The organism is Vibrio sp. KMM 9700, from assembly GCF_058545285.1.
The window spans coordinates 2,248,443-2,363,785 of record NZ_CM178589.1 but is presented as its reverse complement, the minus strand read 5'-3'; the positions used below and the strand labels follow the sequence as shown (position 1 = coordinate 2,363,785).

The window sequence follows — 115,343 nt, the reverse complement described above, 5'->3', positions numbered from 1 at the left end:
CCATTTTTTCTTTTTGTGCTTCGTCGATACGGCGAGATGCGTCATTAAATGCTGCAGCAATTAAGTCTTCTAGCATTTCTTTGTCATCTTCCATTAGGCTTTCGTCAATTTCAACACGACGTGTGCTGTGATTGCCAGTAATGGTTACTTTCACAAGGCCTGCACCAGACTCGCCTGTCACTTCCATATTGGCAATTTCTTCTTGCATCTTCTGCATGCGCTCTTGCATTTGCTGCGCTTGCTTCATCATGTTGCCCATTCCGCCTTTACCAAACATAATATTCTCTCATTTATTGTTAATTAAGGGATGTGTTGAGTACGCTTCGAGTTATCACCAACTAAAAGCTTTTTAATTCATCTTCGCCGTTTGCTCTTGGGCGAACGCTTTCTGCATCCAATTGGGCAGAAAATCTTTGTTGCATAAATACAATATTGGGATCAGTTTGCAAACTTTCAAATGCTTGTTGTAACTTTTCTTGATATAAACGCTCACGCTGCTCAAGTGGCGTCTCACCTTCTTCTGAAATCTCAATATGTAGCGTGCAAGCATGACCTAACTGTGCGCTTAAGGCTTGCGCTAAAATTTCTTGCGCGCGAGGCGTATTTAAATGTTGCTGCGCTGCGCGCAAACCTAAATAAACTTGCTCGCCTTCGGCTTTAAAGGTTGAGTTCAACGCCAATTGCTCGATTAATTTCTCAGTTTCAAACTTAGCTATCATCGCAGCCCACGGGTTTTGCTCACATACCTCACGTGTCAGTTGCTCGTTCATCGCTTGGGTTTTCTCATGCTCCAAGGACTTTTTCAAAACACTTGGGGTCAAGCTTGTTTGCACGGGCTCCTTCACTGGCGCTGTTGGTTGCCAGCGATAGGCTGAATCTTTATTTAACCCATCGCCTGCGCCAGACATTGGCGTGCCGTTGGATGAAATTGGTGACTGATCCAGTTTGACATGTTTTGCGCGCATCGCAACACGCTCGAGCATAGATTGGCTAGAGGGTGTTGCTGTCGTCTTTTTTACTGGCGCACCTTGCGTACTGGCTGCTGATGCAGAACTACTTGCAGCTTGCGGTGCGGCTTGATTTGGCTGCTCAGATTGCGCTGACTGTTGCACGGGCACTTGCTGCTTACGACTACGTAATTGGTGGCGTAATCCAGAAATCGGTGATGCCGGTGCTTGCTGCGGCGCCTGTTGTGGTGCAACTTGCTCAGGCACAGATTGTTGAGCTTGTTGGATTGGCGCTTGAGGCGCAGTACGCTGCTGACGATCATGCGCAGGCGGTGGCGCAACCTGCTGAGGCGGCGACTGAGATGGCGTAGGACGATTGATTGTCTGTTGCTGCTGCATTGGCGCAGGATTCGCCCTTGGCGCGGCTTGTGGCGCAGTCGCTGGCGCAAGATTTGCCTGAGGGATCGATTGAACGGTCTGCTGCACTTTCGGTGCAAAGGCAAGCAAACGCAGCATCAACATTTCAAGAGCCATTTTACCATTTGGCGCAAGAGGTAAATCATCACGCCCTTTTAGGCAAATCTGATAATACAGCTGAATTTGCTCAGGCGAAAGGCTTGCTGCGAGCAGACGAATACGCTCCGCATCTGGTTTAGTTTTATCTAAGCTAGCTGGCAACGCCTGGTACATCGCAATGCGATGAATTTGCGCTACGAGCTCTTTTAATAATCCGTCCCAATCAATGCCTTGGCTTGCAAGTTGATTTAAAGTATCAAACACAAATTGGGTTTTATTTTCTTGCAAAGCTTCCAGTAAATCGAGCGCTTGCTCGGTATCTAAAGTGCCAAGCATGTTGGCAACCGTGGCACTATCTAGATGTGCATTGCCTAAAGCTATCGCTTGATCGCTTAAACTTAAGGCATCACGCATACTGCCATCAGCGGCATGAGCAATCAAACCAAGTGCGCGATTTTCATAACTGACTTGCTCTGCGTCAAGCACATAAGCAAGCTGTGTATGGATTTCATCTGCTTGAATTGGTTTTAAATGAAATTGCAAACAGCGCGATAAAATCGTCACTGGGAGTTTCTGCGGATCTGTTGTCGCAAGCAAAAACTTTACATATTCAGGCGGCTCTTCAAGGGTTTTTAGCAAGGCATTAAAACTATGACGTGAAAGCATATGCACTTCATCGATCAAATAGATTTTAAAACGTCCACGCGCCGGCTTATATTGTACATTATCCAGGATTTCACGCGTGTCTTCGACTTTAGTGCGTGACGCGGCATCGATTTCAAGTAAATCAACATGTCGACCTTGGTCAATTTCTTGGCAAGTTGCACAGGTGCCACAAGGGGTATCTGTGATCCCTGTTTCACAATTTAAACCTTTGGCAAATAAACGTCCAATCGATGTTTTACCTACGCCGCGCGTCCCGCTAAATAAATAAGCATGATGCAAACGATTTTGCTTTAATGCGTTGGCAAGTGCCGTCACAACATGTGACTGACCCACGACATCGCTAAACTTAGTTGGACGCCATTTTCTGGCTAAAGCTAAATAACTCATGAAAATCCTGTTTATTGGGAGTAAAGCTTATGCTTGAGAGTGAAACAAATCCGCTGATATTGCAAAGACTTAGTGGCCTGCAAACTCACAAATGCTGTACACGTCTAGATCTAAGCCTTTTAATTTCTCTTCGCCACCAATCTCAGGTAAGTTGATCACAAACGCAGCATGCGCAACATCACCACCAAGTTGACGAATCAGCTTCACTGTCGCTTCGATTGTGCCACCGGTTGCAAGTAAGTCATCAACCACTAAGACTTTATCACCTTCAACAATCGCATCGGTATGGATCTCAAGTGTGTCAGTGCCATATTCAAGATCATAAGTTTGTGCAATCGTTTGACGTGGTAGTTTGCCAGGTTTACGCACAGGAACAAACCCGACGCCCAAGGCTAACGCCAGCGGAGCACCAAATAAAAATCCGCGCGCTTCAGTGCCGACAATTTTAGTAAAACCTTGATCTTTATAACGCTCAACCAATAAGTCAATCGTTGCTTGATAAGCTTTTGGGTCTTCCATTAGGCTGGTGACATCACGGAATAAGATGCCTGGTTTTGGATAGTCAACAATAGTTTTAATGCTATCTTGAATATATTGGATACTTGTGGTCATAGGTCTGTCTTCATAAAAATAATCAAGCGCCATAGATTAGCATAAACTTGGCGCTATCATAAGGGATTCTTTAGCAAATAAGTCTTTTAATCAAGCTTAGCTTGCGGCAAGACTTTGAGTCGACTAAAGCCAAAAAATACGCAGATAAAAAGACAACCAAGGGCGAACTTGCCCCAAACAATCGGCATCATGCTAATCGAGAAAATAGCACTCGCGCCAATCACCAAATAGCCCCTTTGCTTGACTTTTGGTTCCACTGCACGTTGGGTCTGCCAGTTATAAATAATTGGCCCAAGACTTGGGTGATTCGTCAGCCAAGCGTGAAATTTAGGGCTAGAGCGCATAAAGCAAGCACTTGCTAACAATAAAAATGGGGTCGTAGGTAGTACCGGAAGGACTATTCCTATCACCCCAAGCAGCACACTTAGCCAGCCGCAGATAAGTAATAAAATTCGAGTCATTGTACTCGCTTGTTGGTTATAAAATGATAAAACAAAGGCTAATTCTAGCTTTAACCACACTTTGATTCTAGTTTTGATTCAAATCTTTACCTAAGTCTCAACTAAGCGGTTAAATTTAAATTCATCTTAAACGAACCTTGCCCAGCTTGCTTTAAGTAAAGCTGATTCGCACTCCCCATCATTAACACTTGCGGCGCGGTAAGGTGGCATTTTTCACCAAGTTTGCTCCCCGCAGGTAACATAGTATCCATCCCCCCAACTGTTTCAGGCTGATGGTGTTTTGCCTGCTGGTCTGTATCCATACGCCATAACGCGCTAATACCAGATGGTAACATGGTGATTTGCCGACGCGTCATGTCCGCAATACCGAGTAAGGCATTCACGCCCTCACATTTAGTACATTCTAGCCCTTTTTCTAGCTGCTTAGCTAAATCTTGAACATTGGCTAGTTGGTTGACATCGTGACGCAAAAAGTCATTGAATAAGGCGCGCACAAGCAGCGCACAAGCCACGCCTTGATCTGGACTCGAAGACACATCAAGTAAATAAAATGCAAAACGTCCATGGGATAACCAAGCATAATCAAAAATAAGTGGCATTCGCTCCAATGATTGAAGCATCTGATATTGCATCAACCAGTTACCTTGTGCAGATTTTTGTTCAGGTAAAAGTGCATGCAACAACTCTCTTGCAACATCCGGCGTTTGTTTGAGCTGTTCGATATGCCAATACAGCTCTTTTTCTTGCGCTACTTGCCCTTCACTGACACCAAACCATTGGCTAGAAAAATCGCGTCTAGTCGCATGATGGTTTTCAGATTCAGCAATCGAGTCTTGAATGGCTGACGTTAAATGCGCAAATTCTTTTAACGGTTTGGTTAAAAAATCTTTAATTCCAAAGCGCAGCACTTTGGCGACATCGGACATATTTTCCGTCGCTGAAATCACAATTAATGGCAGATCCGGAAATTGCCAGCTCACTTCTTCAATAAAATCCATGCCTTCCATTACAGGCATATTTAAATCGCAAAGGATCACATCTGGCACTTGATGTTGCAGCTGCTTTAGTGCATCTAAACCATGCGGAGCTTGGCTGACTTGATAACCACTTTTATATAAGTAACTGGCAAGCATATGCCGAAAGACTGGATCATCATCAACGATTAAAATTTGCTGATTATTTTTTGGCGTCTTTTGTATGGGTGTTGCGGGCTGAGCCTCTGAGATATCTTGTGTATCCAAATGAGACTTCTTTTTGTTGATCATGCGATATGGCTGCATGTCTTATCCCCCATTTATTATCCAGATTTAAAATCACTACCATTAAAATTAGTTCTAAAGCCGTATATCTTCAAGCAAGCGACAGAATTAATCATACTAATATCCAGAGTGAAGTCATGCATTTTATGATCCGGATCATTTTATACCCATTTAGTATGATAAATTATCAGGATTGCAAACTTAAATTGATATGAAACAAATCACAAACGTAATCTTTGATTACACTGGAGTAAGATTTAATTTAAGGAAATGTGGCATGAAGTTAGATGATTTAAACTTATTTCGCCTTGTTGTGGAAAACGGTAACTATACTGCAACTTCACGCAAGACTAATATCCCAGTAGCAACAATTACGCGTCGAATTCAATCACTTGAAGAAGATTTAGATCTTAGATTATTAAATCGAAATGCGCGTCGTTTATCTTTAACTGAGTCAGGTCAGCGCTTTTATGACAGCTGCGCACCGATTTTAAAGACCTTAACTCAAGCCTCTCAAGATGTTTCAGATGAGTGCCGTGGAGCGAGTGGGAAAGTTCGTATTTGTGTCCCGCCAAATACCGCCCGCTACTTGATTATGCCTATGCTGAATGAGTTTATGAAACTCTACCCTGACATTCAAATAGATCTCAAGCTTACCAATGAAACAGCTGACTTAGACTGTGCTGATTGGGATCTTGTATTTTGCGTAGGACCTCAACGAGATTCAAACTTAATTGTTCGTAAAATTAATGAAATTAATTACTTACTTGTAGCAAGCAGCAAGTATCTTGAAAATTCACCAACATTAAAACATCCGAATGATCTTGAAAGACATGCACTATTAAAAGGTCAGCCACTTTTAAAATGGCAGTTAATGAATGAGCAAAATGAAAGTGTGTTGATTTCGGGAAATGCACGTATTCAAGCCAATGAATTTCATACTGTGCATGATGCGTGTCGCCAACACTTAGGGATCAGCTTATTGCCAGATATGTTGGTACATGATGATTTAGAAAAAGGCAACCTAGTACGCGTCTTGCCGCAATGGCACAGCGCGCCGCGTGAAGTCTATATGATGTATAACTATAAAGATCATTTACCGGATAAAGTCAGACTATTAATCGACTTTATTACGCATTTTCAAAACTAAAGCGTAAGAAGCTCAATACGCACCAAATAAAAGCAACCTAAACCAAAGCAATCACGCCATGGGTTAGGTTGTTTTTTTATGCCTACAAGTTTTCTTCAAAAGTGACCGTAAAGGTATCTTGGTATAAACCTGTTGTGACATCTTCTGCTGGAATATCTTCGTAGCTGACCGTCAAGTTAAAATCAATAAAGTCACTCGCTCGCTCCCCATCCACAACAATCGGTGACTTAGCTTCATCACGAATTTGGCCATCAACAACCAATTGCTCAACATCACATAAAGCCGAGCAGGTAATCGAATAAGGGATCACATTACTTGCTATGTCTATTGCGCGCGTGGCCTCTATAGCTTCATCTTCATCTGCAATTTTAACCATCTGAAAATTAGGTTTAGGGGTTAGCATCATTTTTAGGCCAGATGGAAAATTACCAATCGCTTTAATATTAAAATCAACACTGCCTTTCGCCGTATGGTTACTTTTATCATACTCTGGAATAATTTCTTTCACTGCATCGGCGGTGATCGATACCAGCTCTGCAGGTTGATAATTGATTTGAACAACAAATGATTGAATCGGTAATTGGCGATAGGTTCTGATCCCAGCATTGGTTCGATAATAATACACCGCACTTAAACTAACTTGCCCAGTTAAATGTGTATTTTGGGTGATGTCTTGCGCTTGCAATTGACTCAGTAGAGCTGTCGTATCAAATGAGAATATCGGGCGAATAAAATAAAATGGTTGCACAAAGTTATCAATTGTAATACTTGCATCGGCGGCGCAATCACCTTGTGAGTGCCCAACCCCAGAAGAAACAGATTGATTTAAGCTATAGATACTGCCATTTAACTCAGCGCGACTACAACTTGCCCCTGAGATCAAAGGTGTGCCATCTTCATTTCCACCAGCATTGCCTAAATTATATTGAATCCCAGTAATTTGCAGCGGAATATCAAAACTTGTAACCCCTACACCAGAAACTCTAAAACTAGCTTCACCGGTAGTAAATAGACCTGGCTGCCAATTGTTCGTCGGTTCAAGGTTATTTATTGCCTGCCAATCAGATAGCACATAAGCATCACCACCAATTGAAGTCGCATTTGAATAACTCACATTCTCCCCTTTCACATTAACATTTAGGGTAAACGCTTGTGTGCCAAAAGACAGACTTAAACTTGCCGCAAGCAACAAAGCCTTGCATAGCTTTTTTTGATAAGTGCGAAAATGACAGGCCGATTTCATCATAGTTAGGTCTCTTAATTACTTCTGTTAATTACTTCACGACGAACAAAGCTATTATCATGATTTAAAACGATGATATTTAGCTGATCACCTCGTATATTAGCTGGTAAATCAAAGTATTTTTTGCGTCCAGCAAGTACTGTAAATGCCGTTCTACAATTTTTTGTCTTGGTCTGACTGCACATAGTTACGCCTAAGCGGACAAAACTATTACCTGTATTCTCCACATAAATTTTATCGCCCAAATTTTTCACTGAATACTTAATATCTTGTTTTTCAGCAGGAATTATAAACAACGGAGCATAACCAACATTGATTGCAACCGATGGTTTTTCTGCGTCAGTTTCAGCATAAGGCTCAGGTGAAAAATTCACTTGATAGACATGATCCCGCGAAAAATCACAACTTTTGCCACATAACGAACGTATCCCAACTTGCTTCGTTGTTCCTGGCTCTAAAATCATTTTCGGATGAGTGACTGTTACTTCCCAGTCTTTCAAGTTTTCCTTTGTATAAGGCGTTTTAATAATTTTATCACCTTGAACATCGTATTTAATGATGTTGACATTCACGAAACTTGTGTAGTCTAGATCATTGGTTAATGTAAATACGCCATTTCCTGCCTTGTCGCCAACAAGTTGCATCGTATTGATCGATAAAGCCTGAGCTTGAAAGGCAAGCAATGCTGCCAGTGAAATCAAAAGTTTTTTCATAAACATCCTTCTACTACTCACATTGTTTAGTTATTGTTTATTCAGATAATCCGGTCTGACCTTATCTACTTTTAATAGAATCAACGCTTCACTAGATTATGATAATACGCTTCATCGGTTAAACTTTGCTGTACCGCATAAGATTGAATTGCATTCACAAATGAAACCTGCTGCGCAGTCAACTCAGATTTAGCACTTGAAGTTAAATACACATATACCAAGTCGCCTAGATCTTTTTCTACAATCTCTACCCCCTGTGGAAGCTGTAAACTTGCCAGTCTATCTTTTATTTGCTCTTGATAGTCTCTTGGATCAAAACCACCCACATAAGTAATTTTAACCGGCTCACCTTGTTTATAAGTGATCACATACTCAGCTGGCTCAATATTCGGAATACAGTAGTTTTCACCAAAGTTAAACATCTGCGCACTATCCACTTTCGGAATAAAGCAGACTAGATCATCTGCAAAGATCTTAAAAGGTTGGCCCTCTTGAACGGTAATTTTATAGATACCATCCGTCACTTCCGCTTCAGACACACAGCCATCGCCAGCACAACTAATGTTAGCAAGTGGGGTTTCGAGCACATCTTTGAATCCAGAAATAAAAGAAAGCACACGCACAACTTTCGTCTCTATATGTTGCACTGTGCCAGGCATAGTAAAGGTTGACGCAGATGTATCTCCCTCACTTTCAAGGTCAACACTCGCGGTATCTAAATAAGCTTCGTATTGCGCATAATCTTGTAATGGCACGACTTGCTTTTTATTATGCACATACTGATTGCTAACCCTTGTTTCATCTTTGGTTAAGACAAGCAAACCTTTCACGTCATCTTCTTCGCGATCTTCAATTTGATCACCCGCATCAATCACAAGGTATGAATTAGCTTTTTGACTAGATAAAGCAAAGGTATTTGGGCTAATAATCTGACTCGATGATAAATTGAAGTTGGTATTATAGTTACCACTGGTATCAATATACCCATACGCACTGGCTGCCGCCATATCACCTGTGTAATTTAAGCTCGTACTCGCATCGGCGACCGATTTGTCCTTATCAAGTTCAGGATAATAGCTGTGTCCCACTTGCATACTTGCATAAGCACCATCAAAGTCACGAAGCAAGTTATCAGCGCGTAGCGAGTTTCTAAAGATTTCAAGATCATCCTCATTTCCTTCAAGGCGACTTTCAAAACTGACTAAATCATCTAAAGGTAAGCTCCACACTATTTGTCCACGAAATTCATTGGAGTGGTTACTTTCTGCCTCAAAGTCATAATCAAGGTTGAATCTCAATGTCGAGCTCAAAAATGCTGGGACCGTAAAACCAGTGGTGATAGTTTGGGTTTTAAAGTCATCGAAATATTCACTATCCGTATTTTCATACAAGTTATAGTTCACATATCCCTGAACACCATAAGGTAAACCAAACCCCCTCGAAATTGTAAATTGTCGATAAGAAGAATCGCCATAGAGATAGCTAGCTAAAATACTCTCTTCATCTAGGTCAAAATCTTCATAGTAAAAACCAAAACCTAAGACATTTAAACTAACGTTATATAAGGTATCCCCTTGGTCAAAGTATTTCCCTGCAATCTCAAAATTTGAGTCGTAAGGTAAATAGGCATTCATCCCAAGTGTATATGAAGCATCATCTTTCACCGCCATCACGCCCGCGCCAAAGGTCACAGGCGCCCAAGGGCGATAGGTCACTAAAGCACGTCCAAAACCATCGCCATCAAGATCATTATCTTTTCGACTATGTGAATCGTTTTCATTGGGATCTATAATTCCATCGCTATTCGGATCAAAATCGTCGAAATCATCGATAAACCCAAAGCGGGTAAAAGTATCCTCTAACACGCCACCGGTGACGGCAAAATCATAACCGCCTACAGGTAAAGTATCATTTGAGGTGTTATATACAGTGTGTATCTCACGGGAAACGACATTCTCACCGGATTTTATTTCAAATACCGCCGTGTAACGCCCTGTTGGTAACTCACTATTTGTAACGAAACCTTGTCCAGTTGGAACATTTTTCTGATAGACAATACGCCCGTTTCGAGTCACGGTGAGTACCCCATCATTAGGTGCAAAATAGAATATTTTTTGTGTCGCTGCGCTGCGCCCAAGTTGCATATTATTGGATGTTGCAAAGGTCACGGCTAATTCTTGGTTAAGCGAGCTTGCACTTAAAAAATCAGTTGAGTTGATAGTCAGTTGGTCACGGTTTAAACCGGCAATCAAACGATAGCGGTTAAATTCATAGTTATAAAGCAAGCGATCAAGCTCAAACTCGTCATCACTTTCGTTATCACGGTAGTAAAACTCAGACTCAACGTTGCCATATGGCAAACCTAAAGTTGTTTCATTGTAGATACTGTAGTTAAAATCGGCATTTTTGGATTTATTCCCATAAAAGTTAATATGGTTTAGAAAGCCCCACTCTTCTTTATATGAGGAGGCATAAACCACACCATCTTGCCCAACGCTATTATCTTGTTCAACAAAACTTGGATTGATAAATAAATACAAGGAGTCCGTAAAGTAATCATACTGAAAGGAATAAGTTTGAGGCTGCAATGAACACGATTGCAATAGACCTTCACACTCTATGCTTAAAGTCTTGCCTGCTTGAAATTCACTGATCATTTGATCGACAACAGAGGATTGAATTTTGTTATCTATGAGAATTTTCTTAAATTCAGCTGTATCTTTTGGAGTTTGCAATTGTAAGCTATCATAGCCTGCGAGAAAGGTAAGTGAATGAAAGCGACCTTGAATATCCTTAAATTTGATTGTTTTTACTTCTTTTTGGTAAAGATCTTTAAAACCTTCTGGGACAGCAGGATTTTCAGCAGCTTGAACACTCAAAGCAGCACTACCACTCACTAGCGGTATTATCAGCATCGTTAAAATATTTAGTTTGATTTTCATATGTATCCACTTATAAATCAAATTCAACCAAAAGTGAGATATCCCCCTCACAACGCACCGCATTTACTGGAATTTGGCCAAAATTTAGGAGTACATCATGGCTTGCTGTTAGCTCATCCTCTTGAGTTTCTGCATCCTCATCAAAAGGAAATGAGAGTGACTGTGTTTTGGATAACTCATCATCACTTGTACTACCGTCAACAAAAATACGCACAAATTCTTTCCCATAATTTCCCGTATCTGTCGGGATAAGAACCAAACCTTGAGAGGATTGCGTGTCATCCGGATCTTCTGATTGTTCAAAACATTGGGTTTGATTTTCATGTAAGGTGAGGAGATGTCGGACAGCGGCATCAGCTTCGACAACATTGGTTGCAGTCACGACTAATTCGGAGTGGACGGAGGATAAGGTATCTGACTCTTCATCGTAAGCTGGATAAAGCACGGGATCGATAAACTTGGCACTAATAGTGCTTGTGAAAAATTCATTTCGTTCAATACGAGTTTGAACAGTAAAGTCTTTTGAGATTTGCTTAGCAAGACAAATAGACGCGCTAAAAGGTATAAGAAAAATACCTAAAAATATAATATTTAATTTTTTAAAAAAATAATTCATCGCCTTTTATCTCATCAATTATTTAAATTTCACTTCAATTTAAAACTATTCTAAATTAAAACTTCCATCACTGAATATCCAGAAAAACCATTATTTTTGTAATGTTTTTGTGATCAAAACAGTCTTATCCGAATTATTTTTTTCACTTATGTTAAGGCATAAAAAAGGAGCGAAAATTTCGCTCCTTTTTCTATTTTGAATATAAACAAATATATTTATTACACCTTAAAAACAAGCGTAATATCATTAAACACTAGCGTCTACCGCAAGAATCGATAGTGTGACAATAGCTTGTGTTGCTTCTGAAGCATCAAAGTTAGTTGACGTTGGTGCAACTGAAGAAATACCAATTGCGATTTCTGATGCATCGTCAGTCGTAGTCTCAGATCCAGAAGTATTCACTATCATGGACTCGCCATTAAACGTAATTGTTGGCTCTACCTCTGTTGGAAGTGTTTGCCCTGACACAGTACGCACTTCATATTTAGCATCGGTCAATGCCCAACTTGCAGGGACAGCTGAATCTAAATCGACTTCATCTTGTTGTGCAATATTATCCCCATTCGCATCTGTAAAATTTTTCGCAAATAAGCTGTCCGTACCGGTTTCAACAATAGATAAATCATTTTGTACACCGCGTAGTTCAAACTCACTGCTATTACCTATGATGTTATTTTGACTATCCACAACAACCATATTACCGCTAGTTACCTGGGTAGTTAAATCCGCAACCCAACGTAAACCTGTAATTTTTGAAGTGTCACCACTAACAGCATTCGCAGCGCCTACAACTCCTAAAGATAAAGCTAAAACTGAAGCAATTTTTGTGAACTTAAGCATAATATATTCCTCTTTCAGTGCTGCTGACTTCGTCTTCCTGACTGAATTCAATAGCACCATAATTTAAATAATAAAAATGAATGACCAACCAAATTAATTAGTAGTATTAATACCTTTTAAAAACACTATTTTTTATGTCACCTATTTAGTACTTTCTTTTGATGAATCTATTAGAACAAAGAAGAAAATAAATTACAAATACAATCAAAAAATTTAACCTTATTTTATGTGCGTGATCACAACTTATTTACTTCATCAATATAACTGAGGTGACATACAAACATAAACACTTGATAATATTGAATATTTTATTTATGTGAACTACATCTAAATTCTCATGTAATGGGTTTTCATTTGTGATCAAGCGCTCAAAAAATATATACTTCAATATAAGCAAATTATTAATACATAATTTTTAATTATTATATAAATTTATTCTAACTTTAATCTTGTTGAAACTTAGACATAAAAATGAATCATAAAGTACTTATATCGACAAGATTAATAATTTAATGGATTGCTTTTATTCTTAATACTTCCCTTTCATTTACATCATAACTGCAACATAAACGAAACATTTACCTTTAAATATCAACAACTTACATTACATTCTTGCAGTTTTTTTTATGCGCTCGGTCACAAATCAATCATTTTATGCCTAAGTTTTATCCTTTTTTGATCTGATTTCACTTTTTATTTTTATTAACTGCTTAAGATGAAGGAACCCTTGTTCTCTTTTTAGTTCTATGAAAGGTTAAAACATGCCACAAGATGCTAACACTTCTGCTGTTTATGCTGCGATCGGAAAGCCATACCCTATCGGCGCAGACTGTCACGATGGTTATGTCAATTTCAGTCTTTATTCAAAAGATGCCACCCAAGTAACCTTACATATTTATTCTGACATGAATGCAAGTTTGCCCTGCCATTCATTCATCTTAGATTCGAGTTTGCATAAACAAGGTCACTATTGGTTTATCCGCGTCTATGGCATCGGCCATGGCTTTTGTTATACCTATCAAGTTGATGGGCCATGGAAACCAGAACAAGGACTACGCTTTGATCCTCGCACCCTGCTTATTGATCCTTACAGCCAAGGCGTGATGATCCCTGACTCATATAAACGTTCACCTCAAGCTTTAGATTGCGCCAATCATAGCGACTGCATGAAGAGCGTGATTTATGATCAAGAGTTTGACTGGCAAGGCGTCACCTCACCCAATCACCCTTTAGCCAATACATTGATTTATGAAATGCATGTGGTGGGTTTTACTAAAGATCCAAGCTCTAAAGTCGACGCCGAAAAGCGTGGCACCTTTGCCGGATTAATTGAGAAAATTCCATATTTAAAATCGCTAGGGATCACAGCGGTTGAGCTGATGCCGATTCAGCAATTTGATATTTATGATGCGCCAGAAGGACGTAAAAACTATTGGGGATATAGCCCGATAAATTTCTTTTCTGTGCACAGTGCTTACAGCATGAATCAAGACCCTATTTCAGCTATTCAAGAATTTAAAACCTTAGTTCGCGAGCTGCACCGCAACGGTATTGAAGTGATTTTAGATGTGGTATTTAACCACACAGCTGAAGGCGATGAAAATGGCCCAACTTTTTGTTTTAAGGGCTTACAAAATGATGACTACTATATTTTGGAGCAGCACGATCAAAGTGCCTATGCCAACTATAGTGGTTGTGGCAATACGTGTAACGCCAACCATAGTGTGTTTCGACGTATGGTTTTAGATGCCCTTTATTACTGGGTAACTGAAATGCATGTTGATGGTTTTCGATTCGATTTAGCCTCTGTCTTATCCCGAGACAGTAACGGTGTACCTTTATCTGAGCCGCCACTTTTAATGTCGATTGATTCCGACCCAATTTTATCTAGCACCAAGATCATTGCCGAAGCTTGGGACGCCGCTGGCCTTTATCAAGTCGGCTCCTTTATTGGCGATCGCTGGAATGAGTGGAATGGGAAATACCGCGATGATATCCGCAGTTTCTGGCGTGGCGATCAAGGCATGATCAGCAAATTTACCAACCGTCTGCTTGGCTCACCTGATATTTATCATCTCGACAGCCATTCCCAGCACAGATCAGTGAACTTCATTTGCGCGCATGATGGCTTCACCTTGCATGATCTCGTTTGCTATAACGAAAAGCATAATTGGGACAATGGTGAGGAAAATCGTGATGGTGAAAACCATAACCTATCAGCCAATTACGGGGTTGAAGGTCCAACTGATGATCCTGAAATTTCAGAGCTTCGATTACGTCAATGTAAAAATATGTTAGCAACCCTATTCTTCTCCCTAGGTACGCCTATGCTGAATATGGGGGATGAAGTTTTGCGCACTCAAAAAGGCAATAACAATGCCTACTGCCAAAATAATGAAATCAGCTGGTTTAACTGGCAACTGGTAAAAGACAACGCAGGACTGGCACGTTTTGTTGCGCTGCTAAGTGCGATTCGCTCATCCGAGGCAACGATTGATTGGAATATGCATCGCTCGCTTGAAGAAGTCCTCTCTGGCGTCGATGTGAAATGGCATGGGGTGAAATTAAACCAACCAGATTGGTCGGATAATTCTCACTCAATTGCTTTGTTTATGGTCCATCCAACCAATGGCGAGCAAATTTATATGGCATTTAATGCTTATTGGAGCCCACTTGAGTTTGAGATCCCCAATTGTTCATGTTGCCAGTGGCACATGTTAGTCAACACGGCAGAAAGTGCTTTAAAAGATATTTATCTATATGAAAACGCCCCAGAAATTAACGCTGAAAAGGTATTAGTCAGAGATCGTAGCATGGTCGTACTGGTTGCTAAACCGACAGATGGGCAAGGAAATCCAAATCACTGTTCTTGTATGAATACAAAATAATTGACGCATCAGTAAATTGACGGAGTAGCTATGTCTAAACCAGTTTTCAAAGATAATAAAGACGCTAAGGGAAAAAATAGCGCACAACAAGTTAGTTTTGAACAAAGGCTCACTCAAAATGGTATTTGTGCGGAATACGTAGATGCTTGGGGGAAGCCTAAACGCGTCGCGGATGAAAACCTAATGCATCTTTTAAATGCTTTGGATGATGACGAAACTTGCTGCCAAAACTTAGATATTTATCTAAAGCCTGTGTATGTCTGGAAAGAAGATCAGCATAAAGATTTTTATCTCCAAGCGAGCTTTCTTTACAACCAAGATAAAACCGCTTGGGACCAAGATAAAATTGCACAAAGCTTTTGGCAGCTTAAAGATGAATTTGGTCACCTCTCACAAGGTTCATTAAGCGATCTCGTCAATCATAAAAAAATCAACAAAATGGACGAGGGATTAGCTTGTTATTTCCCTCAAAAACTTGTCCCTGGCTATTACCAATTATGCTGTTACGTTGCAGGTACAGACGTAGTTCTTCGCAGTCGCATCATTATCGCGCCAAGAAAATGCTATCGCCCTTCGGTCTTAAAAAGACTCAAACTATGGGGGCCAAGCATTCAGCTTTATACCCTGCGTAGTGAACAAAACTGGGGGATTGGTGATTTTGGTGATTTAATTAAGCTCGCTGAAAAACTTGCGCCACGTGGTGCCAGTTATATTGGCGTCAACCCATTACATTCGTTATTTCCACATAAACCTGAGCATGCGAGTCCTTATAGCCCATCTTCACGTTATTGGTTAAATATTGCATATATTGATATGCAGCAAATTGACGGCTTAACTCCTGCCACCCTGGAGTATATTCAAAGCCCTGAAATTCAATCTAAAATCCAAGCTTTACGTGAACATAAATACGTTCAATATCAAGAAGTTTTTGAATTAAAGCTCTCTGTTTTAAAGCGTATATTTAAAGAGCTAAAAACCGATGCGCACCCAAACCTTGTCTTAAGTTTTAATGCTTTTAAAGCCCATTATGGCAAAGGCTTAAGTGATTATGCTTGTTATGATGCGATTTTAGATAAAGATGCCAAACATCCAAAAAACTTTAACCTTGAAGATTGGCAAAGTGTCTACCCAACCCCTGAAGCAAAACAAACACTCGTCTTTAAAGAAGAAAATGAAGAGCTGATTAACTTTTATTGTTTTGCCCAGTGGCAAGCGAATAAACAACTTGAGCAAGTCAACCGCCATATGCATGAGCTTGGCATGTCGATTGGTTTATATCGAGATTTAGCCGTTGGTGTGAATGGTGAAAGTGCGGACACTTGGATGCGTCATGAGCTCTTTACGACCCAAGTCAGCATTGGCGCACCACCAGATGTTTTAAATTATCAGGGGCAAAGTTGGGGTCTACCACCAATGAAACCTTGCGCCTTGGCAGATAATGCCTACAAAGACTTCATTAACTTATTACGTGCGAATCTAAATGCCTGCGGCGCACTGCGAATTGACCATATTCTTGGTTTATTGCGTCTGTGGTGGGTGCCGCATGGTCTGTCTCCCAAAGATGGCGCTTACGTGCATTATCCAATTGATGATCTTTTATCAATTTTGGCCTTAGAAAGTCACCGTCATAAGTGCTTAATTGTCGGCGAAGATCTCGGCACTATTCCTGAAAGTATCAAAGAAAAACTCTTCCAAGCTGGGATTTTGTCCTACAAAGTCTTTTTCTTTAACCGTGCCCCTGATGGTGGTTATTACTCACCCAAAGACTATCCACAACAAGCACTGGCAACTCTTTGTACCCATGATATGCCAACCCTACGCGGCTATTGGCATTGCCTTGATATCAAACTTGGTCAAGAGCTTGGTTTTTTTGATGATCCCGCCACTTTAGATGCCTTGTACCAAGAGCGCCTTGAAGCCAAACAGCAAATTTTAAATAGCCTCGCATGGCATGGTTACTTGCCGCAAGGCAGTCCACAAAATGCCGCGCAAGCCGAAATGACAGAAGAGTTAAACCAAGCATTTCATCTGCACTTAGCACACACCAATAGCGCATTACTCAGTGTACAACTCGAAGATTGGTTGAATATGGAAGAAGCTGTGAATGTGCCAGGCACCTCAATGGAATACCCAAATTGGCGACGCAAAATGTCCATGAATATCGACGATATGTTTGAAAATGAAAGGTTTAGCCAGTTCTTGAATAATTTTAATCAAGTTCGAAAAGAAATTAAATTTTAATGATTAGATGTACCTCTCATCAAGGTATATAGATAGGAGTTATCCATGATGGATTTAGAAAGACGACCAAGTACTCAGCCGTCACAAAAAAGTAAATTACCAACTCTTACGCAAAATGCACTTGATCGTTTACGCCATGCGAATTGTCATGACCCATTTGCCTGCCTTGGCCCTTATGCTTTTTATCCGATGCAAGGGGTACGCACTTGGCTACCTGGTGCAAAAGCCGTTGTCCTTTATGATGCACAAGGTAAAAAAGTATCGATGGAAAAATTGGCAGATGGTTTCTTTGAATACCACGCTCAAGAAGATGAACTCGATTTAAGCTTATATCAATTGGGTGTCGACTGGGGTGAATGCCAAGAAACAATCTATGACCCATACCAATTCCATCATGTTATGCCGTCGATGTTTGATTTAAAAAATCCCCATCAAGCCTATAACTATATGGGTGCGCAATTAGAAGAAATCGAAGTCAATGGCACCCTTATTTCAGGTGTACGCTATTTAGTCTATGCACCGCATGCTAGTGCTATGAGCGTGGTTAGTGAATTTAATTTATGGAATGGTTCACGCCACCCATTGCAACGTTTAGACGAAGGGTTTTGGGGATTATTTATCCCTGGCGTGGATGCAGGCGCGCAATATAAGTTTGAAATCAAAAATAGCGCTGGCGTGAGTTTGCCACACAAAGCCGACCCTTGGGGCTTTCAAGCGCAAAGTTTTCCGTCGTTAACCTCTGTGGTTTATGATCATGACGCCTATCAATGGCATGATGATGCATGGTTAAATCGCCCTGTGACGGAAAAACGTGAGCAGCCACTCTCATTTTATGAGTTGCATGTTGGATCATGGCGTCGTCACCCTGATGGCCGCATGTATACCTATCGCGAACTTGCAGATAGTTTAATTCCATATCTTTTAGAAATGAAGTACACCCATGTCGAATTGATGCCAATCGCAGAGCATCCTTTTTATGGCTCGTGGGGGTATCAACCTGTCGGCTTATTTGCTGCAACAGCGCGTTATGGCAGTCCTGACGATCTCAAATATTTCATAGATAAGTGTCACCAAGTTGGCATTGGCGTGATCATGGATTGGGTGCCAGCACACTTCCCATCCGATGATCATGGCTTAGCCTATTTTGATGGGAGCCCGCTGTATCACGATCCTGATCCACGCCGCGGCTGGCATCAAGATTGGAATAGCTATATTTATGATTATTCGCGCGAACATGTGCGCCTATTCTTAATTTCTAATGCCTTGTATTGGCTGGATAAATTCCATATTGATGGCCTGCGCGTTGATGCCGTGGCGTCAATGATTTATCTAGATTATTCACGCGAGCATGGTCAGTGGCTTCCAAACCATGACGGCGGCAATCATAACTATGATGCCATCAGCCTGCTTCGCTGGATGAATGAAGAAGTCTATCAGCATTATCCAAATGCGATGACCATTGCCGAAGAATCCACAGCATTTACTGGCGTTTCGCAGCCAACTTTCCTAAATGGTCTAGGGTTTGGCTTTAAGTGGAACATGGGTTGGATGCATGACAGCTTAAGCTACATCAGCGAAGAGCCGATTCACCGCCAATATCACCATAATACGATGACCTTCCCACTGATTTATGCTTATTCAGAAAACTATGTCTTGTCTTTATCCCACGATGAAGTCGTACACGGAAAAGGCTCATTAATTGACAAAATGCCAGGTGATGAATGGCAACAAACTGCAAATTTACGTGCTTATTTTGGCTATATGTATGGCCAGCCGGGTAAAAAGCTCAACTTTATGGGCAGTGAGTTTGGTCAAACCTGCGAGTGGCAACACGATAACGAACTCCAATGGTGGTTATTGCAATTTGATCGCCATAAAGGGATTCAAAACCTAATTCGAGATCTCAACCATATCTATCGCGAAACCCCAGCGCTGTATGAGCAAGACTGCATTGATCGCGGCTTCGCATGGCGCGTGCAAGATGACAACTTGCAATCTGTATTCGCGCATGAACGCTACGCTTTTAATGGTGACAAGGTACTGGTTATCTCAAACTTCACCCCTGTGGTGCGTGAGAATTATCGTATTGGCGTTCCTGTCGCAGGAATTTATCAAGTTTTACTCAATACCGATGCGCAAGAATATTGGGGATCAGATTATAAGATTGCGGATAGATTTGAAACCCAGGCCATCGCTTGGCATGGCTATGATCACTCCATTGAAGTCACTTTGCCACCATTAGCGACCCTTTTCTTAAACTTTAGCGCAGAGCAAAAACCTGTCGTGAAACGTAAGAAAAGCACAACGAGTAAAACCAAGCACAAATAACGCATTGACTTATTGTTTACCATCAACCGACCCATCCAGTGATAAAGGGGCTTACAAACATCATTGTGATGGGTAAAACAAAGGAATTGATCGATGACTACAAAATCAACCACACCTTCATTAACTGAAGTGTTAGATCTTGAAAAAAGTCCACTACTTGAAGATGTTGCACGTTATTTTCACTACACCCTTGGGCGTGCCAAGGTACAAAAGTCACATGTTTATCTTTATCATGCAATCGCTCATGCGCTACGTGATCGCCTTGTTGCTCGTTATTATGACAAACATAACCCAACAACCAAAGAACCCGTTCGCCGCGCGGCATATTTATCACTTGAGTTTTTGATTGGGCGCTCCCTTGGCAATGCCGTCTTAAACTTAGATCTTGAGCCAGAAGTGCGCCATATTATTGATACCTATGCGCGTGATTTTGAAGCCTTACGCGATGCTGAACATGACGCAGGACTTGGTAATGGTGGCCTTGGTCGCTTAGCTGCATGTTTTTTAGATAGCTGCGCAAACTTGGAACTACCGGTTGTCGGCTATGGCCTACGCTATGAGTATGGCATGTTCAATCAATGCATTGAAAATAATGAACAAGTTGAGCAACCAGACAAATGGTTACGTGAAGGCAACCCGTGGGAGATTTGTGATATTGAAAACACCAAAACGGTGAAGTTTTTTGGTGAAGTTCATCAATACACAGATAAATATGGCAAGGTGCACTACCAATGGGTCAATACTCAAGATGTGCTTGCTGTGCCCTATGATATGTTGATCCCTGGTTATAAAAATGACCACGTCAACTTATTACGCCTATGGAAATCCGAGGCGACCGATGAGTTTAATCTTTCTGAATTTAACTCAGGGGATTACGCCCAAGCCGTCGCATATAAAAACCTTGCTGAACAAATCACCATGGTGCTCTATCCAAACGATAGCAGCGAAAACGGCAAAGAATTACGTCTGCGTCAGCAATATTTCCTTGCCAGTGCCAGCTTACAAGACATGCTCGATGTTTGGGTAAGCCAACACGGTGAAAACTTCGATGATTTTGCCAAATATCATGTGTTCCAACTAAACGATACACACCCAACGATTGCGGTTGCTGAACTGATGCGCCTGCTTCTCGATGAATACGACCTCGATTGGGATAAAGCATGGCAAATCACCACTAGCACCATGGCATATACCAATCACACCTTATTGCCTGAAGCATTAGAGAAATGGTCTGTGGGCTTATTTAAGTCTTTGCTCCCACGCCTATTAGATATCATCTATGAAATCAACTCTCGTTTCTTACAACAAGTCTCGAACTTCTGGCCATGTGATTGCGATAAACTCCAAGCGTTATCCCTAATTGAAGAAGGTGATAACCCGCAAGTACGTATGGCGCATCTTGCTATTGTTGGTAGCTTCTCAGTGAATGGCGTGGCAGGCTTACATACGCAATTATTAAAAGAAGGCCTATTCAAAAACTTTTATGAGCTTTGGCCTGAAAAATTTAATAATAAAACCAATGGTGTTACACCGCGCCGCTGGCTTGCCCATTGTAACCCTGCATTAAACAAACTTATTTCAGACAAAATTGGATCAGATCTAATGGCCGATTTTAGTAAATTAAGTTTGCTAAAAAAACATGTCAAAGATAAAGCATTAATCACAGCATGGCAGAAAATTAAGTTTGATAATAAAAAGGTTTTAGCCCAAGTTGTCAAAGAAAATACAGGCGTTCAGTTTGAACCTGAAATGATGTTTGACGTTCAAGTGAAGCGTATTCACGAATATAAACGTCAGCTTTTAAATATTTTACATGTTATTCACTTATATAACCGAATAATAAAAGGTGATACTGAAAATTTAACCCCACGCTGTGTTTTAATTGGTGGTAAAGCGGCGCCTGGTTATTATATGGCCAAGCTTATTATTCGTTTCATTAATCATGTTGCCAATACAATTAATGATGATCCTCGAGCTCACAAATACCTTCGCGTTGCATTTATCCCTAATTACAATGTAACTCTGATGGAAAAAATTGCGCCCGCAACAGACTTGTCTGAGCAAATATCAACGGCAGGTAAAGAAGCATCAGGAACTGGGAACATGAAGTTCATGATGAATGGCGCTTTAACTATCGGGACTTTAGATGGTGCAAATGTCGAGATTACTCAAGCACTTAACAATGAACACTTTTTCTTATTTGGTGCTAAAACTGAAGAAATCGACGCCATTAAAGCAACTTATAATCCTGAGCAAATTTTAAATAATAGCTCAGCGCTGCAAGATGTTGTGAATTTAATTCGTAGTGGTCACTTTAATTTATTTGAACAAGATCTATTTAATCCAATATTAGATAGTATTCTCAGTCCAAATGATGCGTGGCTAACAGCTTATGATTTTGAAGATTATATTCGTGCACAAGAAGAAGCGGCTATTTGTTACCAAGACAAAGAGACCTGGACACAGAAAAGTATTATCAATACCGCATCCAGTGCTGAGTTTTCGAGTGATAGAGCAATATCTGAATATAACCAAGATATATGGAATTTAAAGAAAATATAAATATGTAATTTATTAATAAAAAACTTATTAATAAACAATAAATTAAATGATTGTGAAAGTTTAGGAGAGGACTATGGAATACCAACAACGCTATATAAGTAGCTTAGCAAAAGACACCTATGCATTGATTCTTGCGGGCGGTAAAGGTTCTCGCTTGCATGAACTAACCAAAGCGCGCGCTAAGCCAGCTGTTTATTTTGGTGGTAAACACCGCATCATTGATTTCCCGCTATCAAACTGCGTGAACTCAGGTATTCGCCGCGTTGGTATTGCCACTCAATACCGCTCTCACTCTTTAATCCGTCACGTGCAACGTGCATGGGGACATTTTCGCCGCGAGCTTGGCGAATCGGTTGAAGTTTTGCCAGCCTCGCAACAGTGTGGTGATGACTGGTACTCAGGTACAGCCGATGCTGTATTCCAAAACTTAGATATTATCCGCGCCGAACGTCCAAAATGGGTGCTCGTCTTGTCCGGTGATCATGTTTATCGTATGGACTATGGTCAACTCATTGCAGAGCATGTCAAAGCTGGCGCACAAATGACTGTTTCTTGCATCGAAACCCCAGTTGAAGAAGCTGCTGGCAGCTTTGGTGTGATGACAGTTAATGAACAAAGTCGCGTAATTAAGTTCTCAGAAAAGCCTCAACATCCTGATGAAATCCCAGGAAAACCAGGTGTTTGCCTAGCATCAATGGGCAACTATGTATTTAACACTGATTTTCTCATTGAGCAGCTTGAACGCGATGCAGAGAGTATTGAATCCGACCGTGATTTTGGCAATGATATTATTCCATCTATCATTAAAAAGCATCACATCTTAGCTGTACCTTTTCGCGACCCATATAATAATGAAAAACCATATTGGCGCGATGTGGGGACGTTGGATGCCTTCTGGGAAGCAAATATGGATCTCACCTCACCAACGCCACAGCTTGATCTATACGATGCGAACTGGCCGATTTGGACCTATCAAGAGCAACTCGCGCCAGCAAAATTTGTTTTTGATAACGAAGAACGTCGCGGCATGGCAGTGGATTCAACCGTTTCCAGTGGTTGTATTATTTCTGGTGCTCGCATTGAAAAATCTTCTTTATTTTCAAACGTTCGCGTGAACTCTTATACCGAAGTTTCGCAAAGCGTAATTTTGCCAGATGTGGTGATTGGACGTAATTGTAAGATTCACCGTGCAATTTTAGATCGTGGGTGTGAAATCCCATCGAATATGGAAATCGGCATTAATCGCGCCGAAGATATAGCCAATGGTTTCCGCTGCACGGATAAAGGCGTTGTGTTGGTTACGCAAGAAATGCTAAGAGATTTAGCAAAGCGTAAAGCTCAAAATACGCCAGAGGATAAACTCACTTCGCTTGAGCTTGGGAATGTATCGATCTCATTATCATCAAAAGAGACCAATAAAATCTCAGCTTAATCTATTTCAATCCCCTGCTAGCGATTTAGCGGGGTTTTACCCGAGTCTTCGCAAGGTATTTCAATTCCTTGTCATGGCTTGGGTATATTTGTTTATTGAGGAAGAAAAATTATTATGCAAATTCTAATGGTTGCAGCAGAAAACGATGCTGTTTTAGGTGCGAAAGTTGGTGGTGTTGGCGATGTTATACGAGATATTGCACCTGAGCTAGTAAACCAAGGCCACCAAGTGAATGTTGTATTACCTGATTATGGGAATAAAAAACTCATACCATTTAAGCATAAGGTCGCACAATTTGCGGTTCACTTTGCCAATGAGATGCATCCTATTACGCTTTGGGAGCTAAAAGGTGGCGTCTATAGTAAAACCAAAGAAACTCTCTATTTATTTGAAAATGCTTTGTTTAGTGCTCATGATGGCAATGTATATTGCATTGATGATCCCCAAGGTCCTTTCGCTCAAGATGCGACAAAATTTGCCCTCTTTAACGCAGCCGTGTGTGAAGCCATTACCCAAAACCTACTAAACATGCCTGATGTTTTGCATCTTCATGATTGGCACAGCGCCTGTGTTGCACTCCTGCGCGCTTATGATACACGTTATCAAGTGCTGCAAGACTTACCTTGTATTTACAGTATTCATAACCTTGCATTACAAGGGATCCGCCCACTTCAGTGGCATGAGTCTAGCCTTGCAGCTTGGTTTCCGAATCTTCACCCTGATTATCAAAAGATCATCGACCCGCGTTATCAAGATTGCTTTAATCCAATGCGTAGCGGGATTAATCTTGCTGATAAAGTTCACCTTGTTTCAAAAACTTACACTGAGGAGGTGGTGCTCCCTAGCCACCCAGAGCAAGGATTCTTTGGCGGTGAGGGTTTAGAAGAAGATCTTAAAAAAGCCCAACAATCCGGCAAACTGGTTGGAATTTTAAATGGTTGTTACTACCCAAGACAAAGCTATAAGAAACCAAGTAAAGCGGCATTCTATGAGCTTGTGCAGACATCTATTGCACGATGGATCACCAAAACGCCTTATCTTCGCAGTGTTGATTACCTTGCCAACGAACGCGCCAAGCATTGGCAGCAAAGTAAAAAAGGCGGCATTTTAATGACAAGTGTTGGCCGCTTAACCGATCAAAAAATGCTGCTTTTAAGGCAAGAAGTTCAAGGCCTAAGCGCCCTTAGTCATATTTTGAACCAGCTTGATGAGCAAGACGGACGCTTAATTATTTTAGGTAGTGGCGATCATAATCTAGAAGAGTTTTTAGCCAAAACTATGGGTGAGCATGAAAATTTCGTATTTATCAATGGCTACGCTCAAAACCTAAGTGATGAAATGTATAAATATGGTGATGTTTTCCTCATGCCAAGCTCGTTTGAGCCGTGCGGGATCAGCCAGATGCTATCGATGCGCGCCGGTCAACCTTGCATTGTGCATCAAATCGGCGGCTTAAAAGACACTGTTATTCATGATGAAACTGGCTTTAGCTTTAGTGGGGATGATTTAGAGTCTCAAGTTGAACAAATGCTTGCTTGCACCCAAACGGCGATTGATTGCTTTGCTAAGCAGCCAACGAAATGGAACAAAATCAAAAAAGCAGCCAAAGAACAACGCTTTGAATGGAAAACAAGCATTGCGTTGTATTTAAGTGAGCTTTATCTTTGCCCGCACAATATAGGGCAAAAAAAAACACTGAAGACAGAAGCTCCAGCCGAATCTAAGCAAGCGATATCCAAACAAGCTTAGATAAAAAATAAAAAGAAACTCTCCTATTTGCCACCTATGTCAAGCAAACTTGCTTGTGTTTAGGTGGCTTTTTTATCCAAATCGGATTATTTTCCGCCCTATTTATTCCTCATATTTAGGGTTAAAAACCAATATAAACCAGGCACTAACAACACACTTGTCGTGAGCATATCCATCCATGAGTGATACCCAAGCAGCTTCATTAGTCCTGCATAGGTGATAACACTCAGCATAGCAATAATGCTTTGACGAGCTGCCATTCCAACCTGTGCATGCTGCGTAGATAAGGCGTGTGAGCGCAGAGTTTGCCAATGCAAAATAAAAGGCAGCACAAATATCAGCGCCAGACCTGTATGCGTGCTGTAATCTAAACCGAATCTTGGCCAAATACGTAGCCCGTTATCTATCAGCATAATCCCCCACACCCAAACGAAAGCGTATAAATAATACTTGAGCGTAGGCCTTATACAATACACGCAAGCAAGCGCGATAGCGGGTGTATAAATATCAGCCAAAATGGCGAGTATTTGTTGCAAAATTTGATCTTCCTCTAATTTGTTTAAAGACAAAAATGAAACCGGTTTCATTCTATGTCATATTAGCTTCAGAATTTAGTCAAAAATATCCAAAATAAATTTTAACATTTTGTTTTAAATACCTTTTAATAAAGAATTCAAGGATAACATATGCGTTTATTTGACTCATTGTTTCATTTTATAGAGAATAAAATCAGCCCGATTGCAGGTAAAGCAGCAGCTCAGCCTCATATTACCGCAATTCGCGATGGCTTCATTTCAGCGATGCCATTTATGATTGTTGGCTCATTTCTACTCGTTTTTGCTTTCCCACCCTTTACACCAGATACACAATGGGGGTTTGCAAAGGCTTGGCTAGAACTTTCAGCACAATATCAAGACAAACTTCTGACCCCATTCAATATGAGTATGGGAATAATGTCGGTGTTCATTACTTGTTCTATCGCTTATAACCTAGCGAATACATATAGATTAGAGCCATTTATGGCTTCCATGCTCAGCTTAATGACCTTCTTACTTGTCAGCTCTCCAATGACAAACGGACAATTATCGGCTGGTTTTCTTGGTGGCACAGGTATCTTTACTGCGGTGATTATTGCTATTTATACCGTTGAATTGATGCGATTTTTGAAAAAGCACAATATTGGTATTTCGCTACCGGATCAAGTCCCATCAAAAATTAAAGATTCATTCGATCTTTTAATCCCTATTTTAGCTATTGTGGTAACAATTTATCCGTTAAGTTTGTGGATTGAAAGCAGCACAGGTATGCTTATCCCAGAAGCGATTATGACGCTCTTCAAACCATTAATCAGTGCTGCTGATTCACTACCGGCAATCCTACTTGCTATTTTCATTACGCATGTGCTTTGGTTTGCCGGTATTCATGGCGCAGTCATTGTGGCGGGTATGCTGCAAGCTTTTTGGCTTACAAACCTGTCCGCGAACCAAACTGCGCTGGCTGCAGGCGAAGCGCTACCACATATTTTTATGGAACCTATATGGTCTTTTTATATTCTGTTAGGTGGTTCTGGGGCAACTCTAGGACTGGTTGTACTCTTTGTGCGTAGTCGTGCGGTACACCTTAAAACAATAGGTAAACTAAGTTTGGTGCCTTCGGTATTTAATATTAATGAACCTGTCATTTTTGGTACACCTATTATAATGAATCCGGTATTTTTTATTCCCTTTGTCGGTGCGCCATTGATTAATGCAACCATTGCCTATTTATGCTTAAAAGCAGATCTAGTTGGACGTGTCGTATCGGCGGTTCCATGGACGGCACCAGCGCCAATTGGCGCGGCATGGGGTGCGGGATGGATGTTAGGTGCAGCCGTGCTTTCAATTTTATTGATCTTGCTTTCTACCTTGATTTATTATCCATTCTTCAAAGTATACGAAAAGCAACTCCTTGAACAAGAAGCAGCTGAAACAAATGCTCAGCCAACTAAATAATCAAGTTTTATTGAGGTGAATATGCCAACAATTTTAGATGTATGTAAACTTGCTGGCGTATCCAAAGCCACTGTCTCGCGCGTGTTAAATAACACAGGTCAAGTGAAGTTTGAAACGCGTGAGAGAGTTGAAGCAGCAATGCAAACGCTCAACTATAAACCCAGTTCACTAGCCAAGGCGCTCGCCACTAAAAGTAGTAATAGTATTGGACTTATCTTATCTGATTTTGATGGTAACTACTTCGGGGAGTTACTCAAGCAGGCCTCAATCTATGCTGATAAAATTGGTAAGCAATTAATCATTGCCGACGGACATAATGATAGACAAGGTGAAATTGATGCCATTCATTCATTAGTGAGTCAAAAATGTGATGTGATCATAGCCTATAGTCGTAAACTAACTCGTCAAGATGCGATTGCGTTTAAAAAGGATCTCACTGTGCCTATTTTACACTTGGGTCGTCTATTTCCTGATGAAGCGGGTTATTCGATGAGTTTTGACCAAGCACATGCGATAGAAATTGCGCTTACACACCTATTTAAACTTGGACATACACGCATTGCCTACCTTGGCCCTAAACCTTATACTTTAACCACTCAAGTGCGTCTAGATGCTTATTATGCTCATCTAAAAACTAAAGGCTTACCACACTGGCACCTTCAAGCAGGGTTTGATCTTGCTGCTGGCTACCAAACATTTAGCGAGTACTTACACTCGCATCCAAAACCAGAATTTAGCGCTATTTTGGCTGGAAGTGATGATATAGCAATCGGTGCGCTTCGCGCTTGTCGTGAACATGGCATTGAACTCCCCCAAGAGTTATCAATCGTCAGCATAGATAACTTACAAACCTGTGAGTTTGTCTATCCTCAGCTAAGCTCTGTCGATATACCAATAGAACAAATGATTGCAAGACTAATGGACATTGCGGAAATGATCATGCAGCATAAACCCCTGCCTCAAGCTGAAGTCATGCGAGGAGCATTGATTGTACGAGACTCTAGCCAACCGATTAAAAAATAAGGACATTACAGCCATGTTTTCAAGTACAGCGATTGTCGATGGTGACTATTTACACCAAACCCATGAGTTTGAATGCCCACTCGATTACAACCACCCAGAAAACGAAAAGATCCGCGTGATCGCCAGAAGCTTATATTTAACCCAAGATAATGCAGCGGATAATGCTGCGCAAAAGCCTTGGCTGGTATTTTTTCAAGGCGGTCCAGGGTTTGGCTCACCACAACCTGATAACCTGCCTGCTTGGGTCAAACGCGCGTTACAAGACTACCGCATACTCTTTTTAGATCAGCGCGGCACAGGTCAAAGCACACCTGCTACAGCGCAAACCCTTGCGCACCTTTCGCCAGTTGAGCAAGCTGAATATTTAAGCCATTTTCGCGCCGATAATATCGTACGTGACGCAGAATTTATTCGCCAAACTTTTGGCGTTGAAAAATGGGCTATTTTAGGTCAAAGTTTTGGCGGCTTCTGCGCCTTTACTTATCTATCCTTATTCCCTCACTCTCTTGAACAAGTCTATGTCACCGGCGGAGTGCCAACCTTAAATCGCTATCCAGATGCCGTTTATCATCAGACTTACAAAGCGGTTCGACTCAAAAACCAAGCCTTCTTTTTACGCTTCCCTAAGGCGCAAGATCTATGCAAACAAATTGCCGATCACTTGCAAAGCACAGATGAATATCTGCCAAATGGACAAAAATTTGATGTCTTGCAATTTCAATTAATTGGCATTCGTTTGGGCACAGCCAACAGTGAATTAGCATTATATCAACTGCTTGAAAATGCCTTTGTTTCAGTTGTCAATCTACAAGGAAAACTCGAAGCAAGGCTGAGCGATAAGTTTTTGCAACAGATGCTTATTGAGCAAAGCACTCAATTAAACCCTTTATATGCGATTTTACATGAGTCCATCTATTGTCACGGTTATGCCAGTCTTTGGTCTGCGCAGCGTGTGTTTGATAGCCTAGATGAGTTCCATTACCCGCAGGCAAATAGTCAAAAACCACAATCCAAAGACTTTATGTTTGTCGGCGAAATGATTTACCCTTGGATGTTTGAGCGTCTTGAAAAACTCAAGCCATTAAAAGAAGCAGCTGAAATTTTAGCCCAGAAAAAAGATTGGCCAAAATTGTATGACAGAGAAGTGTTAGCAAATAACAAGGTGCCGGTGAGCTGCGCGGTATACGCTGAAGATATGTATGTGCCGATGGAGCTTTCGCGTGAAACCCTTGAGCAAGTTCCCTTTAGCAAAGCTTGGATCACCAATGAATATGAGCACGATGGCCTGCGCCAAGATGGTGAACGTATTTTAGATAAGCTATTTGCAATGGGAAAACAAACTCAAGAGATTATTAAAAACCAAAATTAATCAAAGAATAAAATGCTTTATTAACCCGACTGCTCATGCTCAAGTAGCCAAGCTTTACGCTCCAAGCCGCCAGCATAGCCAGTAAGATTACCATTTTTAGCAATGACCCGATGACAAGGCACTATGATTGAAATCGGGTTTTTGCTATTCGCAAGCCCCACCGCACGCACCGCTTTTGGGTTTTCAATTTTATCAGCAATATCTTGATAACTCGCCGTCTTGGCAAAAGGTAGTTCAGACAACGCTTGCCAAACCTTGGCTTGAAAATTTGTCCCTTGGGCTGCGATTGGAATATCAAAGACTTGGCGCGTGCCATCAAAGTACTCTTGAAGTTGCTGACGGGCTTTTAGCAGCACAGGGTGCTCATCACTATACTTGCCATAACCACTTTGAGTTAAGCGGTCACTAAACCATACCCCAACTAAACCATCTTGATTGGCTTGTAAAATGATGTCACCGATCGGGCTTTGCATGTCTAAATAATAAATCATAGACACAATTCCTTAAACTCTGTGATTGGCGCATGGCCGCGCAGTGCTAAGAAGCTTAAAAACTGCGCCTCGCTATGGGTGATGACTTGCTCACTTGGCATCTCTACTTTATCAAGCAATGCTTGCACTTTATCTAAGCCGCCGATTTCTGTGGCAAAGTGCGCATCACTACCTGTGGTGATAAAGACGCCAATATCTTTGGCAAGGCGTGCAATCTGCTCACACCGCTCAATACTACCGACGCGGCTGTGCCCTTTTAAGGAAGAGTTATTTAATTCAACCGCAACATGATGCGCTTTGGCAGCTTTAAGCACAGTTTCAAAATCAAAGTCATAATTTGGGTTGCCTAAATGCCCTAACGCATCAATTTTACCACTTTCAATCACGCTTAATAACGCCTTGGTATGCGCTGATTTATCTTGCGGTGCAAACACTGCTTCATGAAAGCTTGCAATCACCCAATCTAAACGCTCTTGCGTGCTTGGGTGAATATCTAAACTGCCATCTGGCATAATATTGGCTTCCATACCACGCAAAATCCCAACACCTTCTAAAAAGCGCGGCAAGACTATCTGATTATTGAAAAACCAATAGTGTGGCGCACCCGGCATGCTTGATGCGTGATCTGTTGTACAAAGTAATGCTAAGCCTTTTTCTTTTGCTGCTTTTGCATTTTCAATAATCGTACTGTATGCATGACCGCTTGCATAGGTATGCGTATGGGTATCAACACGTAACTGCATTTTGCGTCCTTTTTATTTAAAATGTTTCATTTTTTCAATAAACTTTGAGAAGTTTGACATAACTAAGATTGATATCATTTATATTTATAAGTATATTTGTTAAATTAATATAAATAAAATAATTAATCTCTGATGAACTACTTAAACCACTCCCACCAAACTAACATAAAAAAGCTGATTCTTTACTTTTTAATCCCTTTCCCTTTTATTATGTTAATTTGTTTTTTTCTTGGAAAAGCATCTTTAGATCAAGAACTTGATAAGCTTGCTAACTCATATATGATTCGCCTCAACAAAATGGCAAATGAACTTAGAGATGAGAATAAGCAAGCGCTTTATGAAGCGACCTCTTGTGATCAAATCAAGCGTGACATTTTATTTGAAGATTATTTAAGAGAAATGATCATTGTTGACAATGCAAATGTGGTTTGTTCATCTATTTCTCAGCGTAAACTCAGTAATCTGAATCAATTTTTAAACTTAGAAACCAAAGATCACCCAACACGCTCGATCCAATTTGTTGATTTTCCTTATCAGGGTGAAATTGTACGTAGTTTAGTCGTGATTGATTTTGACGAAAATAACCCTAAGCGCTATGCAGCATCGGTTATAGATAAGAGCTATATCAATGTTCAACTGGGTAGCAGTGCTGACGATCGTATTGATTTTATTCAGTTAAAGATTGGTGATGTGATTTATCCAAATAATATTTTGGCAGACAATCATAACCCGAGTACTTATATTGAGTCAGATCCACCAAATAAAATGGCGATCTTACTCTCGGCGAGTGATAAATTTAAACTTGAACAGTATAGATTCTACTTTTTACTCGGCCTGCCTTTATCTTTACTCACCTCACTGTTCACTTACTTATTGAGCTTTTGGTTTAATCACAAAAACAGCTTGTATGAAGATCTAAAAAAAGCAATTAAAAACAAAGAGCTATACTTAGTTTATCAGCCCTTAATTGAAAATAGCAGCAAGCAACTGTATGGGGTTGAGGCTTTATTACGTTGGGAAAGTAAACACCACGGTTTGATCCCACCAGATATTTTCATCCCACTTGCCGAGCAAAATGGCCTAATCAACGCGATAACAGATTACGTGTTTGAGCAAGCACTTGAAGATTGGAAAAAGATTAACCATCAAAACCCTTTGCATTTAAGTCTTAATATTCCGCCGCAATACTTACGTAAAAAAGGTATGCTCGGTAAAGTTGTCTTCTTTGCCAATGAATATAAAGAGCAAAACCTTAACCTTGCATTGGAGATCACAGAGCGTCAGCCGATTGATGACGAAAGCAATGCTATCTTGGGTCAGGTTCGCCAACATGGGATTGAAATTTATATTGATGACTTTGGGACAGGCTATACCTCTTTATCTAAGCTGCAAGATATTGAATTCGATTGCCTAAAGATTGACCGCTGCTTTATTAATAATATCGGTGTTGATTCAATTACCTCACCTGTACTCGATAGCATTATTAATCTAGCAGAACGTTTGGATGTGTATATGGTTGCAGAAGGGATTGAAACCCAAGAGCAGCTCAATTACTTAACTGAGCGTAATATTGATTATATGCAAGGCTATTTCTTTTACAAACCTATGTTATTAAAAGATTTGTGTATTGAGTTTGCATCTGAGATGGTTTACAAAAAATCAACTTTATAAAGCATACTTAAACCATTTAGATACAAATAACCCCCAATCCTAGCTTAAGTGATTGGGGGTTTATTTTATCTAACCGCTATGCCCTCGCAGTGACTTAGTTCATATTGAATGGGAATAAGTACTGTTGGAAACCACGCTCCCAGTTAAATTTAAACTCAGTTTCATTATCCATACCAGCACATTGATCCATATAATGCTGACCTGTCATGCCATAATCAAAAGCTTTATTCGGGTCACAAAAAGCTTTTTGTCCACTTTCAAAGCCTTGCTGATAAAGCTGATAATGCTCTTCACTGACAGGCTCTTTAAGCTTTTCTTCAAGCCCTGCTTTATCCAATTTAGCCATACCTGTGCGAGCGGCTCGCTCCCCACCTTCTAGCCATAAGTCTTCCGGAGAATGTGGCTGCGAGCTACAGGCTGCTAAGGCGAGCGCCCCAAGTAAAACGATACTAACTTTTTTCATAAAATATCCTTATTTAATAGAAAATGGCATTGATAATGTAAACTTAATATCTTGCTCATCTTGGAACAAGTTAGTGTATGGATACCAGTTGCCTGCATCTGTTTCATTTTCATACGCAGTATAATAAATACCCGCAGTTGAGCCTTTTAGGAAAGTTGATTGCAAGGTGTAGTAAGCAAAAATACTACCTGAGTATTCAAGTAAATCATCAATGTCACTGCTTGGTGCATCCGCATAACCAATTGCGCCACTCACACCTGCGGTTAAACCATTCAAGCCATAATCAGAGAAGTCACGTTTTAGCTCCAAGAAGCCAGCAGTTTCTTCATCATGGTTCCAATCCGAACGGTTGTTCCACCAGATATCATAAGCACCATTTGAACCGCCATATTGTTTAGTTAAGCGATAAGTAAAGTTTTCAATCGTATCACTTTGAAGTGAGTTAGCGACCGTATAGGTCATCTCCGCACGCATTGAATATGGGCCAAAAGATTTTGCCGAAAGCAGTGCAAACTGGTAAGCATCGCCATCATATTGCTTGTCATCAGAGACGTAATAGACTTGACCTGAAAGATACAAATTGTTTTCAAAAGTTTTCTTCAGTTTCAAGTGGGCGTTTTTACGATCGCCTTTGGTCAGTGCGCCATAAGCCGTATCGACCAAGACACCATCTAGCCAACCTTGATCAAAGGTATATCTTAAGCCAAATGAGTAAGCATCCCCAGCGTCACCTTTGCCGTCTGCTTCACGAAACTCATACACATCTTCAAACCATGGTGCTTTATATTTTACCGCATATGCCGCGCCAAGTTGTAAGTTGTCATAAGTATAACCAACTTCACCACCTAGATAAGAACCAGCTGCATAACTCCAGTTGACCCCAAGCGTGGTTGGAACACTCGGCTGGAAGTAACCTGCTTTGGCTCTTAAGCCCTCGCCATACATAAACTTCACTGCAGCGGTTTGATAGGTTACGCTATCTTGCGTACATTCAGAATCCCATGCCCCCGGACAACCACCTTTCGGAACTTTATCATATGGGTTGTTTACATCCCAAAAGTTCATCTCATGATCTGGGCTGGCATCATTATACAAATCCATAGTGCCGTATGCGGTTAAATCTAAGCCGACTAAATTCCATGCGTAGCCAGAGTTAAAGGCTAAACTGCCATATAAACTGCCATGCACAAGGTTAGGTTGTTGGTGAAGATCATGACCATTTTCATTGAGCCCTGGCACACGCTCACGATCACGAACCCATAAATTTACCGAACCGTTAATGGTCGAACCATCCCAAAACGCATTTGCTGCCTGAGCAGGTGTACTATTCATCGCTAAACTACCTGCGACCACGACACTGACAATACTTAAATTGCCTAAGTTAAAATAACCTAACGCTTGCTTGCATCCCTTTGACATAATCACTCCTAGAGCTTTATTTGTGCTTTAAATTAAGTTTCTTACTCATAGTTGCTTAAAGTACCCCTACTTTAACTCTAAGTAACAACTTGATTTACTGAAAAGTCGCATCGATTCAGAGCATAAAACAATGATGAACAATGCAATTTTTCAAATAAGCTCTGCCTTGATGTGTATTTTTATTAGCAAGACAGTTTTCGCTGTGAAGCCTAACCCATGTCCATATATGTTGTGGTTAAGGCGCTCATTTTCGGCTTATGTTCTAATACTAATTTTTAATCTCGAAAAATGAATTTTTAGTTCAATTTTTGAGCAAAAAGTGGGACACGCTTCAAATTCTTAATTTATTTTAAAAAAAAAGTAGTCATAATTAGGTAACAATTTTGTGTTCGAAAAGTAAAAAGTGAATAGATTTACCGATAGAATTAGATAAGAAAGTAAGAGTTGAGTGTTAAAAATGCATCTTTTTTAAATTTGAAAAATAACCCTAAGGATACATTCAACAAAAAAAGCCAACACTCGCTTTACAATGACGAATATTGGCTTCTTTTTTAATCTTAGAAAAAATCTTCTAGATTATAAAACTAACTTATTGATCTTCGTTATGAATTTCTAAGTTAGGGTATTCTGTTGACTGATCACGCTCAAGTTTTGCATCATCATTACGCATTGACTCAATTAAGTCTAAGTAATTTTGATCAATGTTTCCTGTAACATATTGGCCATTGAATACAGATGTTTCAAAGGTATCAATCGCTGAATTCCCCAAACCTACAGCTGAAATCAAGTCATCTAAGTCTTGGAACATCAACTCATCTGCGCCAATCATTTGTGCAATTTCTTCTACTTCACGTCCATGCGCAATGAGCTCATTCGCACTTGGCATATCAATCCCATAGACGTTCGGGAAGCGGATTTCAGGCGCAGCTGAAACCATATAAACTTTTTTCGCACCTGCTTCACGCGCCATTTCAATAATTTGCTGTGAAGTCGTGCCGCGCACGATTGAATCATCCACCAAAAGCACATTCTTATCTTTAAACTCAGAGCGGATCGCATTGAGTTTACTACGAACAGATTTCTTACGCTGCTGCTGACCCGGCATGATGAAGGTACGTCCAACATAACGGTTTTTCACAAAGCCTTGGCGATATGGCTTGTTCATGATCTGGGCTATTTCAAGGGCGATATCACATGAGGTCTCAGGAATAGGAATGACCACATCGATCTCAAGATCGTCCCATTGACGGGCGATTTTTGCCCCTAGCTTTTTACCCATTTCAAGGCGTGCGCTATACACAGACACTTTATCGATGAAAGAATCTGGACGCGCGAAATACACAAATTCAAAGATACAAGGATTTAGCTGAGGATTGCTAGCACAAATACGTGAGTGGAATTCACCATCAAGCGTGATATAAATCGCCTCACCTGGCGCCACATCGCGAACAAAGTCAAAACCAACGGCGTCTAATGCAACAGATTCTGATGCAAGCATATATTCTGTTTTGCCGTTTTCAGTGCGCTTACCAAGACAAAGTGGGCGAATACCGTTAGGGTCGCGAAATGCCAACATGCCATGGCCGATCACCATAGCAACCACTGCATAAGCACCTTTGACCATTTCATTAGCACGTGTCACAGAGCGGAACATGTCATCTACAGTCAGTGGATAGCTTTCACTTAAATCTAGCTCTTGCGCCAAGATATTAAGCAAGACTTCTGAGTCAGATGTGGTGTTTAGGTGGCGGCGACCTTGCTCAAACAAGTAATCACGTAATTCATGCGCATTGGTGAGGTTACCATTGTGTGCAAGGGTGATCCCAAACGGTGAGTTCACATAAAACGGCTGCGCTTCAGAAGCGCTTGAGCTACCTGCTGTTGGATAACGCACATGGCCAATCCCGACGTTACCTTGAAGGCGTTTCATGTGTTTAATTTCAAAAACATCTTTCACCAATCCATTGGCTTTTCTCAGACGAAAACGATTGCTATCTATGGTAATAATACCCGCGGCATCTTGGCCACGATGCTGCAATACTGTTAGTGCGTCATAAATAGACTGATTGACAGGTGTTTCACCTATGATCCCAACGATCCCACACATTTTAAAAAATCCTCGATTGCGAAAAATAGCACAAATTTAATACATGATATAAAGCTAAATCATAGCTAGAAAAATGGCGCTACATGTAAGGTGAGCGCCATTTAAAATTGTGTTAAGGGTTATGTTTAAAACTTCGCACCACTTAGAAAACTGGACGAGTCCTTTAAATGCTCAAACATAGGGGCGATTATGCGGCTAAATTCAGGGATAAGCTGAGAATCTTTCCACCAGTCAGTATGTGACATGGCAGTAAAGCTATCCATAAAAAAGAGTACAGCGGCCATAATTAAGACGCCGCGCAAACCACCAAAAATGATGCCTAGCACTCTATCTGTCCCCGAAAGCCCAGTTTTTTGCACCAACTGTCCGATGACATAGTTGATTAAACCACCGACAATCAAGGTTGCAACAAAAAGTGCCCCAACGGCTACGCCTGTGCGCACCATTTCATTTTCTATGTTTGTAAAATAACCACTTAGTTGAAGATAGTATTGACTGGCTACATAAAAAGCACTTACCCAAATAATCAGTGATAAGGCTTCTTTGACAAACCCACGCACTAAACTCACTAATGCAGAGAAACCAATCACACCTAAAATAACGTAATCTATCCAAATCATATTTTATCTTCTTTTAGGTTGCGGGCATTTTAACAGAAAAAACAGCCACGCAAACGTTTTCTTTTTATTTTTTATGTTTAATTTTGCTTAAAACGTACAAACTTTAAGCAAACAATTGAGAAAGGTTTAAAATCATGCTTTCGTAATTGTCTGCCCTATTTTACGCCGTCATTTATTACTGAAAAGTTTTAAACTGACGCAACTGACCTTTTAAGCCTGTAATTTTCTCAAGCTCACCAATTTGCTTGAGCATCTTATCGCGTGACAATTCAGGTCCAATGATGACGCGTGACACGCCACCTTGCACATTCACGTTCACGAGATAACCGCGTTTTTTCAAATCAGCAGCGAGTTTATCTGCGTTTTCTTTGTTGCGCAGTGCCACCAATTGAATCGTCCAAGCATTATCTTTAAATTGAGGCTTGGCAGCTTCTTTGCTAACTTCTGGTTTGCTCACCTCTGGCGCAGGTTTGGCTTGTGCAACTGGCTGAGTTGGCTCAGGTTTAGGCTCCGGCGTCGCCTCTTTTGTCGGCTCAACTTTTACTTGTGCTTGCTCAGATTGATTAGTCTCAGTTGCAGCAGTTTGCTGACTATCTTGGGATACTAGCGCCTCTTCTTCGTCAAGACTTGCTGATTCTACACCAGCGAATTCCGTCATCTCTTGCGGCTGCTTAATCTCAGCCATTTGAGCTGGATCTGGCTTTAATGGGATCACTTCAAACTCATCGTGATATGACTTTTTTTGTCCATCTAAAAAGTCTGGCAGTAAGATCACCCCTACCGCAACTACTAAAATTGTCCCGACTAAACGACTTTGAAATCGACTTGCCATCTTCTATCCTTTTTCTTAACGATTGTGCTGGTTTAACTTAGCAAGAACATCTCCAACAGTATGGAAAGAGCCAAGAACTAAAAGAATATCATCCTCTTGCATATTTCGCATAGCGGCTTGATAAGCTTGATATGGCGTATCAAATTTTGCTGCAATTTTATCTGCGTCAAGATACTGCGCGAGATGCTCTGCATCGGCGGCGCGTGGCCCAGTTAGACTGGTGAGATAAAAGCTATCCATTGCCGGCGCAAGCACTTCAATTGTCGCTTCAATGTCTTTATCTTTGAGCATTCCCAGCACAGCATGAATTTTTTGATCTGTTTTTTTAGCTAAAAAGCGGCGTTTCAGCTCAGCAACTAAATAACCCGCCGCATGTGGATTATGCGCCACATCTAAAAATACTAATGGCTTATCAGAGACTTGCTGCATGCGGCCAGCAAGTTTTGCATTCTCAAGACCATAAATAATATCTAAATCACTCACATCAAGGCTGGATGCACCAAGCGCCATTAAAGCCGTGGCGGCGTTCATCAAAGGTAAATTTGGCAGTGGCAATTCAGCTAAGTCAAACACCCCTGCTTGCCAATGCCATGTTTTGCCATCCGAGTTGATATGGTAGTTAAATTGATAGCCGACTTGATACAAAGTCGCACCTATATCATCTGCGTGCGCTGCAACCGTTGCGGGCGCGCTCGGTTGACCGCAAACCGCTGGCTTATTCGCGCGGAAAATCCCTGCTTTTTCATAACCAATCACATTGATATCATCACCAAGCCAATCAATATGATCCAGCGCAAGGCTAGTGATCACGCTGACATCATGGTCCACCACATTGGTGGCATCTAAACGTCCGCCAAGGCCGACTTCTAAAATCGCCACATCAACTTGTTTTTGCTTGAAAATATCTAAGGCTGCGAGGGTGCCAAATTCAAAAAAACTTAAACTTGTGTCTTCACGAGCAGCTTCAATTCGTTCAAACGAAGCGCATAAATCTGTATCTGAAACTTGCTCACCTTGCAGGCGTACACGTTCGTTATAGGCAATCAAATGCGGCGAAGAATAGACCCCAACCTTGTAACCGGCGTGAATCAAAATAGCTTCGAGCAAAGCACAAGTTGAACCTTTGCCGTTGGTTCCGGCAACTGTGATGGCATATGGCGCAGGTTTTGTTAGATCAGCAGCTTGCGCAACTTTAGCGACGCGCTCAAGGCCAAGATCGATAGCGGAGGTATGAATATTTTCAAGGTAGGTTAACCATGAATCGAGCGAGTTTTGCATGTTTTTATCTTTATTTTTTAATAGTATGACGACAAACGGGCTAGCACAAAGTTTATGCTAGCCCGTTTCAATTATTTAATCAAAAGTTGTTTTGACTTTTATTCAGCTGACGCGTCATCGTTTGACTCTTGCGTCTCGCTTTCAGCTTGCTCTTCGCTTAGCGTGCCTTGATAGTTGGTAAGCTTGGCAACAATGCCTGCCACGCGCTCACGCATATGACGACGGTCCACAATCATATCAATTGCGCCGTGCTCAAGTAAGAACTCGCTGCGTTGGAAGTCATCTGGTAGGTTTTCACGTACCGTTTGCTCAATCACGCGTCGACCTGCAAAACCAATAATCGCATTTGGCTCACCGATGTTAATGTCACCTAGCATTGCCAAACTTGCTGTAACGCCGCCGTAAGTTGGGTCAGTGAGCACAGAGATAAATGGCAAACCTTTACGTGATAAACGCTCAAGCGCAGCACTTGTTTTTGCCATTTGCATCAATGACATCAAGGCTTCTTGCATACGTGCGCCGCCACTTGCAGAGAAACACACAAGGCCGCAGTTTGCTTCGATTGCAGCGTCTACAGCGCGAACGAAACGCTCACCCACAACAGAGCCCATTGAGCCGCCCATAAAGCTAAACTCAAACGCTGTTGCGACGATCGGCATACCAAGTAGTGTGCCTTTCATTGCGATCAATGCATCTTTCTCGCCGCTGGCTTTTTGCGCCGCTGACAGTCTGTCTTTATAACGCTTTGAATCTTTGAATTTTAAAACATCTTTTGGCTCTAGCTCGCTGCCAATCTCTTCATAAGAATCACTATCTAAGAAAGATTCAAGGCGACGACGACCTGTCATTCGCATGTGATGATCACATTTAGAGCAAACGAATAGGTTACGTTCGAGTTCTGCGCTATATAGTACTTGCTCACATGAAGTACATTTTGTCCATACACCTTCAGGGATGGAAGCTTTGCGCTGAGTTACAATATTTGTTGTTGTTAAAATTTTATCAAGCCAACTCATGGATAGCCCTTTCCTTTGATCCCGTCTGCACACGCAAACAGTTAAAATTTAAAATAAAGATGACGCTGATTAAATCACAGATTTAACTCAATGTAGATCAAAAACTGGTTGTACCTATAGTCTTCAACATTGAAATTCTATTGAGAATAACACTAATTTAAACTATCAGGCAAAAATAACGGTCCGATAGGCTCTCTTGGAAGTGCAAATTCTTCTGGATAATCGACATCAACTAAGTATAAACCTTCTGGCTTGGCCGTGGCGCCAGCTAAGGTTCGATCTTTTTGCTCAAGCAGCCATTTGATCCACTCTGGCTCTTGCGCGCCCATACCAACTTTAATCAAGCTGCCGGTTATATTGCGCACCATATGATGAACAAAGGCATTGGCTTTAATATCTATTACTATATATGGCCCATGACGGGTCACATTAAGATGCATTAGATTACGCCAAGGACTGAGTGACTGGCAATGCGCGGCGCGAAATGAGCTAAAGTCATTTTCACCGAGTAGGTATTGCCCTGCTTCGTGCATGCGCTTTTCATCTAATGGATTATGATAATGACTCACGCCTTTAGCTAGAATTGCCGGTCGAAAGGCATGATTATAAATAATATAGCGATAACGTCGCGCGGTGGCGCTAAAGCGTGCGTGAAATTCATCTGAAACTGGGTGTGCCCAGCGCACGGCTATGCCATCTGGCATATTGGCATTTACGCCCATCGTCCATGCCACAAGCTTTCGCTGGGCATTGGTATCAAAGTGTACGACTTGGCCTGTTCCATGTACGCCGGCATCGGTTCTGCCTGCGCATTGCACTTCGATTGGCTCATTGGCGACTATGGTTAAGGCTTTTTCTAAATATTCTTGTACGCTTGGCACGTCTTTTTGGCGTTGCCAGCCAAAGAGTTTGTGACCATCATACTCGACCCCAAGGGCGATTCGCATGTTTGTTTCTCTTGTTTGGTGAAAGCGTTAGATAATTTTCTAATTCTGCTGAAAGTGAGCGTAATTTATTTTGTAAGACTTAGGCATTCTTACATCAGCTTGAAATGCTAAAGCAACGCTAAGCTTAGGTATTCTTACATCAGTTTCAAAATACTAAAACAACGCTAAGCTTAGGTATTCTTACATCAGTTTCAAAATGCTAAATCAACTCTAAGCTTAGGTATTCTTGCATCAGCGCAGCAAAGTTAAACGAGGCACAAGGATGTGCCGAGAACGCGACCCAAGGACGGCTTCGGCGACTTTGCGTAGTCGATGTAAGTTTACCTAAGTCTAAGACTCTCTAATAAAACCACTCACTCTATGCTTATCATTGAAAAATAGCTTAGATATAATCTCGGATTAATAGCTCAGCAATTTGCACCGCATTGGTTGCCGCGCCTTTACGCACGTTATCTGCCACAACCCACATATCCAAACCATTTGGATGGCTGATATCATCACGAATACGCCCAACTAAGACTTCATCTTTACCGCCGCCATCACGCACTTGGCTTGGGAAATTATCCCCAGCAAACACTTCAATGCCTTGGGTTTCAGCCAGCATTTGCGCCGCTTCCATTGCCCCAAGCGGTGCGCCAGTTTCAATGTGTAGCGCTTCTGCATGACCATAGAAAACAGGCACGCGAACACAGGTTGGGTTCACTGCAATGCTAGGATCATTAAAGATTTTTTGCGTCTCAAGGACCATTTTCATTTCTTCAAAGGTATAACCATTTTCCAGAAACTTATCAATTTGCGGGATGCAGTTAAACGCAATTTGGTGTGGGAAAGCTTTTGGCTCTGCCGGCAGACCATTTAAAAGCTTCGCCGTTTGACCAGCAAGCTCATCAATTCCGGCTTTGCCTGCGCCAGAAACAGATTGATAAGTACAAACGTTAATGCGTTCAATACCAACTGCATCATAAATAGGTTTTAGCGCCACAAGCATTTGAATGGTTGAGCAATTTGGGTTGGCAATGATGTTACGGTTACGAAAATCAGCAATTGCTTCTGGGTTTACTTCTGGGATCACAAGCGGCACATCATACTCATAACGGAATTTAGATGTGTTATCGATGACGATCACGCCCTCATCGGCGGCAATCGGTGCCCATTTTTCAGAAAGCTCGCCACCTGCAGAGAAAAATGCAATGTGAACTTGTGACCAATCAAAGTCTTCAACATTTTGCACTCGGATAGTCTTGCCTTTGTAGCGGTAGCTTTTGCCTTCGCTGCGCTCACTTGCAAGCAAGAATAGCTCTGCGACAGGAAAATCACGCTGCTCTAAAATCTCAAGCATAGCTTCGCCAACGGCGCCTGTTACTCCGAATATTGCAATGTTAAATTCTTGACTCATTCAATTTACCTTATTAGTTGCTTGTCACTTAAATAGGTTTAAATTTAAACCTTAAATGAAAGCTAAATTACTTCTAATTTAAACCCTATCTCAGCCAAGGCTGAAACATCTAGTTTTGCATCATGTTCAATGGTGAGCGCGCTATATTCGCGGCGATCCCAATAATCTTTGCGCATTCTATCAAAAGCACGCGCTTGTTGCTGTAAATCTTTTTCTCGATCGCCCGTATCAATAATGATATTGCGCCTAAAAATTGCATCATCAAAACGAATATCATAAACCAGGCTCACTAAAGAATCTAAGACTTGATGATTCATTCCCTTGGCATCAATGCCTTGAGTTAAACGCACGTTTGAGATGGGCGCAATGGGCAATAACTCACTAGGATGCGCGCGCTCTGGGCGGCCGAGAAACTCACAAAATGAGTTAAAAATCATCGTCGTGCCACGCGCCTTACCTTCAAGTCCATAACCTGCCACATGTGGCGTAGCAAAGCGTAGCAGCGGTAAAAGCTCTAAATCGACATTTGGCTCTTCTTCAAACACATCGAGCACAGCGCAAAAGCCATCTTGCTGCTTCAAACGAGTTTTAAGTGCTTGGTTGTCGACCACAGGGCCTCTTGCCGCATTTATCAAGATTTGATCGCTGCGCATGTGTTGAAGGCGCGTTTCATCAATTAAATGCCAAGTCGGATAGTCTCCGTCTTTGGTAATAGGTGTATGCAAGGTAATGACATCTGCGTTTAACACCTCATCAAGACAATGAAATTGACGTGTATCGCCAGCATCTTCTTTTGGCGGATCATTTAACAGCACCTTCAGCCCCATTGCTGAGAATACTTTCGCCAGATATGAGCCCACTTGGCCTGCGCCAATGATCCCAATGCTTTTATCTTGCAGCTTAAAACCTTTTTCTTTGGCCAGCACCATTAATGCGCTGACGACATATTCCGCCACGCCAACTTTATTGCATCCCGGCGCTGCGGTAAAAAAAATACCTTTTTGCGCTAGCAAATCTTGATCCACGTGATCCATTCCAGCGGTTGCGCTGCCGACAAATTTTAACTTATTAGCTTTTGCAATCAGACCTGCATTGACCTTGGTGACCGAGCGGATCATTAATCCATCGACATCAATTAAGTCATCGGCGTTAATTTCACGCCCAGATTTTAAAACGACTTCACCAAGTTGACTAAATAAGTCTTTGGCATAAGGCATATTTTCATCTATGAGTATTTTCATTTGAGTGATCTTTTGGTTTCGCGATAAATTGATTCATAATAAGCATAAAAAAATCCCCAAGGCAATCATACCTCGGGGATTAACTATTCTAAAACAGGCGTAGCGTATTAAGCTTCAAATTTCTTAATCACTAGCGTTGCGTTAGTGCCGCCAAAGCCAAAGCTGTTTGACATCACAGTGTTTAGCTCTTGCTCACGCATTTCACGAACAATATCAAGACCTTGCGCTTTTTCATCTAGCTCATCAATGTTGATGCTAGGTGCAATGAAGCTGTGCTCCATCATAAGCATAGAGTAAATTGCTTCGTGTACGCCAGCTGCGCCCAATGCGTGACCTGTCATCGCTTTGGTTGCAGACATTGCCGGACAAGGCTTGCCAGATTCAGCGCCAAATACTTCTTGAATCGCGCCAAGCTCTTTCACATCACCAACAGGTGTTGAGGTGCCATGAGTGTTCACATAATCAATGCTATCGACGTTTTCCATTGCCATCTTCATGCAGCGCACTGCACCTTCGCCAGATGGAGCAACCATGTCATAGCCATCAGAAGTTGCGCCGTAACCTACGATTTCACCATAGATTTTTGCACCGCGAGCAAGTGCATGCTCAAGCTCTTCCACGACAACCATGCCGCCGCCACCAGAGATAACAAAACCGTCACGGTTTGCATCATATGTACGTGATGCTTTTTCTGGGGTGTCGTTATATTTGGTTGAAAGTGCGCCCATGCCATCAAACATCATTGCTGATGACCAGCCTAGTTCTTCACCTGCGCCAGCAAATACGATGTCTTGCTTGCCAAGTTGGATTAATTCCCACGCATGGCCGATACAGTGCGCAGAAGTCGCACATGCAGAGCTGATGGTGTAGTTTGTGCCACGAATTTGGAAAGGCGTTGCAAGACAAGCTGAAACACTTGAAGCCATTGTACGTGGAACCATGTAAGGGCCAACACGTTTGACGCCTTTTTCACGTAATGTATCGGTTGCAACCACTTGGTTGTTTGAAGAAACGCCACCTGAGCCTGCCACTAAGCCAGTACGGATATTTGAAACTTGCTCTGGAGCGAGGCCTGAATCTTCAATTGCTTGTTGCATTGAAAGATACGCATAGCCTGCTGCATCACCCATAAAGCGCATTTTTTTGCGATCAATATGGTCAGCTGGGTTTAATTTGATATCACCCCAAACTTGTGAGCGTAAACCCGCTTCTTTAAATCCTTCAGCACTTGTGATCCCTGACTTTCCAGTTTTCAAAGATGCCAATACTTCTTCAACATTGTTACCGATACTAGAAATAATACCTAGACCTGTGATGACGGCTCGTTTCATGTGACCCTTCCTAATAATTCAAAAATCCGATAAATAATAACTGACTCAATGACAAAAGTGGTCAGCTTTCCTTAAAAATTTTATACTCTGGCTAATGATAGCCGTAATTTTATGAACAAGTGATGAAAAAATGACCTCAACTAGCGCTTCAAAACTAAAAATTAATCACGCAAAACTAGATTGGAATGAATCTGGCACTCCGGTTTCAAATGATTTTGATGATGTGTATTTCTCAAATCACAATGGCCTTGAAGAAAGCCGCTATGTATTTATCTCGCAAAACCGACTCCCAGAGCGTTTTTTATCCCATGAGCGAAATGATTTTGTTGTCGCTGAAACAGGTTTTGGCACTGGGCTTAATTTTCTTGCTCTTTGGAAAGCGTTTGATGATTTTTTAAGCCAACATCCAGATGCGAATACCCAAAGATTACACTTTATTAGTTTTGAAAAATACCCTGTAAAGCTTGAGGATTTAATCAAAGCGCACCAATCATGGCTAGAACTTAATGATTATGCAAGAGAATTACAAAAAAATTATCCGGCTCCGACTCATGGCTGCCAACGTATTGAGCTCGCAAACGGGCGCGTGATCCTTGATCTTTGGTTTGGTGATATCCATGATAGCATGCCAAAAATCGTCAACCCAGAGTCTGGCATAGTCGATGCTTGGTTTTTAGATGGCTTTGCCCCAAGCAAAAACCCTGATATGTGGAATCAAACCCTTTTTAATGCCATGGCTCGCCTGTCGCGCCACAGTGCGACTCTTGCAACCTTTACTGCGGCAGGCTTTGTGCGCCGTGGCCTTATCGAGGCTGGCTTTAATATGAGCAAAGCAAAAGGGTTTGGGCACAAGCGTGACATGCTTATCGGCAGCATTGAAAAACACATACAACCCCATATTCAAGATAGCTACCAGATGCCAAGCCTTGCACCAGAAATCAAAGAGATAGCTATTATTGGCGGCGGGATCGCCAGTGCCTGCGTCGCTAGCCAACTCATTAAGCGCGGCTTTAAGGTTTCCCTTTATTGCCAAGAAAAAGTCGCCCATGGGGCGTCGAGCAATAAACAAGGCGCTTTATATCCGCTCATCGCTGAGCCAGAAAAAGCCTTAACTGAGTTTTTTGCACCTGCCTTTATTTATGCAAGACGTTTTTATCAAAGCGCATTTGAGTCAGGGGTGAATTTTCGCCATGCATGGTGCGGAGTGTCGCAAGTTGGTTTTAATCCAAAAGCGCAAGCCAAGTTAGATAAAATGAAGCTCAACGGCTTTACTGAGGCGATCACCAGTGAGCAAAGCGCTGCTGAGCTTTCTAAACATGCAGGGGTTGAATTGCCCTACCAAGGTATGTTTTACCCGCAAGGCGGTTGGCTGTGCCCGCAAGAGGCGACGACAAACTTGCTCATCCAGCTTGCGCAAACAGGCAAATTGGATCTCTATGAAGAAACCAAAATCACTGATATCACTTGGCACTCAGAGGAGAATGTTTGGCTACTTGATTGCGTCGATAGCAACCAAGAAGACAGCCAATATCAAGCTATTGCGCCTGCGCTTGTGATCGCCAATGGTCACCAAGTGCATGATTTTGAGCAAACGAAAGCGATTCCAATTTCACCGGTGAAAGGCCAAGTCAGCCATATCCCAAGCACGGATAAACTCGCAAAACTAAAGACTGTGCTTTGTTATGACGGATATTTAACCCCAGCCGATCCATTGGATGCACACCACTGTATTGGCGCAAGCCATGATAGAAGTAATATAGACAAAGCATTTGATAAACAAGCGCAAATAGAGAATGTCGAGAAGCTTAAAGCATGTTTTTCACAAGATTGGGCGCAAGATGCTGATAGCTCGCAAGATATATCCAGACAAGGCATACGCGCGACCAGTCGCGATCACTTGCCTTTTGTTGGCGCAGTGGCAGATTTTCATCAATTAAGTGACGATTATGCGGCGTTAAATCCGCAATATGTGCGTGATAAGAAGCAAGATATGCCTAAGCTTAGTTTTTACCCTAACCTTTATTGCATTGTGGGGCTTGGTGGCCGAGGCTTGTGCTCTGCACCTTTTGCCGCAGAAGTGTTGAGCGATATCATCACTGGTGAGCCACTTGCGATTTCAAATCATGTGCTGCATGCGCTTCATCCTGCAAAAACTTGGTTGAGACGAATTAAAAAAGGACGTCCACTTCAAGCAAGCGTTTAGTCGATACAAAAAAGCCGCTAAATCAATCCAATAGGAAGCTTAGCGGCTATATTTTCTATTTTAATTTACTGAGATAGCAAATTAGTCTTCGATTAGATTAGACCAAGTTGTGAATGCTTTGGCTGCTTCAGCTTCATCACGGAAGAAAAGTTGAGGCTGGTCATCACGGCTTGGGTCAATTGCAAAAATCAAACCATTACTAGATTGAACAAATTGATATTCAAGGGTAGTTGTTTCCATTTCACCATAACCATTCTCTTCATCAAAAGAAATTGTGAGAGTTGTAGGCTCACCTTCACTTTCAATTAGTGACCAAGTTGCACCATCTTCAGCGGCTTCCATTTCCATAGTATTATCAGACTTGAAAGACATTGCCATGTACATTGGATCTGGGTTCTTATCTGTTGAATCATCAGATAATAGGTAGAAAGTTTTGTCAGCAATATCATCAGATGTAATAGTAGTCGCTGTGATACTTTGCATCATATTAGTTTTTGTATTAACAGCTAGCTCACCGCCCGGTGTTGAAGTGATAGCAAGATCTGGTGATAAGTATAGGTATTGGTTGTAATCTTCATTACCTTCTAGGAACATCTTGTCCCCATCAATAGAATATGAACTTTCAAAGCCTTCACCTTCAATGCTTGAAACGATGCTAAGTTTCTCTTCATCAACACGAACCATGTCAAAGATACCTTCATCTTCGGTGCGAACAAAATTGTTCATCGGTACATAATAAACATGCTCACCAAGTGGCATAAACTCTTCGATGCTAGAAACTAGGGTATCCACGACAACACCATTGTCAGTGTTTTCAACAACCATACCGTCTAAAGATTCACCGTTAGCTTCTTCAATCACATCATCTGCTTGTTCTTTGATGGCTTCGATAGCTTCAAAGTCAATGTCTTCAGTACCATCAGTTAACTCAGTTGCAAAAGAACGCGCATACACTTGCGCTTTGTCTGCATTGTCATCCGTTGACGCGATAAAATCACCAGAGATAAGCTCTGGATCCAAATTTAGTTTGCTAGCCACACCAACTAAGTCTTGGCCCGTCACTGCAGCAATGGTTGAGAAAGGAGACACCACAAACTCACCTTTATCCGCTTGATACTCTTGGTCGTCAGTATCAAGAATCATCACAAAATCAGCGTCAACTGTGCCTAGGCTATCTGTATCTTGAGTTTTACCTGCAACCGCTTTGATTAGGATATTACCCTCGATAACTTGATCTTCAGAAGTGGTGAAAGCGCCTGATTCATTCGTTGTACCTAAAAACTCATCAGCATCAACTGTGCCATTTGCATTTTTATCTAGGTAAACTTCTGCATCAACGAGATAACCGTCGATCGCTTTGATTGTACGTACAGATGTTTCACCGCCACCAATTTCACCGCCATCACAATCAGTTGTGCATTCAGGGTTCTCTGGATTGTCAATGTTTGCATCATAATCAGGGCCATCGCTACCACCGCAACCAGCAAGTGCAAAAACAGCTAAAAGGGAGCTAGCAAGAAGAGTTTTTTTCAATGTCATAATAAACCTATTTTTGTGAGGGGCTTCTAAAATTCGCCTCACCCTAAAGGTTTAGAAAAACAAAAACAATCTTTTTATTTTTGAAAAAATCTATATGAAATGAATAGTTATTAGATTTACCTATAAGCCTTATAACCAAACTTACACCCAGCCAACCAAGTGATATTAATTATCAATACCATATACTACTAACCATTGAGTGACTAAATGAATTTTACATTTTTTTCACTTTTTTACTTTGCTACACATACATGCGTGCAGCATCAAACCTCTATTTCACTATTTATTGCTATATAAATTATTCTTGCCTAAAAAGTAAATCTTTTGAGGTAGAATACTTAATCGAAAACCATATATCTTTATGCAAGAATAAATTTGGATCGTTTGAACGTTATTTATACAGCTTGCACAAAAAATCCCTAAGGCTATTTCTAAACCTTAGGGATTGATTGATTTTGTTTAATCGTCACGAATGAGTTATTTCGCAGACAGTGCTTTCGCAGCTTCAGCTAATTTAGCTCTCACTTCATCACTAAACTCACCTGTTTCGCTATTATAGACATCATAAAAGCTTGCCACAGATACTGATGCTTTGACATCCGCATGAAAGAAAGCCGCAGAAGCTGTTGCTTGGGCTAAAACGCTTTGCGCGCCGCCAGGGCCAGGTGAGGTCGCAAGGTAAACCACAGGTTTATGATTAAACATCTGCTGATTGATACGCGATGTCCAATCAAACAAGTTTTTGTAGGCACTTGTATAAGAGCCATTGTGCTCTGCAAGTGAAATCACATAAGCATCAGCAGTTTGCAACTTATCAAAATAGTCTTTCGCTGCTTGTGGCTGTCCGAGCTCTTTTTCTGCATCTTCACTAAAAAGCGGTAATGGATAATCATTTAGATCGAGGACTTCTACCTCAGCCCCTTCGACAAGGCCAGCGGTATAACTCGCTAGAATTTTATTGATTGATTGTTTACTTGAGCTTGCACCAAACGCGATAATTTTCATTCTGTTCGTCCTTTAAGTTTCCGCTCTTTTATTAAGGCGTAATTTGTTCTCAAAATAGCTACATCCACTGTGATGCAGCCTATATGTCCATATTAATGAGAGAAATGATTGTCACCAGTGCCAATAACCAACAAACATGTTCAATTTATTCGAACAATATTCTATATCTAATCCATTCGAGCTAGATCAATTTGTTATGCATCCAAATGACGACTCAATGCAAGCCATACTTCTTTCACTAATACTTGATCTGCCGGAGACAATTCATTTTTTGCATCAATTAAGCTTTCTTCAATTTTTGCTTTAAGATCGCTTGCTTGGGTGAGGTTTTGTTCTTCACATTTTGCTGCAGCAAGTGAGATATGGCCACGTAAGTAACCTTCTGCAAAAAGTTGATTATCATCTGCTGTGACAACATTTTCATCGATTTTTGAAAGTAGCTTTTCTTCTAGTTCTATCATTAGTTTTCCATTTTTATTTCTAGTTTTTCATCTAAACTAGCTAATTAGCCATTAGTTTACAACAAAGTCAGCTTTAGTCAGCGGCGCAATATTGTAAAATTGACGCAACGCATCACTTAACGCTTGCACCCTTGGCGGCATGCCTGCATCTAAAATCCCCATCACTTCTTGATGAACTTTGCGCATAAATTCTAAGCGATCAGGCTCCACATCACCACTTAAATTGTCACAACTTACGTTAAACGCAAAGCCTGCGCTCAAGGCTAAAATCCATTCATAAGCTTGCGGGCGAATTTCGACTTTTTCAAACTCAGCTTGGACTTGCGCGCTACGTCCATCAGGTTGATACCAATAGCCAAAGTCTTCTAATAAACGGCGTTTTGGCCCTGCGACGCACCAGTGCGCGATTTCATGTAAGGCTGACGCATAAAAGCCGCGCGCAAAGATGATTCGGTGATAAGGAATATTTTCATCGGCTGGAAGATAAATGGGCTCATCGCCACCAAGCTCTAATTTGGTATTAAACTGCTCAAAAAAGGTTTGATTAAAGATTTGGATAAGATCTTGATACTTATGTTGGATTTTGGTTTCTGATGCTGACATTTACAACTCATTTGGGCTATTTATTTTCACTCATTTCAAGTCAATTATTCTCAATTTCATAGAGCAAAGTTTAAAAGCACAAGGATGTGCTTTTCAAAGCGCTCATGGATGACTCGAGCGTCTTTGCGGCTGAAATGAGAATGAGTGACCTGCTCAGTTGCCCATACGACAACCAAGCCAAGTCTAATATACAAATATTAAAAGAGTGATTATATCCTAGAAATAAATTTAAATCTTAGGGGTTGTGGTTGCTACATTCATATTTTGCCCACGGTGACGCAACAAATGATCAAGAAGCACAATTGCAAGCATCGCCTCAGCAATCGGCACTGCGCGGATCCCCACGCAAGGATCATGACGGCCTTTAGTGATAAGCTCTGTCGGCTCACCTTCTTTGGTAATCGTCTTGCCCGGAACCGTAATACTTGAAGTTGGCTTAAGCGCAATACTTGCGACAATATCTTGCCCCGAAGAAATCCCACCTAAAATGCCGCCCGCATGATTGGAAGCAAAGCCTTGCGGACTCATCTCATCACGGTGCTGACTGCCCTTTTGATTTGCTACTGCAAAACCATCGCCAATTTCAACGCCTTTAACCGCGTTAATCCCCATCAAGGCATGCGCAATATCTGCATCAAGACGGTCAAAAATTGGCTCACCTAAACCAACAGGGACTTGGGTTGCCACAACTGTCAATTTAGCGCCAATCGAGTCGCCTTGTTTTTTCAAATCACGAATCAAGGCATCAAATGCTTCAACCTTGTCGGCATCTGGACAGAAAAATGGGTTATTTTCAATTTCATCCCAATCGACTTTATCGATAGTCACATCACCCATTTGTGATAAATAACCACGAATTTCGACGCCAAATTCTTGCTTGAGATATTTTTTCGCAATGCCGCCAGCCGCCACACGCATTGCGGTTTCACGCGCAGATGAGCGACCACCGCCACGATAATCACGTACGCCATATTTTTGATGATAGGTATAATCAGCATGGCCTGGACGGAATTTGTCTTTGATTTCAGAGTAATCTTTTGAACGTTGATCGGTATTTTTAATTAACAGACCAATCGATGTACCCGTGGTTTGACCTTCAAATACGCCAGATAAAATTTCGACTTCATCCGGTTCACGACGCGCTGTGGTATAACGTGATGTACCCGGGCGGCGGCGATCAAGATCTTTTTGCAAATCAGATTCATCCAGCTCAAGCCCTGGAGGACAGCCATCAACGATACAACCAAGTGCTTTACCGTGACTTTCACCAAAAGTCGTTACTCGAAAATGTTGTCCTATGCTATTTCCTGCCATCTTTCCCTCTATGATTTTTTGATTTTCTTATCTATATATCTCTTTTCTATCTTTTTGTTGCTCGCTTGTAAAGCCGCATCTAGGTTATATATAAAAAAAGCCAGCACAGTGGCTGACTTTGGTTTAGTAGGTTAGCGATTTAGCGCTTATAAATTTTAAACTCATCTGCGCAATCAAGCAGTTGTTCACGGGTTAATAAGAACACACCGTGACCGCCATTTTCAAACTCAAGCCAAGTAAATGGAATGTGCGGATACTGATCTTGTACATGCACCATAGAGTTACCAACTTCACAGATCAAAATGCCCTGCTCGGTCAAAAAGTCTGGCGCGTCAGCTAAAATGCGGCGCATGAGTTTAAGGCCATCACTGCCCGCAGCAAGGCCAAGTTCTGGCTCATGTTTAAATTCATCCGGCAAGCTGTCCATATCTTCTTGATCCACATATGGCGGATTGGTAACAATCACATCATATTTTTCTTCGATGAGACCATTAAAAAGATCAGACGATTGTGGGAAAACTTGCTGCTCAAGGCCGTGATCGTGAATATTTTGCTCAGCCACTTGCAACGCATCGATAGAAATATCAACCGCGTCAACTTCGGCGTCAGGGAAAGCATAAGCGCAAGCAATCGCAATACAGCCGCTGCCAGTACATAAATCCATAATGCGTTGCGGCTCATGCGCAAGCCAAGGGGCAAATTGATTTTCAATCAGCTCACCAATTGGTGAACGTGGCACAAGTACGCGCTCATCCACATAAAACTCAAGCCCGCAGAACCAAGCTTTATTCGTGATATAAGCCGTTGGCGTGCGCTCATTAATACGTTTGATCACACGCTCAACAATGCGTAAACGCTCGCTATTAGTCAGTCGAGAGTTTAAAACATGTGACGGGACATCAATCGGTAGGTACAAGCTTGGTAAAATTAGTTGCACCGCTTCATCCCACGAATTGTCCGTGCCGTGACCATAAAAAAGCCCTGCTGCATTAAAGCGGCTCACCGTCCAGCGGATCATATCTTGTAAGGTATGAAGCTCAGCGACGGCTTCTTCAACGAAAATTTTATCCAAGAGTTCCTCCAGCCAAGTATTTGGCTTATTTATATATCGATTTATCAATACAAGGTGCGCTACTTTGCTCACCTAATGCTAAGTTTCAAGATGCAACTTGAACTCGCTTAGGTATATAATAGCCAAAGTTTGAATAAAGGGCGCCCCATGAGTACAAATCCATTTAAAGCAATCAAGCAATATCAAAAAACCTTGCAGGCACAAGCCAAGCAAGCACAAAGCCAACAACAAGAAGTTGATGACCAAGATGATATGGCTCTCTTTCAAGATGCAATGAAAGGGATTAAAAAGTTGCAGCAGGATACCATAATCCGCGATCCAAAGCAGGATTTTGCTCAAGCTGAGCGAAAAAATAAACAACAAACGCGCAAAACACTGCGTGAAGCCAGTGACAACGAGTTTTATTTCTCTGATGAGTTTGAGCCTTTATTATCTGAAGATGGGCCAACTCGCTATGCGCGCAGTGATGTGTCCAAATATGAAGTCAAGCGTTTGCGCCGCGGCGTTTATACCCCTGATGTGTATTTAGATTTGCATGGCATGACGCAACAACAAGCCAAGCAAGAGCTCGGCGCTATGATTGCGTATTGCTTAAAAGAAGGGATTCATTGTGCCAGTGTGATGCACGGGATTGGCAAACATATTTTAAAACAAAAAGTGCCGCTGTGGCTGGCGCAGCACCCTGATGTCTTAGCTTATCACCAAGCGCCACTAGAGTTTGGCGGCAATGGCGCATTACTTGTATTGCTTAGCGTTCCTGAAAAATAAAGCCTAATCAGGTTGCAAGTGCCACAACAATTCACCGCTTTGGGTCTCAAGCGAGTAATCCACACAAGCGATACTTGAGGTTGCAAACATCGGCGCTTGCATTCCAGTGGCAAACTCTGCAGTTAAATAGCCAACTAAAGGCAAGTGTGAAACCAATAATACCGACTCAAGGTTTGAGACTTCTGCGACGGCTTTAATGTATTCAGCAACGGACTCACTGTCCCCATAAGGCGTGATCTCATCTGAGGTTTCAACTTTTTTAGCTTCGACCAAAGAGGCAACTTCTTGCCAAGTTTGCTGCGCACGAATATATGGACTTACAAGCACTAAATCAAAGACTTTGTGCTCGACTTTTTGCATCACAACGCGAGACTCCAGCCGACCTTTTGGTGTGAGCTCTCTTGCTTCATCGGATGGCGCGAACATCTGAGCTTCACCGTGACGCATAATATATATTTTCATTTGCAGACCTTATTTTTTATAAGAATATCCAAGCATAGGATATAATTGCTAACTGCCAAAAACTGTAACTCTTTTGCACTATTGATAATTTTACATATTTAATGAAACTGATATGAGTATATATCCCATTAATTAATTATGGCTATCAACAAATCGTAAGAATTATTTATTCAGTATTGCTATCTATACTTAGTTATAAGCAAGTTTATTTTAATAAATGCCTTGTTCACAAGTGTAAAACGACCCCAGAGGATAGCTGATTTTGCCACACAAGAGATCTGACCAGTTTAATTTATCTTATTCTAACCCCCAAACCATCACCTTAAGCGGCACTTGCTATTGGTGCTTAGAAGCTATGTTTCGCGCCTTAAATGGTGTTCTAACTGTCACCCAAGGATGGGTTAGTCGCAGCCAAAAACAAACAAAAATAACACCGAATATCCATCAAGCCCTTAAGCAAGAGGCTGATTTTGTTGAGGCGATAGTTGTCACTTTTGCTCCGCAAGAGATTAGCTTAGAGGTTTTAATCGAAATCCACTTGTTGTCACACGATCCAACCAAAAGCCATGCTTTAAAAGCACGTTATCCGAGTGCTATTTATGTGCAAGATGAGCAAACTTACACTCAAGTTTCTCGCATTTTGCAGAACTTACAAGCAGAATATAAAAATAAAAACCAAACTTTAACCACCCAAGTCTATTATCAGACGCAATTTGAACCCTCAGCAGAGGCAAAACAAGACTATTACTTTAAAAATCCACAAAAACCTTTTTGTGAAACGCGGATCTCACCAAAGTTACGCCAGCTTTTACAGTCTCACGCACAATATATCGCACCGGATAAGGCTAAAATCATTCAGGCCTACAGCAAGCATAAAGCTGATTAAAACTATCAAACAAATAGATGTAAGTTTTTATTTTCACTACCAAAACTTAACCCATATGCTATGCTAATTATCTAGTCTTTTTCTTCAAATGAGGTGAAATGTGCGCATCAGTCCCAATGATACTCGAAACTATCGTCAACTGGTTTTAGAAAATGGCCTCAAAATCTTACTAATTCAAGACCAAGATGCGCAAAAAGCCTCTGCTGCGCTTGCCGTGCGCGTTGGCCATTATGATGATCCCATTCATCGTCAAGGCTTAGCCCACTTTTTAGAGCATATGCTTTTTCTTGGGACTGAAAAATACCCGCAAGTAGGTGAATTTCAAGCCTTTATTTCGCGTAATGGCGGTACAAACAATGCGTGGACCGGAACTGAGCATACTTGTTTTTTCTTTGATATTCATGCGAAAGCCTTTGAAGGCGGTTTGGATAGATTTAGCCAATTTTTTATTGCGCCAACCTTTAACCCTGAAGCCTTAGACAAAGAGCGTCATGCGGTGCAATCTGAATTTGAGATGAAATATAAAGATGAGTCGCGTCGCCAATACCAAGTGCATAAAGAAGTGATTAACCCTAATCACCCTTTTGCTAAATTCTCCGTTGGTAATTTAGAAACCCTAAGCGATCAAGAAGATAGCAGTATTCGTGATGAAGTCATGGATTTTTATCACCAGGCTTATTCAGCAGATTTAATGACAGTTGTGATTGCTGCGCCGCATCCACTTGCGCATCAAGAAGCCCTTGCGCGTGAATATTTTAGTCCGATTCAAAACAATCATCTGGCAGATAAAAAAATTCTTGAGCCTTTGTGGCGTGAGCAAGATAAGCAGCAATTTGTCCATATCGAGCCAGAGAAAAAGAGCCGTAAGCTCACCCTTTCATTTTTATTCCCGGCGATGGATGATTCTTATCGCACCAAACCGCTCTCTTACTTTGCGCATTTACTTGGCGATGAAAGCCACGGCAGTCTGTTGCAATATTTAAAGAAAAAACGTCTGATCACCTCATTAAGTGCCGGCGGCGGGATCAGCGGTAATAACTTTCGTGAATTTACCATTAGCCTTGCCTTGACTAAGTTAGGTTTAACTCAAATCGACCCGATTATTGAGTCTGTGTTTTATTATATCGAGTTATTAAAGCAAGACGGGATAGCCAAATGGCGTTTTGATGAGAAAGCCGCTGTGCTTGAATCTGTATTTCGCTTTCAAGAGCGTGGCCGCTTGATTGATCTCACCTCTCACTTGGTCATGAATTTACAACTCTTTGATTTTGATGATGTCATCTATGGGGATTACATGATGACAGATTATCAAGAATCCGAGCTGCGTGACTTATTGCCTTATTTGAGTGTTGATAATTTACGCGTCACTCTCGTTGCCAGAAAGCAAAATAAGAATATTCCAAATAATGAATTTGATTTTAGCCAAGCGTTTGATAAAACTGCTGCTTGGTATGATACGCCGTATCGCGTGGCTAAGTTTACGCCAAAACAAATCCAAGCGTGGCAAGCACCAAAACCGATTGATGAGCTCTTATTGCCAAGACCAAACCCATATATATGCACAGATTTTGAGTCTAAAGCGAAACATGCTCATAGCGAGCCAAAACTGGTTCAAGAGTTAGATGGCTTTCGTTTATGGCATATGCAAGATAATGAATTTAATGTGCCAAAGGGCATGATTTTTATTGCGATTGATAGCCCGCATGCCGTCGCGACTACGGAAAATATTGTCAAAACAAGACTTTGTGTCGAAATGTTTTTAGATGCGCTTGGAGAAGAAACGTATCAAGCTGAAATTGCAGGCATGAGTTATGACATCAATGTGCACCAAGGTGGCGTCACTTTAAAAATAACTGGTTTCTCGCAAAAGCAAGATCAGCTCTTGGATGTGATCTTACAAAAATTCAGCGCTCGCAGCTTTAGCCAAGAACGTTTTGATTCCATTAAAAACCAGCTTAAGCGCTACTGGAAAAATAGCGAAAAAGACCGCCCTGTCACCCAACTATTTGGTCAAATGAGCGCTTTTTTACAACCAAACCATCCATCCGCATTAACCATGCACGATGCTTTGGTCAAAATTGAGAGCCAAGATCTCGCAACCTTTGTCGATGAAATGCTCTGTGAGCTCTATGTTGAGATGTTTGTCTATGGAGATAAAGATGAAGCGGAAGCTGTACGTCTAGCAGACAGCGTCAAACATGCATTAAGAGTAAAAAATCAACGTTATGAAGAATCTTTGCGTCCACTTGTGCTACTTAAAGATCAAAAAACTTTGGTTTATGAATATGATTGCCAGCAAGATGATGCAGCGGTGATCGCTTACTATCAAGCCAAAGAAGTCTCTGAGCAGTCAAGCGCCATTTATTTACTCGCAAACCACTTGATGTCTGCGGCGTTTTTCCATGAACTGAGAACCAAACAGCAATTGGGTTATATGGTTGGCACCTCGAATATGCCGCTTAAACGTTATGCTGGCCTTGTGCTTTATGTGCAATCGCCAAATGCCACCAGCCGCCAATTAGTGGCTGCAATTGATGACTTTTTAAATAATTTCTATCTGTTATTACTTGAGTTAAGCGAAAGTCAATGGCGTTATAATAAGCAAGGTCTTCTTAATAAAATGACCATGCCAGACAATAACTTATATGCACGCGGACAAAGATTTTGGACCTTAATTGGTACCAAGGACTACAGCTTTACGTTTAGAGAAAGAGTTTGTCAGGCGATAGAGAACCTAAGCCGTGAAGATATGATCCGCTTTGTTGTGCAAACGCTTAAACCAAGAACGGCGGACCGTTTACTGCTTCATACCCCAGAGAATCAGGAGCAGGAAGAACAAAGCCAAACTAAGCCATTGAGTCAAGAAATAGGAACAGCGATTCAATCTATTCGCCAGTTTCAAACTCAAGTGGCCAAGTTTGATAAAGAATGACGATATTACTTTTTCATCATTTCTTTTAAGTTTGCAAAAGGGTTAAACGTGGCAGCCACATGATCGTCCTCACCTGGGCGTACTGTGCTGCCATATCTGTCATGATCAAGATATTTTGAATGCTCATGATCATGGCAATATAAGCAAAGTAGCTCCCAATTGCTGCCATCTTCTGGGTTATTGCTATGATCGTGATCGATATGATGCACAGTCAACTCACGTAAATTCGAATATACAAACTCACGCGCACAGCGTCCACACACCCAAGGATAAAGTTTGAGTGCTTTTTCGCGATAGCCTGCTTCGGCGCGCTTATAGGTTGCGCTTGAGCCGTTAAAATCTGAAGACATAGTCCTTCCTGCATAAAAAAAGTGGTAACCCTGCAAAGATTACCACCTTTAATTTTAGATATGAAGTGATTCAGTGCCTGATATTCATCACCGTGATTCATATCAATATCAAGTCATACTCAATAAAAGCTTTGCCCTGTTTTCGCTCGTGTGACTAAAGCTTCACATGGCATAAAATGCTCCCCATAATCATTGGCAAATGCTTGCATCTCTTGAACAATGACATCTAGCCCAACACTATCCATATAATGGAATGGACCACCTAAAAATGGCGGGAAACCTATGCCAAAAATCGCCCCGATATCCCCATCGCGCGCGCTTTTTATAATCCCTTCATCGAGCGTGCGCACCGCTTCATTTAGCATTAAATAAGTACAACGTTTTGCTATCACTTCTGGGTTTAATGACTCATCAATACTGATATTGAGTAACTCATATACTTTTGGATCGACCTCTTTTTTAGCCGTTTTTTTACACTTCGTATATTTATAAAAGCCCTTACCTGACTTTTTGCCTAAGCGCTTATCTTCAAGCAAAATATCAAATAGATTCGGCGCACTAAACCTTGAGCCGAAAGCTCTCTCCAATATAGGCGTGATTTTTGCGCCAATATCCACGCCGACTTCATCCAAAAGATTCATTGGGCCCACAGGGAAACCAAAGTCGACCAATGCTTTATCAATTTTTTCAACTGGCTCACCAGAAACCAAAATACGTGCAGCCTCATTCATATAAGGGGCCAAAATACGATTGACATAAAAACCAGCTTTATCTTGCACCACAATTGGTGTTTTGCCTTGCGCTTTTGCCAGTGCTACCGTCGTGCTAATCGTCTGCGCAGAAGTGCTTTGGTGTGGGATCACTTCAACCAAAGGCATTTTTTCAACTGGGCTAAAGTAATGCAAGCCTATGATATTTTCAGCGCGTTTAGCATTGGCAGCAATATCAGCAATCGGAATCGATGAGGTATTGGTAGCAAAAATGATTTTATCAGCGCAATGCACTTCCACTTCGGCAACCATTTGTTGTTTTAACTCAAGATCTTCAAACACAGCTTCGGCGACTAAATCTAAGCTTTGAAAGCCAGTGAAATCAACCCCACCAGAGATCTTTTGCATTTGATATTGCACTTGCCTTGGGTGATAAATGCCACGCTTTTGCGCCGCTAACAATAACTTATGGCTATATTGCAGCCCTTTTAGTACTCCGTCGTGCGCCACATCCTTAATTCGTACCGATTTATTGGCTTTAACTGCGCTTACATAGGCAATTCCTGCGCCCATCAAACCGCCACCTAAAACGCCAATAGATTGAACATCTTGCGGCTTGGCATCGGCGCCTCGATCTTTTTTCAGCGCTGTTTGACTAAAGAAAATATGGCGTAATGCCTTGGACTCTGGGCTCATCACCAGCTCGCCAAAAGCATTTGCTTCTTTTTCAAGCCCAGCTTTAAAGCCTTTTTGCAGACCTGTGGCGATGGTTTCTAAAATCAAATCTATCGCAGGATAATTATTCCTAGCTTTAGCTTGGGCTTTTTTACCTGCTTCTTTTAAAATTAACTTGCTTCCCAATCCTGTCGCCGCAAGCTGAGATTTTTTATCGAGCTGACGTTTTGGTTTTTCTTTTTGTGCGTAAGTGCTCGCAACTTGATTTAAAATACTCACTGGCACCAATGCATCAGCCAGTCCAAGCTTCTTGGCTTTTTTCCCCCGCACTTGCTTACCGGTTAATATTAAATCCAAAGCATTTAGTAAACCAATTAAGCGCGGCATACGCTGGGTGCCACCAGAGCCAGGCAAAAGCCCAAGTTGAACTTCTGGCAGGCCGAGTTTGGTTTTATCATCATCAGACACCACCCGATAATCACACGCCAATGCAAGCTCCATTCCACCGCCTAAACATGGCCCGTGAATCGCTGCAACACTGGTGATTTTTAAACTGGCGATACGATCAAAAACTTCTTGGCCAAAACGAGCAATCTTGCTGGCATCTTGCGCAGTTTTGCAAGCATCAAGCATACGTATATCGGCGCCGGCAACAAAGTTATCTGGCTTTTTAGAATAAATAACTAAACCTTTAATTGCTGAATTTTGCTCGATACTTTGCAGCAGTTCATTCATTTTATCGACAAAAGAGGCTTGTAGCGTATTCATTTTCTCATTTGGAACATCAATCGCAAGCCAAGCAATATTTTGCCCATCGAGCTCTAGGCTAAGAGCATCAGGCTGAGTATGAGTGTGACTTTCTTGTGACATATTGCCTCCTATTCGCTTGCTTTTTCAGCGCTTTCTTTGCCAGTATTGCTCATCTTTGCATCTAGCTTATCCACTTCAACCTTATCCACCTCAAGAATGAGCGCAGCGCCAAGGCCACCTGCGGCGCAGGCAGTATTGAGCGCCACTCCGCCGCCACGACGTTTTAGCTCACGCAAGGTTTGAGTGATCATCCGCGCGCCAGTAGCAGCAAATGGATGCCCATAAGCAAGCGAGCCGCCTAGCACATTAAACTTATCCATATTCACTTGGCCTGTGGCTTTTTCGCGCCCAAACACATCTTTAGCAAATTCATCACTGGCAAACATTTTTAAATTTGAGAGTGTTTGCGCCGCAAAGGCTTCATGCATCTCGATTAAATCTAAGTCATCAAGAGTTAATCCTGCACGCTCTAAAGCCAGTGGTGTGGCATAAGATGGGCCCATCAGCATATCGACTTTGGCTGCGTTGCCGGTAAAGGCGTAAGATTTTAAATAGCCAAGCACTTCATATCCAAGGGCTTTGGCTTTACTTTCAGTCATCATCAGCACTGCCGCCGCGCCATCTGTGAGTGGCGTACTATTAGCCGCAGTCACGCTGCCAAACTCGCGGTCAAAAGCAGGCTTTAGCTTGGCATAGCCTTCAAGCGTGGAGTCAAAACGAATATTATTATCTTGTGAAATATGTTCGCGATACGGCTCAGGATAGGCAGTCATCACTTCATCATCGAGCAGGCCATCTTGCCAAGCTTTGGCTGCAAGTGTATGCGATCGATGGGCAAATTCATCTTGCTGCGATCTTGAAATGCCGTGACTTTTTGCCATTTGCTCAGCTGTTTGCCCCATAGATAAGCCCGTGGAATACTCTGACACGCCAGGCGCTTGTGGGACGAGATCTTTGAAAGATAAACGTTTAAAAATACTTAGTTTTTGAGACAAGGTTTTGGCTTTACTTAATTCAAGTAAGCTTTGCGCGAGCTTTTTCGTCACGCCAATCGGCAGCACAGATGAAGAGTCAGCGCCACCAGCAATCCCGACTTCAATGTTGCCTGCCATCATACTCTCGGCAATATTAACCACTGATTGAAAGCTCGTTGCACATGCGCGCGTCACGCTATACGCATCGGTTGAAACCGGCATTCCGGTGCCTAAAACAATTTCGCGGGCGATATTTGGCGCAGATGGCATTTGCACCACTTGCCCAAATACAACTTGCTCCACCAATTTTGGATCAAGTCGACTGCGATTTAATAATTCTTTGACGACCATCTTGCCAAGATCAACGGCAGGCACTTCCTTAAACACTGTTCCCTGACGCGCAAATGGGGTACGTAACCCTTGTACGATCGCAATGCGATCACCATTTGGGGTTTGAATCTTTTGTTTTTTCATAAAACTCCCTTTTTTTGTCAAGCCGTGAGAATAAAGGTCGGATCACTTGTTATCTAATGGTAATCTAACAGTAAATAAGTTGTAACGTTTAAACTTTTACAAAAATTGCTACTCAGTGCAAAGATCACTCTAAAGCTAACTTAAAAAGCTGATATTTAGCTTTCAGATCAAGCGCACAATAATGAGTAAAATAAAACCTAGACATTAGTTTTAGGCAAAAAAACTAGGGATAAATTGACAGCATTTTTAGCATCAAGGTATAACTAGGGGATACTTAATGCAAAACTTATGTGCGCATTTTAAAACTCATATTGATGAGAAAAACTTAAGTAAGTCTGATACTTATTTTTGAAACTTAAGTTTGGGAGAATTCATGTGTCAATAGTTCAAGGAACGGGAAAGAAAACCAGTTCAGATAAGGTCTTATCTAGTGCGGAAAGGCAGCAGCGTTACGATCTGCTCGTCACCAAATATTATAAAGATCTTTATCGTTATGGATACTGGCTGACTAAAGACAAACAAGTCACTGAGGATTTAGTTCAAGAAACTTGCCTGCGTGCATGGAAGTCTTTGGACAGTTTGCAGGATCCTAATGCAGCAAAATCCTGGCTAATCATGATCTTACGTCGTGAAAATGCACGTCGTTTTCAGCGTAAGCAATTTGATTTAGTCAACATAGATGATGAAGTCGATGCTGGCAAAACTTCAGATGATTCTCACCACCAAAGTGTTTGGCTAAAAGAGCAGATTTTAGAGCTTGAAGCCGAATACAGCGAGCCACTCTTTTTACAGGTGATCGGCGGTTTAAGTGGGGAGGAAATAGCTGAAATATTAAATTTAAATAAAAACACAGTGATGACCCGCTTGTTCCGCGCCCGAAACCAGTTAAAACAGAGGTTGGATAATATGAATTCATCACAAAATCAAGCAAATGCAGAAAGTAAGAAGACTGCATCGACACAGACTATTTCTGAAGGAGAAAGCAAATGAACCAGCAACAGGTTGAAGAAGCACTTTTTGCCGATCCTTACATTGACACACCTGAAGTTTTAGAAATGATCAAGCAAGATCAAAAACTTGCTATGCTCCAACAAGAATTACAACAAGCAGATGCTGAATTGGCCAAAGCATTTGATGTTGAAATTCCTGAAGGTCTCGAAGCAAGACTCAAGCAAATTCCATTCGATCATCCGCTCACAGAATCCGACCTTGATGACCAAACAGCCCAAAGTACTGTTGATATCCAAGATTTAGATATCTTTAGTACTAAAGAGCCATCAAATGCGGCTATGCCTAACAAGGAATCGAACGTAAAGCAGATTAATTTCTCTAAGCCAGCGCTCGCCCTTGCTGCAAGTGTGATATTTTCTGTCGGCCTTGCCGCTGGGCAAATTAACTGGGGAAATATTTTGGTCTCCCCTGCTAATGCGCAAGTGGAGCAACTCGTCAACCATATCCAAAAAGAAAGCCATCTTGTGCCGACTAAAGCTGTGCATTTTACGCCAGAGCAAATAAACTCTAAGCTTGAAGCCTATGGTTTGGCCTTAACGGATGAGTTTCCATATCCAGTGAACTATGTGAATAACTGCGGTTTTATTAATGGCGAGCATGCTTTGCATATGCATATTCAAGGCCAAACAGCTGATATCACTGTATTTATTGCGCAAGAAGAGATGATGCTAGATAAATTTGAAGCGCAAGGCTTTAAAGGTATCAACTATCCATTAGAACAAGGCGGTTATATTGTGCTGATGACTCAAGGCGATGATGATCTCGCGCATATGGCGCAAGTAATTGCTGAAGATATGCAAACTGTGACTAACTCTCACTCACAAGCGATATAATCTCTATTTTGAGTGCTAAAAAAATGCCACCCCAAACTTGAGGTGGCATTTTTATGTCTGTTATAAAAACGCTAGATTAAGCGTAAACAGGTAGACGCTTACAAATTGCAAGAACCTTTTGCTTAGTTGCCTCAATCACGCTTTCATCTTCGATGTTATCTAAAACATCACACATCCAGTTTGCAAGTTCAATCGCATCAGCTTCAGTGAAACCGCGACGGGTAATCGCAGGCGAACCCACACGGATACCAGAAGTGACAAACGGGCTGCGTGGATCGTTTGGCACACTGTTTTTATTGACTGTGATATTGGCACGGCCAAGCGCAGCATCTGCATCTTTACCTGTGATATCTTTGTCAATTAAATCAACTAGGAACAAGTGGTTTTCAGTTGAACCAGAAACGATTTTGTAACCGCGCTCGATGAAAGTTTTCACCATAGCTTTTGCGTTTTGTACCACGCGGCCTTGGTAAGCTTTAAACTCTGGCTCCATTGCTTCTTTAAATGCAACGGCTTTTGCTGCGATCACATGCATAAGCGGGCCACCTTGACCACCAGGGAATACAGCAGAGTTTAGCTTTTTATACATGTCTTCACCTGCGTTTGATAGGATCAAACCGCCGCGAGGACCAGCAAGTGTTTTGTGCGTTGTTGTGGTTACCACGTGTGCGTGTGGCACAGGCGTTGGGTAAACACCCGCAGCGATAAGGCCTGCAACGTGCGCCATATCAACGAAAAGATACGCATTAACTTTATCAGCGATTTCACGCATACGTGCCCAATCAACTACTTGAGAATATGCAGAGAAGCCACCAATAATCATTTTTGGTTTGTGCTCAAGCGCGAGCTGCTCCATTTCTTCATAGTTGATTTGGCCAGCTTCATCAATACCGTAAGGGATAACATTGTAGTGCTTACCAGAGAAGTTTACTGGTGAACCGTGCGTCAAGTGACCACCGTGCGCAAGGCTCATACCTAGCACTGTATCACCTGGGTTTAGCAGCGCCATATAGACTGCGCTGTTTGCTTGTGAGCCTGAGTGAGGCTGAACGTTTGCATATTCACAATCAAAAAGCTGACAAGCGCGATCAATCGCTAGCGCTTCTGCTTTATCAACAAATTCACAACCGCCGTAGTAACGCTTACCAGGATAACCTTCTGCATACTTGTTTGTTAGCTGCGTGCCTTGCGCTTCCATCACGCGTGGGCTGGTGTAGTTTTCTGATGCAATCAATTCAATATGTTCTTCTTGGCGACGAGTTTCCTCTTCAATCGCAGCAAAAAGCTCTGCATCATAATCAGCAATATTCATGTCACGCTTTAGCATCTTCTTCTCCTGAAAATCCAACTAAGGTTATAAAATGGTAAACACTAAAAAGTATTCAAAAAGCAAAACGCAAACGTTTACGTCAAGCAAATAATGGGCATATTCTACCTAAAATAATCACTTTCTCAATATATGATTTCGCTTTTTTCATCCCTTTTTTTAAAATAATCTTTACTACAATTTCACATTTATTTTGTGGTTTTTATCTGATGTTTTGGCATTGCCGCCACTTCATATAAAAAACAACTCACGCATTGATCTTGCCCAACTGCCTGCATGTCTGGCTTTAAATGACGACAATGTGGCATCACTTTTGGACAACGCGATGCAAACCGGCAGCCTTGCGGTGGGTTAATGGGTGATGGCAACTCACCTTTTAAACTTACTCTTTGCTTCTGTCCGCGCTGGCTTGGATGCGAGATAGGAATAGCTGAGATCAAGGCTTGAGTATATGGGTGACGCGGGCTTTGATAGATGGTTTGCGCATCACCATATTCAACAATTTCCCCTAAATACATCACAGCGATCTGATCCGATACATGACGCACCACGGATAAATCATGGCTAATAAAAAGTAAGGTTAACCCCATATCGGCTTGTAAATCGAGCAATAAATTTATAATTTGCGCTTGAACCGACACATCCAGCGCAGAAACTGACTCATCACAAACAATCAGTTTTGGCTCAAGCGCTATCGCACGCGCGATCCCGATGCGCTGCTTTTGCCCACCAGAAAACTCATGTGGGTAGCGGCTTAATGCGCTTAATGGCAAGCCAACTTTTTGAATTAAATCTCGCACCCAGACTTTGCGCTCAACATCTGTCCCCAGCCCATGAATAATATAAGGCTCTTCCAAGATCATTTCTATCGTATGTCTTGGATTGAGTGACTCGGCTGGGTCTTGCAAGATGATTTGCATATTCTGGCGCATCTGTTTGAGCTTTTTGCCCTTTATCCCCATTACAGATTCTTTGCCAAATTTAATCTCACCTGCTGTAGGCTGATAAAGCTGCAATAAGGCGCGGCCAAGCGTGCTCTTGCCACAGCCCGACTCGCCAACTAAGCCTAAGGTTTGTCCTGCTTTGATTTCAAAATCAACCCCATCAAGTGCCTGCACGGTATAACCTTTGCCAAAAAGCTTTTTGCCGCCAGAAAAATGCTGAGTGAGGTTCGTAACTTCCAATATATTCGGCATAGTGACCTCTTATTTAACTAGCTTTAAAGGCGTTAATTTGTCAAAGAAATGACAGCTCACAAGATGCTTAGCATTTGCTTGACGCAGCTCGGGCCTTTCTTGATGGCACTTATCTTTGACATAAATGCAGCGATTGGCAAAACGGCAGGCTTTAGGCATTTCATCCAAGGCAGGGACACTGCCCTCTATGGTCTTAAGTTTTGTTTTCGCCTTTGTGGTGTTTGATGGTATCGCTGAAATCAAGCCTTGTGTATACGGGTGTTTAGGGTGATCAAATAACTCAAATACATCACAAGATTCAACCACTTGCCCTGCATACATAACCACTACATCATCACACAATTCAGCGATCACGCCAAGATCATGGGTGATAAAAATTATCGACATGCCGGTTTCTTGTTGCAGCGCTTGCATCAAATCTAAAATCTGCGCCTGCACCGTCACATCCAATGCTGTTGTCGGCTCATCACAAATCAAAATATCTGGCTTGGCAGCCAACGCAATCGCAATCACCACCCGCTGACGCATGCCACCAGAAAGCTGATGTGGATATTCATTTAAACGCAGCTCTGGAGACGGTATTTTAACTTTTTCAAGCATAGCTAACGCATCTTGGCGTCTTTGCTGTGTATTTAAGTCTTTACGATGCAGTTTATACACTTCTTCAAGCTGCTTCCCTATGGTTTGGACTGGATTTAACGCTGTCATAGGATCTTGAAAAATCATTGAAATTCGATTACCTCGAAGCGCATGCAAGTCTTTTAATTGAAGGCTTGTAAGCTCAATGCTGGCATCTTCTAAAAGTGCTAAATTCTCTTGCTTATGCGTGCTTGGGAAATAATGGATTTTCCCTTGCGTGACTTCGCCATAAGGTCTTGGCAATAAACCCATTATCGACATAGCGGTGACACTTTTACCGCAACCAGACTCCCCAACAATTCCTAAGGTTTTGCCACGCTTAAGGGAAAAACTAACTCCATCTAGCACTTTTAGGATTTTATCTTGGCCTAAATGCTCTGAATCTTCCGTGCTAAATTGCACAGCTAAAGACTCGACACTAAGTACGATTTGTTGCGCTTTGGCTTGATTTTGAGCGAAACTCATTGCGCTGCCTCCTGCTCAGATTCATCTAACATCTGGGTTAAATCCGGCTCTGATTTAATTTTATAAGTTTCATCTAGCCAAATTTTTGGCTCAAACGCCACATCATCTCGCTTGGCTTGCAAGGTTTTCTCTTTTTCATCTAGATCAATCCAAAAGGTGCTCATGCTTCCCATGAAACCGCCACCTAAGAATAAGTAATTGGTTTGCTTAGTCATAAATTGTTCAGGAAATTTTAAGTAACGCCAAAAACCAACGCGTGTATAAGGCACCATAAAGCCACTGATGATCACCTTAGCATCATCAATTTGTTGCTGAATTTGCCTTGATAAGGCGCGCTTTTTTTGCGAATCAAATTCACTGCGAAATGCATCGATAAGCTTATCTAACTCTGGTGACGAATAATTAGTAAAGTTATTGGTTTGCGGCTTATTCGCATTGGTTGAATAAAAATATTCCCAATAAGCAGGGATACTTGAAGTGCCCATATCATGGAAAGATATTTGATGTTTTTTCTCGAGCACAAACTTAAACATGCTGGAGCCATCAATCAAGTTGAGCTCTAAATCAACCCCTGCAAGCTTTGCTTTTTCTCTTAAATAAGCCAGACGCGGGGTATGCGCTGAGGTGGCATAAGTGACGACAAAACTTAGTCGCTGCCCTTTTGCATTCGTGCGCACGCCTTGATCATCAAGCTGATTAAAGCCTGATTTTTCAAACCATTGAATGGCAAGTTTAGGATCAAAGACAGGCGCTTTGATCTCTGAGTTATCATACTCACCATGACCAAAACCCATAGGGTTAGGTTTGCGAATATAATCCCCACGCAAAACATCTTTGAGCATGCCATCATAATCAATCGCATAGCCAAGGCCGGTGCGGATATTAATATCATCTAAAAGCGGCATCGCGGTGTTGAGCCACATCCCACCAGCGCCAACCGGTGCTTGGTTATAACCCCATGCTTTTTGAATATAGCCTTTGTCATATAACTCCCCTTGCGCCTTTTCATGCCATAACACAGGGCGAATCAAAGGGTAAGCATCTAAATAACCTTTTTCAAAGTAACGCATCGCAATATCAGGGTCGCGGATCACCCGCAGGCTAATTGCCGCCACATTAAATCTATGTTGATAATAAGGAATCTCATAGCCCCACCAGTCTTGCCCCACATGCTTAAAGCTGACCTTTTTGCCTTTAATGATCTTATCGATAAAATAAGGCCCAGTGACTGGCTCGATTTTAAAGTTATAGCGACGCACATAATCATCGGCTATCCCGTCATTGTCTTCATCTTTTTCAGGGTTTGCATAAAAATGTGCCGGCTTAGGCTGTAAGTTCACATAATCTAAAAGCTCGTCTTCGCTTCTTTTTTTGCCTGACACAACTTGAATAGTCAAATCATCAAAAACATTTATCTCTTTGATTTCATTTGTATAAAAATCATTATACCAAGGCGCAATAATATTTTTTGAGCGCATTAATTGGAGCATAAAAGTGAAATCTTTAGCCGTCACTGGCACCCCATCACTCCAACGTGCATTGGGGTTAATTTTAAAATAAACACTTTGATCATCCCCAGCTAGCGCCCAACTTTGCCCAATCGACGGGAGAAATTTATCCGTATTTGGATGCTTATCTAAAAGCGCAAGGTTAGTGCCACGCAGCCATGCGGCAAAGGTGCCATTCGAATCAGGCCCTAAAGTGCGAAATGTTTGCGGAAAGCTTGAAATATAAGTGCGAAACACGCCACCAAATTGCGCATCTTTGGACGCAAATAAAGGCTCTTGCAGGCCAGTTTGCCAGTTTAAATCTTTGGGTAAGTCATCAAGGCTTAAAGCGGCGCTTGGCAAACTAAAGGTCAATAAAAACAAAAAATAGCTCAATAATTTCATCTTTATTCCCTATCGATATTGAGTAAAACGTTTTGGATCAAAGGCTTCACGCACCGCCTCACCAATAAATGTAACCATCATCAAGACCCCAACAATTGCCGCCACGACCGATGATGCGATCCACGGGGAATCTAAATTCGATTTGCCTTGTTGCAACAACTCGCCCCAACTTGGCGTTGGTGGACGCAAGCCTAAACCTAGGTAATCCAAAGCGGTTAAAGCCGTGATATTACCGACAATCGTAAAAGGCGCGAGCGTAACTATCATCACCATGGTATTGGGCAAGATATGCTTGAGCAAAATTCGCCAATTGGAGGCGCCCAAGGCTTTGGCTGCAAGGACATAATCACGGGATTTTTCTTTATAGGTCATGCTGCGCATATACCAAGTCATCCCCATCCAGCCAAATAAGACGTTGATCAAACAAAATAAAAAGAAGGTTGGCTTGGTAATGGAAACCAAAATCATGATCACATATAAAAACGGCACCATGGACCAAACTTCTATGCCACGCTGCATAAATAAATCAAACTTACCGCCCCAAAAACCCATTGCGCAGCCGACCACAACCCCTATCGCATAGCTTACGATCATAGTTAAAAAGGCAAAGCCAATTGCGATCCGAAAGCCATAGACAAGGCGCGCTAAAATATCTCGGCCAAGCGTGTCTGTGCCTAAATAGTGTTTATCTTCAGCGCTGGGCGCACTTGGGGGGAAGTCTTGGCTAAAGTCTTGCTCAAATGCATTCCAAGGCACAAGCGGCATCAGCACAAAATCCCCTTGGGTTTGCTGCGCAAGCTCGCCTTTTTGCATCTTATCTTTGAGCTCACGATAGTTAGTTTCAGACGGGTAGCCTAGATCAAAAGTATCACCGCCTATTACTGCGCCATAGGTTGGAAAATACAGCTCGCCTTGATAACGCACCACAAGCGCTCGACTATTAATCAAAAGCTCAGCAAAAAGTGCAAGTAAACATAGACTTAATAAAATCAAAAATGACCAATAACCACGCTTAATTGAGCGAAAACGTTGAATTTTCTTTTGCGTTAATGGGCTAAACTTCATCATTGGCCGCCTCCAAATTTCACTCGTGGATCAACCAAGGCCACACAGATATCCGATAAAATATTGCCAAACATCAGCAGCAAGGCATTGATAGCCAAAAGCCCCATCACCACAGGGTAATCACGCTCGACAATCGAGTCATAACCAAGCAAACCTATACCATTTAGATCAAACACAACTTCGATTAAAAATGAGCCGCTCATAAAAAAGAGTAAGGAGTTCCCAAAGTGACTCGCAACAGGGATCAAGCTATTACGCAGCGCATGTTTGCGTACAGCTTTAGAAAAAGGTAGCCCTTTGGCAATAGCGGTGCGCACATAATCAGCAGCCAAGTTTTCCATCAAGCTATTTTTCATTGTCATGGTAAGCAGAGCAAAATCACCAATTAGATAACAAAATAATGGCAAGGCGGCATGCCAAAGCACATCTTTGACTTGTTCAAATGGGGTCAGAAAATCAAAATCATCGGAAACAAAACCGCCCAGCGGGAAGTAATCATATTGATAACTTAAAAAGGTGATGAGCAAGACACCGATAACATAACCGGGTAAGGCAAAGCCAACAAATATGGCAATAGAGGAAGCGGAATCAAAAAAACTTTGGTGTTTAATGGCTTTGAAATAGCCCAGCGGAATAGAAATTAAATAACTGATAAGAAAAGTCATTGCGCCATAAAAGAGCGACACTGGCATGCGCTCGGCGATCATCTCTGTGACAGGTTCAAAGTAGCGTGTGGACTCGCCCAAATCAAGGCGAATAAACTTGCCAAGCCATTCAAAATACGCCGGAATGATAGGTTTATCTAAGCCATAAAAAGCATTTAACTCGGCAAGTTCTTCATCCGATAAAAGGCTTTGATTGCCTGCATGGGTGGTGGAAACACTAGTGCCCACATCTGCGCCCTGAAACTGCGCACTTTGCAACATACGCTCCACCGGCCCGCCCGGCACAAAGCGAGTCAAGGCGAACACCATTAAGGTGATCCCGATAAAGGTTGGAATAATAAGTAGCAGTCGCCGAATAATATAGGCTGTCATGGTGATAATTTCCTATCCTTGGAAAAATAAAACATCATACAGATTTAACGCTATGATTTAATTTAGATTATTATTTTCATTTTGATACATTTTATGCCAACTTTGATTCGTCAAAAGCGCATAATTTCAAGATATAAGTATACCCCAAAACATTCAAGATGCAGCGCTAAATATTCAGGACATATCATATAATTCAAAATGATACAGTCAAAATAGTTGGAATTGCAGCAAGGCAACAAGCGAGGAATCCCTAGGAGCATATAAGAATATGTGACTAGGGTGACGCAGAGCAGTTAACACCGCTGCAGTTTCAAATATGAAGAGTATAGCGATATAACTTATTGCCTAGCTCAGTTATTTATGACGCAACTAATCAGTTATTGCGCAGCTAACCAATCTGGCACTTGGTTGATATCATCAAGCACCACATCTGCTAAAGCTTCACCGGTTTCAGTCACAGGTTTACCTGAGCGCACTAAAATTTTAGTTGTTACCCCAGCTGCGTCGGCTGCCATCAAGTCTTCGGCTTTATCACCCACCATCACAGATTGGCTCATATCTATTTTTAGAAAATCACGCGCTGATAAAAACATCCCAGGTTTTGGCTTTCTGCAATCACAATCTTGCTTATATTCGCCTTGCCCTTCTGTGGCGTGATGCAGGCAATAATAGATGCCATCAAACTCCACACCATTGTCAACAAAGTTCCAGTCCATCCATTCGGTTAAAGCTAAAAACTCATCTTCAGAGAAATAACCACGCGCCACGCCAGATTGGTTGGTCACCAAGACCAGCATATAGCCCATCTGTTTCAATTTTTTAGTCGCTTCAAACACACCTTCGATATATTCAAAGTCATCCACTTTGCCGACATAACCATGATCTTTGTTGATCACACCATCTCGGTCTAAAAATACAGCTTTTTTAATTGATTGGTTCGCAGAATTGGACACAGCTCTTCTCACTTGATTGCAGACATTTAGGTAAATTATTACATGCTTAGGATTATTCCCCAAGATATTCATCACATCTGTTAACTTTGTTTTGGACGTTTTATAGGCATTCGCACTTTTTAGCCGTCTAGACGTAAAAATATCTATTGACTTCAAATCAGCGAAGCCATAGCATGAAGTGAATGTTAATAAAATGCAGCAAAATGGATGTTGAAGATCGCACTTGTAGATTTCAAGATTAGCTGCCAGCTAGGTTTACTCATGATTAAGATTAATCAAGTCAATAAAATATTTGAGACAGGTGGCAAAACCATCCATGCCCTCAAAGATATTAATTTAGAGATCCCGCAAGGGGAAATTTTTGGTGTGATTGGCTCATCGGGCGCAGGTAAAAGTACCTTGATCCGCTGCGTGAATATGCTTGAAGCGCCAACAAGTGGCACAGTTGAAGTTGATGGCTTAATGCTGACAGACTTAAATGAAGCTAAGCTTAGCCAGGCACGTCGTAATATCGGCATGATTTTCCAACACTTTAACCTGCTTTCATCACGCACTGTGTTTGATAACGTGGCGCTTCCGCTTGAACTTGCCAGTGCTGATGCAGCGCATATCAAAAGCAAAGTCACAGAATTATTAGACCTTGTTGGCCTTAGCGATAAACATCAAAGCTACCCATCAAATTTAAGTGGTGGTCAAAAGCAGCGTGTGGCAATTGCCCGCGCCCTTGCAAGCGATCCGAATGTATTGTTGTGTGATGAAGCGACGAGTGCGCTGGATCCTGCGACCACACATTCAATCTTAAAACTGCTTAAAAAAATCAACCAAGAACTCGGCTTAACCATTCTTTTGATCACTCATGAAATGGAAGTGGTGAAAAGCATTTGCCATCAAGTGGCGATTATCGGCGGTGGCGAGTTGGTTGAAAAAGGCAGTGTGAGTGATATTTTTGCTCATCCAAAAACTGATTTAGCGCGTGAGTTTATTCGCTCAACCTTAGATTTATCGATTCCAGAAGATTATCAAGCACGTTTAAAACCAAGCCCTGAGCCAAATCACTTCCCACTTATTCGCCTCGAATTTACTGGCGCGAGTGTGGATGCGCCTGTGATCAGCCAAGTGTGCCGTAAGTTTGACGTTGATATCAGCATTTTAAGCTCCAACATGGACTATGCCGGTGGCGTTCGCTTTGGCCTGATGATGGCTGAGTTCTTCGGTGAAGCCGAGGCAATCGAGAAAGCAATTGCTTACTTACGTGACAAGCAAATCAAATTAGAGGTACTAGGTTATGTCGCTTAATTCAATTTTAGATTGGCTATCTTTTAATAGTGGCCTACTTTTAGGCGCAACCGGTGAAACCTTATATATGGTTGCGGTCGCTGGCATCGTCGGCGTTGTCTTTGGGATCCCGCTAGGCGTGATTTTACATATCACCAAAAAAGGCGGCTTAAAAGAGAACTTAAAAGTAAATCAAATCTTAGGCGCTATCGTGAATATCGGCCGTTCTGTGCCCTTCTTAGTGCTAATGGTAGCGATTATTCCAGTGACTAAAATGCTAGTCGGCACCTTCATTGGCACCACAGCGGCGATTGTTCCACTCACCATTGGTTCGATTCCATTTGTGGCGCGTTTAATTGAAGGCGCACTTTTAGAAGTCCCAACTGGGCTTGTGGAAGCCGCGCAAGCTATGGGCGCACGCCCAATGCAAATTATTACCAAGGTATTGCTTCCTGAAGCCATGCCAACCATAGTCAACTCGATCACTATTACTTTAGTGACGCTGGTGAGTTATTCGGCAATGGCTGGTACTGTTGGCGGCGGCGGTCTGGGTGATGTTGCCATTCGTTATGGTTTCCATCGTTATGATCTAACCATTATGGCGGTAACAGTTGTACTTTTAATTATTTTAGTGCAAATTATTCAATCAATTGGCGATCGCATTGCTGCTGCAGTTGATCATCGATAAGTTTACAATTACAAGTAAAGATAAAAACAGTATCCCTATTTTGGAATCTGGGAATTATTCAAATGGAGTTCTATATGTTATTTAGCAAACTACTAAAAAGTAAAAAATTACTGGCTGCGATTGCTGCAACCTCTGTACTCGCGCTTTCAGGCTGTGGCAGTGAAGAAGCAAAAGATATGTCTAAAATCAAAGTTGGCGTAATTGCTGGCGCTGAAGCACAAGTTGCTGAAGTGGCTGCAAAAGTTGCCAAAGAAAAATACAACCTAGACGTTGAGCTAGTCACCTTTACAGATTATGTGACGCCAAATGCTGCGCTGGATGATGGTTCAATTGATGCGAACGCATTCCAACACAAACCATATCTAGACAAGCAAATCAAAGACCGTGGCTATAAGCTTTCAGTGGCGGGCAATACACTTGTTTACCCAATTGCTGGCTACTCGAAAAAAATCAAATCTGTTGATGAGCTAAAAGATGGCGATCGCATTTCTATCCCGAATGATCCAACAAACCTTGGCCGTTCATTAATCCTTCTTGAAAAACAAGGCTTAATCAAACTACGTGAAGGTGCTGGCCTTGAAGCAACAGTTCGTGATATCGAGGAAAATCCAAAAAATCTTGAGATCGTAGAACTTGAAGCGCCGCAACTACCTATCTCTTTAGATGACGTTGCAATCTCTGTAATTAACAGCACTTTTGCAAGCAGCATCGATCTAACACCTGCGAAAGATGGTCTTTTTGTTGAAGACAAAGAATCGCCATATGTAAACCTTATCGTTGCACGTGAAGACAATGTTCAAGATGAAAACGTACAAAACTTCGTTAAGTCTTATCAAACAGATGAAGTGTTCGCTAAAGCTGATGAGCTATTTAAAGGTGGCGCAGTTAAAGGCTGGTAATTAGGCTTTAAAACAAGACCTAGTTCAAAGAAAACGAAGTAATATGGATGTAAATCCAATAAAAAGATAAAAAAATTCATTTTTTTTAATTTAAGACCTCATTATTTTTAATGGGGTCTTTTTTTATATAAAAAACAAAACCCTACAACTCATCCGACCTTTTAATGAGACCTCGCTCACAATTTTGCCTATTTTTTAACCTAATGATAAATCTATTATTTTAAAAAACCTATATCCACATGTTTTAGTCAAGTAATTTGACATACCCAAAAAATGTGACATAGTTAACACATCAAGTTCACATAACGCTTTAAAACATGATGCAGATCACACGGAAATGTATCACAGCAGTGAATATTGAGAGAATAGTCGATGTGAATCAGGTTATTCTTAGTTTGTTAAATTTAAAGAATAAGCTGTTTTCAATGAGTTAGACTCCTCAAGCATCTTATTTAAAGGAATAGGTACTGACATGAACACTTTTAAAACTACTTCATTAATCGTTAGCGTTTTAACTTTAGGTATGATTTTTGCAATGCCGGCCAATGCAGGGAAACAAGCGAGCCAAACGGTTGTTTTTCGTGGTGTAGTCGATAAATCTATTCCTACATTTAATCCTGAGAAACTTGCGCGTATTCAAGCGCAAAATGGTCAAACTCAAGGTATTGTGTTTAATAGCAATACCACTGAGAAAAACCATGCGGCATATGCAAGCAAAAGCTCGCAATATACAGTGAGCCAAAACAAAAAAGTTTCTGTTGTTAGTCTTGGTATGTAATAAAGGCTAAGAATATAATCACCTAGCGCACTGCTGGGTGATTTATAGTTGAACGTAAAATAGTCTTACTCGCAACTATAGCCCCAAAAAGCCCTAGCCGACGTCACTGTCGCTGGGGCTTTTTATGTTTACGTATAATCCAAGCAGGATCTATGCATGTTTTATGCAAAGTAAGCTCATGGCGGATAGAGTTCAACTCACTAGACTTTTTGATAATCATTTCAGTCAAGCTTGCCTCTTCAATCCTTCGCTCTTATTCCTCGCTTGCGATGCGCATCCATAGACTTTCAAATTCTATTTAACCAAGAATTCAAAAATAATAAACACCCCTCTGCGCTTTAAATAAGTCGAAGAATAGGCGCCATTTTCAACTTAAAACAAGATCGCCTTCAAAAAAATAAAGTAAAACGAGTGTAAATATCCCTAAAAAACAAAAATAATTTAATTTTTTTCATTTTTAATCATCATTATTTTTTGAATGGTCTTTTATTGTATAAAAAACAAACAACTATAACTCATCCGACCTTTTAATGAGACCTCACCCACACTTTTGCCTATTTTTTAACCTAATGATAACTCAGTAATTTTAAAAAACCTATACCCACACGCTTTAGTTGGTTAATTTGACATCTCACAAAAATGTGACATAGTTAACACATCAAGTTCACAAAACGCTTTAAAACATGATGCAAATCACACGAAAATGTATCACAGCAGTGAATATTGAGAGAATAGTCGATGTGAATCAGGTTATTCTTAGTTTGTTAAATTTAAAGAATAAGCTGTTTTCAATGAGTTAAACACCTCAAGCATCTTATTTAAAGGAATAGGTACTGACATGAACACTTTTAAAACTACTTCATTAATCGTTAGCGTTTTAACTTTAGGCATGGTTTTTGCAATGCCAGCCAATGCAGCAAAACAAGCAAGCCATACGGTTGTTTTTCGTGGCGTAGTCGATAAATCTATTCCTACATTTAACCCTGAAAAACTTGCTAAAATCCAAGCGCAGCAAGCTGCAAAAAATGGTAACGTACAAGCGCAAAATGTTGTATATAACAGCAACACAACAGCTAAAAACCTTACTACTTATGCAAATAAAAGCTCACAATATACAGTGAGCCAAAGCAAATAAATTTCTGTTGTTAGCCTGCATGCTTTAATCAGGCTAAGAATATAATCACCGACCACACACAAGGTGATTAATAGTTGAACGTAAAATAGTCTTACTCGCAACTATAGCCCCTAAAAAAACCTAGTCGACTCTGTCGCTAGGTTTTTTTTTGTTTGTTATTTAGGCTTATGTAATGAAGCACAAGCGTTAGGCCGCTTGCACAGGTTTGATCTCGTTTAAGTTAAAACATAGATCAATCTGCTGACCAATCCCGATTAAACGTTCTTGTGAGCGATTCAATAAATCAACCGTTAATTCAGGCTGAGCTTGCGCGCACATTTTCACTTGATAGCGGATCACATTGCCTAATAGCTGAGCGCTTAAGATTTCTGCCCGAATCGGAGCCGACACGTGCTCAGGATATACTCGCCCTTGCTCATGCACATAAATCGACTCCGGACGAACTGCTAACTTAGACTGGCTTTGGATGTTAAATAAAGCGCTCGCATCTTCTGCGCTCAATAAATTGTAATGACCCATAAAACCTGCCACAAATTCATTTGCAGGCTGAGTATAAATATCTTCTGGGCGCCCCTGCTGAACGATCTTCCCTTTATGCATTAAGAAAATGCGATCTGACATTAACAAGGCTTCTTCTTGATCATGGGTGACAAAAATTGTCGTGAGATTCATTTCTTTTTGGATCTGGCGAATTTGAACCCTCAAATGCTTCCTAATTTTGGCATCAAGCGCAGATAACGGCTCATCGAGTAACAAAATACGTGGCTCCATGACTAATGCACGCGCCAGTGCAACACGCTGCCTTTGACCACCAGAGAGTTGATGCGGATACTGTTTCTCTTTACCTTCAAGCTCAACCAGTCGAACCATTTTCGCAATTCGTTTCTCGACCTCATCAGTGGGCATTTTTTTTACTTTCAAACCAAAGCCGATATTGCCTGCCACCGTGAGGTTGGGAAATAAAGCATAAGATTGGAACACCATGCCAATGCCACGCAATTGCGGTTGATGATGCGTAATATCTTCACCATTGACCTCTATCACGCCTTGATCAACGCCGTTTAAGCCTGCCAGACAACGCAAAAGAGTGGATTTACCACAACCACTTGGCCCAAGTAAGGTAATAAATTCGCCCTGCGCAATCGAGAAATTAATATTTGCAAAGACGCAATTGTTGGCAAAGGATTTCTCAAGCCCTGAGACCTTGACATAGTTTGAATTTGAAGTCATTTTTGCTCTCCTTGGCTAAAGCGACTAGCAAGCCAAGTTAAAATAAAGATAAATACAAAGTAAGTAATTACTAACGCTGAGGTGAAGTGACCGCTGGTTTGGCGCATGTTATAAAGATAAATTTGCAGGGTTTCAAAGCGCGTCCCCACCAAAATATTGGCAAAGACAAACTCACCTAGCAAAATTGAAAAAGATAGAAATAAAGAGGACAGCAAACCTTTTTTTAGATTCGGCAAAATCACCTTGAAAAACGCTTGCGTGGTTGAGGCGCCAAGTAAATGCGCAGCGTCCATCAAGTCGTGCAAGGCTATCGCCTTAAAGTTGTTCGCAATGGAGCGATAGATAAAAGGAAACACGATCGTGAAGTAAGTACCGACTAAGATCCAAGGCGTGCCAACTAAAGGAATTGTGCTATCGGCATACAGCTGCAATAAGCCAACCGAAGAGACTACAGGCGGCACAGCAAAAGGCAGTAAGATAAAAAAGCCCATGACTTTATCTAGTTTTGGATAGTAATAAAAAATCACAAATATTGCCGGCACGATTAAGGCAAAGCTCAGCGCTAAACTGCCGATCCCAAGCAGTAAGGAGCGTCCAAATGCCGCCAAAAAGCGCGTATCGGTAAGCAATTGGATATACCAATCAAAGGTAAACCCATCTGGCAGCACACTTGCGCCCCATTTGGAGGCAAATGAGTAAATAATGGTGGCTAAAATCGGCACCAGCATGATAAAAATAATTGAAAAAACAATAACCTTATGCCCGCAATGCTCTTGCCCCTGCTTAACCTTTTGCATGATAACTCCTTGAAATAAGCATTTGATTCACAAGAGATATAAAACCTAGCAAGACAAGTAATAAGACGGAGATTGCTGCCGCTAAATTTGGCTCAAGGAAGAGATCCCCCGAAACTAAACTTGCGATGCGAATGGTGACCAAATTATAGTTGCCACCAGTTAAGGCATATACGCTGGCATAAGCGCCCATCGCATTGGCAATCAAAATAATAAATGTACCGAGCAGCGCTGGCATCAAAATCGGCAAGGCGACACGCAAGCGATATTGATTGCTGCTTGCGCCTAATAAGGCCGCAGCTTCTTTCCAATCTGCTTTTAAGCTATCAAAAGCTGGGTATAACAAAAGTGCAGCCAGCGGGATCTGAAAATAAACATAAATCACCAAAAGTCCCCACTTGCCGTATAAATTAAAGTCTTCTATCAAGCCATATTTTTTAAGCAGTAATGTAAAAGCGCCGTTGACGCCCAAAATAATAATGAAGGCAAAAGCAAGCGGCACGCCTGCAAAGTTACTGCTCATGTTAGTAAAAGCTATCACCCCATCGCGCAATCTATTGTCTAAATGACGCAAAGATGAAACCAGTAGCGCCGCGATAAATAAACCGATTGACGCCGAGGATAGTGACAACCAAATACTGTTATGAAAGCCTTGTAGCATAAACTTGGAGCTAAGCACTTCTTGATAATGCGCCAATGACCAAGCGCCATCAGCAATGAAACTGTTGACTAACACCCACAAAGTGGGCGCTATTTGAAAGAGGTAAAAAATAACTGCAAATGGAAGTAGGTAGAGGCTAGGTTTTAAAAACTTCAGTTTTGTTTTTAGTTTGTTGTGTGATGACGCAGCTTTGTCACTTAATTGGAGAGACATACTTCTTGCTCCTATTTATCATTTAAGACGTGCAGGCAAATATCTTTTTGATGCGCAAGCCCTAATAACTCACAGACTAAGCCACATAAGTGCGTTTGTTCGACTCGGGTGTGGTTTTCATGATGCGTAGAAAATGCCTCACCAATCAAAAATAAAGGGACTTCACGCTCACAATCTAAAATTCCGCCATGAGAGCGGTCATCATTCATGCCGTGATCACTGGTCACTATGACTTGATAGCCAGCTTGCAACCAAGTTTGCAAAAAGTTAGATAAAATAATATCGGCATGGCGAGCGCTGTTACGATATTGCGCCGAATCAAGGCCAAATTTATGCCCGGTATCATCAATATTCATCGGATGCACCAAAAGAAAATCAGGCTGATAAGTGACTCGGAGGTGATCCGCATCTAGAAATAAGGCTTCATCTGGGTAGTGATCCCAGTGATAAAAAATACCATGCTGAATATTAAGTGACGTATCATGAGTAAATCTATCTCGCTCAGCTTGATATGGGGCGCGGTTATACAACTCACTGACCCAATGGTAAGCCGCGGCGGCCGTTGTTTTTTGCTCGGCGCGTGCAAGGCTGAAAATAGATTCTTGATGGGACAGACGCACCACTTGGTTGTGCACTATGCCGCTGTCCACCGGCGCGACACCGGTCAAAATGCACTCATAAAGCGGACGAGACATAGAAGGTAATTCAGATTTAATCTTATACAGACTCGCTCGATTCTTCTCAATTAAACCATTTAAGTAGCCCATACACTCATGAGCTACTTGGTAATTGAGGCCATCAAGAACAACGAGGATGACCTTATGGTTCATAATCTTGCCTTTTATTCTTGGTTAATCAGTACATTTTCTTGCCATAAACGCGGCAATTGGCGTGCTGATTTTTCCCATGCATCAAAATTCTCAATTGGGTGAACATTTTGATATTGTGAATCAGGTAAAAGTTTATCTTTAATTGATTGCGGCAAAGTTACTTCGGTGCGAATTGGTCGTGCATAGCCATCGGCAAGATTGATTTGACCTTTATCGCTAAAGATATATTCACGCGCAAGCTTGGCTGCATTTGGGTTTTTCGCATATTTATTGATGATAGTTGTGTAACCTGAGATCACTGAACCATCCTGGGGAATGCTTACCGTAAAGCGATCACGCTCGATTTGGTCGCGATAGTTCAGCGCATTAAAGTCCCACATAATCGCAACTTCAACTTCGCCTTTCTCTAAGTTGGCTACATTTGGATCGGTAAAAGCAAGGCGACCTTGTTTAGCCAGTTCGGCAAAAAACTCAATCGCAGGTTTTAGGTTGGTTTCATCACCACCTTTGGCGAAAGCGGCAGCAAGCACAGCATTATTCGCTTGCGCGGCCACCCCGACATCACCGACTGTTACTTTGTAGTCCCCTTTAAGTAGGTCATCCCAAGTTTTCGGCGGATTTTTAACTAGGTTATTATTTGAAATGAAAGCAATGGTGCCCGTGTAGGCAAGCGCCCAATGGCCATCTTTATCTTTTGCCCAATCTGGAATGCTGTCCCATGTACTTGGTTTGTAGGCTTGAGTCACGCCTTTAGCCACAGCGGTGCGCGCAAATGCCATGCCGATATCACCAATATCTGCGGTCGCGTTGCTTTTCTCTGCTTCAAATTTAGCTATTTCTTGCGCCGAACTCATGTCCGTATCTTGGTGCTCAATCCCGTATTGAGTTTTAAGATCCTGCCATGTCGCTTTCCAGTTTGCCCAAGTATCAGGCATGCCAACACTATAAACTTGACCTTCAGCTTTGGCTTGCTCAATCAATTGCGCTTGAGTGTCCGCTTGTGCAAAAAGAGGTGTGGTAATTAAACTTGCCATCATGGCAGATAAAGCCAGTACACGTTTCATATGTTCATTCCTTTGGATTAGATCAGTAAGTTCTGATCTCATCTTAAGCAAGCAATGTGACAGTTTTGGTACAGTTTATTTTCAAGCCAAGCCATGATAGATAAAAGCAAGCGTCATGGGCTTTGAAAAAACGCCCTTGCAAGCTAAAATGCCCCTTTGTTGTTTATTCCTTAAGGCGTACTTAGTGTTTGATTTAGAGCCCATCGGCACCATCCACTCTCCATATAAAGAAAAGTTTGCGATCCCACGCCAACCTGGCCTTGCGCCAAGTGTGGTGTCACATATTGCCCTTAGCGGTGCGTGCAATATGCCAGAGGCGGTGCGCGGCTTGGAAAACTTTTCCCATATCTGGGTGTTATTTCTCTTCGATCAAAACCTTGATGCGGGCTTTAAACCAACTGTGCGCCCACCACGCCTTGGCGGCAATCAGCGCATTGGTGTGTTTGCTAGTCGCGCCACCTTTCGCCCCAATGGGATTGGCATGTCGGCGGTAGAATTAGTTGGCGTGCGCCATGAAAATGGCCAAGTTTGGATCGATGTAAAAGGCGCAGACATGATGCACGGTACGCCGATTATTGATATCAAACCTTATATTGCTTACTCCGATGCCCTGCCCGATGCGGTCTCTGGTTTTGCTAAGGAAAGCCCGCAACTACTTGAAGTCAGCTTTTCAACCCAAGCGGATGCATTTTTAAATCAAACTCTAAAATCTAAGCAGTATAAACAGGTGATTTCAGAGGTTCTGGCGCAAGATCCGCGCCCAGCCTATAAAAAAGGCAAATTAGATGAGAAAACCTATGCGGTTCATTTATTTGATTTTAATGTTAGCTTTAAAGTCCAACAAGCAAGCTCTGCGAGCGGTCAAAGCGTCCCAAACCTCAATCAAGCTTATCTAGAAGTGACTAAAATAGAACAAATTAAGAGCAATTGAGATAAGTTTGAATAATGCATTGGTTCAAGCCTTGAAGTTGCTTGGATATTAAACTTACTTGGGTATATAATCTGTCTTTTATTATATTTAACAACAGGTATTAAAATGCGCACTAGCAATTACCTTCTTTCGACACTGAAAGAAACGCCAAACGATGCTGAAATTACCAGCCACCAGCTTATGCTTCGTGCTGGGATGATCCGTAAACTTGCTTCTGGTCTTTATACTTGGTTGCCCACTGGTTTACGTGTTCTACGTAAAGTTGAAAATATTGTTCGTGAAGAAATGAACAAAGCAGGCTCGGTTGAAACCTTAATGCCTGTTGTGCAACCTTCTGATCTTTGGATGGAAACAGGTCGTTGGGATAAATTTGGCCCCGAATTGCTACGTATTAATGATCGCCATGATCGCGGCTTTGTATTAGGCCCAACGCATGAAGAAGTGATCACTGATATGGTGCGTAACGAGGTGAAATCTTATAAGCAATTGCCTCTTAACCTATATCAAATTCAAACTAAATTCCGTGATGAAGTGCGCCCGCGTTTTGGTGTAATGCGTTCACGTGAATTTATCATGAAAGATGCTTACTCTTTCCACATTGATCAAGAAAGCCTTGATCAAACCTACGCAACGATGCACCAAGCATACTGCAATATCTTCAATCGCATGGGCTTAGATTTCCGCCCTGTATTGGCTGATACTGGTTCTATCGGTGGTAGCGCGTCACATGAGTTCCATGTTTTAGCGCAAAGTGGTGAAGACTTGATCGCTTTCTCTGATGCCTCTGACTATGCAGCAAACATCGAAAAAGCAGAAGCGCTAGCACCAAGCACTGAGCGCGCAGCGCCAACAGCTGAGATGCAAATGATCGACACGCCAAATGCAAAAACCATTGCAGAGCTTGTGGAGCATCACGCGGTTGCGATTGAAAAAACAGTGAAAACTTTATTTGTCAAAGCCTCTGAAGAAGTTGACGCGCAAATCATCGGTTTAATTATCCGTGGCGATCACGAGCTAAATGAAATCAAAGCGGAGCACTTGCCACAAGTTGCAAGCCCACTTGAATTTGCTGATGAGTCTTTGATTCGTGAACTTATCGGCGCAGGCCCAGGCTCACTTGGCCCAGTTAACCTTGAACTGCCATTTATTGTTGATCGCAGTGTTGCCGTGATGAGTGACTTCTCTGCTGGCGCAAACATTGACGACAAGCACTTTATCAACATTAACTGGGAACGTGACGTGGCACTTGGCGAAGTTGCTGATCTACGCAACGTTGTTGAAGGCGATCCTAGCCCTTGTGGCCAAGGCACACTTCAGCTCAAACGCGGTATCGAAGTGGGTCATATCTTCCAATTGGGTAACAACTACTCAAAAGCAATGAACGCAACTGTGCTGGGTCCTGACGGTAAAAATGCAATCATGGAAATGGGTTGTTACGGCATTGGTTGTACGCGTGTTGTGGCGGCTGCGATTGAGCAAAACCATGATGACGCTGGTATCATCTGGCCGGATGCGATTGCACCTTTCCAAGTGGCGATTGTGCCGATGAATATGCACAAGTCTGAGCGTGTAGCGCAGGCGGCTGAGAAGCTTTATAACGAGCTAACAGCGCAAGGCATTGAAGTGCTATTTGATGATCGTAAAGAGCGTCCGGGCGTGATGTTTAAAGATATCGAGCTTATCGGTATTCCACATACTGTTGTGATCGGCGATCGCAGCATGGATGAAGGCAACTTTGAATATAAAGACCGTCGTAGTGGTGAAAAGACTGCTATCGCGATGGATGAGATTGTTGCGCATCTTAAAGCTCAGTTAGCCTAAGGTTTTTGAGTTAAAAAGTTAATAAATAGGTGGTAATCTAGTGTTACTGCCTATTTTTTTATTCGATGAAAATAGCTAAGTTAAAGCAAAGACTTGGGATATCATGGAGAAAAGTGTAAAAATACATGGATGTATTTTTACAAGCGTCCATGGATGGTTTAAGCAACTTTTCGTATTGATACCCAAGCCTTTGCATGCCTCAGTTAAGACAAAGGACAAACCATGAAAGTTTATCAGTGTTGTGATTTAGTCAAAGAGCTTTATGCACAAATCGGTAGTGGTGATCAAGGCTACATTCCACAAGCTATCACCTGCGCAGTCAAAACCTTTAATGACATTGCCGCAGATGAAACCCTTCCGCTTGAAACCCGTGAACGTGCGGCCTTTGCCGCAGCAAACCTGCTTATTTCTGACTTTGAAGACGAGGCTTAATAATGGACTTAAGTAAATATGAAAGCATGGATCCTGTCATGCTCATGAGCATCATCAATATGAAATTGCGTGATGAATATGGAGATTTAGATAACCTAGTTAAATCTCTTGATTTAGATAAACAAAAGCTTATCGATAAACTTGCCAGCGCAGGCTTTGAATACCTTGAAGAAGCTAAGCAGTTTCGATAAAGATAAAGCTTTCATAAGTGAGTCTAGATAGATCTGCTCCTTCTAAGGCTCACTTTGATGTTTTTATCACCAATTCAACCCGCTTAGTATCATCTTTCCCTTCCCTGCGCCAAATTAATAATAATTTCCACTATACAAAGTCCACTTCAAAATATATATTCATAAAAATAGAATAAATAACCAAAAGGATTTGTACATGGATTACGCCCACAGCATTTTGTCGTTGCTGCCAATTTTATTAACTTTAATCCTCTCTCTATGGACAAGAAACGTCATTATTGGCCTTTTTGTTGGGGTGTGTTGTGGCATCTTTATGCTACAAACTAGTTTTGCGCCACTAGATACCTTTCGCCTTATCGTCCAAGACTACTTTGTCCCACAATTAACGGATAGCTATAATGCAGGGGTATTGGTACTGCTTATTTTTATCAGCGGCTTTGTTGCCTTAATGGAAAAATCCGGTGGCGGGCAAGCCTTTGCTACCAAAGTCACGAACGTATTAAACCAACGTGGGCATACTCAGCTTGCCGCATGGCTTGGTGGGATCATGATTTTCTTCTCCGATTTAGGCACGCCTTTAATCGTCGGCCCAGCCTTTCGACCTTTGTTTGATAAGCTTAAAATATCGCGTCAAAAACTTGCGTTTATTCTCGATTCCACAGCTTCACCCGTTGCGATTTTAGTGCCCTTTATTGGTTGGGGCGTATACATCATGAGCTTATTACAAAAAGAAATCAGCGAACTTGCACCAAACTTAAATGACTGGGATCTTTTCATTGCTGCGATCCCTTATCAGTTTTATGCCTTTCTTGCGCTAGGGATCTTACCTATTCTCGCAATTAAAAAACTAGACTTTGGCGCGATGGCAAAAGCTGAATACAATGCTCAACAAGGCACAAGCGATCTCTCTAATACTGAAACCCTGAACGCTTTCACTCACAAGAATGCGCGTCCATCTTTTGTCTGGTTACCACTTTTAGTCATGGCGAGTGTGTTTGCAGCCTTACTCGTGCCGCAAGGTTTCCCATTTGAAAAAGTACCAGGATCTGTTTTTCGCGCCGCCCTTTCCAGTGCTTACTTTCTTGCCGCTGTGACTTTATTAATTTTAATGGCGGTTTATGGGGTACGAGATTTAAAAAATGGCATCGATTTATATCTCAAAGGCATGAGTAATATGATGTCGGTTGCGATTATTTTGATTCTTGCTTGGACATTAAGTAGCGTCGGAAAATCACTCGGTACACCTGAATATATTACTAGCCTAGCTCAAGCAAACTTTGCAAGTTGGGTACTTCCTTGTGTCATCTTCTTGTTCTCGGCAATCATCTCGTTTGCCACGGGTTCATCATGGGGCACATTTGCTATTATGTTCCCACTTGCGATTCCATCAGCCTTTGCCATTGATGCGCATTTATATGCTTGTATTGGCGCTGTGTTATCCGGCGGCTTATTTGGTGACCATAGCTCCCCGATTTCAGAAACGACTATCTTGTCATCCACAGGTGCAGGGTGCGATCAATTCGAGCACTTTAGAACGCAACTGCCTTATGCCTTAATCAATGGCTCGCTCGCTTTCATCTTTTTCCTTATCGCAGGTTTTGTGCAATCAAGCTTGTTATTTGTCGCTGCGCTTATCTGCCAGTTCTTCTTGGTGTATCTCATTGCGAAAAAGTGGCAAAACAAACATCAAATCAGTTTTAACTAAAATCTTATCTCTACTATTTAGGCAATAAAAAAGCAGCGAAGTGAATTTCAATAGATTGAAACCCTCTCTTCACTGCTTTTTTAAGCATTTAACTATTTAAGTTATTGCATTGACTGCCTAATTTGATCCACTGCTTGCTTAGGTGCATATTTCGCAAGCTCCTCTAAACACTGCTCTGTTTTCGGGTTTTGATGACGCGCATACACATCACAAACCGCATATAAATGCTCTGGCGCACCAGAGATCAAATAAGCTTGTTCAAAAGACTTGGTCGCATCATCTGCGTCATAGGCTTCTTGCAGCACACCATCTAAATACCAGTAATAGCTATTCCCTTCAGCAAGGGTCGCCGCTTTTTTCATTTCTTTGGCTGCTTCTTGCTTTTGCTTTAAACGCACCAAGGCCATAGCTTTAGAGTAATGCAGATCGGCATTTTCAGGCAGCAGTTTTAGCCCGTCATTTAACACATCCATTGAGGCTTGGTTCTTTTGCTGCGCACGCTCGTTTTCCGCAAGGTTTAGCCAAAGCGTTGGATTCTTTTGATCCTTTTCAAGTAAGCTGCGATATAAGGCATCAGCTTTTGGCCATTCGCGATGAAAGCGATAGGCATCGGCAAGTAATAATTGGGATTCAGGGGTATCAACAGCTTTTAAATGCGTAAGCAACTCTTGCACCACTGGCTCAAGAGTTTCTAGCTGAGTGGCACTTAAATCATCATAATTACGCAGTAAATTCATGGCAGCGGTGACGCGCACTTGCTCACTCTCATCACTTAATAATGGCGATACCATTTGCCATCTATCTTTGGTCGGATAAGGCTCTGAGCCTATGATGGCAGCTTCACGGATCACAGGGCTCGACTCTTTTAACGCTCTGGCGACTGCCACCAAAGAATTTTGATTCGGAAAGAGAGATAATTGGCGTAAAGCTGCTGCGCGCTCTTTTTCTGAAGCTTTAATATTTTGCGCGGTATAAGCAGTTTGCTGCGCTCGGGTTAGTTCTGTCTGTGTATTTTGCTCAGCAGTTTGCACAGGCATAGTTGCTGGGGTTGCAACGGGAGCGGCAAAAGCGGGGTTTAGCACAAGTAAAGCAGATAAAGCTAACAGTGTGTTTTTCATAGCAATTCCTAAAATTTAGTTTCTGCTCTATATTAGCAAGAATTTTGGCATAAAACTAAGCAAGTTCAACGCTAGTTTTCAGATATCATAAGCAAAAAAGCCAACAATCAAATCATCAATTGTTGGCTTTAAATAGATTAACTAAAGTTTATACTCAAATATTCTTATTTATTTGGTACTTCTTTCAGTTTCTCCATCACAGTATCTAAGTTAAACGATGCTGGTGTTTGGCTTGGTGGGAACTCTTCAAATGACTTAAGGAATTTGCCCACATACGCTTGTGCTGGAACATATAGATAAACATGTTCTAGTACCCAGTCCCAATAAGTGTTTGATGTGATATCTGCTTGCTCATATGGATCTGAACGTAGGTTAAATAGTTTAGGCGTACGTAGCGGTGTGAATGGGTCTGCCCATACTTGTAGCGTACCTTGTGCGCGCTGCTCCATGAACACAACTTTCCAGCTTTCATAGCGAAGTGCAACCAATTGACCATCATCGTTAAAGTAGAAGAATTCCTTACGTGGTGATTCTTTTTCTTTACCTGTTAGGTATGGTAGTTGGTTATAACCATCTAGATGAACTTTGAAAGTTTTATCGCCAACTTGTTTGCCTTTTAAAAGCTCGTCTTTGACGTTAGGCTCACCAGCTGCTGCAAGTAGCGTTGGCAACCAGTCAAGACCACTGACAATACCATTTGCGATCGTGCCTGGCTTTATGTGGCCCGGCCAACGGATCATCGCAGGGACACGGTATGCACCTTCCCAGTTGGTCACTTTTTCACTACGGAATGGGCTAAGCGCCGCATCAGGCCATGTGTTTTTGTGTGGACCATTATCTGTGGTGTATAAAACGATCGTATTATCAGAAACACCTAGCTCATCAAGCTTATTCACAACTTGACCCACTTGGTTATCATGCTCGATCATACCATCAGCATATTCTGTACGTGCATTTAGACCCGGCTTATCACGATGCTCTTCTTTTACGTGCGTACGGAAGTGCATGCGTGTTGCGTTCCACCAAACGAAGAAAGGCTTATCAGCTTTTACTTGTCGCTCCATGAAGTCCATTGCCGCGGATGCAGTTTCTTCATCAATGGTTTCCATGCGCTTACGCGTAAGTGGACCTGTATCTTCAACTTTACCATCAGCATACGAGTGGATCACGCCACGTGGACCATATTGCTTTCTAAACTCAGGATCTTGAGGATAGTTACGGTTTTCTGGCTCTTCTTCTGCATTGAGGTGATAAAGGTTACCGAAGAATTCATCAAAACCGTGGTTCGTTGGCAAGAATTCATCACGATCGCCCAAGTGGTTTTTACCAAATTGGCCGGTTGCATAACCTAGGTTTTTAAGTAGTTGTGCAATCGTCACATCGCGATCTTGCAAACCAACATCAGCGCCCGGTAGACCTACTTTCGCAAGACCGGTACGTAGCGTTGTTTGACCCGTAATAAATGTTGAGCGCCCTGCTGTACAGCTTTGCTCTGCATAATAATCGGTAAAAATAACACCATCATTGGCAATTTTATCGATATTTGGGGTTTGGTATCCCACTAAGCCCTTGGTATAGGCCGAGATGTTGGTTTGACCAATGTCATCACCAAAAATAATTAAAATATTAGGCTTGTCTGCAGCCATTGTTGAAGCTGAGCTCAAAATCAGACTGGCACCTAAAGCTAGCTTACTAAACTTATTTACCATGTGTTACTCCACTTAATTAAGTCGTATTCGATAAAAATATTTTTTATCAATGCTAACTTTATGGACTCTTACGATGCTTGTCGCCTTATAACGCATATAACCTATAGATATGTAAGCCGTTTATTTTTCTACGAAAACAAAAAAGCCAACAATCAAATCATCAATTGTTGGCTTTTAGTAGATTAACTAAAGTTTATACTCAAATATTCTTATTTATTTGGTACTTCTTTCAGTTTCTCCATCACAGTATCTAAGTTAAACGATGCTGGTGTTTGGCTTGGTGGGAACTCTTCAAATGACTGAAGGAATTTGCCCACATACGCTTGTGCTGGAACATATAGATAAACATGTTCTAGTACCCAGTCCCAATAAGTGTTTGATGTGATATCTGCTTGCTCATATGGGTCTGAACGTAGGTTAAATAGTTTAGGTGTACGTAGTGGGGTGAATGGTTCAGCCCATACTTGTAGCGTACCTTGTGCACGTTGCTCCATGAAAACAACTTTCCAGCTTTCATAACGTAGTGCAACTAATTGACCATCATCGTTAAAGTAGAAGAATTCTTTACGTGGCGACTCTTTTACTTCGCCTGTTAGGTAAGGAAGTTGGTTATAACCATCTAAGTGAACTTTGAAAGTTTTATCGCCAACTTGTTTGCCTTTTAGCAAGTCTTCTTTCACTGTTGGCTCACCTGCTGCTGCAAGTAGCGTAGGTAACCAGTCAAGACCACTCACGATACCGTTAGCAACCGCACCTTCTTGGATATGACCCGGCCAGCGAATCATTGCAGGTACACGGTAAGCACCTTCCCAGTTGGTTACTTTTTCGCTACGGAACGGACTTAGACCCGCATCCGGCCAAGAGTTTTTATGTGGACCGTTATCAGTCGTATAAAGAACGATTGTATTGTCTTTTACGCCTAGATCATCAAGTTTTGTTAGGATTTGACCGACTTGGTTATCATGCTCGATCATACCATCAGCATATTCAGTACGTGCATTTAGGCCTGGTTTATCACGATGCTCTTCTTTTACGTGGGTACGGAAGTGCATACGCGTTGCGTTCCACCAAACGAAGAAAGGCTTCTCAGCTTTCACTTGGCGCTCCATGAAATCCATCGCTGCAGAAACGGTTTCTTCATCAATCGTTTCCATACGCTTACGCGTTAGTGGACCAGTATCTTCAATCTTGCCATCAGCATAAGAGTGGATAACGCCACGTGGACCATATTGTTTTCTAAACTCAGGGTCTTGTGGGTAGTTACGGTTCTCTGGCTCTTCTTCCGCATTCAAGTGATAAAGGTTGCCGAAAAATTCGTCAAAACCATGGTTTGTTGGCAAGAATTCATCACGATCGCCCAAGTGGTTTTTACCAAATTGGCCGGTTGCATAGCCTAGGTTTTTAAGCAGTTGCGCTGTGGTGACATCACGCTCTTGAAGGCCAACATCTGCGCCAGGTAGACCCACTTTCGCAAGACCAGTACGTAGTGAACTTTGACCTGTGATAAATGTTGAACGACCCGCAGTACAGCTTTGCTCTGCGTAGTAATCGGTGAAAATAACACCTTCTTTAGCAATCTGATCAATATTAGGGGTTTGGTAACCAACAAGTCCCATTGTGTAAGCTGAAACGTTTGTTTGACCAATATCGTCACCAAAAATAACCAAAATATTTGGCTTATCAGCAGCGAAAGCACTAAAAGAAGTCAGAGCGGCTCCTAAAGTGAGTGTTTTCTTAAAAATAGGATGCATGAATCCTCCTGAAGAATTTATCCATAAAAGCTAGAGGTGACCCCCTAAATATATAATCAACTAAGGCATTAGTTCTCAGTTGCAAAATCAGTATACATCATTGTTAAAAAAAATATCAGTCTTTGATACTAAAATGTTATTATTTTTATTAAATTAGTTTTAACACACTTAAAATCAAAAATATTCACCCCATGAATAACATAGCTTATTAAAAACAAATAAAAACATAAATATCAATAATTTAGGTTAAAAATTATTCATCAACAAAATACCCACAATAAAGAAGACTGTAATTCAATAAATAATAACCATACGATTTAAGTGTTCTTGTAACATATCCGAAACAAATATAAAATAAACAAACCTTATACACACAATTAAATAAGTAGTATTTTACATATAGGTTATAGTTATTATAACCACCTTAAAATAAGTGTAGACTTATACTAGGCCGCATAAGCAATCCTCAAAGTTTAATTCACACCGAATATAAAATAAGCTGAGCCAATTATGAAAACTACTGAACTTAATTTGATCCCTATTTTTGTCGCTATTTATGAAGAGCAGAGTTTGTCTAAGGCGGCAAAGCGACTATCGATTAGCCAGCCTGCGGTAAGTAAATCTTTAAAACGTTTACGTGAAGTTTATGATGATCCACTATTTAATCGTAGTGTCGATGGCGTTGTACCCACTTCTTTTGCGATGGATATATATCCGGCATTTGAAGCTGCGCTGGCTAACTTTAATAGCACATTGACTGCCTCACGTGACTTTGACCCGAAAAATTCAAATAAAACATTTTCGATAGCCTGTATATCTGTCTTTGGCAATAGTTGGATCAACTCTTTAATCCGTCAAGTTGAAGAAAAAGGACCGCAGATAAACCTTGAGGTTCACCCATTATTTAGCCAAGATGCAGAAAAAGATTTGCGCTTACAACGTTATGATTTAGTGATAGATATCGCGCCTAATGCACGTTCTGTATTGAAGCATGAACGCCTTATGGTTGAGAATGCGTGTGTGGCCTTTAGTGAAAACCACCCAAGATTATGCCAAAAGCAAAGTATTACTAAAGAAGATTTTTTTAATGAAAAACATGTTGCCCTGTCGCGTTGGCAAGTGAGAAAGACTTTGCTTAATAATGAGCATGGCGATGATTTAGAAGCACGTCAAATCACCCATAGAATGCCGGGCGCCGGTGAAATGTTATCCGTTGTCGAATGTACCGATCATATTTGCATTTTGCCAAAATCAACTCTGGAGTATTTTAAGCCGCTTTACGCGATTAAAACTGTGCCGCTACCATTTGAAAACACACATTTTGATATTTGTGCAATTTGGCACCCAAGCCGCACCCATGACAGTGCTCATACTTGGTTACGCCAGCAGTTGCAACTGGCAGTACATCACTTAAATATTTAATTTGCTCGTGTTGGGCCGTTAAAACAGCGGTAACAAGCGCAAAGGTTATAAAAGTGTTAATTTGTTATACATAGTATCTATGTTCCTGTTAATATTTAGATTCTGCGCATTGGATATAAAATATAAGTATAAGGTTGGACTTGTTGTGGGAAGAGTGGTTGTGGGAAAAGGGATTCAAGTTTTATCGGTACTGCTGCTGCTCGGCTCATTGATGAGCATGCCTGCAACCGCCCAAACACCTGACGAAGCATGCGCGAGTTGCCACCAAGCGCAGGTAGATGATTGGAAACAATCGGATCACTTTCATGCCATGGAAAAAGCAAGTCTAGACACAGTGTTAGCTGATTTTAACCAAGCGAGCATTGATTATTTAGACGGCAAAGCAAATTTCAGCCAAGACTCACAAGGCGGCTTATGGGTGGACTTTGTGGATGAAGCTGGCACCAAACAACACCTTCAAATTACTTATACTTTTGGCTATAAACCACTTCAGCAATATCTATTTGATGCCGGCAATGGACGCTGGCAATTTATCCCCTTTGCATGGGATTCGCGTAGCAAAGAAGAAGGCGGTGAGCGTTGGTTTGTGCTCCACCCTAACCAAGGCCCCAATGATAGCTTTCACTGGACCCAAGCGGGACAAAATTGGAATCAAATGTGCGCTGATTGCCATGTTACGGATTATGAAAAAAATTATGATCTAAAAAGCAAATCCTATACCCCAAGCTTTAGTGCATTAAATGTGAGCTGTAATGCCTGTCATGGGGATGAGAGCAAGCATATCGAATGGGCAAAAGGTGATAAAAGCATTCCAAATAAAGGCTATGCGGTTAATATAAAACAGCAAACGCCGATTTTTCATAAAAATGAACAAGGCGAAATGGTGCCGATTCAGCCGCTAGTTGCGTCAAAACAAGTCGAGACTTGCGCCTCTTGCCATGCTCGTCGCGCGCAATTAAAAGATAGAAGCTCGCCACAAGATCTTGTCGAAGCCTTTACCCCTTCGCTACTAAGCTCAGATCTTTATTATCCTGATGGCCAAATCTTGGATGAGGTTTATGTGTGGGGATCCTTTAAACAAAGCAAGATGTACCAACAAGGCGTCACCTGTTCTAACTGTCATAACCCACATTCAGGAAAGTTAAAACTGCCGGGCAATCAAACCTGTACCCAGTGCCATAGCACTGCAGAGTATGATAGCGACGCGCACCATAAGCATGAGAAATTCAAGCAAGGTAATCAGTGTGTGGATTGCCATATGCCAGCAACCACTTATATGCAAGTGGACCCGCGCCGCGATCATAGCTTTAAGATCCCAAGGCCGGATCTCACCCTAAGCACGGGCGCGCCGAATGCATGTAACCGCTGTCATACAGATGAAGATGCCAATTGGAGTGTCGAGCAGCTTAAAACTTGGCAGCCTGCTCATCCAAAAAATTCGCAATCTGATGACTTAAATCAGCAAGTTGCGAGCGTTTTCCATCAAGTAGATAACGGTGCACTCACGGATAGCAAAAAGCTAGCGCAGATAGCGCAAAATGCGAGTTATCCCGATATTGTGCGCGCATCTGCCTTAGAGCGAATGGAGAATTTCGCCGACTCGAGCGCCGCTGATGCAATTGCTCAAGCGGTGCAAGATTCTGAGCCGTTAAAGCGCTTAGGCGCAATAGATGCAGCGCAAGGCTTCCCGATTTTCGAAAAATGGAAATTACTCAGCCCATTACTAAACGATGACAAGCTTGCGATTCGCAGTGAAGCCGGCCTTGCCCTTGCAACCATTATTCCTGACTTTGTCGCTTATGCGAATTTAACTCCAAAGGAAAAAGAAGATCTCAACGCTGCGATTGAAGAATATAAAGAAGTGCAAGCCTATCAAGCAGATCGCGGGTTTTCACATGTAGCTTTAGGTAACTTAGCATTAAACCTTAAAGACTATGCGAGCGCAGAAAAAGCCTTTCAAACGGCCATCGATGTCGAGCCGATTTTTATTCCTGCATATGTGAATTTGGCTGATGTGTATCGCTTACAAAAGCAAGAATTGAAAGCGCAAGCGGTTTTAGATCAAGGGATCAAACTTGCGCCTGAAAATGCAGCTTTGTATTACGCCCAAGCCATGAGTTATATCCGAGCGCAAGACAAAGCCAAGGCATTAAAAGTACTGGCAAAAGCTAGCCAATATGCACCTAACAATGTGGAATATAACTATACCTATGCATTATTGCTTAAAGACCAAGGACAAACGAAGCAGTCAGTCCAAGCCTTAACCCAAGCTTATAATGTGAATAAAGATAGACCTGATTTAGCCTATGCGCTGGTTCAGGCCTATGTAGAATTAAAAGACTATCGACAAGCTTTGGTATACGCCAAAGAAATGCAGCGTTTAGTCCCAACAGACCGACAAATTGGCCAATTAATCAGCCAATTGGAGTCAGGGATCAATCAATAGTTGATTTGATAATTTTTAATTCAATCACTTATTCTTAGTTAAACAATTTAGTGAGCTTGCCGCTTCTGGAGATAATCAAATAATCCAATAGCAAGCTCACGATAATCATCCCCCCTGCCAGTGGGAAGGCAATAGCAAGCACCACTAAGATTGCGATGCCCACACGCCATAAATTAACATCCTGATATACCTCTGGAATTTTCGGCGCAGCCAAACCCATCCCTTTACTTGGACGACGCTTCCACCACATCAAAGCGCCTGAAAGCGGCAATATGATAAGCCCAATACAAAGGATTGTATTCACAAACAAATTCAATCCACCTAAAGAGCCTTTATGTAAGGCGACACTCGCACTAACTAGTTTGGCTACGCCTGTATAATCTTGCCAAGCAATATCATCCAATACAGTTAATGAGTATTGATCTAAGTGCAAGATACGCTCATCTCGTGGATCATGAATATCTGCGCTGATTGCATCTGCAACAAAGCTAAACACACCTGTCTCACTTTGTGGCAACATGAGGCGAAAGTCTTGCATACCTAAAATCTTGGCTTGTGCGATAGCCTTATCCACTTGCATGCTAGAAACTTGATAATGACCACTCGCGGCGCTGCCATGATGTGGTTTATCCTCTGTGATTTGAATAGCTTCTTTAGCTTGATTCTCTTCTTTGGCTTGATGATTTTCTGATTGGATGACTTGCGCCGCCTCTGAAGACGGATCGGATTGTGGCAATGGCGCTTGCTCTAAATTCCAAGCGATATGCTTTTCAGCGCCATGATTGAGATCTTGATGCGTTAAGCCGTGTTCATGATGCTGATCATGCTGCATCACTGTGGCTGTTTGCGCATTTGACTCTGGCATATTGTAGTATTTGCCATCGGGATAAGTCGCCCAAGGCTGAACAATTTTACCGCCCCAGACACCAGCCCAAGCCAAACCTGTCAATAGAAAACCAAGCAAAAAGACACTGCTTAAACCGCCAATGTTTGCATGCAAGTCACGATAGAAAACGCGTTTGCCTTTATCTGTGCGAATTTTCAAAAAGCCGCTACTAGCAGCGCGAGATTGCGCGCCACGGCTCAGCTTTGGTAGCCATAAATAAACCCCTGTGGCGATCAAAATAATCGCTAAACTTGCAGCGATTTCAATTAATCTGTCGCCAATATCGCCGATCATCAAGGTACCATGCAGCTCGGTTAGCCAATTGAGCAAGCTGTGAGTTCGGCTAAAATCGCCCTGTACTTCGCCACTATATGGGTTAACCGCAACAAAAAAATCTTCACTCCCAGTGGCTAAATTTTGACGAATGGAAAAGAGCTCAGCTTTATCGGTATCTTGAGCGGGGATCCATTCGGTAATGGTTGCATCTGGGTATTTATCTTGGATATTTTGAATCAATTGAGAGGTCGGCAGAGGCTCAGCTTGCGCGACTGGCGTCACATTTAAGCTATCCGAATAGATGAAATTTTGAATCGGCTTATCATACATCATGACAAGGCCACTTAGCGCGAGCATGACTAAAAATGGCAGTACAAATAAGCCAGCATAAAAGTGCCAACGCCAAGCAAAAAAGTAAAATTTTTCACGTGGTTTATCGTTTGAATAGCTCGCTTTTTGACTAGCAGCTTTTACGCCTTGAGACATCACAACATCCTCTATTTATAGTTATTTTGTTCAAATCATTCAAAGGGATAAATAGGTGTTAATCATACATTAATTTTTTGTTACCGGCTTAATTTAAGAGGCTAAATTAAAAATCGATTTGTAAAAGTCTATGAATATGGGTCACAAGCATAAAAAAAGCTGAGTCGATATCAAACCAACTCAGCTCTAGGTATTTCAAATGCTATTTTTAAATTATAAGAAAGAAACCCAAATAACGGCGATAATCAGTACAGGACAAATGAATTTCACATAAAATGCCCATAGTTTACCAAATGTTGAGTGACGGAAGTTCTCATTGCCTTGCTCGATTTCTTTCATTTTGCTGTCATGCTTCCATACCCAAGCACCAAAGATACAGAACATCAAAGCTGCAATCGGCTGTAGGTATTGAGTTGCAACCATAGCCACTAAGCCAAACAAGCTGCCAAAGTTAAACACAATCGCAATACTACCACAGGCAATAAGTAGACCGAGTACCCAGCTTGTTGGGGTGCGCTTGGTATTTAAACGCTCGCTTGCTAACGAGACAGAGCCTTCAAGCATAGAAATGGATGAGGTTAATGCCGCAATGGTTAACAGTACAAAGAAAATCAATGAGAAGATTTGCCCGATTAAACCTAAGCTTTCAAACATAAGTGGCAACACAGTGAAGACCAAGGTATCAGAGCTTAGCAGACTGCCATCTTGGGCATAGATCTCAACACCTTTTTGCATTGCAACAAACATTGCAGGCATCACCACAAGCCCTGCAATAAAGGCCACTGCGGTATCGACCATCGCCACACTCATTGCCATTTTAGGTAAGTCTTCTTTCTTACTTAAATAGGAGCCGTAAATCAGCATCGAACAGCCACCAATGGTGAGCGAGAAGAAGCCCTGCCCCATTGCAGCTAAGACTAGTTTAGGATTCAGCACTTGGCTAAAATCTGGGATCAGATACATCTTCAGGCCTTGCATCGCGCCATCTTGCATCATGATATAGACAAATAACAAAGCAAAAAGGACAAATAATGCCGGCATTAAGCGTGTTGACCACTTTTCGATGCCATCTTTGACGCCGCCTTGAACAATCAAGATAGTCAGTACATAAAAGACTAGCGTACCAAAAATATTGCGCTCAATAGTAAAGGCTTGCAACCAATCTGCTGCAGCGGTGAAGCCAAAAATATCACATACAGCGCCAAGTGCGTAGCAGATGATCCAACCGCCAACAATGCTATAAAACATCAACACAACGTTTGGCACAGACAGACCGAGCCAACCAACCGCAGCAGAAAGTTTTTGCATCAAAGGATTGCTGGTTAGTTTGCGCATGCTGTCCACAGGGTTGGCTTGACCAAAACGACCAATCGCCATTTCAGTGATAAGCAAAGGGAAGGCAACCAAAACGATCATGACTAAGTACACGAGTAAGAAAGCGCCACCACCATTGGTTGCAGCTTGGGTTGGGAAGGCCCAAATATTACCCAGCCCAACGGCTGCCCCTGCTGCTGCTAAAATAAAACCGGCGCGTGAACCAAAATTCTCACGTGAACCGGTATCTGTACTTGCTCCTGCCATATGGATACCTTTTACTCTGGATGATTTATTCTCAGCATGTCACTTGCTTCAATGAACTAGTAAGCTAGTACATTATGTTAGATTGGAATTTTTGGCAAGTAAAACTTATAAAAAACAATGGATTTGGACAAAAAACAAACAAAAAAACACTCTTGAGTGATTGAAACCTATGTTTCCTCAAGAGTGTTCATTTTTTGCTAAGCGCTTTAACGCTGCAAGGCTAGATCACGATAGACTTATTTAGTCGCTTTTGAACTCGCAAAGTCAGGATCAATGAAGATAGGATAATCTTTTAACTCTGGGATCTGCGCTTGCAGTTTCGTCTCAAACGAGCTGATATTTTGCACGTCTGCGCAGAGTTGATGAGCATCATCTTCTAAACTTTTTGATTCATCTTCAAATCTATCTTTTAACTTAGTGGATAAGGTATAGGCTTGAGATTGTAGTTTCATCAAGTTTAAGCCGCCTTCACCATCTTGCATTTGTTTTGCGATTGCGCCAAGGGCGACGCCAATAGCTTGATTATTAAAACGATCAGATGCTGATTGAAGATCCGCTGGCCAATTTAAAATAGCTTCGTTAATCGCGTCTTTTTTAAATACCCAAGTGTCATTTTGATAATAACGCCCTTCGATATCTTGATAAAACTCACGCACAGTTAATTTTAATTGGCTAAATTCATCTTTTGCTTCAAAGGTTTCACCAACATCGTCGATCACCCCATCCACAACCTCTAAAGCATCTTCACCAAGTGTATGAATCTTAGGTATTTGCGTGGCAATTTGGTCACGGTAATCATCTGCTGCGTCTTCTTGCGCAGAGTTTAAATCAAGCGCTTTGTTATCAATGAAAACTTCATCATCATCAAAACGTACCTTCTCTTTGCCATCAACATAGATAGACACAACATCGTCTTTGAGATGAAATTCATTTTCAATGTTAATGCTGCATTGTGAGGCGGCAAAGACAGGTAAACTTGCACACGACAAGCCTGTAAAAAGCGCGAGAGTTTGCCAATTCAGCTTCTGCTGCATAGAAATATCCTTTTATAACTTCAGCTTTGTTTATCCACTGAGTGAAACTTATATCAGCTCAGCACAAATATTTTGCTTACACATTTGAGTGTATCCAAATCCGAGCAAAGACACTCGTAGATAAGCATAAAATCTGATATTAAGCATAAAAAGTCATGAATAAAAGAAATATTGCCAAAATTAAGGTTAATTAAGCCTTTTTTCTTCGATGTATTCTGATATATTTACTGTGTGTTTATACAGCAATATAACTTGGCGACTTAAAAATATAGGTTTGATAATTTTAAATTTTTGGGAATGGACTGGATGCAAATGAATCTGAAACAAGCACTTTTCGATAACTTTGGATATGCTGATTTTCGTACGGGCCAAGAGCAAGTGATTTCAGATGTGATGCAAGGTCAAAATGTCATGGCTATCTTCCCAACTGGTGCGGGCAAGTCCATGTGTTATCAACTGCCTGCTGTTATCTTGCCACATGTGACCTTAGTGATCTCTCCACTCTTGGCGCTGATCCAAGATCAGATTGATTTCTTAAATCAAAACAATATCCCAGCAGCGAGTATTAACTCCACCCAAAGCAAAGAAGAAACCCAAGACATTATTGCCAAAGTACGTACTGGGCAAATCAAAGTCTTGATGGTCTCAGTTGAAAAGCTTAAAAATGAACGTTTTCGTGACTTTATCAGCCAAATCCGAATATCTTTATTGGTCGTCGATGAAGCACACTGCATCTCTGAGTGGGGTCATAACTTTCGCCCTGATTATCTTAAACTGCCGACTTACCGCGCCTTATTAGGCGATCCGCCGATCCTTTTACTCACCGCAACAGCGACGGGTGAAGTGATCCAAGATATGCAGAAAAAATTTAGCGTCCAGAGTCAACACGTTCATAAAACTGGTTTTTACCGCTCAAACTTATATTTACAAGTCTTGCCTTGCTCTGAAGAAGAAAAAACCCAAAAACTGTTAGAGTGTTTAGCTCAACAGCCCAATGCTTGTCATATCATCTATGTGACCTTGCAGCGCACGGCCGAAGGGGTAGCTGAGTTTTTAGCTCAAAATGGGATCCAAGCAACTGCTTATCATGCTGGGATGAGTGATGATAGACGTCGCCAAATTCAAAATGAATTTATGGCCGGCAAACGAAATTGTATTGTGGCGACCATTGCCTTTGGTATGGGGGTGGATAAATCAGATATTCGCCATGTGATCCACTATAACATCCCAAAATCACTAGAAGCTTATGCGCAAGAAATTGGCCGCGCAGGCCGTGATGGCAAGCCTGCCACTTGCACCATTCTCGCAAATAAACAAACCGTCAATACGTTAGAGAATTTTGTCTATGGCGCCACCCCAGATACGTCCAACATTGTGGCTTTAATCCAAGCCATTGATAAAGAAAAAAGTCTGTCCGATGAATGGCATATTATGCCTTTACGTATTTCGCAGCGTTTTAATATCCCGCTTTTAAGCTTAAAAACCTTGTTGGTTTACCTTGAGCTTAAAGGTATGTTGGAAACAAAGTACACCTATTGGGCCACATATAAATTTAAAGCTTTGCAGCCGGCTGAAGCGATTTTTAATAAATTTGCCGATGAAAAACGCCAATTTATTGAATTGATTTTTGATACCTCAAGCAAGGCCAGAACTTGGTATAGCCTAGACTTTGATGCGATTTTTTATGCCAGTGGCAACACTCGCGAGCGTGTTTTTGCAGCGTTGGGATTTTTGGAAGAAAAAGGCTTAATCGAAGTCAAATCTTCCGAGCAAACCGATGTTTATAAAGTTAATTCAATCGATTTAGAGCAGGTTTGCAATGAAGTCAGTACACTCTTTGAGAAAAAAGAGAGCTTTGATCTAAAACGTACTCATGAAGTGATTAGCTTGTTGGAAAGTCAAACCTGTTTAAGCGCCAAACTTGCATCTTACTTTAAGGATGACAATGCGCCGCAAAACTGTGGGCATTGTAGTGTGTGTGCGGGCAAAGTTGCGCAGTTGCCACAAACGAATTTGTTTCCGCTCAACCCTGAAGCCTTAAAACCTTGCTTAGAAAGGCTTGAAAAACGTGTACTTGAGAAAGAAATGCATGAGGTGTTGCCACTTTCAGATAAAACCAAGGCACGCTTCTTATGCGGCATCAAGGCGCCTTTGTTTACCCAACTCAAAGCCAATAAGTTATCAGGCTTTGGCTGTTGTGAGTTATATCCGCTATCTGAAGTGCTCAAAGCAATTTCAACGCTTTAAGCACCTCAGATAAATTTAAAATACCAATACTTTTACTCTTCTGGCTCTTCAAACACAAGTTGCGCCGTCACAGGCACGCTAAAACTAATTGAGTCTAAGTTTGCCATTTCACGTAAGGTTTCAAGCCCTGTGGTTAAATCAAAATCTTTGCCGTTTAGAATAAGCGGCTGAATAGTATTGACCATAATCGAGCCATTGGCGCGCTTGACCAGTTGTAAATAAGCAGGCAAGAGTTTTTGTTTACCATGAATATTAATATCTAAAGTTAAGGTCTCACGCTTTGATTCACCGGCCTTCAGGTTATTTAAAATCTCAGGATCGATTTGGCTGTTAATTTGCGCGACTGGGAATTTGGCAACTTCAAAAAGAAGCTTTTTCATTCGCTGATCGCGGATTTCGATCCCTGAATCCAATGCATTTAGATCCACACTTAGCTCGATGCGCCCTGTGTCTGACACTGTGCCGCTAAGCTCGGGCAGGTTTTGCACCTCAGCAATCGCATCATTTTTTAAGCTTACAAAGTTGATTTGTGAAACATCTGAATTAAGCGTTAAGGTTTTGGCGCTCACGCTCGTACTCATCACACTTGTACTTAGCGCTGCAAAGATAACCGCGCTAAGCATTAAGTTGATTTTATTTTTACGCAACATGTGTCTCTCCTTGAATAATTTGCAGTGAAATCTGATGCCAAAGATTAATGATGCTCAATGCCATGGAACAAAGATTTATTTGTACAGGGATGTACAAATCATAGCGGCCAGGGATGGCTTGAGCGTCTTTGTGGAATGGTATGAGTATTATTAATCCCCATCGATGCATCTAATTTACTGCAAATCCAATAAAATGCTAATAATTTGTTTCAATTGTAAACAGTATATCAAGGTATATTCTGTATCGCTGTGTCCGCAGCACTTATAGATTTCAATCTATAGCCTTGCTTCAAAACTTACAGGCATAAAAAAACAGCGCCCGAAGACGCTGCCCTTTTAGGTTCACTATGAGCCTAATGAACCCAATTTTTCAAAACAAGACATATTTAAAGCAAAACATGAATCGTATTGAATCCTTGTAAACATCTTTCACCACTGATGCTATTTAACGCGCTCACACCAAAGTCGCATCAGTGGCGAAAGAATTCTGTTAACCCAGTTTCACGCGTGCGTTTCTAAACATACGCATCCATGGGCTATCTTCACCCCAAGACTCAGGGTGCCAAGAGTTTGCTACCGTACGGAATACACGCTCTGGGTGTGGCATCATAATAGATACACGGCCATCGAGCGTGGTTAAACCTGTAATCGCATTCACTGAGCCATTCGGGTTATTTGGATAAGCCTGAGTCGGGTTGCCTTGGTTATCAACATAACGCAGCGTCACTGTATTTGATGCTTCAATTTGCGCAAGGTGCGCAGCATCACGTACTTCGACACGACCTTCACCATGAGAAACCGCAATCGGCATTCTTGAACCGGCCATGCCATTAAAGAATGCAGAGTTGGACTCTTGCACTTCCACAAGGCTAAAGCGCGCTTCAAAACGCTCAGATTCGTTGGTCACAAAACGTGGCCAGTGATCTGCGCCTGGGATCAGCTCTTTTAGGTTTGATAACATCTGACAGCCGTTACACACCCCCAATGATAAGGTGTTTTCACGTTTAAAGAAGTTACTAAACTCTTCACGTGCATTCGCATTGAACAAAATAGATTTCGCCCAACCTTCACCTGCGCCAAGCACATCACCGTAAGAGAAACCGCCACATGCAACCAATGCTTCAAACTCAGCTAATGCAGTTTGACCGGTAATGATGTCACTCATATGAACGTCAACCGCTTCAAAGCCTGCGCGATCAAATGCTGCTGCCATTTCAACGTGTGAGTTTACGCCTTGCTCACGCAAGATAGCCATTTTAGGTTTTGCGCCTTTCGCAATAAATGGCGCAGCCACATCTTCTTTCACATCAAAGGTTAATTTAGCACTTAGGCCAGGATCTTGATTGTTAGATTTTGCTGCATGCTCTTCATCTGCGCATTTCGAGTTATCACGCATGCGCTGCATTTGATGCGTCATCTCAGCCCACACCACGCGTAAATCCGTGCGGCTACGCTCAAAGATCACGGCATCATTTTGCTTAATCACAATGCTGTCCGTGTTATGCACGCTGCCTAATACGTGACGACACGCTTGCAAGCCATGGCTATCTAGCACTGCTAGCACTTGGTCTAAATCATCGTGACGTACTTGAACCACAGCGCCAAGCTCTTCGTTAAAGAGTGCTGCGATGTGATCTTCACCTAAGCCATCAATGCTAACATCTACACCACAGTGACCGGCAAATGCCATTTCAGCAAGGGTGATAAATAAGCCGCCATCACCTTTATCATGGTATGCAAGGAGTTTAGATTTATTTGTCAGATGTTGAATCGCTTCAAAGAAACCTTTTAGCACTTGCGCATTGTCAACATCAGCAGGTTTGTCACCTAGCTCTTTATAAACTTGCGCTAATGCCGTTGCGCCTAAACGGTTTTGACCTTGGCCTAAATCAATGTATACAAGGCTAGTTTCACCTTTATCGGTTTTAAGCTGTGGCGTGACCGTTTTGCGAACATCTTCAACGCGTGCAAAGGCTGTGATCACAAGTGACAGAGGTGATGTGACTTCACGATTCTCTCCATCTTGCTCCCATTTAGTCTTCATAGACATAGAGTCTTTGCCCACTGGAATGGTCAAACCAAGCGCCGGACATAACTCTTCACCCACAGCTTTCACTGCTTCATAAAGCCCAGCATCTTCACCTGGGTGACCTGCTGGAGACATCCAGTTTGCAGAAAGTTTAATCTGTTTAAGTGAGCCAATATCTGTTGCAGCAATGTTGGTTAACGCCTCACCGACAGCTAAACGCGCCGATGCGCCAAAGTCAAGCAAGGCAGTTGGCGTGCGCTCACCCATAGACATAGCTTCGCCGTGATAGGTATCAAAACTTGCAGCCGTCACCGCGCAGTTTGCAACCGGCACTTGCCAAGGGCCAACCATTTGATCGCGTGCAACCAAGCCAGTTACTGAGCGATCGCCAATCGTAATAAGGAAAGTTTTTTCCGCAACCGCCGGCAAACGTAGAACACGTTCAACCGCGTCATTGAGATCAATCTTGCTCGTATCAATCGCTGGATTATTTGCTTTTAGCGTTTTGGCATCACGGTGCATTTTTGGCGTTTTACCAAGCAATACATCCATTGGCATATCAATTGGCGTATTCTCAAAGTGACTATCTTCAAGAATCAAATCACGTTTTTCAGTTGCCACACCAACCACAGCAAATGGCGCGCGCTCACGCTTACAAATCGCTTCAAATTCAGCCATATGCTCAGGCGCAACCGCCATTACATAACGCTCTTGCGATTCGTTACACCAGATTTCAAGTGGGCTCATGCCAGGCTCATCATTTGGCACGTCACGCAGCTGGAAAATACCGCCACGCTCGCCATCATCGACAAGCTCAGGTAGTGCGTTGGAAATGCCGCCCGCGCCCACATCGTGGATAAAGGCGATTGGGTTGTCATCACCAAGCTGCCAGCAGCGGTCAATCACTTCTTGGCAACGACGCTCCATTTCTGGGTTTTCACGTTGAACCGAAGCAAAATCAAGATCTTCAGCAGACTGACCAGAAGCCATAGATGACGCAGCGCCGCCGCCAAGACCAATGTTCATTGCCGGGCCGCCAAGCACAATCAGTTTTGCGCCAACTGGAATTTCTTTTTTCTGCACATGCTGATCACGAATATTACCCATACCACCGGCAATCATGATTGGCTTGTGATAACCACGAATTTCTTCGCCGTTGTGCGAGTTCACTTTTTCTTCGTACGTACGGAAATAACCCAATAGATTTGGGCGACCAAATTCATTGTTAAACGCTGCGCCGCCAAGTGGGCCTTCAAGCATAATATCCAGCGCAGTCACGATGCGATCTGGCTTGCCAAAGTCTTCTTCCCAAGGTTGGACAAAGTTTGGAATTTTTAAGTTTGAAACACTAAAGCCAACTAAACCCGCTTTAGGTTTGCCGCCAATACCGGTTGCGCCTTCATCACGAATTTCACCGCCTGAGCCTGTTGATGCGCCCGGCCAAGGTGAAATCGCAGTGGGGTGGTTGTGGGTTTCAACCTTCATTAAGATATGTGTTGGTTCTTGGTGATATTGATATTGACGAGAGCTTGGATCTGGGAAGAAACGTCCAACATTTGAACCTTCCATCACTGCAGCATTATCTTTATAAGCAGATAAAACGTGATCTGGCGTGGTTTCAAAGGTGTTTTTAATCATCTTAAAGAGTGATTTTTCTTGCTTCACGCCATCAATGGTCCAATCGGCATTAAAGATTTTATGGCGGCAGTGCTCAGAGTTCGCTTGAGCAAACATCATCAGCTCAATATCCGTTGGGTTGCGCTTTAACTTGTTACAAAAGCTATCGTAAAGATAATCGATTTCATCATCCGCAAGTGCAAGGCCAAGCTCGATGTTTGCTTTTTCAAGTGCTTCATGACCACCATTTAGTAAATCAACATCTTTTACTGGCGCAGGTTCGGCATGTGCAAACAAGGCATTAGCATTATCAAAGTCATCAAACACAACTTCAACCATGCGATCATGAATTAAACCTTTCAGCTGAATTTGCTGCGCTGGGGTAAGCGCTTGGCTTGATTCAATATAATAAGCAATGCCACGTTCTAGACGAGTCACATTTTCAAGGCCGCAGTTATGCGCAATATCTGTTGATTTAGACGACCAAGGCGAGATAGTTCCCGGACGAGGCGTGGTTAAAAACAGCTGCCCTTTTGGCTCATGCAGAGCAATTTTCGGCCCATAAGTTAAGAGTTTTTCGAGAACTTCTTGTTGATTGTCAGTTAATAGTGCGCTTAAATCTGCGAAGTGAATATATTGCGCATAGATTTGCGTGACAGGTAAGTCGAGTGCTTGACATGATGCGAATAATTTCTCAATACGAAAATCAGATAAAGCTGGGGAACCACGGAAAATTCTCATGTGCTTTCGTCTCTATAGCTAGTGAGTGAAGATCAAACAAGGCAAGCGCAAACGTTTACCTTTAAATTTGGCGGCATTATAAATGATTTTTTGTTGTGACGTAACCCAAAAAGCAACCGTTTGCGCAAAAAATTAACGAAACCTATGTTCCTAGTTATAGAGGGATTTGGTATAAAGGAGCTTACGATTCAATAACGACACATTCATTTGGGTATTTCGCATTCAGCTTTGGCTAGAAAACAAACAAATACGCCTTCACATCCACACTTTTATTTTGAAACTTTTATGCTCAAAACTATTCATTTAAAATCTATTCTTCATGCTTTGTGTATTCTTTGCGCCAGTGTTTTTTTAACTGCTTGTCAAATTGAATCCGACACAAAAAGTGAGTTAGCACAAATCAAAGAGCGTGGCGTCTTGCGTGTGGGGACGATCAACAACCAACTCTCTTACTTTATTGGCCCAAATGGCCCGACAGGCTTAGATTATGAACTCGCCAAACGTTTTGCGGATGAACTTGGGGTGAAACTTGAAATCAAGCCCTCTTATCAAGTCACGGGGTTATTTCCTGCGCTTGAGCGTAATGAAGTAGATTTAATTGCTGCAGGGCTTACCCATACCGATGAGCGCTTGAAAGATTTTCGCGCCGGCCCTGCGTATTATTATGTCAGCCAGCAGCTAGTATATAAAAAAGGCAATTATCGCCCACGAAATTTAAAGCAGCTGGTAACTGAAATCAAAGATAAAAATAAAAGTTTTAAAATCGTCGAATCAGAACACTTTATTCAAACCTTAAATCAAATCAAGCAAGACAACCCAGATCTCACTTGGGAGCTGACGAAAAATGGCGATGCCTCTACCCTTTTACAACAAGTTGAAGAAGGCAGCTTAGATTTTACCTTGGTTGACTCTGTTGACCTTGCACTGGCTCAGCGCTTGCATCCAAATTTAAACAAAGCCTTAGAATTATCTGAAGATCAAAGCGTGTCTTGGTTTATTCGCCAAGAACAAGATGAAAGCTTATATGCCTTAATGATTGAGTTTTTTGGCGATTTAAGCCAATCAGGTGAGCTTGCCAAGCTTGAAGAAAAATATTTTGGCCATATTCAAAGCTTTGATTATGTCGACACCCGCGCATTTATTCGCTCACTTGAGTCGAAATTGCCTAAATATCAAAAGCTTTTCCAAAAGTACTCAAAAGATTTTGATTGGCGCTTAATTGCCGCCCTGTCTTATCAAGAATCACATTGGAACCCATATGCAACCTCCCCAACTGGCGTGCGTGGGATGATGATGCTGACCCTACCGACTGCGCAAAGCGTGAATGTAAAAGACAGACTTAACCCAAGAGAGTCGATTCGTGGCGGCGTGGAATATTTAGATAAGATTGTTGAGCGTGTGCCAGATTCGATTCCAAAACATGAGAAAATTTGGTTTGCGCTCGCCTCTTATAATATCGGCTTTGGTCATATGATGGATGCGCGTCGCTTAACCGAAAGCCAAGGTGGCGATCCTAACTCATGGACGGATGTCAAAGAGCGCCTACCAATGCTTGAGCAGTCGCGTTACTTTAAACAGTTGCGTTATGGCTATGCGCGTGGACGCGAAGCGCAAAGCTATGTAGAAAACATTCGCCGCTACTATCAAAGTATCTTGGCTTATTTAGATGAAAACCCAGCACAAGAAGTAGAAGACACAGATGAAGACTTCCAAGTGATCGATCAAATCTTGCCTGAGTTAGAACAAACTGATGAAGTGGAGGCTGCGCCTTTGCAATCAGATGACGCATCAAAAGCAAGTACCTCTGAACCAAGTGAAGCTAGCGCTGAAGCGGCAAAAGCTAAATCAGAAGCTGAAGCAGAAGAAAAGCCAAGTGCGCCAACGGATGCAAACACCTCAAGCGATGCGAAAACTTCTGATTCTGATGCAAAAGCCGAAGAAAAATCATCAATGGATAAAAAAAGTACAACTCAAAAATAAACTTGCTACATTTCCCTAACATTTAGTAAGATAATTAATAAAAAAGCAGCATTTAAGGTAAGTTTATCTTAAAGCTGCTTTTTTTATATGAAGACAAAATCTATCCCCCATATACTGGTCGATAGACGTGATCGCATATACATTTTTTTAGGATTTCTTGTTTTTTTTCAAAAAAAGCCAAATTAAGACTAGATCTTCTTTTAAAAAGGAGTATATATAATGGAGTAATAGGGTGTTTGAAGGATTAATCACCTAGGTTTTGACAGGTTTTTAAATTGTAATGAAATTAGATTTAAACTGTCACACTCCAAATCTAAAATAAATTTGTGGGTTTTTATCCCACTTAAAAAAGGAGAACTAGCTATGCTAAAGAAAAAACGTTCTTCTATTAAGTTAAAAACAACTGCGCAAAGAAAGCGCCGTTTACTCAACAATAAAAAGAAAATCTTGTGGCGTCATCGCTCATTTGTAGCCGCGCTATAAGCTTTAGTTTCCACTTAATTGACTTAACTTAATTGAAGTAAAAAGAGATGATGTCTATCATCTAACCTACTGGCAAACATAAAAATGATTCATTCATAAATATGTTTGCCAAAATACCCCTCTTATTTATCCCGCATCTTTATCTCATTTATAAGTATCTTAATTTTAAATCTTTAGGATATGGCGCTAAATAAAGCTGAGAGCTTAAATACTCATCTGGATATTCTTTTAAATAATGTTCGATTAAAGTTAGCGGCACTAACAGCGGCACCAAACCTTGACGAAAATCTTCAATATGCTGACTTAATTCTTGCTTTTGAGCTTTGGTTAAAAACTTCTTAAAATAGCCCTGTAAGTGCATTAATGTGTTCACATGGCTTCTATGGGTTGCAACATGCTTCAGACCTGTCATCAGCTGGGCAAAATACGCTTGCGCTACTTGCTCTAAATCCTCTGACATATCCCCTAAAATTTGCCCTGTTTTCTTATAACTTGGGATATGATGACTCATCAACAAATACTTACGCTGACTATGAAAATTAATTAAGCCTTGCTTGGTCAAGCCTTGGGCTTTCAGCGCTTGAAACGCTTGATAGGTAAAAATGCGGATCACAAAGTTCTCACGCAAAGCGGGATCAGACAAACGCCCACTTTCTTCACAAGGCAGGTAAGGATTTAAGCGCATGATTTGCGCAGCAAACAGCCCCACACCATTGGACTCAGAGCTTTTACCATCTGCCGCATACACTTTCACTCGCTCCATGCCACAGCTCGGACTCTTTTGACAAAAGATAAAACCGGATAACTCAGTCGCTGCTTGAGTAGCTATTTTGATCCCATAATCGGTCAGCTTTTCGGTGACATCCAAGTCCCCATCAGGGCGCGAGACATGGATTTTATCAGGGTGAGCAATTTGGCGAATGCTTGGTCTTGGGATCGGCAAGCCCACAGCCACTTCCGGGCAAAAATGTTGATAGGTGACATAATTTGCTAGCTCATCCATACAAAATGACGAGCGTTTATGGCCCTTATCAAAACGGACATTCTCCCCTGCAAGGCACGCACTAATGCCAATTTTAAGTGCAGGTTTAAGATCAGACTTTTCGTCTTCAAAATGGGTTAACGTATCACCTTGCATACTCACTCCTTGTATCGTCAATATCATGACGCACTATTCTAATTGTTTTGTCTGTTGTTCTAATTCTTTCGTCTGTAGATCTAATGCTTTCTTTTGTTGCTCTAATTGCTGCGCCGCTTGCTTAGCTTGTTTTTTTTGCTTACGGCGCATTTTAAAGAAATTTTGAATCTGGGCTTTGCACTCGCTTTCAAGTAAGCCGCCTTCAATTTTTGCATAATGAAAAGCGAGCTCGCTTGTAAATAAATTCAACACACTGCCACAGGCGCCAGCTTTTGGATCAAAAGCACCAAATACAATACGCTCGACTCTGGCATGTAATAAAGCGCCGGCGCACATCGCGCAAGGCTCCAGTGTGACATATAAAGTTGTGCCCGTTAACCTGTAGTTTTCTAAGGTTTTTCCTGCTTTTTGAATGGTTTCGATTTCAGCATGCCCGCAGGCATTATGCTCTGTAATCGAAACATTGAACCCTTCACAAATCAGCTCACCATCTTTCACTAAAACTGCGCCGACAGGGACTTCACCGCGTTCTTGGGCTTTGTCTGCCGCTTTGATCGCAAGGCGCATAAAGGCTTCATCTTGTGGGCTAAACTGTGTTTCTTGGGTCATTTTTTATCTTCAATCTTAGTTATTTCAATGATTTTAAGTATATATGTTATCACAAACAAAAAAGCCAGCTGAAAGATTCAACTGGCTTTATATCTTGCTCAATGCTATAAGCTCGCTTGTTAGCGTTTTATTTCTTTAAATCTTCAAAGAAAGTCTTCACGCCATCAAAGAAACCCTTTGATTTTGGCTTGTGCTTATTGCCTGCTTCGCCGCCAAACGACTCTTCAAGTTGACGCAATAAGTCTTTTTGCTCAGTGCTTAAGTGTACAGGCGTTTCAATAACAAGCTTGCAGATTAGATCACCCACAGCGCCGCCACGCACAGATTTCACGCCCTTGCCACGCATTCTAAACATACGTCCAGTTTGTGTGCCTTCAGGAACTTTCAAGCTGACGCGTCCATCAAGAGTAGGAACTTCGACTTCACCACCAAGCGCCGCTTGAGTAAAGCTTACCGGCACTTCGCAATGTAAGTTGCTGCCTTCGCGTTCAAAAATTGGGTGTGGACGAATATGCATTTCAACATATAGATCACCTGCTGGCGCGCCACGTTCTCCGGCTTCACCTTCACCCGTTAGACGAATGCGATCGCCTGTATCAACACCGGCTGGGATCTTAACGTTAAGGGTTTTATTTTTCTGATGACGCCCTTCACCATGACAAGTGCCACATGGGTTTTCAATGATCTTGCCTTTACCGCTACAAGTTGGACAGGTTTGCTGCACCGCAAAGAAACCTTGGCGCATCTGCACTTGGCCTTGGCCGTGACAGGTCGTACAAGTTTTGCTTGATGAGCCTTTCTTCGCGCCAGTTCCTTCACAGGTATCACAACTTGCCAGCACAGGGATGCGAATTTCTTTCTCACAACCGCCAACCGCTTCTTCTAGGCTAAGTTCCATGTTATAGCGTAAATCGCTACCACGTTGCGCGCGTGCACCACCGCCGCCACGACGACCGCCGCCACCAAAGATATCGCCGAACATGTCACCAAACATGTCCTCGAAACCACCGCCGCCGCCACCGAAGCCGCCGCCACCGCCCATGCCACCTTGTTCAAAGGCTGCGTGACCGTATTGATCGTAAGCTTGGCGTTTTTGCGCGTCAGTTAAGATTTCGTGCGCTTCTTTTGCTTCTTTAAATTTTTCCGCTGCATCAGGATCAGGGTTGCGATCTGGATGATATTTCATCGCTAGACGCTTATATGCTTTTTTAATCTCGCGCTCTTGAGCATCACGGCTAACGCCTAAGACTTCATAAAGATCACGTTTTGACATGTTTTACCACCAATTATTTGCTTTAACAAACAAGTCCATTTTAGGTTATACAGCACTTAGATATTCTGATAACAACTTGTTTCTTGTATCTTTCTAGATAATCGTTCTAGTAAAAATAATTATCTAGAAGGACAGATCAAAAATTGCGGGCAAGAGTTGCCCCAAGCCCGCAGATTCATTTACCAACAAGTTTTCACCTGCTAGTTTTCAAACGACTTATTTTTTGTCGTCTTCTTTAACTTCTTCGAACTCAGCGTCAACAACGTCATCGTCTTGTTTTGCGCCTTGCTCACCAGAAGCCGCGCCAGCTTGCTCTGCTTGAGCTTTTTGCTGTGCGATTTCCATTAGTTTTTGAGAAGCAGTTGCTAGCTCTTGAACTTTGGCATCGATTTCTTCTTTGTTGTCACCAGATTTAGCTGTTTCTAGTGCAGCAATTGCTTTTTCGATGTTTTCTTTGTCTTCAGCTGGAAGTGCATCACCTGCTTCTTCCATTTGCTTACGCGTACCGTGGATAAGTTGATCCGCAGTGTTGCGCGCTGTAACTAGCTCTTCGAACTTCTTATCAGCTTCTTTGTTTGCTTCTGCTTCTTGAACCATTTTTTCGATTTCTTCATCGCTTAGGCCGCCAGAAGCTTGGATAGTGATTTTTTGCTCTTTACCTGTGTTCTTGTCTTTCGCAGACACATTCAAGATACCATCCGCATCCAAATCAAATGTTACTTCGATTTGAGGCATACCGCGTGGCGCAGGTTGAATACCTTCTAGGTTAAATTGACCTAGAGACTTGTTATAAGTCGCTTGCTTACGCTCACCTTGCAGTACGTGAATCGTTACTGCGCTTTGGTTATCTTCAGCTGTTGAGAACGTTTGATTCGCTTTTGTTGGAATCGTTGTGTTTTTCTCAATCAGTTTAGTCATCACGCCGCCCATGGTTTCGATACCAAATGATAGCGGAGTCACGTCAAGAAGAAGAACGTCTTTCACGTCACCAGCAAGTACGCCACCTTGAACCGCTGCGCCCATTGCTACAGCTTCATCAGGGTTCACGTCTTTACGTGCTTCTTTACCAAAGAATTCAGCAACTTTCGCTTGAACCATTGGCATACGTGTTTGACCACCAACTAGGATAACGTCAGTGATTTCATCAACTGAAAGATCAGCATCAGCCAGTGCAACTTTTAGCGGCTCAAGTGAACGTTGAACTAGATCTTCAACTAAAGACTCAAGTTTCGCACGCGTTACTTTTACGTTCATGTGTTTAGGACCTGTTGCATCCGCAGTCACATAAGGTAAGTTCACGTCAGTTTGTTGCGCTGAAGAAAGCTCGATTTTCGCTTTTTCTGCTGCTTCTTTTACACGTTGCATAGCAAGTGGATCAGATTTTAGATCAATGCCTTGCTCTTTTTTGAATTCAGCTACTAAGTAGTTGATTAGACGGTTATCAAAGTCTTCACCACCTAGGTGAGTGTCACCGTTAGTCGCTAGAACTTCGAATGTTTTTTCGCCTTCAACTTCATCAATTTCGATGATAGAGATATCAAATGTACCACCACCAAGGTCATAAACTGCGATAGTGCGGTCGCCGCCTTTTTTATCCAAACCGTAAGCTAGCGCTGCTGCTGTTGGTTCGTTGATGATACGTTTCACTTCAAGACCAGCAATACGACCAGCATCTTTAGTTGCTTGACGTTGTGCATCGTTAAAGTATGCAGGAACTGTGATAACTGCGCCTGTTACTTTCTCACCAAGATAGTCTTCTGCAGTTTTTTTCATTTTTTTCAAAACTTCAGCAGAAACTTGTGGCGCAGCCATTTTTTGGCCTTTTGCTTCAACCCAAGCATCACCGTTGTCAGCTTTCACAATTTTGAAAGGCATGATTTCGATGTCGCGTTGAACTTCTTCATCTTCAAAACGACGACCAATAAGACGCTTGATCGCAAATAAAGTGTTTTCAGGGTTGGTCACTGCTTGGCGTTTTGCAGGTTGACCAACTAGTGTTTCACCGTCTGTGTATGCGATGACAGATGCTGTTGTGCGCTCGCCTTCTGCGTTTTCGATAACGCGTGGCTTGTCG

88 protein-coding genes and 1 pseudogene (2 of these 89 cut by a window edge) are annotated in these 115,343 nt (G+C 41.9%); 31 read left to right on the top strand and 58 right to left on the bottom strand.

Annotated features, from left to right (window positions below):
* The 5 genes from AC2VOY_RS10520 to AC2VOY_RS10500 form a co-directional block, all read right to left on the bottom strand.
* Nucleotides 1–277 carry the 5' portion of a YbaB/EbfC family nucleoid-associated protein gene (locus tag AC2VOY_RS10520; protein ID WP_491831301.1) on the bottom strand. Its footprint begins 53 nt before the window's first position, so the window shows 277 of its 330 coding nt (coding positions 1–277); the start codon lies at nucleotides 275–277; the stop codon falls past the left edge of the window.
* Nucleotides 278–338: 61 nt separating this feature from the next.
* Nucleotides 339–2,516, bottom strand: coding sequence for a DNA polymerase III subunit gamma/tau (gene dnaX / locus AC2VOY_RS10515; protein WP_491831300.1), 2,178 nt, complete (start codon nucleotides 2,514–2,516; stop codon nucleotides 339–341).
* A 69-nt stretch (nucleotides 2,517–2,585) separates the two neighbouring features.
* Entirely contained in the window at nucleotides 2,586–3,128 is a 543-nt protein-coding gene (gene apt / locus AC2VOY_RS10510) for an adenine phosphoribosyltransferase (protein ID WP_491831299.1), read from the bottom strand.
* A gap of 86 nt (nucleotides 3,129–3,214) precedes the next feature.
* Nucleotides 3,215–3,589 (bottom strand): YbaN family protein, encoded by a 375-nt coding sequence (locus tag AC2VOY_RS10505; protein WP_491831298.1) that lies wholly within the window; start codon nucleotides 3,587–3,589, stop codon nucleotides 3,215–3,217.
* A gap of 101 nt (nucleotides 3,590–3,690) precedes the next feature.
* Nucleotides 3,691–4,869 carry a response regulator gene (locus AC2VOY_RS10500; RefSeq protein ID WP_491831297.1) on the bottom strand — a complete coding sequence of 393 codons (1,179 nt, stop codon included), beginning with the start codon at nucleotides 4,867–4,869 and terminating at the stop codon, nucleotides 3,691–3,693.
* A 256-nt stretch (nucleotides 4,870–5,125) separates the two neighbouring features.
* Here AC2VOY_RS10500 and AC2VOY_RS10495 point away from each other — a divergent pair, with 256 nt between their 5' ends.
* Nucleotides 5,126–5,998 carry a LysR family transcriptional regulator gene (locus AC2VOY_RS10495; protein WP_491831296.1) on the top strand — a complete coding sequence of 291 codons (873 nt, stop codon included), beginning with the start codon at nucleotides 5,126–5,128 and terminating at the stop codon, nucleotides 5,996–5,998.
* An 82-nt stretch (nucleotides 5,999–6,080) separates the two neighbouring features.
* Here AC2VOY_RS10495 and AC2VOY_RS10490 read toward each other — a convergent pair whose 3' ends face one another.
* From AC2VOY_RS10490 to AC2VOY_RS10470, 5 genes are all read right to left on the bottom strand, one after another.
* Nucleotides 6,081–7,244, bottom strand: a complete 1,164-nt coding sequence (locus AC2VOY_RS10490; RefSeq protein WP_491831295.1) for a hypothetical protein — start codon at nucleotides 7,242–7,244, stop codon at nucleotides 6,081–6,083.
* Between the two features lie 11 nt (nucleotides 7,245–7,255).
* On the bottom strand, nucleotides 7,256–7,954 hold the full coding sequence (locus AC2VOY_RS10485; RefSeq protein ID WP_491831294.1) for a fimbrial biogenesis chaperone: 699 nt from the start codon (nucleotides 7,952–7,954) through the stop codon (nucleotides 7,256–7,258).
* A gap of 80 nt (nucleotides 7,955–8,034) precedes the next feature.
* Nucleotides 8,035–10,896 carry a CS1-pili formation C-terminal domain-containing protein gene (locus AC2VOY_RS10480; RefSeq protein ID WP_491831293.1) on the bottom strand — a complete coding sequence of 954 codons (2,862 nt, stop codon included), beginning with the start codon at nucleotides 10,894–10,896 and terminating at the stop codon, nucleotides 8,035–8,037.
* A gap of 10 nt (nucleotides 10,897–10,906) precedes the next feature.
* Nucleotides 10,907–11,512, bottom strand: a complete 606-nt coding sequence (locus tag AC2VOY_RS10475) for a hypothetical protein (protein WP_491831292.1) — start codon at nucleotides 11,510–11,512, stop codon at nucleotides 10,907–10,909.
* A 246-nt stretch (nucleotides 11,513–11,758) separates the two neighbouring features.
* Nucleotides 11,759–12,352: a hypothetical protein gene (locus tag AC2VOY_RS10470; RefSeq protein WP_491831291.1), complete on the bottom strand. Its 594-nt coding sequence runs from the start codon at nucleotides 12,350–12,352 to the stop codon at nucleotides 11,759–11,761.
* A gap of 761 nt (nucleotides 12,353–13,113) precedes the next feature.
* Here AC2VOY_RS10470 and glgX point away from each other — a divergent pair.
* The 6 genes from glgX (at nucleotide 13,114) to AC2VOY_RS10440 (ending at nucleotide 25,552) form a co-directional block, all read left to right on the top strand.
* The gene (gene glgX, locus AC2VOY_RS10465; protein ID WP_491831290.1) at nucleotides 13,114–15,240 is read left to right on the top strand and encodes a glycogen debranching protein GlgX; all 2,127 of its coding nucleotides are present in this window, start codon (nucleotides 13,114–13,116) and stop codon (nucleotides 15,238–15,240) included.
* A 30-nt stretch (nucleotides 15,241–15,270) separates the two neighbouring features.
* Nucleotides 15,271–17,481 carry a 4-alpha-glucanotransferase gene (gene malQ / locus AC2VOY_RS10460; RefSeq protein ID WP_491831289.1) on the top strand — a complete coding sequence of 737 codons (2,211 nt, stop codon included), beginning with the start codon at nucleotides 15,271–15,273 and terminating at the stop codon, nucleotides 17,479–17,481.
* 45 nt (nucleotides 17,482–17,526) lie between these two features.
* The gene (gene glgB / locus AC2VOY_RS10455; RefSeq protein WP_491831288.1) at nucleotides 17,527–19,809 is read left to right on the top strand and encodes a 1,4-alpha-glucan branching protein GlgB; all 2,283 of its coding nucleotides are present in this window, start codon (nucleotides 17,527–17,529) and stop codon (nucleotides 19,807–19,809) included.
* A gap of 93 nt (nucleotides 19,810–19,902) precedes the next feature.
* Nucleotides 19,903–22,371, top strand: a complete 2,469-nt coding sequence (locus AC2VOY_RS10450; protein WP_491831287.1) for a glycogen/starch/alpha-glucan phosphorylase — start codon at nucleotides 19,903–19,905, stop codon at nucleotides 22,369–22,371.
* 73 nt (nucleotides 22,372–22,444) lie between these two features.
* A complete protein-coding gene (gene glgC, locus AC2VOY_RS10445) occupies nucleotides 22,445–23,803 on the top strand; it encodes a glucose-1-phosphate adenylyltransferase (RefSeq protein WP_491831286.1) in 1,359 nt (452 codons plus the stop codon).
* Between the two features lie 114 nt (nucleotides 23,804–23,917).
* Nucleotides 23,918–25,552, top strand: coding sequence for a glycogen synthase (locus AC2VOY_RS10440; RefSeq protein ID WP_491831285.1), 1,635 nt, complete (start codon nucleotides 23,918–23,920; stop codon nucleotides 25,550–25,552).
* 98 nt (nucleotides 25,553–25,650) lie between these two features.
* On the opposite strand, the gene AC2VOY_RS10435 is transcribed toward AC2VOY_RS10440, so the two are convergent.
* Nucleotides 25,651–25,965: a hypothetical protein gene (locus tag AC2VOY_RS10435; protein WP_491831284.1), complete on the bottom strand. Its 315-nt coding sequence runs from the start codon at nucleotides 25,963–25,965 to the stop codon at nucleotides 25,651–25,653.
* Nucleotides 25,966–26,238: 273 nt separating this feature from the next.
* On the opposite strand from AC2VOY_RS10435, the gene AC2VOY_RS10430 reads away from it, so the two are divergent.
* From AC2VOY_RS10430 to AC2VOY_RS10420, 3 genes are read left to right on the top strand one after another with little or no spacing between them, the layout of a single operon-like run.
* Entirely contained in the window at nucleotides 26,239–27,543 is a 1,305-nt protein-coding gene (locus AC2VOY_RS10430) for a PTS sugar transporter subunit IIC (RefSeq protein ID WP_491831283.1), read from the top strand.
* A 21-nt stretch (nucleotides 27,544–27,564) separates the two neighbouring features.
* Nucleotides 27,565–28,566 carry a LacI family DNA-binding transcriptional regulator gene (locus AC2VOY_RS10425; protein ID WP_491831282.1) on the top strand — a complete coding sequence of 334 codons (1,002 nt, stop codon included), beginning with the start codon at nucleotides 27,565–27,567 and terminating at the stop codon, nucleotides 28,564–28,566.
* Between the two features lie 13 nt (nucleotides 28,567–28,579).
* Nucleotides 28,580–29,935, top strand: a complete 1,356-nt coding sequence (locus AC2VOY_RS10420; protein WP_491831281.1) for an alpha/beta fold hydrolase — start codon at nucleotides 28,580–28,582, stop codon at nucleotides 29,933–29,935.
* A 20-nt stretch (nucleotides 29,936–29,955) separates the two neighbouring features.
* Here AC2VOY_RS10420 and AC2VOY_RS10415 read toward each other — a convergent pair whose 3' ends face one another.
* Both AC2VOY_RS10415 and AC2VOY_RS10410 read right to left on the bottom strand, forming a co-directional pair.
* Entirely contained in the window at nucleotides 29,956–30,426 is a 471-nt protein-coding gene (locus AC2VOY_RS10415) for a methylated-DNA--[protein]-cysteine S-methyltransferase (protein WP_491831280.1), read from the bottom strand.
* Nucleotides 30,423–31,169: a phosphatase gene (locus AC2VOY_RS10410; protein WP_491831279.1), complete on the bottom strand. Its 747-nt coding sequence runs from the start codon at nucleotides 31,167–31,169 to the stop codon at nucleotides 30,423–30,425. Before AC2VOY_RS10410 ends, AC2VOY_RS10415 begins: the two co-directional genes overlap by 4 nt.
* A gap of 297 nt (nucleotides 31,170–31,466) precedes the next feature.
* Between AC2VOY_RS10410 and AC2VOY_RS10405 the strand changes: the two genes are divergently transcribed.
* Nucleotides 31,467–32,840, top strand: coding sequence for an EAL domain-containing protein (locus AC2VOY_RS10405; RefSeq protein WP_491831278.1), 1,374 nt, complete (start codon nucleotides 31,467–31,469; stop codon nucleotides 32,838–32,840).
* Between the two features lie 94 nt (nucleotides 32,841–32,934).
* Here AC2VOY_RS10405 and AC2VOY_RS10400 read toward each other — a convergent pair whose 3' ends face one another.
* The 11 genes from AC2VOY_RS10400 to fabB all read right to left on the bottom strand — a co-directional run bounded on the left by AC2VOY_RS10400 (nucleotide 32,935) and on the right by fabB (nucleotide 45,490).
* Nucleotides 32,935–33,303: a DUF2799 domain-containing protein gene (locus AC2VOY_RS10400; protein ID WP_491831277.1), complete on the bottom strand. Its 369-nt coding sequence runs from the start codon at nucleotides 33,301–33,303 to the stop codon at nucleotides 32,935–32,937.
* Nucleotides 33,304–33,312: 9 nt separating this feature from the next.
* Nucleotides 33,313–34,722 carry a multidrug transporter gene (locus tag AC2VOY_RS10395; RefSeq protein ID WP_491831276.1) on the bottom strand — a complete coding sequence of 470 codons (1,410 nt, stop codon included), beginning with the start codon at nucleotides 34,720–34,722 and terminating at the stop codon, nucleotides 33,313–33,315.
* Nucleotides 34,723–35,311: 589 nt separating this feature from the next.
* Nucleotides 35,312–36,829 (bottom strand): amidophosphoribosyltransferase, encoded by a 1,518-nt coding sequence (gene purF, locus AC2VOY_RS10390; protein WP_491831275.1) that lies wholly within the window; start codon nucleotides 36,827–36,829, stop codon nucleotides 35,312–35,314.
* Between the two features lie 125 nt (nucleotides 36,830–36,954).
* Nucleotides 36,955–37,449 (bottom strand): CvpA family protein, encoded by a 495-nt coding sequence (locus tag AC2VOY_RS10385; RefSeq protein ID WP_491831274.1) that lies wholly within the window; start codon nucleotides 37,447–37,449, stop codon nucleotides 36,955–36,957.
* A gap of 175 nt (nucleotides 37,450–37,624) precedes the next feature.
* Entirely contained in the window at nucleotides 37,625–38,281 is a 657-nt protein-coding gene (gene dedD, locus AC2VOY_RS10380; RefSeq protein WP_491831273.1) for a cell division protein DedD, read from the bottom strand.
* Nucleotides 38,282–38,296: 15 nt separating this feature from the next.
* Nucleotides 38,297–39,559, bottom strand: coding sequence for a bifunctional tetrahydrofolate synthase/dihydrofolate synthase (gene folC / locus AC2VOY_RS10375; RefSeq protein ID WP_491831272.1), 1,263 nt, complete (start codon nucleotides 39,557–39,559; stop codon nucleotides 38,297–38,299).
* Between the two features lie 98 nt (nucleotides 39,560–39,657).
* On the bottom strand, nucleotides 39,658–40,575 hold the full coding sequence (gene accD / locus AC2VOY_RS10370; protein ID WP_491831271.1) for an acetyl-CoA carboxylase, carboxyltransferase subunit beta: 918 nt from the start codon (nucleotides 40,573–40,575) through the stop codon (nucleotides 39,658–39,660).
* A 152-nt stretch (nucleotides 40,576–40,727) separates the two neighbouring features.
* On the bottom strand, nucleotides 40,728–41,522 hold the full coding sequence (truA, locus tag AC2VOY_RS10365) for a tRNA pseudouridine(38-40) synthase TruA (protein ID WP_491831270.1): 795 nt from the start codon (nucleotides 41,520–41,522) through the stop codon (nucleotides 40,728–40,730).
* Between the two features lie 382 nt (nucleotides 41,523–41,904).
* Nucleotides 41,905–42,918: an aspartate-semialdehyde dehydrogenase gene (locus AC2VOY_RS10360; protein WP_491831269.1), complete on the bottom strand. Its 1,014-nt coding sequence runs from the start codon at nucleotides 42,916–42,918 to the stop codon at nucleotides 41,905–41,907.
* Between the two features lie 62 nt (nucleotides 42,919–42,980).
* A complete protein-coding gene (locus AC2VOY_RS10355; protein ID WP_491831267.1) occupies nucleotides 42,981–44,159 on the bottom strand; it encodes a 4-phosphoerythronate dehydrogenase in 1,179 nt (392 codons plus the stop codon).
* A 107-nt stretch (nucleotides 44,160–44,266) separates the two neighbouring features.
* Nucleotides 44,267–45,490 carry a beta-ketoacyl-ACP synthase I gene (gene fabB / locus AC2VOY_RS10350; protein ID WP_491831266.1) on the bottom strand — a complete coding sequence of 408 codons (1,224 nt, stop codon included), beginning with the start codon at nucleotides 45,488–45,490 and terminating at the stop codon, nucleotides 44,267–44,269.
* Between the two features lie 130 nt (nucleotides 45,491–45,620).
* Here fabB and mnmC point away from each other — a divergent pair, with 130 nt between their 5' ends.
* Nucleotides 45,621–47,693 (top strand): bifunctional tRNA (5-methylaminomethyl-2-thiouridine)(34)-methyltransferase MnmC2/FAD-dependent 5-carboxymethylaminomethyl-2-thiouridine(34) oxidoreductase MnmC1, encoded by a 2,073-nt coding sequence (mnmC, locus tag AC2VOY_RS10345; RefSeq protein WP_491831265.1) that lies wholly within the window; start codon nucleotides 45,621–45,623, stop codon nucleotides 47,691–47,693.
* Between the two features lie 81 nt (nucleotides 47,694–47,774).
* Here the strand turns inward: mnmC and AC2VOY_RS10340 are convergent, their stop codons facing one another.
* The 6 genes from AC2VOY_RS10340 to prmB form a co-directional block, all read right to left on the bottom strand.
* Nucleotides 47,775–49,232 (bottom strand): hypothetical protein, encoded by a 1,458-nt coding sequence (locus AC2VOY_RS10340; RefSeq protein WP_491831264.1) that lies wholly within the window; start codon nucleotides 49,230–49,232, stop codon nucleotides 47,775–47,777.
* A gap of 477 nt (nucleotides 49,233–49,709) precedes the next feature.
* The gene (locus AC2VOY_RS10335; protein ID WP_491831263.1) at nucleotides 49,710–50,237 is read right to left on the bottom strand and encodes an NADPH-dependent FMN reductase; all 528 of its coding nucleotides are present in this window, start codon (nucleotides 50,235–50,237) and stop codon (nucleotides 49,710–49,712) included.
* Nucleotides 50,238–50,431: 194 nt separating this feature from the next.
* Nucleotides 50,432–50,698: a YfcL family protein gene (locus AC2VOY_RS10330; protein ID WP_491831262.1), complete on the bottom strand. Its 267-nt coding sequence runs from the start codon at nucleotides 50,696–50,698 to the stop codon at nucleotides 50,432–50,434.
* 51 nt (nucleotides 50,699–50,749) lie between these two features.
* Nucleotides 50,750–51,280: an elongation factor P hydroxylase gene (locus AC2VOY_RS10325; RefSeq protein ID WP_491833076.1), complete on the bottom strand. Its 531-nt coding sequence runs from the start codon at nucleotides 51,278–51,280 to the stop codon at nucleotides 50,750–50,752.
* Nucleotides 51,281–51,529: 249 nt separating this feature from the next.
* The gene (aroC, locus tag AC2VOY_RS10320; protein ID WP_491831261.1) at nucleotides 51,530–52,615 is read right to left on the bottom strand and encodes a chorismate synthase; all 1,086 of its coding nucleotides are present in this window, start codon (nucleotides 52,613–52,615) and stop codon (nucleotides 51,530–51,532) included.
* A gap of 139 nt (nucleotides 52,616–52,754) precedes the next feature.
* Entirely contained in the window at nucleotides 52,755–53,687 is a 933-nt protein-coding gene (gene prmB, locus AC2VOY_RS10315; protein ID WP_491831260.1) for a 50S ribosomal protein L3 N(5)-glutamine methyltransferase, read from the bottom strand.
* Nucleotides 53,688–53,834: 147 nt separating this feature from the next.
* On the opposite strand from prmB, the gene smrB reads away from it, so the two are divergent.
* Complete coding sequence (smrB, locus tag AC2VOY_RS10310) at nucleotides 53,835–54,455, top strand: endonuclease SmrB (protein WP_491831259.1); 621 nt, start codon at nucleotides 53,835–53,837, stop codon at nucleotides 54,453–54,455.
* Nucleotides 54,456–54,458: 3 nt separating this feature from the next.
* On the opposite strand, the gene sixA is transcribed toward smrB, so the two are convergent.
* Nucleotides 54,459–54,917, bottom strand: a complete 459-nt coding sequence (gene sixA / locus AC2VOY_RS10305) for a phosphohistidine phosphatase SixA (protein ID WP_491831258.1) — start codon at nucleotides 54,915–54,917, stop codon at nucleotides 54,459–54,461.
* A 262-nt stretch (nucleotides 54,918–55,179) separates the two neighbouring features.
* Here sixA and AC2VOY_RS10300 point away from each other — a divergent pair, with 262 nt between their 5' ends.
* Together AC2VOY_RS10300 and AC2VOY_RS10295 are read left to right on the top strand one after the other, a co-directional pair.
* Complete coding sequence (locus AC2VOY_RS10300; protein WP_491831257.1) at nucleotides 55,180–55,803, top strand: peptide-methionine (S)-S-oxide reductase; 624 nt, start codon at nucleotides 55,180–55,182, stop codon at nucleotides 55,801–55,803.
* A gap of 100 nt (nucleotides 55,804–55,903) precedes the next feature.
* Entirely contained in the window at nucleotides 55,904–58,735 is a 2,832-nt protein-coding gene (locus tag AC2VOY_RS10295; RefSeq protein ID WP_491831256.1) for an insulinase family protein, read from the top strand.
* Between the two features lie 5 nt (nucleotides 58,736–58,740).
* Here AC2VOY_RS10295 and AC2VOY_RS10290 read toward each other — a convergent pair whose 3' ends face one another.
* The 3 genes from AC2VOY_RS10290 to fadI form a co-directional block, all read right to left on the bottom strand.
* Nucleotides 58,741–59,085 carry a YajD family HNH nuclease gene (locus AC2VOY_RS10290; protein ID WP_491831255.1) on the bottom strand — a complete coding sequence of 115 codons (345 nt, stop codon included), beginning with the start codon at nucleotides 59,083–59,085 and terminating at the stop codon, nucleotides 58,741–58,743.
* A gap of 119 nt (nucleotides 59,086–59,204) precedes the next feature.
* Nucleotides 59,205–61,340, bottom strand: coding sequence for a fatty acid oxidation complex subunit alpha FadJ (fadJ, locus tag AC2VOY_RS10285; RefSeq protein ID WP_491831254.1), 2,136 nt, complete (start codon nucleotides 61,338–61,340; stop codon nucleotides 59,205–59,207).
* A gap of 8 nt (nucleotides 61,341–61,348) precedes the next feature.
* Nucleotides 61,349–62,728 carry an acetyl-CoA C-acyltransferase FadI gene (gene fadI, locus AC2VOY_RS10280; protein ID WP_491831253.1) on the bottom strand — a complete coding sequence of 460 codons (1,380 nt, stop codon included), beginning with the start codon at nucleotides 62,726–62,728 and terminating at the stop codon, nucleotides 61,349–61,351.
* A gap of 375 nt (nucleotides 62,729–63,103) precedes the next feature.
* Here fadI and AC2VOY_RS10275 point away from each other — a divergent pair, with 375 nt between their 5' ends.
* The gene (locus tag AC2VOY_RS10275) at nucleotides 63,104–63,718 is read left to right on the top strand and encodes a sigma-70 family RNA polymerase sigma factor (RefSeq protein ID WP_491831252.1); all 615 of its coding nucleotides are present in this window, start codon (nucleotides 63,104–63,106) and stop codon (nucleotides 63,716–63,718) included.
* Nucleotides 63,715–64,572, top strand: coding sequence for a DUF3379 family protein (locus AC2VOY_RS10270; protein ID WP_491831250.1), 858 nt, complete (start codon nucleotides 63,715–63,717; stop codon nucleotides 64,570–64,572). Before AC2VOY_RS10275 ends, AC2VOY_RS10270 begins: the two co-directional genes overlap by 4 nt.
* Before the next feature lie 76 nt (nucleotides 64,573–64,648).
* Here the strand turns inward: AC2VOY_RS10270 and glyA are convergent, their stop codons facing one another.
* The 7 genes from glyA to gmhB form a co-directional block, all read right to left on the bottom strand.
* Nucleotides 64,649–65,899 carry a serine hydroxymethyltransferase gene (gene glyA / locus AC2VOY_RS10265; RefSeq protein ID WP_491831249.1) on the bottom strand — a complete coding sequence of 417 codons (1,251 nt, stop codon included), beginning with the start codon at nucleotides 65,897–65,899 and terminating at the stop codon, nucleotides 64,649–64,651.
* A 188-nt stretch (nucleotides 65,900–66,087) separates the two neighbouring features.
* The gene (locus AC2VOY_RS10260; protein ID WP_491831248.1) at nucleotides 66,088–67,095 is read right to left on the bottom strand and encodes an ABC transporter ATP-binding protein; all 1,008 of its coding nucleotides are present in this window, start codon (nucleotides 67,093–67,095) and stop codon (nucleotides 66,088–66,090) included.
* A gap of 9 nt (nucleotides 67,096–67,104) precedes the next feature.
* On the bottom strand, nucleotides 67,105–68,199 hold the full coding sequence (locus AC2VOY_RS10255) for an ABC transporter ATP-binding protein (protein ID WP_491831247.1): 1,095 nt from the start codon (nucleotides 68,197–68,199) through the stop codon (nucleotides 67,105–67,107).
* On the bottom strand, nucleotides 68,196–70,091 hold the full coding sequence (locus tag AC2VOY_RS10250; protein ID WP_491831246.1) for an extracellular solute-binding protein: 1,896 nt from the start codon (nucleotides 70,089–70,091) through the stop codon (nucleotides 68,196–68,198). Before AC2VOY_RS10250 ends, AC2VOY_RS10255 begins: the two co-directional genes overlap by 4 nt.
* A gap of 9 nt (nucleotides 70,092–70,100) precedes the next feature.
* On the bottom strand, nucleotides 70,101–71,159 hold the full coding sequence (locus AC2VOY_RS10245; protein WP_491831245.1) for an ABC transporter permease: 1,059 nt from the start codon (nucleotides 71,157–71,159) through the stop codon (nucleotides 70,101–70,103).
* Nucleotides 71,156–72,193, bottom strand: coding sequence for an ABC transporter permease subunit (locus AC2VOY_RS10240; protein ID WP_491831244.1), 1,038 nt, complete (start codon nucleotides 72,191–72,193; stop codon nucleotides 71,156–71,158). Before AC2VOY_RS10240 ends, AC2VOY_RS10245 begins: the two co-directional genes overlap by 4 nt.
* A gap of 377 nt (nucleotides 72,194–72,570) precedes the next feature.
* Nucleotides 72,571–73,146 carry a D-glycero-beta-D-manno-heptose 1,7-bisphosphate 7-phosphatase gene (gene gmhB / locus AC2VOY_RS10235; RefSeq protein WP_491831243.1) on the bottom strand — a complete coding sequence of 192 codons (576 nt, stop codon included), beginning with the start codon at nucleotides 73,144–73,146 and terminating at the stop codon, nucleotides 72,571–72,573.
* A 261-nt stretch (nucleotides 73,147–73,407) separates the two neighbouring features.
* Here gmhB and metN point away from each other — a divergent pair, with 261 nt between their 5' ends.
* The 5 genes from metN (at nucleotide 73,408) to AC2VOY_RS10210 (ending at nucleotide 77,921) form a co-directional block, all read left to right on the top strand.
* Complete coding sequence (gene metN / locus AC2VOY_RS10230) at nucleotides 73,408–74,442, top strand: methionine ABC transporter ATP-binding protein MetN (protein ID WP_491831242.1); 1,035 nt, start codon at nucleotides 73,408–73,410, stop codon at nucleotides 74,440–74,442.
* Nucleotides 74,432–75,109, top strand: coding sequence for a methionine ABC transporter permease (locus tag AC2VOY_RS10225; protein WP_491831241.1), 678 nt, complete (start codon nucleotides 74,432–74,434; stop codon nucleotides 75,107–75,109). The genes metN and AC2VOY_RS10225 overlap by 11 nt, the downstream gene beginning before the upstream one ends.
* A 74-nt stretch (nucleotides 75,110–75,183) precedes the next feature.
* Nucleotides 75,184–76,008, top strand: coding sequence for a MetQ/NlpA family lipoprotein (locus AC2VOY_RS10220; protein ID WP_491831240.1), 825 nt, complete (start codon nucleotides 75,184–75,186; stop codon nucleotides 76,006–76,008).
* Between the two features lie 472 nt (nucleotides 76,009–76,480).
* Complete coding sequence (locus AC2VOY_RS10215; protein ID WP_491831239.1) at nucleotides 76,481–76,786, top strand: hypothetical protein; 306 nt, start codon at nucleotides 76,481–76,483, stop codon at nucleotides 76,784–76,786.
* 838 nt (nucleotides 76,787–77,624) lie between these two features.
* On the top strand, nucleotides 77,625–77,921 hold the full coding sequence (locus AC2VOY_RS10210) for a hypothetical protein (protein WP_491831238.1): 297 nt from the start codon (nucleotides 77,625–77,627) through the stop codon (nucleotides 77,919–77,921).
* Between the two features lie 186 nt (nucleotides 77,922–78,107).
* Here AC2VOY_RS10210 and AC2VOY_RS10205 read toward each other — a convergent pair whose 3' ends face one another.
* The 5 genes and pseudogenes from AC2VOY_RS10205 to AC2VOY_RS10185 all read right to left on the bottom strand — a co-directional run.
* Complete coding sequence (locus AC2VOY_RS10205) at nucleotides 78,108–79,151, bottom strand: ABC transporter ATP-binding protein (RefSeq protein ID WP_491831237.1); 1,044 nt, start codon at nucleotides 79,149–79,151, stop codon at nucleotides 78,108–78,110.
* Nucleotides 79,148–79,948 (bottom strand): ABC transporter permease, encoded by an 801-nt coding sequence (locus AC2VOY_RS10200; protein WP_491831236.1) that lies wholly within the window; start codon nucleotides 79,946–79,948, stop codon nucleotides 79,148–79,150. Before AC2VOY_RS10200 ends, AC2VOY_RS10205 begins: the two co-directional genes overlap by 4 nt.
* Complete coding sequence (locus tag AC2VOY_RS10195) at nucleotides 79,935–80,819, bottom strand: ABC transporter permease (protein WP_491831235.1); 885 nt, start codon at nucleotides 80,817–80,819, stop codon at nucleotides 79,935–79,937. The genes AC2VOY_RS10200 and AC2VOY_RS10195 overlap by 14 nt, the downstream gene beginning before the upstream one ends.
* Before the next feature lie 11 nt (nucleotides 80,820–80,830).
* Nucleotides 80,831–81,649, bottom strand: coding sequence for an alkaline phosphatase family protein (locus AC2VOY_RS10190; protein WP_491831234.1), 819 nt, complete (start codon nucleotides 81,647–81,649; stop codon nucleotides 80,831–80,833).
* A gap of 11 nt (nucleotides 81,650–81,660) precedes the next feature.
* Nucleotides 81,661–82,632, bottom strand: a pseudogene (locus AC2VOY_RS10185) (ABC transporter substrate-binding protein); the annotation flags it as partial.
* Nucleotides 82,633–82,897: 265 nt separating this feature from the next.
* On the opposite strand from AC2VOY_RS10185, the gene tsaA reads away from it, so the two are divergent.
* The 5 genes from tsaA (at nucleotide 82,898) to AC2VOY_RS10160 (ending at nucleotide 87,793) form a co-directional block, all read left to right on the top strand.
* Nucleotides 82,898–83,644, top strand: a complete 747-nt coding sequence (tsaA, locus tag AC2VOY_RS10180; protein WP_491831233.1) for a tRNA (N6-threonylcarbamoyladenosine(37)-N6)-methyltransferase TrmO — start codon at nucleotides 82,898–82,900, stop codon at nucleotides 83,642–83,644.
* 105 nt (nucleotides 83,645–83,749) lie between these two features.
* Nucleotides 83,750–85,465, top strand: a complete 1,716-nt coding sequence (locus tag AC2VOY_RS10175) for a proline--tRNA ligase (RefSeq protein ID WP_491831232.1) — start codon at nucleotides 83,750–83,752, stop codon at nucleotides 85,463–85,465.
* Between the two features lie 222 nt (nucleotides 85,466–85,687).
* Nucleotides 85,688–85,897, top strand: coding sequence for a YaeP family protein (locus AC2VOY_RS10170; RefSeq protein WP_491831231.1), 210 nt, complete (start codon nucleotides 85,688–85,690; stop codon nucleotides 85,895–85,897).
* A gap of 2 nt (nucleotides 85,898–85,899) precedes the next feature.
* Complete coding sequence (locus AC2VOY_RS10165) at nucleotides 85,900–86,088, top strand: DUF4250 domain-containing protein (RefSeq protein WP_491831230.1); 189 nt, start codon at nucleotides 85,900–85,902, stop codon at nucleotides 86,086–86,088.
* Between the two features lie 196 nt (nucleotides 86,089–86,284).
* Entirely contained in the window at nucleotides 86,285–87,793 is a 1,509-nt protein-coding gene (locus tag AC2VOY_RS10160; RefSeq protein ID WP_491831229.1) for a Na+/H+ antiporter NhaC family protein, read from the top strand.
* 101 nt (nucleotides 87,794–87,894) lie between these two features.
* Here the strand turns inward: AC2VOY_RS10160 and AC2VOY_RS10155 are convergent, their stop codons facing one another.
* The 3 genes from AC2VOY_RS10155 to AC2VOY_RS10145 all read right to left on the bottom strand — a co-directional run bounded on the left by AC2VOY_RS10155 (nucleotide 87,895) and on the right by AC2VOY_RS10145 (nucleotide 92,371).
* Complete coding sequence (locus tag AC2VOY_RS10155) at nucleotides 87,895–88,911, bottom strand: HEAT repeat domain-containing protein (protein ID WP_491831228.1); 1,017 nt, start codon at nucleotides 88,909–88,911, stop codon at nucleotides 87,895–87,897.
* Between the two features lie 164 nt (nucleotides 88,912–89,075).
* Nucleotides 89,076–90,620, bottom strand: a complete 1,545-nt coding sequence (locus tag AC2VOY_RS10150) for an arylsulfatase (protein WP_491831227.1) — start codon at nucleotides 90,618–90,620, stop codon at nucleotides 89,076–89,078.
* A 209-nt stretch (nucleotides 90,621–90,829) separates the two neighbouring features.
* Complete coding sequence (locus tag AC2VOY_RS10145; RefSeq protein ID WP_491831226.1) at nucleotides 90,830–92,371, bottom strand: arylsulfatase; 1,542 nt, start codon at nucleotides 92,369–92,371, stop codon at nucleotides 90,830–90,832.
* A 510-nt stretch (nucleotides 92,372–92,881) separates the two neighbouring features.
* Here AC2VOY_RS10145 and AC2VOY_RS10140 point away from each other — a divergent pair.
* Entirely contained in the window at nucleotides 92,882–93,793 is a 912-nt protein-coding gene (locus AC2VOY_RS10140; RefSeq protein ID WP_491831225.1) for a LysR family transcriptional regulator, read from the top strand.
* Between the two features lie 160 nt (nucleotides 93,794–93,953).
* Nucleotides 93,954–96,239, top strand: a complete 2,286-nt coding sequence (locus tag AC2VOY_RS10135; protein ID WP_491831224.1) for a multiheme c-type cytochrome — start codon at nucleotides 93,954–93,956, stop codon at nucleotides 96,237–96,239.
* A 34-nt stretch (nucleotides 96,240–96,273) separates the two neighbouring features.
* On the opposite strand, the gene AC2VOY_RS10130 is transcribed toward AC2VOY_RS10135, so the two are convergent.
* From AC2VOY_RS10130 to AC2VOY_RS10120, 3 genes are all read right to left on the bottom strand, one after another.
* Complete coding sequence (locus tag AC2VOY_RS10130; protein WP_491831223.1) at nucleotides 96,274–97,887, bottom strand: PepSY-associated TM helix domain-containing protein; 1,614 nt, start codon at nucleotides 97,885–97,887, stop codon at nucleotides 96,274–96,276.
* A gap of 213 nt (nucleotides 97,888–98,100) precedes the next feature.
* Nucleotides 98,101–99,468: a sodium-dependent transporter gene (locus tag AC2VOY_RS10125; protein ID WP_491831222.1), complete on the bottom strand. Its 1,368-nt coding sequence runs from the start codon at nucleotides 99,466–99,468 to the stop codon at nucleotides 98,101–98,103.
* A 236-nt stretch (nucleotides 99,469–99,704) separates the two neighbouring features.
* Complete coding sequence (locus AC2VOY_RS10120; protein ID WP_491831221.1) at nucleotides 99,705–100,502, bottom strand: DUF2884 family protein; 798 nt, start codon at nucleotides 100,500–100,502, stop codon at nucleotides 99,705–99,707.
* A 306-nt stretch (nucleotides 100,503–100,808) separates the two neighbouring features.
* On the opposite strand from AC2VOY_RS10120, the gene AC2VOY_RS10115 reads away from it, so the two are divergent.
* The gene (locus tag AC2VOY_RS10115) at nucleotides 100,809–102,749 is read left to right on the top strand and encodes a RecQ family ATP-dependent DNA helicase (protein WP_491831220.1); all 1,941 of its coding nucleotides are present in this window, start codon (nucleotides 100,809–100,811) and stop codon (nucleotides 102,747–102,749) included.
* A gap of 32 nt (nucleotides 102,750–102,781) precedes the next feature.
* On the opposite strand, the gene AC2VOY_RS10110 is transcribed toward AC2VOY_RS10115, so the two are convergent.
* Complete coding sequence (locus AC2VOY_RS10110; protein ID WP_491831219.1) at nucleotides 102,782–103,399, bottom strand: YceI family protein; 618 nt, start codon at nucleotides 103,397–103,399, stop codon at nucleotides 102,782–102,784.
* 490 nt (nucleotides 103,400–103,889) lie between these two features.
* Complete coding sequence (gene purL, locus AC2VOY_RS10105; protein ID WP_491831218.1) at nucleotides 103,890–107,786, bottom strand: phosphoribosylformylglycinamidine synthase; 3,897 nt, start codon at nucleotides 107,784–107,786, stop codon at nucleotides 103,890–103,892.
* Nucleotides 107,787–108,071: 285 nt separating this feature from the next.
* Between purL and mltF the strand changes: the two genes are divergently transcribed.
* Complete coding sequence (mltF, locus tag AC2VOY_RS10100) at nucleotides 108,072–109,766, top strand: membrane-bound lytic murein transglycosylase MltF (RefSeq protein ID WP_491831217.1); 1,695 nt, start codon at nucleotides 108,072–108,074, stop codon at nucleotides 109,764–109,766.
* Nucleotides 109,767–110,397: 631 nt separating this feature from the next.
* Here the strand turns inward: mltF and AC2VOY_RS10095 are convergent.
* The 4 genes from AC2VOY_RS10095 to dnaK all read right to left on the bottom strand — a co-directional run.
* Nucleotides 110,398–111,387 carry a YbgA family protein gene (locus tag AC2VOY_RS10095; protein WP_491831216.1) on the bottom strand — a complete coding sequence of 330 codons (990 nt, stop codon included), beginning with the start codon at nucleotides 111,385–111,387 and terminating at the stop codon, nucleotides 110,398–110,400.
* A 33-nt stretch (nucleotides 111,388–111,420) separates the two neighbouring features.
* Nucleotides 111,421–111,996: a tRNA adenosine(34) deaminase TadA gene (gene tadA / locus AC2VOY_RS10090; protein ID WP_491831215.1), complete on the bottom strand. Its 576-nt coding sequence runs from the start codon at nucleotides 111,994–111,996 to the stop codon at nucleotides 111,421–111,423.
* 127 nt (nucleotides 111,997–112,123) lie between these two features.
* The gene (gene dnaJ, locus AC2VOY_RS10085; RefSeq protein ID WP_491831214.1) at nucleotides 112,124–113,269 is read right to left on the bottom strand and encodes a molecular chaperone DnaJ; all 1,146 of its coding nucleotides are present in this window, start codon (nucleotides 113,267–113,269) and stop codon (nucleotides 112,124–112,126) included.
* A 216-nt stretch (nucleotides 113,270–113,485) separates the two neighbouring features.
* Nucleotides 113,486–115,343, bottom strand: partial view of a molecular chaperone DnaK gene (gene dnaK / locus AC2VOY_RS10080; protein WP_491831213.1) — the 3' portion only. It continues 62 nt past the right edge of the window; only the last 1,858 of its 1,920 coding nucleotides appear in the window; its start codon lies off the right edge, out of view — the gene reads right to left on this strand; the stop codon is at nucleotides 113,486–113,488.

Excerpts from the sequence above, each read along its gene's own strand:
- dnaX (WP_491831300.1), bottom strand. The coding sequence starts at position 2,516 with ATGAGTTATTTAGCTTTAGCCAGAAAATGGCGTCCAACTAAGTTTAGC.
- apt (WP_491831299.1), bottom strand. The coding sequence starts at position 3,128 with ATGACCACAAGTATCCAATATATTCAAGATAGCATTAAAACTATTGTT.
- AC2VOY_RS10505 (WP_491831298.1), bottom strand. The coding sequence starts at position 3,589 with ATGACTCGAATTTTATTACTTATCTGCGGCTGGCTAAGTGTGCTGCTT.
- AC2VOY_RS10500 (WP_491831297.1), bottom strand. The coding sequence starts at position 4,869 with ATGCAGCCATATCGCATGATCAACAAAAAGAAGTCTCATTTGGATACA.
- AC2VOY_RS10495 (WP_491831296.1), top strand. The coding sequence starts at position 5,126 with ATGAAGTTAGATGATTTAAACTTATTTCGCCTTGTTGTGGAAAACGGT.
- AC2VOY_RS10490 (WP_491831295.1), bottom strand. The coding sequence starts at position 7,244 with ATGATGAAATCGGCCTGTCATTTTCGCACTTATCAAAAAAAGCTATGC.
- AC2VOY_RS10485 (WP_491831294.1), bottom strand. The coding sequence starts at position 7,954 with ATGAAAAAACTTTTGATTTCACTGGCAGCATTGCTTGCCTTTCAAGCT.
- AC2VOY_RS10480 (WP_491831293.1), bottom strand. The coding sequence starts at position 10,896 with ATGAAAATCAAACTAAATATTTTAACGATGCTGATAATACCGCTAGTG.
- AC2VOY_RS10475 (WP_491831292.1), bottom strand. The coding sequence starts at position 11,512 with ATGAATTATTTTTTTAAAAAATTAAATATTATATTTTTAGGTATTTTT.
- AC2VOY_RS10470 (WP_491831291.1), bottom strand. The coding sequence starts at position 12,352 with ATGCTTAAGTTCACAAAAATTGCTTCAGTTTTAGCTTTATCTTTAGGA.
- glgX (WP_491831290.1), top strand. The coding sequence starts at position 13,114 with ATGCCACAAGATGCTAACACTTCTGCTGTTTATGCTGCGATCGGAAAG.
- malQ (WP_491831289.1), top strand. The coding sequence starts at position 15,271 with ATGTCTAAACCAGTTTTCAAAGATAATAAAGACGCTAAGGGAAAAAAT.
- glgB (WP_491831288.1), top strand. The coding sequence starts at position 17,527 with ATGATGGATTTAGAAAGACGACCAAGTACTCAGCCGTCACAAAAAAGT.
- AC2VOY_RS10450 (WP_491831287.1), top strand. The coding sequence starts at position 19,903 with ATGACTACAAAATCAACCACACCTTCATTAACTGAAGTGTTAGATCTT.
- glgC (WP_491831286.1), top strand. The coding sequence starts at position 22,445 with ATGGAATACCAACAACGCTATATAAGTAGCTTAGCAAAAGACACCTAT.
- AC2VOY_RS10440 (WP_491831285.1), top strand. The coding sequence starts at position 23,918 with ATGCAAATTCTAATGGTTGCAGCAGAAAACGATGCTGTTTTAGGTGCG.
- AC2VOY_RS10435 (WP_491831284.1), bottom strand. The coding sequence starts at position 25,965 with ATGCTGATAGATAACGGGCTACGTATTTGGCCAAGATTCGGTTTAGAT.
- AC2VOY_RS10430 (WP_491831283.1), top strand. The coding sequence starts at position 26,239 with ATGCGTTTATTTGACTCATTGTTTCATTTTATAGAGAATAAAATCAGC.
- AC2VOY_RS10425 (WP_491831282.1), top strand. The coding sequence starts at position 27,565 with ATGCCAACAATTTTAGATGTATGTAAACTTGCTGGCGTATCCAAAGCC.
- AC2VOY_RS10420 (WP_491831281.1), top strand. The coding sequence starts at position 28,580 with ATGTTTTCAAGTACAGCGATTGTCGATGGTGACTATTTACACCAAACC.
- AC2VOY_RS10415 (WP_491831280.1), bottom strand. The coding sequence starts at position 30,426 with ATGATTTATTATTTAGACATGCAAAGCCCGATCGGTGACATCATTTTA.
- AC2VOY_RS10410 (WP_491831279.1), bottom strand. The coding sequence starts at position 31,169 with ATGCAGTTACGTGTTGATACCCATACGCATACCTATGCAAGCGGTCAT.
- AC2VOY_RS10405 (WP_491831278.1), top strand. The coding sequence starts at position 31,467 with ATGGCAAATGAACTTAGAGATGAGAATAAGCAAGCGCTTTATGAAGCG.
- AC2VOY_RS10400 (WP_491831277.1), bottom strand. The coding sequence starts at position 33,303 with ATGAAAAAAGTTAGTATCGTTTTACTTGGGGCGCTCGCCTTAGCAGCC.
- AC2VOY_RS10395 (WP_491831276.1), bottom strand. The coding sequence starts at position 34,722 with ATGTCAAAGGGATGCAAGCAAGCGTTAGGTTATTTTAACTTAGGCAAT.
- purF (WP_491831275.1), bottom strand. The coding sequence starts at position 36,829 with ATGTGTGGGATCGTTGGGATCATAGGTGAAACACCTGTCAATCAGTCT.
- AC2VOY_RS10385 (WP_491831274.1), bottom strand. The coding sequence starts at position 37,449 with ATGATTTGGATAGATTACGTTATTTTAGGTGTGATTGGTTTCTCTGCA.
- dedD (WP_491831273.1), bottom strand. The coding sequence starts at position 38,281 with ATGGCAAGTCGATTTCAAAGTCGTTTAGTCGGGACAATTTTAGTAGTT.
- folC (WP_491831272.1), bottom strand. The coding sequence starts at position 39,559 with ATGCAAAACTCGCTCGATTCATGGTTAACCTACCTTGAAAATATTCAT.
- accD (WP_491831271.1), bottom strand. The coding sequence starts at position 40,575 with ATGAGTTGGCTTGATAAAATTTTAACAACAACAAATATTGTAACTCAG.
- truA (WP_491831270.1), bottom strand. The coding sequence starts at position 41,522 with ATGCGAATCGCCCTTGGGGTCGAGTATGATGGTCACAAACTCTTTGGC.
- AC2VOY_RS10360 (WP_491831269.1), bottom strand. The coding sequence starts at position 42,918 with ATGAGTCAAGAATTTAACATTGCAATATTCGGAGTAACAGGCGCCGTT.
- AC2VOY_RS10355 (WP_491831267.1), bottom strand. The coding sequence starts at position 44,159 with ATGAAAATACTCATAGATGAAAATATGCCTTATGCCAAAGACTTATTT.
- fabB (WP_491831266.1), bottom strand. The coding sequence starts at position 45,490 with ATGAAACGAGCCGTCATCACAGGTCTAGGTATTATTTCTAGTATCGGT.
- mnmC (WP_491831265.1), top strand. The coding sequence starts at position 45,621 with ATGACCTCAACTAGCGCTTCAAAACTAAAAATTAATCACGCAAAACTA.
- AC2VOY_RS10340 (WP_491831264.1), bottom strand. The coding sequence starts at position 49,232 with ATGACATTGAAAAAAACTCTTCTTGCTAGCTCCCTTTTAGCTGTTTTT.
- AC2VOY_RS10335 (WP_491831263.1), bottom strand. The coding sequence starts at position 50,237 with ATGAAAATTATCGCGTTTGGTGCAAGCTCAAGTAAACAATCAATCAAT.
- AC2VOY_RS10330 (WP_491831262.1), bottom strand. The coding sequence starts at position 50,698 with ATGATAGAACTAGAAGAAAAGCTACTTTCAAAAATCGATGAAAATGTT.
- aroC (WP_491831261.1), bottom strand. The coding sequence starts at position 52,615 with ATGGCAGGAAATAGCATAGGACAACATTTTCGAGTAACGACTTTTGGT.
- smrB (WP_491831259.1), top strand. The coding sequence starts at position 53,835 with ATGAGTACAAATCCATTTAAAGCAATCAAGCAATATCAAAAAACCTTG.
- sixA (WP_491831258.1), bottom strand. The coding sequence starts at position 54,917 with ATGAAAATATATATTATGCGTCACGGTGAAGCTCAGATGTTCGCGCCA.
- AC2VOY_RS10290 (WP_491831255.1), bottom strand. The coding sequence starts at position 59,085 with ATGTCTTCAGATTTTAACGGCTCAAGCGCAACCTATAAGCGCGCCGAA.
- fadJ (WP_491831254.1), bottom strand. The coding sequence starts at position 61,340 with ATGTCACAAGAAAGTCACACTCATACTCAGCCTGATGCTCTTAGCCTA.
- fadI (WP_491831253.1), bottom strand. The coding sequence starts at position 62,728 with ATGAAAAAACAAAAGATTCAAACCCCAAATGGTGATCGCATTGCGATC.
- AC2VOY_RS10270 (WP_491831250.1), top strand. The coding sequence starts at position 63,715 with ATGAACCAGCAACAGGTTGAAGAAGCACTTTTTGCCGATCCTTACATT.
- glyA (WP_491831249.1), bottom strand. The coding sequence starts at position 65,899 with ATGCTAAAGCGTGACATGAATATTGCTGATTATGATGCAGAGCTTTTT.
- AC2VOY_RS10260 (WP_491831248.1), bottom strand. The coding sequence starts at position 67,095 with ATGCCGAATATATTGGAAGTTACGAACCTCACTCAGCATTTTTCTGGC.
- AC2VOY_RS10255 (WP_491831247.1), bottom strand. The coding sequence starts at position 68,199 with ATGAGTTTCGCTCAAAATCAAGCCAAAGCGCAACAAATCGTACTTAGT.
- AC2VOY_RS10250 (WP_491831246.1), bottom strand. The coding sequence starts at position 70,091 with ATGAAATTATTGAGCTATTTTTTGTTTTTATTGACCTTTAGTTTGCCA.
- AC2VOY_RS10245 (WP_491831245.1), bottom strand. The coding sequence starts at position 71,159 with ATGATGAAGTTTAGCCCATTAACGCAAAAGAAAATTCAACGTTTTCGC.
- AC2VOY_RS10240 (WP_491831244.1), bottom strand. The coding sequence starts at position 72,193 with ATGACAGCCTATATTATTCGGCGACTGCTACTTATTATTCCAACCTTT.
- metN (WP_491831242.1), top strand. The coding sequence starts at position 73,408 with ATGATTAAGATTAATCAAGTCAATAAAATATTTGAGACAGGTGGCAAA.
- AC2VOY_RS10225 (WP_491831241.1), top strand. The coding sequence starts at position 74,432 with ATGTCGCTTAATTCAATTTTAGATTGGCTATCTTTTAATAGTGGCCTA.
- AC2VOY_RS10220 (WP_491831240.1), top strand. The coding sequence starts at position 75,184 with ATGTTATTTAGCAAACTACTAAAAAGTAAAAAATTACTGGCTGCGATT.
- AC2VOY_RS10215 (WP_491831239.1), top strand. The coding sequence starts at position 76,481 with ATGAACACTTTTAAAACTACTTCATTAATCGTTAGCGTTTTAACTTTA.
- AC2VOY_RS10210 (WP_491831238.1), top strand. The coding sequence starts at position 77,625 with ATGAACACTTTTAAAACTACTTCATTAATCGTTAGCGTTTTAACTTTA.
- AC2VOY_RS10205 (WP_491831237.1), bottom strand. The coding sequence starts at position 79,151 with ATGACTTCAAATTCAAACTATGTCAAGGTCTCAGGGCTTGAGAAATCC.
- AC2VOY_RS10200 (WP_491831236.1), bottom strand. The coding sequence starts at position 79,948 with ATGCAAAAGGTTAAGCAGGGGCAAGAGCATTGCGGGCATAAGGTTATT.
- AC2VOY_RS10195 (WP_491831235.1), bottom strand. The coding sequence starts at position 80,819 with ATGTCTCTCCAATTAAGTGACAAAGCTGCGTCATCACACAACAAACTA.
- AC2VOY_RS10190 (WP_491831234.1), bottom strand. The coding sequence starts at position 81,649 with ATGAACCATAAGGTCATCCTCGTTGTTCTTGATGGCCTCAATTACCAA.
- AC2VOY_RS10175 (WP_491831232.1), top strand. The coding sequence starts at position 83,750 with ATGCGCACTAGCAATTACCTTCTTTCGACACTGAAAGAAACGCCAAAC.
- AC2VOY_RS10170 (WP_491831231.1), top strand. The coding sequence starts at position 85,688 with ATGAAAGTTTATCAGTGTTGTGATTTAGTCAAAGAGCTTTATGCACAA.
- AC2VOY_RS10165 (WP_491831230.1), top strand. The coding sequence starts at position 85,900 with ATGGACTTAAGTAAATATGAAAGCATGGATCCTGTCATGCTCATGAGC.
- AC2VOY_RS10160 (WP_491831229.1), top strand. The coding sequence starts at position 86,285 with ATGGATTACGCCCACAGCATTTTGTCGTTGCTGCCAATTTTATTAACT.
- AC2VOY_RS10155 (WP_491831228.1), bottom strand. The coding sequence starts at position 88,911 with ATGAAAAACACACTGTTAGCTTTATCTGCTTTACTTGTGCTAAACCCC.
- AC2VOY_RS10150 (WP_491831227.1), bottom strand. The coding sequence starts at position 90,620 with ATGGTAAATAAGTTTAGTAAGCTAGCTTTAGGTGCCAGTCTGATTTTG.
- AC2VOY_RS10145 (WP_491831226.1), bottom strand. The coding sequence starts at position 92,371 with ATGCATCCTATTTTTAAGAAAACACTCACTTTAGGAGCCGCTCTGACT.
- AC2VOY_RS10140 (WP_491831225.1), top strand. The coding sequence starts at position 92,882 with ATGAAAACTACTGAACTTAATTTGATCCCTATTTTTGTCGCTATTTAT.
- AC2VOY_RS10130 (WP_491831223.1), bottom strand. The coding sequence starts at position 97,887 with ATGTCTCAAGGCGTAAAAGCTGCTAGTCAAAAAGCGAGCTATTCAAAC.
- AC2VOY_RS10125 (WP_491831222.1), bottom strand. The coding sequence starts at position 99,468 with ATGGCAGGAGCAAGTACAGATACCGGTTCACGTGAGAATTTTGGTTCA.
- AC2VOY_RS10120 (WP_491831221.1), bottom strand. The coding sequence starts at position 100,502 with ATGCAGCAGAAGCTGAATTGGCAAACTCTCGCGCTTTTTACAGGCTTG.
- AC2VOY_RS10115 (WP_491831220.1), top strand. The coding sequence starts at position 100,809 with ATGCAAATGAATCTGAAACAAGCACTTTTCGATAACTTTGGATATGCT.
- AC2VOY_RS10110 (WP_491831219.1), bottom strand. The coding sequence starts at position 103,399 with ATGTTGCGTAAAAATAAAATCAACTTAATGCTTAGCGCGGTTATCTTT.
- purL (WP_491831218.1), bottom strand. The coding sequence starts at position 107,786 with ATGAGAATTTTCCGTGGTTCCCCAGCTTTATCTGATTTTCGTATTGAG.
- mltF (WP_491831217.1), top strand. The coding sequence starts at position 108,072 with ATGCTCAAAACTATTCATTTAAAATCTATTCTTCATGCTTTGTGTATT.
- AC2VOY_RS10095 (WP_491831216.1), bottom strand. The coding sequence starts at position 111,387 with ATGCAAGGTGATACGTTAACCCATTTTGAAGACGAAAAGTCTGATCTT.
- tadA (WP_491831215.1), bottom strand. The coding sequence starts at position 111,996 with ATGACCCAAGAAACACAGTTTAGCCCACAAGATGAAGCCTTTATGCGC.
- dnaJ (WP_491831214.1), bottom strand. The coding sequence starts at position 113,269 with ATGTCAAAACGTGATCTTTATGAAGTCTTAGGCGTTAGCCGTGATGCT.